The following is a 111041-nucleotide window of genomic DNA, read 5'->3' as shown; positions in this document are numbered from 1 at the left end:
ACCTCATTCAGGCGTTCCAGCAGGCGCGCAAACTCAGGGCCAGCCAGATGCCCGACCCCGCCGCCGCCGAGCGCGAGATGGAGGAAAAGGGCATCCTGTCGGTGCCGCAGACGTTTTACGATCAGCCGATCTACTACAAAGCCAACCGCTTTTCGGTGGTGGGTCACGAGCATGACGTGATCTGGCCCGGCTATTCCAACTTCATGGATTTTGAGTTGGAGTTCGGCGTCTACATCGGCAAGCCCGCCAAGGACGTGAAGAAGGCCGACGCGATGGATCACATCTTCGGCTATACGATCTTCAACGACTTCACCGCCCGCGACGCGCAGACGGCGGAAATGGGCGGCTCGCTCGGCCCCGCCAAGGGCAAGGATTTCGACACGGCGAACCCGATGGGGCCGTGCCTTGTGACCGCCGACGAATTCGGCGACCCCTACGACAAAACCATGATCTGCCGGGTCAATGGCGAGGAATGGGGGCGCGGCTCGACCTCGACGATGCATTGGTCGTTCGGCGATCTGATCGAACACATCTCGGCCTCCGAGACGATCCGGTCGGGTGAGTTTCTTGGCTCCGGCACGGTCGGCAATGGCTGCGGGCTGGAACACATGCGGTTCCTCAGCCCCGGCGATGTCGTCGAGCTCGAGGTCGAAGGGATCGGCGTGCTGCGCAACAAGCTGGTGAAACCGGGGGCCTAGGCGCGCGCCCGGCCTAGACCGTGTCGCGGATGCGAAAGCTTCGCGCCGTGAAGACCCACGATCCGCCCCGCCGCGCGAAAAGATCGTCGTATTCGCCGATCTGCGTGCGGCGGTCGCCGTCGGTCGTGCGCAGGAATTCCTGCGTGTAGACGCGGCCCGATGCCGTGTCCTCGGTCACGGAAAGCCGACCCAGATGCGAGAAGAAATGGACATCGGCATAGCCGGCCATGGCCGTTTCCCATGTCTGAAGGATCGCGGCGGACCCTTCGATCCGGCGGTCCCGGATGCACCATACCGCGTCCTCGGCCCAGCAGCCGATCCACGCCGCCCCGTCGCGCCGGTTCACCGCATCGCCGTAGGCCGCGACCAGTTCGAGGATCGCGAGTTTGTCTGCCGTCGGGTCCATTGCGCCGCTCCGTTTCGCTGGGTCGTCCGTCACATTGACTGTATACGCAAAATCCAAGATCGTATACATTCATGGCGGGAGAGAGGAACAGCAGACTCGCATGACGACGACACGACCCTATCCGACCCTCGCCGTCGGCAGCTTCGACCTGACCGGCACGCGCGACGACCACGTGCGCCGCATGTCGAGGGCGCCGGCCCGCACCGACGCGCGCGCGCACCCGATCTTCGCCTTCGTCGGCGCGCTCGGCGGGCTGCCCCTGCCGATCAAGGACTTGAGCACCTCGCTTGGCCTCGACTTCGATGCCGGTCCGGTTCTGGCCCGCTGCCGGATCGCCGTCGCGCGGCCCCTGCTGGTCGACCGGGTCTACACCGTCACGCCGCTGATCGACCGGATCGAGCGCAAGCCGAGCCGCCGTTACGGCCATGCCGACCACCTGCACCTCAAGATCGCGTTGGACGACGACACGCCGTTCACGACCATCGCCCTCCACATCATTTTCCCTGCCGAGGACGCCGCCACATGACCCGATCCGATACGCCCTTCGGCCCCGTGTCCGGCCCCGACATGGCCGACTGGTGCGCCCTTCTGAACGACGACAACCAGATTCACCTGACCCGCGAGGCGGCCGAGGCGGCGGGGTTCGGCCCGCGCCGGGTGAACCCCGGCCCCGCGAACCTCGCCTATCTGATGAGCGCGTTCATGGCGGACGACCCCGACAGGGAGATCACCGCCGTCGATGCGCGCTTCGTCGGAAACGTGCTCGAAGACGACAACCTCGTCGCCCGCACGGACGGGGATGAGGCGACGCTTCTGCGCGACGGTGCCCCCGTCGTCACTGCAACCTTCACCTTCGGAGAGCCGGAATGACCGCCACGATCGCCCGCGCCGCCCAGACCACGGTTTACCCCCTGCTCGCCATGCGGGCGCGCACGGTACCTGACGCTTTGGCGCTGACCGACGGCACCACGGACCTGACCTTCCGCACCATGCTGGAGGCCGTCGACCGCTGCGCCGCCGCCCTTGCCGCGCGCGGCCTGACGCGCGGCGACCGGGTCGCGGTGATTTCCGAGAACCGGATCGAATATGCGCTTCTGCAATACGCCGCGGCCAAGCTGGGGCTCATCACCGCCTGCACCAACGTCCGGCTGGCCGAGCCGGAGCTGGCCTATTGCACCGCGCTGGTGGAACCCGCGCTGATCGTCGCCTCGCCGCGTTACATGGACACGGCGCGGGCGGTGGCGGCGGGCGTGCCCGTCGCCGGGTTCCACGATCTGTCGGACGAGGGCGAAACGACCTGTGTCGCGGACCCCGAGGACGGGCTGTTCATCATCTACACCTCCGGCACCACGGGCCGCCCCAAGGCCGCCGTCATCAGCCACCGCGCCCAGCTTGCACGGATGAGCTCCATGCGGCTCGATCTGGGTATCCTGCCCGGCGACGGGTATGTCGCCTGGGCGCCGATGTTCCATATCGGGGGGTCGGAGCATCTGTGCACCGCGCTCATGTCCGGTGCGCCGGGCTATGTTGTAGACGGCTTCGACGTGGACCGGATCATCGACGCGCTGGGGCGGTTCCCGGTCGGCTGGCTCATGCTCGTCCCCGCCACCATCGACCCGCTGATCGAGGCGCTGAAGGAACGTCAGCCGCCGATCAAGGGCGTGCGGGCGGTGGGCTGTATGGCCGACCTCGTCCCCTCGGACACCATCGCCGAGATCACATCGCTGGTGGGCGCGCCTTATCTCGACAGTTTCGGCGCGACCGAGACAGGCATGGCGCCGCTGTCTGCCAACCTCATCCCCGTGGGCAGCCGCCCGACCACCTTTCCCAAGCAGTTGACCCTGCTGACCGAATTGCGCCTGTGCGACCCGGAGGGGAACGAGGTGCCGGACGGCGAACCCGGCGAGGCCTGGGTGCGCGGGCCGACGGTGTTTTCGGGCTACTGGAACAACGACGCGGTGAACGAAAAGGATTTCGCGGACGGTTGGTTCCACATGGGGGATATGTTCCGCAAGCTGGACGACGGATATGTCTTCGCGGGCCGCTCCAAATATCTCATCAAATCCGGGGGGGAGAATATCTATCCCGCCGAGATCGAGCGCGTGCTTCTGTCCGACAGCCGCATCGCGGACGCCATCGTGGTGAAGAAGCCCGACGACAAATGGGGCGAGGTGCCGATCGCGGTGGTCGTTCCGGCGGCCGAGATCGACGCGGAGGCGGTGATCGAGCTGTGCCGGGCCGAACTTGCGGGCTACAAGCGCCCCAAGGGCGTTCTGTTCGTGGGGATGGACGACCTGCCCCGCTCGGTCAGCGGTAAGATTCTGCGGGAAGAGGTGGAAAAGCTGGTCTGAGGCGCGGCCTCAGACCTTGGCTTGGGCCAGCAAGGCGCGGGTGGCCTTGACCAGTCGCGCGCTGCGCTCGGCCGGTGATAGCCCCGCCTTGGCGAACCGCTTCATCGGCACTTCCATGTCGATGGGTGTTCCGGCGGGCAGCGCACGCAGGAAATCGGCCAGCGGAAACTCCCCCTCCCCCGGTATCCCGCGGTTCTCGACCGCTTCGCCGAAGGGGCTTTCGGGGGCGGCCATCGGCCCGTCGCAGATCTGGGCCGCGCCGATCAGGGCGGCATCCGTGGCGCGCAGGTCGGCGACCGACCCGCCGGTGCGAAACAGGTGCAGGGGATCGACCAGCAGGCTCAGATTGTCGTGGCCAAGACGCGACAGCAACTCCGCCCCGGCCCCGATCGAGCGGCATTCCGAGAACTTCATGAACTCGATGCTGACGTGGAGGCCCCGCGCCCCGGCGGCGTCGGCCAGCGCGCACAGGTTGTCGCCCGCCCGCCCCTGATCCTTGTCCTGCACCAGCGCGGTCAGCCGCGTGGCCCCGATCCCGGCCCCAAGGTCGAGCGCGGCGGTGAAATCGTCCACCACTGTGTCGGGTCCGAGCGAGAAGACCTCGATGTTATGCACGGCGACGTCATGGTCGTCACAGGCCACCCGAAAGGCCGCGGCATCCTCGGCCAGCACGCGCGGGAAAATGTCCAGATCGGGCGACGGCGGCGTGACGAAGACCGAGACCGTATCGACCCCCGCCCCCCGCGCGATCCCGGGCAGGTCCACCGGGGCCACGTCGCGCAGCGACAGTTGGTGCAAGGCAAGACGGTGCATGGTTCAGGCCCCCAGATAGCTGTCGATCACGGCCTGATTGCCGGCAAGTTCCTTGCTCGCCCCCTCGAACGCGATCTGCCCGCGGTCGAGCACATAAGCGCGGCTCGTCGCTTCGAGCGCGCGGTGCGCGTTCTGTTCGACCAGCAGCACCGTCAGCCCCTCGGCGTTCAGCTTCTTGAGCGCATCGAACACCTGATCGGTAATCAACGGCGACAGGCCCAGCGACGGCTCGTCGAGCAGGAGCAGATGCGGCCCGCCCATCAGCGCGCGCCCGATGGCGAGCATCTGCTGCTGACCGCCCGACAGGGTGCCCGCGATCTGGTCGCGGCGTTCTTCGAGCACCGGGAACAGCTCATACACATGGTCGAGCGTGTAGATCGTGTTGCGCTTGCCGCGTGCGATCAGGCCGACCTGAAGGTTTTCGTAAACGCTCATGTCGCCCAGAACCTGCCGCCCCTCGGGGACGTGCAAAAGCCCGGCGCGCGACACGGCATGGGGTGACATGCTTTTGGTTTCGCGCCCCTCGAACACGATCTCGCCGGACTTGCGCTTGACCACGTTGGACAGCGCGTTCAACAGCGTCGACTTCCCGGCCCCGTTGGAGCCGATCAGCGCGACCATCTCGCCCTGTTCGACATGCATCGACACGCCGCGCAATGCCTTCACCCCGCCATAGGAGACGTGCAGATCGGAGATTGTGAGTGTCGTCATGTCAGTGCCCCGATGTCCCGATATAGGCCGCGACCACCTGCGGGTCGCGCACCACCGCTTCCGGCTCGCCCGAGGCGATCATGCGCCCCGAATCCAGAACGTAAACCTTCTTGCACAGCCGCGTCACGAAACCGACGTTGTGTTCGATGAGCAAAAGCCCCATGCCGCTGTCGGCCAGTTCGCGAAAGATCGTGGCCAGCTCGTCGCTTTCCACATCGTTCATGCCCGCAACGGGTTCGTCGAGCAGCACGATGTCGGGCTCGGCGGCGATGGCGCGCATCATTTCGACCCGGCGCTGGTGGCCATAGGCAAGGTTTCCCGCCTCGAATTCCGCGAACTCCTCCATCCGGAAACGTCTGAGCAGCGCCCATGCCTTTTCCTCGAACCGCTGGGTGTCGCGCCGCGCCGACGGCAGGCCGAGGATCTGGCTCAGAATGCCCGCCTCTTCGCGCCGGTGGAACCCGATCAGCACGTTCTCGAGGACGGTCGCTTCGGGCAGAAGCCGGATGTTCTGGAACGTCCGCGCCACGCCCTTGCGCGCCACGATGTCGGCGCGGTCGGTGGCGACGCTGACCCCATCGACGGTGATGTCGCCCTCGGTCAGGGCAAGCACGCCCGAGATCATGTTGACCACGGTGGACTTGCCCGCCCCGTTCGGGCCGATCAGCCCGGTGATTTCGCCCGGCGGCACCTCCATCGACACCTTGTCGACCGCTTTCAGGCCGCCGAAATGCTTGGCCACGTTTTCGAGTTTAAGAGACGGCATCGCGGGCCTCCTTTTCGCTCGCGCGTTGCTGTTGCTGGCGCGCCTGCTTGCGGCGGCGGAACCAGAACACGATCTCGTCGCCGACGCCGTTGGGCAGGAAGGTGATGACGAGGATCAGGATCACCCCGTTCACGGCCTGCCGGTACTCGGCCAGGGGCCGCGCGATTTCCGGCAGGATCGCCATGATGAGCGCGCCCATGATCGGGCCGAGCAGCGTGGTGCGCCCGCCCAGGATCACCACCGTCAGCACGTTGACGATGAAGGCGAAGCCGTAGTTATGCGGCTCGATCTGGAAGGTATAAAGGCTTTGCAGCCCACCGAAGAGGCCCCCGACCGCGCCCGAGATGATGAAGGCGATGATGTGATACTTGCCGATGTTCACACCCAGCGACGAGGCGACGCTTTCTTCCTGCCTCAGCGCATTGAACACCCGCCCCATGCCGGAGCGTCCGATGTTCCACATCACGTACATGGTCAGGCCGACGACGATCAGCAGAATCCATGTGTTCACCTCGCGCGGGATGCCGACGATGCCGAGCGCGCCGCCAGTGAACCCCTCGCCGTAGAGCAGAAGCGACAGGATGATCTGCACGAAGGCCAGTGTCGCGATGGCCTGAAACGCGCCGCGCAGGCGGGCGAGCGGCAGCGCCAAGAGGCCCCCGACCGCAGCGGCCAGCGCGGTGCCGAGGATGACGGTCAGGAAGATCGGCACGCCGGTCTTGGTGGCAAGGATCGCCACGCAGTACGACCCGAGCGCCGCGAACCCCGCCGTCGCGATGGAGAACACACCGGCCCGCAGCGCGATCTGCTGGCTGTAGCCGAAGCCGACCGACAACAGGAAAAAGTCGATGATCGGCTGATAGGCGTAATAGAACTGGATCATTGGCGCGTCCCCCCGGCGACGGCATTGATGTCACCGAACAACCCGTTGGGCCGCACGAGAAGCACAAGGAACAAAAGGCCGAAGATGATCGCATCGGTCAGCCCCGATGGCAGATAGGCCACCGCCAGCGATTGCGTGACCCCCAGAAGGAGCGACGCGACAATGGCCCCCTGAACGCTGCCCAGCCCCCCGATCACGACGACCACGAAGGCGCGCAGCATGTAGGGCTCGCCCATCAGGAACTGGATCGAGTTGAACAGAAGGCCGATCAGAACCCCGGCCAGACCGGCGAGCGCGCCGGCGATGAAGAAGGTCTGCAAATAGACGCTTTGCGCGTTCACGCCCAGAAGCGCGGCGGCGCGTTCGTTGGTCGCGACCGCGCGGACCTGCCGCCCGAAGGTGGTCTTTCTGAGGTAAAAGATCAGCGCGGCGACCAGCACCGCCACCACGGCGAGGATCACGATCTGCAACAACGAGATGCGCAGACCGAACAGGTCGTAGAACTTGATCGGAAACGTGCCGAACGGAAAGTTCAGCACCTGCGTCTTCGACACCTGCTGCGCGATGGAGACGAGGATCAGGTCCACCCCGATGGATGAGACGAGCGCGGGAAACTCGGCATTGCCCCGGTTGCGCAGCGTTCGGAACGCGATCAGGTCGATCAGGATCGCGATCAGGCCGGTCGCGAGCATCGAGAACCCGATGGCCAGCAGGAACGGCAGACCGCTGATCGTGCAGTAATAAGCGATGAAGGCGCCCGCCATGAACGTGGCGCCATGCGCGAAATTGAGCAGCTTCTGAACGCCGAAAATCAGCGTGAAGCCAAGGGAGAACAGCGCATAGACCGAGCCCGAGACAAGGCCGTTCAGGATTTGCTGTGAAAGCATGTGATCCACCCAGATTGCGGGGCCGGACCCCGATGAACGTGGTGCCGGGGGCGAACGGGCGCCCCCGGCATCGTGCAAGGTGTTATTCGGGCGCGACCGTGAAGGCGCCGTCTTTGACCTGAAGAACCTTCATGCCGAAATAGGGCACACGCTCTTCGTCGTAGCTGTAGGTATGCGTGCCGACGACCACCGGGATGTCCTTCTGCTCGCCAAGCGCCTGACGCACGCCGTCACGGGTCAGGTTGCCCGCTTCGGCGGCATCGCGCACCGCATGGGCCACGACCTGCATGCCCGAGTATCCCATGGCGTTCCATTCGTCCGCCGGGAAGCCCATCTTCGCCTCGAAGCTCTCGGCGAAGGCGGACGAGAAGTCGTCGTCGCCGCCCGGCACCCAGGCCCCGATCAGGTAGACGTCCTCGACAGCCGCACCGCCCTTTTCGATGAAGGTCGGCGAGGCGAAGGCGTTGTGGCCGAGGATCGGCGTGGACGGGTCCAGCCCGGCCTGCTTGAGTTGCAGGATGATGTTGGCCCCCTGCGCGGCGGGCGTGCCGATGAACACGCAATCCTGATCCGAGGTCGCGATCTTGGTGGCGAGCGCCGAGAAATCGCTGTCGGCCAGCGCCACGCCGTCCTGTGACACGATCTCGACCCCGGCTTCGGTGATCAGGCTTTCATACATGCGCTGAAGCGCAACGTAGGCCTCGTTGTCCTTCACGCCGATGATGGCGCAGCGTTCCAGACCCAGCGTTTCGGCGGTGTAATCCGCGATGAAGGGCATGGTGATGCTGGCGGGCTGGGTCATGATGAACGACCACGGCCCGTTTTCCACCACTTCCATCGAGTTGGTGGTGGTCATCACGGGAAATTCCCGCTCGTTCGCCACGTTGGCGCCCGCCATGGCGACGGAGCCCGAGGTCGGGCCCATGACCATCAGAACGTCCTCGTCGGCGGCGAGACGGGTGATGAGCGACAGGGTCTGCGTCCGGTCGGTCGCGTCATCCTCGACCGAGAACACCATCTGGTTGCCCTCGCCGAAAAAGCCCTGTTCGTTCAGCTCTTCCGCGGCCAGCACGGCGCCGTCCGCGACGTTCTTGCCGATAAAGGCCGCACCGCCGGTCAACGACTGTAGAATCACCACTTTGTAGTCTTCTGCATGCGCGGCGACCCCTGCGAGCGTAACCGCTGCCGCACTGGTTGCCGAAAGCATAAGTGTCTTGAATTTCATGGATTCCTCCCATTTCGATGCCGTAACAATTCAATGTCTTTTTTCTTCCGAACGGATCGACGGCGTGCATCTGTTCGGGTTTTGTATGGCCGAACTGGTCATAAATATACACAACAATCAACATCAATGTGTTCACCAGCCAGTACACTTCGGCCCGAAAACCGGTCGGAATCCGCTTACGTCCCACGGCCCGGATGCGCTGAAACTCTATTTCACAGGGGCTCCGTGCGGATTTCCCTTGTATACGGTAAGCGGTGCTTCCATACTCAATGCGCACGAGGGAGGCCCATATGGACAGGACGGGAGGAGCGCACATGCTCGATTTCAAGGCATTTACGGCCGTAACCACCATTGGCGATCTGCTGCTCAGAACCGCAGCGGTCTATCCGGAAAAAGACGCGATCGTGTTCCCCGACCGCCGCCTGACCTTCACCGAATTGCAGGAAAACACCCTTCGCCGGGCGCGCGGGCTTTATGCGCTCGGCGTGCGTCCGGGCGATCACGTGGGCATCCTGCTCCCCTCCAGTCTCGAAACCGTCGAATGCTTCTTCGCCATCGCCCTGCTCGGGGCCGTCTCGGTCCCGATCAACGCGCGCTACCGGGGGGACGAACTCGGCTTCGTGGTGGAAAACGCCGACATCAAGGCCATCGTCACACAGGGCCGCGTGACCGACGGGCTGGATTTCGTCGCCCGCCTGAACGAGGCGATCCCCGCCCTGAGCGCGCAGCCCGTGAACGCCGACCTCGACCTGCCGAACATGCCCGTGCTCAAGCGCCTGATCCTGATCGGGTCCGACGAAACCCCCGGCTTCACCACCGATGCCGCGTTCCGCGAGATCGCCGAAACCGTGCCCGCCGAGACGATCGACGCCCTACGCAACCGCGTGCGGGTGCGCGACACCGCGCTCATGCTCTATACCTCGGGCACCACGTCGCATCCCAAGGGCTGCATGATTTCGCACGAAAGCCTGATCCGCACCGGGCAGGCGATGGCGAAACGCTATGACATGACCGAGGACGATGTGTTCTGGTCGCCGCTGCCGATGTATCACATCGGGGCGATGTTCCCGCTTTGCGCCGCCTATTCGGTCGGGGCCACCTATCTGTCGATGCAGTATTTCGACGGCGGCGTTGCGCTGGAAATGATCGAAGCGGAACGGGCCACCGTCACCTACCCCAGCTTCGGCACCTTCATCGGCGACATGATCTATCACCCGGATTTCGACAAGCGCGACCTGTCGTCGATCCGCATCATGAACTCGAACATGGCGATGCAGCCCGCGGCCTTCGCCAAGGCGATCCAGAACAAGATCCCGAACGCCATTCAGGTGGGCACGTTCGGCATGACCGAAACCTCGGGCACCGTGACCACGAGCTTTCCGACCGACAGCTACGAGGAACGGACCCGCCGTCTGGGCAAGCCCTTCGACGGGCTGGAGGTCAAGATCGTGCACCCGGAAACCGGCCCCTGCGGCACGGATGAGATCGGCGAAATCTGCGTGCGCGGCTATTCTGTGTTCACCGAGTATTACAAAGACCCGGAAAAGACCGCCGAGGCCAAGCGCGACGGCTGGTTCCACACCGGCGATCTGGGCGCTTTCGATGCGGGCGGCACGCTGATGTATCACGGGCGCCTGAAGGACATGCTCAAGGTCGGCGGCGAAAACGTCGCGGCGCAGGAGATCGAGGCGGTCGTCTCGGGCCACGATGCGGTCAAGTTCTGTCAGGTCGTCGGCAAGCCCGATGCGCGGCTGCAAGAGGTGCCCGTCGCCTTTGTGGAGCTCGTGCCGGGCGCCAACCCCGACCCGCAGGAGATCATCGACTTCTGCAAAGACAAGTTCTCGAGCTTCAAGGTCCCGCGCGAGGTGCACTACATCACCGAATGGCCGATGTCCTCGTCCAAGATCCAGAAGTTCAAACTGCGGGAGATGCTGGACCAATGACGGCCACACGCGACGAGGCGATCAACCTCATTCAGACGACCTATTACGACGGCATCGACTCGGGCGACATGGTGCGCGCGGCTTCGGCGCTGGCCGAGGATGTGGACTGGTCCCATGCTCAGGTCTGGGCGCATCACGGGTTCGCCCGTGCGGAGCCGTCGGGGTTTTCGTCCCGTGCCGAGGTGCAGGATTTCCTGTCGGCCCGTGTCGAACAACTGGCCGAAGCCAAAATCCGGCACCGGATCGACACGCTCGTCTATGAGGACGGCAAAGGCGCGTTTCTTGGGCTGGTCGAAGGGCCGGGTGGCGAAACCAAGCCCTTCTTCGTCTGGTTCGAAATCGCGAACGGCAAGATCAGCCGCTACACGCTTCGGCCGCTCTGAGCGCCCGGCTCAGTCCTCGGGCGCCAGCGTCACCTTGATCCCGTCCAGATCGTCCGACATCTCGATCTGGCAGGACAGGCGCGAATTCTCCTTGTAGTGCTCGGAAAACTCGACCAGTTCGTATTCGTCCGGTTCCTGTGCGCCGATCTTGTCCATCCAGTCGGGATCGACATAGACATGGCAGGTGGCGCAGGAACACATGCCGCCGCAGATCGACGCGATGTCCAGCCCGCCGTTGTCGCGCAGGTTCACCATCAGCGATAGGCCGTTCTCGGCCTCGATGACTTTTTCGGTCCCGTCGCGGTCGGTGGCGTTGATCTTGGGCATGTGGTCCTCCGTGTTACCGGGTCAGAGTATTGTATCCAGATAATGCGGTCAACGCATACAATTCACAGGTCGATTCGTGCGGTTTGCCCGTCCCACCCTGCACAGGTCGTCTCGATCTTGTCGAAGAACCTGAGCAATCCGGGGCTGGGCTGAACCAGCTCCAGCACCCGCCCCCGGTTGTCCGGGTCCGTGTCCATATAGGCGAACGGGATTTTGGCCTTGGTCATGCCGCCTTGCAAGACATCCACGCCCCGCGCGGCCCAGGCCGCAATGTCGGCCTCGAGGTCGTCGGTCAGCGCGCAGACGTGATGCAGCCCGCCTCCGGTCGCCTCCAGAAACTCGGTGAAGGTCGACGCGCCACCCCCGGTTTGCTGAATGATTTCGATCTGCATCCCGTCATGGCTGGCGATCGCGACGCGGGTTTCGGCATCGCAGGGCGCCCCCCGGAACGTCACCGTATCATAAGGCACCGTGCCGGTGACGAAGAACGGGCCGACACCCATCACGCGGGTCCAATGATCCACCTCGGCGTCGAGATCGTGAACCACGTATCCAAGCTGCATGATCTTGCCGAACCGCTGCGACATCTTCGCCCCCAAAAATACAGAACTTATGGTTTGCATATACGAGAGCGGCTGATAAAATACAAGGAACCACGGAAACGCGCGTCACCATACCCGCGAGTCGGGGAGGAGGTTGAAATGAATCCGAACGAAGTGCAGGCCATCAAGGACCAGCAGGCTTACGAATCCAAGCGCGGCGGCCCGCCCGAGGGGTTCCCGCAGCTCCCTGACATTCCCGGCGACCGCTACGTCGACCCCGAGTTCAACAAGCTCGAGATCGAGCGCATGTGGCACAAGTCCTGGGTCTACGCGATCCACTCCGACGAGGTGCCCGAGGTCGGCTCTTACGTCCAGTGGACCCGCCTTGGCGAGCCGCTGTTCTTCATTCGCGGCGAGGACAACGAGGTTCGCTGCTTCTACAACACCTGCCGCCATCGCGGTGCGCCGGTCGTGACCGAGGAAAACGGCAAGTCGCGCGGCGTGACCTGCAAATACCACGGCTGGACCTACAACACGCGCGGCGAGCTGATTAACCTGCGCGACCGCCGCGATTTCGTCGATCTGGATATGTCGTGCCGGGGTCTTATTCAGGTCCGCTGCGAAAACATCGGCAACCTGTATTTCGTGAACCTCGACCCCGAGGCCGAGCCGCTGCGCGACTATCTTGGACCGGCGGCGCGCGATCTGGACGAGGTGAAGCCCGAGACGCTCATCCTTGTCGACAAGCAGGCGATCAAGGTGAACTGCAACGTGAAGATCCTTCTGGATGCCTTCATGGAAACCTATCACCTGAAATCGATCCACCAGAATACGGTCGACCGCTTCCTCGACCATCGCGGCACGGCGATCACGCTGTGGGACAAGGGCCACAGCCGGATGGTCACGCCCTACAAGCGCGAAGGCTGGAAAGACCCCGGCGTCAAAGGCCTGCCCGAAGTCGAAGGCGTCGATCCGTTCTTCGAGAACACGAACTACTCGCTCTTCGCCTATCCGAACTTCGTCTCGCCCGTCGCGCCCGCCGGTATCCCGGTGCTGTGCTTCTGGCCGGACTCGATCGACACCATGACCATCGAAGTGCACTGGTTCGCCCCCTCTTGGGGTGACGGCGAGCGGCCCGAGCGGTGGGACATGCGGATCAAGAACTTCGTCGACATCTTGGACGAAGACCTGCAATTCGCGGACAAGATCCAGAAGTCGGTCGAAAGCGCGGGCCTGCGCGGCTTCCCCCTGAACTATCAGGAGCGGCGCATTTACCACTGGCACGCCGAGTTGGACAAACGGATCGGCGAGGCGGACGTGCCGGAACACATGCGCGTGCCCGACAAGCTGGGCGATTGGATCACCGAGGTCGACCTGACCTCGGCCAAAGCCTCCGAGCCCGCCGAAAGCTGACGCACCCCATGTCCGTCCAGCCAGATCAGCCGCCGGTTCTTGCCGAGCGGAAGGGGGCGGTTTGCGTCATCACGCTGAACCGCCCGCACGTCTCGAACGCGATGAACGCGGAAGGGTCTTACCTCGTCGACCGCTACGTGCGCGAGGCCGAGGCCGACCCCGAGGTCGGCGCGATCATCCTGACCGCCGCCGGGGACAAGGCGTTCTGCGCGGGCATGGACCTGAAGGAAGCCGCCGAGCGCGGCGCGGGTCACGGGCTGGTGCCGGGCGCGGGCTTCTGCGGCGTGACCGAACGGGTGATCGAAAAACCCGTGATCGGCGCCATCAACGGCGCGGCCGTCGCGGGCGGGCTGGAAATCTCGCTCGCCTGCGATTGCCTCATCGCCGCCGAAGGCGTGCTCTTCGGCCTGCCTGAGGTCAAACGCGGCATGGTCGCCTTCACCGGCGGCGTGCAGCGACTGGCCCAGCAACTCCCCCGTCAGATCGGGATGGAGATCATCACCTGCGGCACCCTCTTCCCCGCCGAACGGCTGTATGACCTTGGCGTCGTGAACCGGGTCGTCCCGCAGGAGCGGCTGATGGACGAGGCGCTGGCGTTCACGAACACCATGCTCGCCAATTCGTGGAAGGCGATCCGCTTCGGCAAGGCGCTGTTCAACGATGCGCAGAACGAACCGCTCCCCGCTGCGATCAACCGGGGCCACGCCAATGCAGACAGGCTGATGCGTTCCGAGGACAGCCGCGAAGGCATCGCGGCCTATGCCGAGAAACGCGACGCAAATTTCCGGAGGACAGAATGACCGATCAGGCACCGCAGAAACCGAACTGGGGCCTCACGCCCGAGGAACTGGCGACGCACAAGACGATTTTCGCCCCCGACCTGCTGGAAGGGCAGCGGTTCCTCATCACCGGCGGCTCGCAGGGCATGGGCAAGGCGATGGCGTTCCTATGCGCCCGGCTCGGCGCCAAGGTGATGATCTGCGGGCGGCGCGAGGAATTGCTGCAAGAGACCCAGAAACAGGCGAAAGACCTGATCGGGGCGGACATCCATTACCGCCCCATGTCGATCCGCGACGAGGATCAGGTGGACGCGCTTCTGGATGAGACGTTCGAGGAATTCGGCGGTCTGGATACGCTCGTGAACAACGCGGGCGGGCAGTATCCGCAGAACGCCATCGACTTTTCCCGCAAGGGCTGGAAATCGGTCATCGACCTGAACCTCAACGGCACGTGGTGGATGATGCAGGGCGCGGCGCAACGCTGGCGCGACCGGGGCGAGCCGGGGCATGTGGTGTCCAACGTCGCCCATGTCGAACGCGGGATGCCGCAGGCCGCGCATACCTGTGCGGCGCGCGCGGGCGTGATCTACCTGACCCGGACCGTGGCGACCGAATGGGGGCCGTTGGGCATCCGCGTGAACTGTGTCGCCCCCGGCGCCATCGCGACCGAAGGTCTGTCGAACTACCCGCCCGAAGCGACCCAGCGGTTCAACAACGTGAACCCGATGTTCCGCATGGGCGATAGCTGGGACGTGGCCGAAGGCGTCGTCTACCTCTCCGCCCCGTCGGGCGATTTCATCACCGGCGAGGTGCTGACCATCGACGGCGGGATGCGGATGTGGGGCGTCGTCTGGCCCGCGGGCGTGCCCGAGCAGTTCCAGAAATACTAAGGGATCGCGGCGCCGGGGCCTCCCGCCTCGGCGCCGTGCCGTTCAGTCGCGCGGGATCAGCGACATGACCGCCTTGGTCACCCCGCCATCGACGACCAGCTCGTGCCCGTTGATGTAACTCGCACCGTCGCTGTCCAGCCACATCACCGCCTGCGCGATGTCGTCCTCGCGGCCCAGACGGCGCGACGGAACCGCGCTCGACCGCAGCTTGCGCGCCGCGTCGTTCTTGTAGATGCCCGTCGACATGCCGCCGTCGATCATCCCCGGCGCGACCGCATTGATACGCACGCCCGACGGCCCCCACTCCTGCGCCATAAGCTCGGTCAGTCCGGCCAGCCCGCGCTTGGCCGGGACATAGGCATTCACGCCCGGCGAGGTCGCGATGCCCGCCGTCGAGGTCACGTTGACGATATGGCCCGACCCGCGTTCCACCATGCCCTTGGCCACCAGCCGCGCCATGGTGAACGCGCCGGTCAGGTTGATCGCGATGGTCCTGGCGAAGCTCTCGGTCGTCGTTTCGAGCAGCGGGGCGAACTGAACGATCCCCGCGTTGTTGACCAGAAGGTCGGGCACCGCGCCCAGATCGTCCAGCGCGCGGATCAGGCTCGCCTCGTCCGTCACGTCGCCGATAAAGCTGCGCCACGGCACGTCTTTCGGCGTGGTCAGGTCGATGACCGCGACCTCGTATCCCCGGTCATGCGCCTCCCGCGCGATGGCGGCGCCCAATCCGGCGGCCCCTCCCGTAATCAGTGCCAAAGGCATTGGACGTTTCCTCCCGTATACAGTAGACTACTCATTGAAACACAAACTCCTGACGGGGGGAAGCGCGATGGCAACCACGGCGCACGAAGCGCAGCGAACGGGGGAACACCGGACGCTTCTCACCCTGCTCGACCGCGCGGCGGATCGGTTCGCGGACCGCCCCGCCCTGATCGACGCGGACCATGTGCTGACATGGGCCGACGCCCGTGCCGTGCTTGCCGACGGCTCGGCCCCGGGGGATGGTCCGGTGGCCCAGACGCTCGCCGTCCTGTCCGATCTCGCCCGTGGCGAAGTGTTCCATTTCACCGACACCTCCGCCCCCCTGCCCTCGCGCACCGACATGGTGTTCGCCGCGACCCGCGCCGACGGCAGCGTCGATGCGGTCTGCCATGCCTCCGCCGACGCGGCCCATATCGGCGCGGCGATCGCGCTGCGCGAACGGTTCACGAAAGACGACCGGGTCGTGCTGGCCGCGCGCGTGACCGACCCCGGATTCTGGGCGGTTTTCGCCGCCTGCATGGCCTCCGGCGCGGCGCTGGACCTGTCGGGCGACATGGATCGGGCGACGACCGCTTGGCTTATCGACCGCGACGCCGTCGCCGCCTACACCCCCCGGCCCCACCTGAAACGCCTGCATCTCGACGCCGGCCGCGACCGGCTGGCCGAGGTCGCGGCGGCCCAGCCCGACACCCGGATCGTGAACGGGTTGTCGCTGCCCGAGACGATGGGGCTGGCCCTGTCCAGCGACCCGCGCGACCCGACCGGCACCATCACCACGACCAAGGGCCGCCCGGTCGGCGGGGTCGAGGTGATGATCGTCGACCCGCGCACGGGCATGGATGTTCTGCTCTACCAGACCGGCGAAGTCTGGCTGCGCGGCACCGGGGTGTTTCTGGGTTACGCAGGGAAACCCGGCGCGGGCTTCACCGACCGATTCTTCCGCACCGGCATTCTGGGCCATCTCGACAGCGAGGGGCGACTCGTCCTCCCGAAAGCCGAGGAAGAGGTGCTTCTGAGCGGCTGGTAGGGGGCGGAAAGCACCCCAATTCGCCCATTGCGCGATATTTTCGTATACAGAACGATCCCTCACTTGATACAATCCGCAAAAGGGAGGATCGCATGGACAAGAAAACCGATCGCACTGTCGACGTGCTCGTCATCGGCTCGGGCGGCGCGGGGCTGACCGCCGCCGCCACGGCCCGCAAAGCCGGGCTCGACGTTCTGGTGGCCGAGAAAGAGCCGGTGTTCGGCGGGACGACCGCCACATCCGGCGGCGTGATCTGGATTCCGATGAACCGCCACGCGGCCCCCTTCGGCAAGACCATCGGCGTCACCGACACGCTGGAAGATGCGCGCACCTATCTGCATATCGAGGCCGGGCAATACGTGGACGAGCCGCGCATCGACGCCTATCTCGAACATGGCCCCACCATGGTCGCGTTCATGGAGGACAACACCGAGGTCAAATTCCATTCGATGGAATTCCCCGACTATCACCCGGACGAAGACGGCGCCTCGTCGATCCGCTCGCTCGGGTCCGTCGAATACGACGCGCGCAAGATGGGGCCGCTGATGAAGACGCTGAAGGGCGAGCTTCCGCAGACCCTGTTCCTTGGCCTCGCGCTGGGGTCCTCGCTCGAAATGAAGACCTTCATGAAGGCCGGACGTTCGCCCAAAGCCATGGCTTTCGTGGCGAAACGCATGATCCGCCATTTCCGCGACGTGGCCCTGCATGGCTCGACCCAAAGCATCGTGCGTGGCCGCGCCCTGATCGCCCGGCTTGCCCGCACGCTGACCGATGACGGCGTGCCGTTCTGGCTGGAAAGCCCCGCAACCTCGCTGATCGAGGAAAACGGCCAAGTCGTCGGTGCGCGGCTCAACACCCCCGACGGCGAGGTCGAGGTGCGCGCGCGTCACGGCGTCGTGCTGGCCGGCGGCGGATATCCGCGCGACCGCGAGCGGCGGCGCGAACATCACCCCGGCGTCACCGCGACGATGGACCCGGTCCTGCCCGTCCCGATGGGCAACACCGGCGACGGCTCGCGCATGGCCGAGGCGGTCGGCGCGCGCTTTAACGGCAACCTGTCGTCAGCGGCGGCATGGATGCCCACCTCGCAGCTCCCCGGTGCGACCGATTACACCGGCGTCTGGCCGCATCTGGTGGACCGGACCAAGCCGGGGTTCCTGATGGTCACGCCGGACGGGCGGCGCTTTGCCAACGAATCGCAGAACTACCGTGACCTCGTGATCGAGATGATCGACGCGTTTGAGGAACGCGGCACCGACACCGCATGGCTCATCGCGGACCACCGCGCGGTCAAGCGTTGGGGCATCGGCTTTGTCCGCCCCTTCCCGATCCCGCGTGGGCGCTACATCAAGAACGGGTATTTGAAGCGCGGCAAGACGCTGGACGAGCTTGCCAGCATCTGCGGGATCGAGGCCGAAGAGCTGAAGGCCACCGTCGCCCGGTTCAACGGCTTCGCCAAGGCCGGACGCGACGACGAATACCAACGTGGTGCGACGCCCTATGACAAGCACCACGGCGATGACGAACACAAGCCGAACCCCGCGCTCGGCGCGTTGGAAACCGGCCCCTACTACGCCGTGCGCATCTATCCGGGCGAGATCACGTCCTACAAAGGCCTCGCCACCGACAAATACGCCCGCGTTCTGGGCCATGACGACCAGCCGATCGGCGGGCTTTACGCGGTCGGCAACGATCAGGCCAACGTGTTCGGCGGTGCCTATCCCGGCGCGGGTGGAACCATCGGGCCGGGCATGGTCTTCGCGTGGATCGCGGCCCGTCACATCGCGGAAAGCGCGGGCAAAACCCTGCCGGGGATCGCGCCGGAGGCCAGCGTCGAGGCGGCGGAGTGACCGACCCCTCCCGCACCTGCGACATCCTCGTCATCGGCACCGGCGGCGCGGCCTTCACCGCCGCGCTTGCCGCCCGCGACCGGGGGCTTTCGGTCATCATGGCCGAGAAGGCCCCGGTGTTCGGCGGCACCACCGCCACGTCGGGCGGCGGGCTGTGGGTGCCCGGCACGCACCACTCCAAATCCATCGAAGCGCAGGCGGGCGAGACCGACGACCGCGCCCGCGCCCAGCGGTATCTTGAGATCGAGAGCGGTCAGCACCTCGACCCCGCCAAGATCGACGCGTTTCTGGACGACGGCCCGCGCATGATCGACTTTCTGGAAAGCAAGACGCATGTGCGGTTCATGGCCATGCCCTTTCCCGACTATCACTCCGAGCAGGAGGGGGCATCTTCCGTTCGCTCGCTCTTCACCGTGCCTTACGACCTGCGCAACCTCGGCCCGCTGGCGGACAAGCTGAAGCGCGAGTTGCCGCAGACATCCTTCATCGGCATGACCATGCGTTCGGGCGCGGAGGTGAAGCTGTTCTTCTCGGCCACCCGATCATGGACCGCGTTCAAGCACGTCGCGAAACGCATGTCCGGCCATGCGGTCCAGATGCTGCGCTACGGCCAGTCGCAGCAGCTCACCACGGGCCGCGCCCTGATCGCGCGGCTGGCCCAAAGCGCGCACGAGGCGGGCGTCGAGATCCTGCTCGCCTCCCCCGCCACCGCGCTGATCCGCGAGGGCGAGGCGGTGACGGGTGCGATGCTGGACACGCCCGAAGGGCCGCTGCGCATCGACGCGGGCGCCGTGGTGCTGGCCGCCGGGGGTTACGCCCGCGATCCGAACCGCCGCGCCGCCGAACATCCCGCGCCGGTGAACACGCAACCGCTCGTCGCGCCGCTGCCCACCGGCAACACCGGCGACGCGGCGAACATGGCCGAAGCCGTGGGCGCGCGGTTCCAGTCGAACGCCGCCAATGCCGCCGCGTGGATGCCGGTGTCGAAACTGCCGGGGGTCGAGGATTTCACCGGGGTCTGGCCCCACCTCGTCGACCGCTACAAGCCCGGCTTCGTCATGGTGCTGCCCGATGGCCGCCGCTTCGCCAACGAATCCGCCAGTTATCACGATCTGGGGCGCGAGATGATCGCGGCCATGTCGGACCGCGGGGCCGATCACGCCTGGCTGATCGGGGACGCGCGCGCGGTGCGGCAATGGGGGATCGGCCATGTGAAGCCGTGGCCGATGCCGATGGGCCGCCATGTGCAATCGGGTTATCTTCTCATGGCCAAGACGCTCGCGGCTTTGGCAAGGAAAGCGGGCATCGACCCCGCCGCTTTGGCCGATGAAATCGCCACGTTCAACGCCCATGCCGCCAAGGGCGAAGACCCCGCGTTTCACCGGGGCCGCGCGCCCTATGATCGCTACCACGGCGACGCGACCCAGACGCCGAACCCCAGCCTGCGCCCGCTCGGCAAAGGCCCGTTCTACGCGGTCAGGGTCTATGCAGGCGAGATCGGCAATTTCAAAGGGATCGCGACCGACGAGAACGCGCAGGTGCTCGACACCTCCGACCGGGCGATCCCCGGCCTTTATGCCGTCGGCAACGACATGGCCAATGCGTTCGGCGGGGCCTATCCCGGCGGCGGCGGCACGCTGGGGCCCGGCATGACGTTTGCCTACCGGGCCGCGAACCACGCGGCGGATCGGGCGCGCGCGGGTTAACCCAGCGCGCGCTTGGCCGCGTTCGCCCCGGCCACCCGGCCAAAGATCACCGCGTTCCCGATGGATGCCCCGCCGCCCGCATAGCACGGCCCGGCAAAGCCCCCGGTCGTCTCGCCCGCCGCGAACAGCCCCGGCATCACGCGGTCGGCCTGATCCAGCACCCGCGCCTCGGCGTCGATCCTGAGGCCCGTCCCGGTCCAGCACACGATGGCGGGCCGGATGCGCACGCCGTAGAACGGCGGTGTTTCGATGGGCCGCAGATGCGCGGGGGCCTTGAAGAACGCGCTGTCCGCCCCGGCCCGTGCATCCGCCGAATACCGCTCGGCCGTCGTCACCAGCGTTTCGGGGCGCACCCCGATCCGTTCGGCAAGCTCGATCAGCGTGTCCGCCTTCACCACCGGGCCTTTCTCCGCGAATTCGGCCAGCCGGTCGGCGGCCCAGTTGGGGGCGGGATGCGCCTTGGCCTCGGCCCGCGCGGCCTCGTCGAAGATCGCGAAACACTCGCCCGCCGTCTGGGTCGAGAGAACCTCGGACAGCACGGAATATTCCGTCGCCTCGTCGATGAACCGCCGCCCTTCGTGGTTCACATGCACGACCCAGGGCGGCAGGTAGCTTTCGACGTCATGGGCGAACCCCGGCGTCATCAGAAGCAGCCCGATGTCGGGCCGCGTCAGATCGGCCCCCGCGCGACGGCCCATTTCAAGCCCGTCGCCCCGGCACTCGTCCGCGCCGATATACCATGCCAACTCGCCCTGCTTGGCGGCGGACGGATACAACTCGGCCCAGAGCCGCCGGTTGTTCCCGAACCCGCCCGAAGCGATCACGACCGCCCCCGCGCGCACCGGGTCGCCATCGACGACCACCCCGGTCACGGCGCCATCCTCGATCAGCAACTCCTGCACCCGCGTATGGGTGGCAAGGTCCACCGAACGGCCCGCAAGCGCGCCCTCCAGCACCTCGGCGAACTCGGCCCCGTGCCCCTCGGCCCGATGCCCGCGCCGGATCTTGTCGACGCCGGATACATACAGGTTTTCAAGCGGAAAATTCACGCCCAAGCCGACGAGCCATTCGAAGGTCGGGGCCGACATGTCGCAGTAGCGGCGGGCCAGAGCCGGGTCCACTTTGTATTGGTTGACGGTCATGTAGTAGTGAAACTGACTGTCCGCGTCGTCCTCGATCCCGGCCTCGCGTTGCAGCGAGGTGCCGGCGGCCCAATAGACCCCGCCCGACAGCGCGGTGGATCCGCCCGCCTTGGCCCCGGCCTCGATCAAAAGCACCCGCGCCCCCGCCTCGGTCGCCTCGATCGCGGCGGACAGACCCGCCCCGCCCGCGCCCACGATGATGACGTCATAATCGCGCTCAGACATGCGCTGGCTCCTTCCGGTCGGCCTTCATCATGTCGGCGGCTTTCTCGGCCACCATGATGATCGGCGCGTTCGTGTTGCCCGACGGCAGGCGCGGCATCATCGATCCATCCACGACGCGCAGACCCGTCATGCCGTGCACCCGCAGCCGTTCGTCCACCACCGCACCCGTCGCCGGGTCCGGCCCCATTTGACAGGTGCCGACGGGGTGCAGGTTGGCGATGGCCGCTCCGCGCAGCCACGCCTCGATTTCGGCGTCGGTGGCGTGTTCGGACCCCGGCGCGATCTCGTGTTCGACGTATCCCGACAGCGCGGGCTGGGATGCGATGTGGCGCACCAGCTTGACCGCCCGCACCATGGTGGCCCGGTCCACCGGGTCGCGGAAAAAGTTCATCTTGATCTCGGGCGGCGCGGTCGGATCGGTCGAATTCAAGCGGATCGTTCCCGTCGAGCGGGGGTCGAGATGCACCGGGCTCATGGTGAAGCCGGGGAACGGATGCGCCTTCATCCCCGATTTCGTCCGGCTGCCAACGGTCCACATATTCGTGTTGATCTGAATGTCCGGCCGATGCTTGTCGGGCGAGGATTTGGCGAAAACGCCCGCGAAAATCCCGTTCGACGCCAGCGGCCCGCGCTTCATGAGCACGTATTGCGCCCCCGCGATCACCTGTTTGATCGGGCTGTTCGCCAGTTCGTTGATCGTCACGGGTTTCTTGCAACGGAACATGAGCGAGCAATAGAAGTGGTCGCGCAGGTTCTCGCCCACCCCCATCAGGTCGTGGACCACGGGCACGCCCCGGTCCGCCAGATGTTCGCCCGGCCCGATCCCGGATTGCAGCAGGATCTGCGGCGAGCCGAACGAGCCGGCCGACAGCACCACCTCCCCCCGGTCCGACAGCGTCACGGTTTCAATCTGCCCGCGCCGCTTGTATTCCACGCCCGTCGCGCGCCGCCCGTCGGTCAGCACCCGCGTCGTCTGCGCCTCGGTGATGACGGTCAGGTTCGCGCGGCCCCGCACCGGGTTCAGATAGGCGCGCGCGGTCGAATGACGCCGCCGATCCTTGGTGGTGGTCTGGAAATACCCGGCCCCCTCCTGCCACGGCCCGTTGAAATCGGGGTTGCGCGGCAGACCGGCCTCACAGGCCGCCTCGACGATGGCATCCGCCACCTCGTTCCCGCCCGCCTGGTCCGACACGCGCAGCGGCCCGCCGGTGCCGTGCAGATCGTCGGCCCCGCGCGTGTTGTCCTCGGCCTTCTTGAAATAGGGCAGCACATCGTCCCAGCCCCAGCCGGTGTTTCCCATCTGCCGCCAGCCGTCGTAATCCTCGGGATGGCCGCGAATGTAGAGCATCCCGTTGATTGCGGAGGAGCCGCCCAGAACCTTGCCGCGCGGCTGATACATCCGGCGGTCGTTCAGTTCCGGCTCCGGCTCGGTCTCGAACATCCAGTTCACCTTGGGGTTGGTGAACAGCATCGGGTATCCCATCGGCGGCGTGATCCAGAACGCCTTGTCCTCCGGCCCGGCCTCGAGCAACAGAACACGGGCGTCTTTGATCTCCGACAGGCGGGTGGCCATGACCGCCCCGCCCGAGCCGCCCCCGACGACGATGTAATCGAACGTGCTCATGCGGCCCCCGTTATCTTGTCTATTTCGGCCAGATCGTCCTTTGTCAGCGCCCATCCGGTCGCCGCGACGTTGGCCTCGATCTGCGCGGGTTTCGTGGCCCCCGCCATGACGCTCGCCACGGTCGGGCGCGTCAGCAGCCACGAGAACGCCAGCTCCACCATCGTGCGCCCCCGCGCTTCGCAGAAGGCGGCGAGTTTCTCGGTCTTGTCCCAGTTCTCATCCGTCAGATAGCGCCCCGCCATCGTGTCCAGCTTGGCGAAACGGCTATCCTCGGGGATCGCGTCACGCTTGTATTTCCCGGTGAGCAGACCGCTCGCCAGCGGGAAATACGGCAGGAACCCGATGCCATAGGCCGCGAGCGCCGGGATCAGCGCCGTCTCGTTCTCACGCCGAAGCAGGCTCAACTCGGCCTGTGTCCCGATGAAGCGATTGGTGCCAAGCTCGCGCGCGATGTATTCCGCCTCGACCAGTTCCCACGCGGCAAGGTTGCAGCAGCCGATATAGCGCACCTTGCCCGCGCGGATCAGATCGTCCATCGCGCGCAGCGTCTCATCGATGGGCGTGTCCGGGTCGGACCAGTGAAATTGGTAGAAATCGATGTAATCGGTCTTGAGCCGGATCAGACTTTCCTCGAACGCCCGCACGATGTTCGCGCGGCTTCCGCCCTTGGACCCGTCGGGCATCGCCAGCCCCGCCTTGGTGCCCAGCACGATATCCTTGCGCCGATCCCCAAGGATTTCGCCCATCATCGTCTCGGACCCGCCGCCCTTGCCATAGACGTTCGCGGTGTCGAAGAACGTGATCCCGGCGTCGATGGCCGCGTCGATCACCGCGCGGCTGTCGTCAAGCCCGATGGTCCAGCCGAAGTTGTTGCAGCCCAGCCCGACGGTCGAGACTTTCAGCCCCGAGCGTCCAAGATTGCGGTATTCCATGACACTCTCCTCAGATGTTCACGGCCCGTCCACAGGCGGCCATCACGGCCTCTTTCATCACCTCGGAAATCGTCGGGTGCGGATAGATCGTGTCGATAATCTCGGCCTCGGTGCTTTCCAGCTCCATCGCGGTGGCGAAGCCGTGGATCAGCTCGGTCACTTCGGGGCCGGCCAGATGCGCGCCCAGAAGCTCGCCGGTGTCGGCATCGAAAATCACCTTGGCCATGCCCTGATCGTCGCCCAGAGCGATGGCCTTGCCGTTGGCCAGAAACGGGAACTTGCCGACCTTGAGGCTGCGGCCTGTTTCCTTCGCCTGCGCTTCGGTCAGCCCGATGGAGGCGACCTGCGGATCGCAATAAGTGCAGCCGGGGATGCGGTCCTTGTTCATCGGGTGCACCGCTTCGCCCGCGATAGCCTCGACACACAGCGCGGCCTCATGCTCGGCCTTGTGGGCCAGCATCGGCGCGCCGGTGATGTCACCGATGGCATAGACACCGTTAACGCTCGTGGCCCCGGCCCCGGTCGTCGGGATCAGACCCCTTTCCAGCGTGATCCCGATGCCGTCCAGCCCCAGCCCTTCGGTGTTGGCGACGACCCCGGCGGCGGAAATCACCCGCTCGACCTTCAGCGTTTCGCCGCCCTCCAGCGTCAGGGTCACGTCCTTCTTGCCCACCTTGGCGCTGTCGATCTTCGCCCCGGTGCGGAACGCGATCCCGCGTTTCTCCAGCGCCTTCTGCATGAAGGCCGACACCTCGGCATCTTCCGCAGGCAGGATGCGGTCCACCATCTCGACCACCGTCACCTCGGTCCCCATCGCGGCATAGAAGCTCGCGAATTCGACCCCGATCGCGCCGGACCCGACGATAGCCATGCTCTTCGGCGCGGCCTCGGGCTTCAGCGCCTCGAAATAGGTCCAGATGCGGTCCCCGTCCGGCTCCAGCCCCGGCAGAACGCGCGGGCGCGCGCCCGTGGCGATGATGATGTGATCCGCCGAATAGCTTCCATGCGGCTTCACCCCCTTGGGCGCGGGCACCTGCGGCTCGCACGCCGCCTTGTCCGGTTCCCCGACCTCGACCGTGCCGGGGGCGGTCAGCTTGGCCTGTCCCCAGATCACGTCCACCTTGTTCTTGCGCAGAAGCATCCCGACCCCGCCGTTCATCCGCTCGGCGATCCCGCGCGAGCGTTCGACGATGGCGGCGACGTTCGGCTTGGCCTTTCCAGACAGGTCGATCCCGAAATCGGCGGCATGGTTCATATGCGTCAGCATCTCGGCGGACCGAAGCAGCGCCTTGGTCGGGATACAGCCCCAGTTGGAGCAGATGCCGCCCAGATGTTCCCGCTCGACCACGGCGGCCTTCATCCCCAGTTGCGCGGCCCGGATCGCGGCGGTGTAGCCACCGGGGCCACCGCCGATCACGATGATGTCGTAGTCTGCCATTCTATCGTCCCTTGAACTCAGGTTTGCGCCGCGCGGTGAAGGCCGCGACGCCTTCGCGGAAATCGTCGGATTGTGCGGCGGCGACAAAGGCCGCGTGTTCGGCGGCCAGTTGGTCGGCCAGTGTCGTGTGCGGCGCGGCATCGACCAGCCGCCGGAAACGCCCGAAACTGGCGGTCGGCCCGGTGGCGATCTTGGCGGCGAGCGTGCGGGCGGTGGTGTCCACCTCGTCCGCAGGCACCAGCCGCGAGACAAGACCCGCGACCTGCGCCTCCGCCGCCGTCATCGGCGCGCCGGTCAGCATCATGTCCATCACGCGGGCGCGGCCCAGCCGGTGGGTCAGGAACCACGAGCCGCCGCAATCGGGCACCCCAGCGACCTGATCGTAGGCCATGACGAATTTCGCATTCTCGTCCGCCACCACGATGTCGGCATTCGCGACCAGCGACAGCCCGGCCCCTGCGGCCACCCCGCGCACGGCGGCGATCACCGGCGCGTCGTTCTCGCGCAGCGCGATCAGGGCGGGGTTCAACACTTCGAGCAGCGCATCGACAACCTCGTGCCCCCGGTCGGGATCGGCGGCCATGGCCGACACATCCCCACCCGCGACGAACGCCCGCCCTTCGCCCGACAGCACGATGGCGCGGATGTTCGGATCGGCGGTCACATCGGCAACGGCGGCGGCAAAGGCGCGCGAGATCGGCAGATCCAGCGCATTGAGCGCCTCGGGCCGGTTGAACCGAAGTTCGGCCACCACCCCGTCTTTCGTCACGACGACAAGCTCGCTCATGCGCAAATCCTCCCGCTACTCGTATACGGAATTTGAGGCTTGTGTGTAAAGCGAGCAATTTCCGTATTCAAAACGCAGGAAAGAACATGCCTTGAAAAACAGGGCTTTTCCGGTTCCCGATGGCACGTATTGCGCAGGCTTTGGCATTGTAGCCCTTGCCAATGGACAGAAAACCGATTTTTCTGTATACGGAAGCGAAAGGGCCGAACCGGGCCGGAATCAAACGGGAGGAACAGGCATGGATCTTGGCCTGAAAGGGAAAAAAGCAATCGTCACCGGCGGCACCAAGGGCATCTGCCGGGCGCTGCTCGACATTCTGGTCGAAGAAGGCTGCGACATCGCCTTCTGCGCGCGCTCCGAAGACGACGTGAAAGCGACCGTGGCCGAGCTTGAAGGCAAGGGCGTCAAGGTCGTCGGCGGCACCGCCAACGTGAAAGAGGTCGAAGGCTACCAGCAGTGGCTCAAGGACGCCGCCGAGGAACTCGGCGGTTGCGACATCTTCGTTCCCGGCGTCTCCGCTGGCGGCGGCATGGACGGCGAGAAGAGCTGGTATAAAGCGTTCGAGATCGACCTGATGGGCTGCGTGCGCGGCTTCGACGCGCTGTTTCCCTACATGAAGGCTTCGGGCAACGCGTCCGTGGTGTTCATCTCGACCACCGCCGCGGTCGAAACCTTCATCGCGCCGATGCCCTACAACTCGATCAAGGCCTCGCTCATCACCTATGCCAAGCAGATGAGCCAGTTCCACGGCAAGCGCGGCATCCGCTTCAACGTCGTCTCGCCGGGTCCGATCCTGATCGAAGGCGGCTCCTGGGCGCAGATCCGCGACTCGGACGAGGCCTTCTTCAACTCGATCCTCGCGCAGCAGCCCGACGGGCGCATGGGCGAAGCCGACGAAGTGGCCAAGTGCATCGCCTTCCTTGCGTCCGACGCGGCAAGCTGGGTCACGGGCACCAACCTGATCGTGGACGGCGGCTTTACCAAGCGCGTGCAGTTCTGATCCACCATGGTCATCCGCTATGATGCGCCCCTGAACCTTTTGGTTTCGACCAAGGGGCATCCGTTCGACACGCCCGCGTTCTTCGGCATGTTCGACGACATGCGCGGCATGACCTGGACCCATGTGGAACAGCCCGCCACCACGGCGCTGATGTCACCTGAGGGCGCGTCGGATTTCGACGCGCTCCTTTTCTACGACGTGCCGGGGCTTCAGTTCAAAACGCCCAAACCCCCGCTGCTCATCGAACCGCCCGAGACGTTCAAGACCGGCTTTCGCGGCCTTCTGGACGCGGGCAAACCGATGATCTTCCTGCATCACGCCGTGGCGGGCTGGCCGCTGTGGGATGAGTATGCCGAGGCGATCGGCACGCGTTTCTTCTACCAACCCGGCACCTACAAAGGCCGCGACTATCCCGACAGCGGCTATCTGTTCCCCGTCGAATTCACCATGACGCCCGAGGGCGATCACCCGGTGACCAAGGGGCTCGAAGGCGGCTTTACCCTGACCGACGAACTGTATCTCATGGATATGCTCGAGGATGACATCGAGCCGCTCCTGCGCGCCGACTACGCTTTCGAGCAGGACAATTTCTATTCCGCCGCCAATGCGCTCAATGCCCGGATGTGGACGCGGGATGGCTGGTCCCACGGCCCCGGCACGAACCTGATCGCCTGGGCGAAAAAGGCGGGGAACGCGCCGACTGTGACGATCCTGTGCGGCAACGATGCCTCGACCTATGGCGACGCGAATTTCCGCACCCTCCTGCGCAACGCCATCGACTGGGTGACCAGTGACGCGGCCGCCGATTGGGCGCGCGCGGCATGACCGGGGCCAGCGAACGCGTCACCGCCGCCGGGGCCGAAACCGCCGCCACCATGCTCGCCCACGCCGCGGCCGCATGGCCCGACACCACCGCCGTTATCGTGGATGACGAGCGCCTGACTTGGTCCGAGCTTTACACCGAAGCCCGCCTGTGGGCCCGTGCGCTCCGCGCCGCCGGGGTCGCCCCCGGTGCCCATGTCGGCGTGCTCATGCCCAACTGCATGGACTACGTGCGCCTGTTCTACGCCGCCGGGATGATCGGGGCCGTGACCCTGACCATCAACGCGCGGTTCAAGGACGACGACCTCGCCTATGCCGTCCATCATTCGGACATGGACGTGCTGTTCATCGGCGGCCATGCCCTGCCCCACATGGATTTCCGCGAGATGCTCACCCGCATCTACCCGGACCTGCATATCTGGACGGGCGGGCCGCTGGACCTTGAAGAGGCGCCGCGCCTGCGCGCCGTCTTCAACCTCGGCGACCCGCGTGAAAGGGTCTGGCCGACCCGCGACACCTTCCTCGAAGGCGCGGACAAGGTGCCCGACGCCCGGATCGATGCGCTGACCCGCGCCACCTCGCCCGACGATCATGCGCTGATGATGTATTCGTCGGGGACCACCGCCCATCCCAAGGCCTGCATGATCACCCATCGCACCCTGTCGATGATCGGGGCGAGCTTTGCCGAGCGGTTCGGGCTGACGCCCGACGACAGCGTGATGAACCCGCTGCCCTTCTTTCACATGTCCACCATGCTGCCGATGGCCGCCTGCCGTGCCTCCGGCGCGACCCAGATCTGCACCGCGCATTTCGAACCCGCCCGCACGCTGCGGCAGATGGAGGAGGAGCGGGTGAGCTTCGGCTACCTGTCGTTCCCCACGCTGGTCAATCAGGTGATCCAGCACCCGGACTTCAAAACCCGCGACCTGTCGGCGCTGCGATTCCTCCACACCGTCGGCCCGGCGGACTTGATGGAGAAATACACCCGCGCTTTCGACGGCGCGCAATACGTGAACGCCTACGGTCTGACCGAGGCGACGGGGGTGTGTTGCTACACCGACCCGAATGACCCGCCAGCCGAGGCGACGCAGGTGTCGGGCCGCGTGTTCGACGGGGTGCTCGCCAAGGCCGTGGACCCGGTGACCGGCAAGGATTGCAGCCCGGACGAGCGCGGCGAGATCTGGATCGGCGGCTTCTGCCTGTTCGACGGCTATTACAAAGACCCGGACAAAACCGCCGAAACGCTGGTCGAGGGCGGCAAGTGGCTGCGCACCGGCGATATGGGATACGTGTCGGGCGATGGTCACATCACTTATGACGGGCGCTTGAAGGACATGCTCAAGATCGGCGGCGAAAACGTCGCCGCGCTCGAGATCGAGACCTACCTTTGCGCCCATCCCGACATTCAGATCGCGCAGGTGATCGGGGTCGAAGATGACCACCTGTTCGAAGTCGCGGCGGCCTATGTCGAGCTTGTCCCCGGCGCATCCCTCACGCCCGAAGACGTGGTGGACCACTGCATAGGCCAGATCGCCAGCTACAAGATCCCGCGTTATGTGCGGATCGTGTCGGAATGGCCGATGTCCACGACCAAGATCCAGAAGTTCAAGCTGCCCCGCGATTTCAGCCGGGACGAGAAGATCGACCCGAAGTCACGGCAATAGGCCCCGGCCCCTCAGCTCGGCGCGCTTGCGATTCAGCATCCGTTGCGTCTGCGCACGGCCTTTGTCGAGCGACACAAAACGCCCGTCCTGACGGGACTGAAGGTGCCGCCGCATAGCATCTTGCGTGCCAAACCGGGCGTCCTCGCTCTCAGCTTTCGGCATCTCGCCGTGCGTGTCGTCCATGTGCCAACCTCCGATGACGCAGCGTTGGAAAGCTACGCCATCGGATGCGCCGAACAAACCCTGCCTTGTGTCAACCAGCCTCACGCGCGGCCTTGGCCGCCTTGGCCGCCGCCACAATCTCGGCGTTGGTCGGGTTGCGCCGAAGCGTGACGCCGCCGTTCACCTGAACCACTTCGCCGGTCATGAAACAGGCGTCGGTGCAAAGCCATGTGATCGCCTCGGCGGTATCCTCCAGCGTGCCGACCCGGCCCAGCGGGTATTCCTTGGCGAACGCGCCCACGACCGCCGGGTTTTTCGCCGCGCGTTCCGTCATCGGCGACGCTGTGAACCCCGGTGCCACGCTGTTGGCGCGAATGCCGCGCGCGCCGAATTCATTGGCGATGGTGCGGATCACGTGGTCGATTCCCGCTTTCGTGCCCATGTAGGCCGAATGATCGTCCATCATGATTTTGGCCGTGGCCGACGACACCTGAACCAGCGATCCGCCGTCCGCCATTTCGCGCAATACCGCCTGAAAGAACTGGAACGGCCCGACGAATTGCAGGGCGCACATCTTTTCCAGCTCTTCGCGCGTGTTGTCGAGGAACGGGGTCAGCAGGCCCCAGCCGGTGCAATTGACCGCCAGATCGACACCGCCGAAGCTGTCGACACACTTCGCCACCATCGCGGCAAGCTGCCCCTCGTCGGTGATGTCGCACAGCGCATAAGCCCCGCCGATCTCATCCGCCAGCGCCTTGAGCGGCCCCTCGTGCCGGCCCGCGACCAGCACCTTGGCCCCTTCGGCGGCGAACTGACGCGCCGTGACCTGACCAAGGTTCCCCTCCGCCGCTGCGCCCAGAATGATCGCGCGCTTTCCGTTCAGTCGTCCTGTCATGTCTTTGTCCTCATACCTTCGGCGTGGGCCAGCCTTCGCGCACCGGGTCGCTGCCGTCCCAGCCGTCCGCCGCATCCCGCACCTGATCGAAAATCGACTTCCGCTCCGCCGTCAGCTCGGTCAGCTCCATGTAGAAATCCGGCGTCTCGGGATGCTGAAGATAGGACAGCGGCCCATAGGCCGACCGCCCCTCCTGAATGACTTCGAACCCGGCATCCAGCGCCCGGCGCAGCGTGGCGTCATACGCCGTGGGCCAGGCCGAGTAATGCTGCGGGATCAGCCCGAATCCGTTGCGGTCGGTGAACTCGGTGTACATCGAGGGCACGTCGTTGTGCTGCTGGATCACCTCGATCTGCAACGCCCCGGAATTGGCCAGCGCCGCCCCGATCCTCAGATCGCAGGTCGTGCCGCGATAGGTGACGTCTTTCAGCGTGACGTCGCGCGCCACGAACCACGGACCGATCCCGGCCGTTTCGCTCAGAAACGCCAGCGTCCTGTCCATGTCGTCGGTGATATAGGCGACCTGTCGGATCTCGCCAAAGATGCGGCTCATGCGCTCCTCCCTCTCTTGTATACCGAAATATCACCCTTCGCATACCGTATGAAAGGGAAACTTCTGCCAAAAACCGGGGTTTGTTGCGAAATCCCGCCACGCCGCCCAAGAAAGTGGCCGGAATCGTCCTGTGGTTGCGCAAAAGTCTGGAAAGTCAGGTATTCCAAATGCTACTGTAAAAAACACGAATGGTGAGTAACGAGAACTCGGAAAGGTCTGGCTGTCGATGGCAAAAACCTCGGGCATGACACACGCGCAAACGGTGCGACTCGCGCTGGAGAACGACATTTTCTCCGGTCGTCTGGCGCCCGGCGCCTCCCTCGATGAAGAAGCGCTTGCGCGAAGGTTCTCGGTCTCCCGCACCCCGGTGCGCGAGGCGATGCTTCAGCTCATCCAGTCCGGCCTCGTCGAAAAGAAGCCGCGTCAGGGCGCGATCGTCACCCAGATCGACCTGTCCGACATGATCCGCCTGTTCGAGGTGATGTCGGAACTCGAAGGGATCTGCGCCAAATTCGCCGCCCGCCGCATGACGCCGCAGGAACGCACGGCGCTGCGCAAGCTGCACGAAGCCTCGGTCGAGGCCTTCGATACCGGCGATCAGGACAAGTATTACCTTCTGAGCCGCAAGTTCCACCTCATGGTGATCGAAGGCACCCACAACCACGAACTGATCGAGACGACGAACCGCCTCGGCATCAAGCTCGTCCCCTATCGCCGCTTCCAGCTGAACTATCCGGGCCGGTCCGAGAACAACCTGCGCGACCACGAGGCGATCATGGAGGCGATCTGCGCGGGCGACTACGACCTCGCCGCCGACCTGTTCCGCAAGCATACGAACGTCCAAGGCGACGTGCTGGCCGAATACATCGCGCTCGGCGACCGTCAGATGGCTGCGGCCAACGGCTGACCCGACACCATCGCGAAACGAAAAAAACCGCCGGGGGAGGAGACCCGGCGGTTTTTTGTTCGATCGAAGGCGCGTCAGGAAACCAGACGCAGGGGAGCTTCGATCAAACCTCTGAGCGTGCGCAGGAACTCGGCGGCCAGCGCCCCGTCCACGGCACGGTGATCGGCGGAGAGCGTCACGGACATGACGCTGACAAAGCCAACCCCACCGTCCACCTCGCGCGCTTCCCGGCGCGGGCCACCCACGGCGAGGATCGCGGCTTGCGGCGGGTTGATGATCGCATCGAACTCCCGCACCCCGAACATGCCGAGGTTCGACAGGGTAAAGGTGCCGCCCGTCATCTCGTCGCCCGAAAGCGTCCGGTCGCGCGCCTTTCCGGCCAGCGCCTTGGCATCCGCCGCGATGTCGCGCAGGCCACGCCCGCCGACGTTGCGCACCACGGGGGTAATCAACCCGCCGTCGATGGCCACGGCCATGGCGATGTCGGCTTGCTCGAACGGCGTGACCCCGGTGTCCGAGACATGGACGTTCACGCCTGGATGCTTGGCCAGCGCCAGCGCACAGGCTTTCAGAAGGAAGTCGTTCACCGACACCTTCGGATCGCCCTCGTCCGCCGAACCGTTCATGCCCTTTCGCAGGTCCATCAGCGCGTCGACCTCGATATCCACGGTCGTATAGAAATGCGGCACCGTCTGTTTGGATTGCACCAGCGCCTTGGCGATGGACTTGCGCATTCCCGTGAACGGCTGTTCGGCCCCGGCCCCGGCGGGGGCCGCCGTGGCGACCGGCCCACGGGACACGGGCGCCGGACGGGTCCACAGACCGCCCGCAATCGCGGCTGCCTGCGCATCCTCCAGCGACACCCGGCCCTTGCGGCCCGATCCGGTCAGGCCCTTCATCCCAAGCCCGACCTCGTTCGCGAACTTGCGCGCGATGGGGCTGGCATGAACGCCGTCGTTCTCGGCGCGGACCTCTTCGGGGCTGCGCTTGGGCGCACCGCCCCCGGCCTTGGCCACATCGTCCTTGGTGACCTTGCCGCCCCGGCCCGTGCCCTCGACACTGGCCAGATCGACGCCCCCGGCCTCGGCCGCGCGGCGGGCGAGCGGCGTGGCTTTCACATCTTTCGCAGGCTCCGGCTCCGGCGCGGGCGCTTCGGGCTTGGCAGGCGCGGCGGGTGCATCCGCCCCCGGCTCGAACGAGGCATCGACGGGTTTGTAGTCCGCGATGAACCCGTCGATGGCCGCGTCATCCACCGAGGCATCGGCAAAGACGGCGATCAGGGTGCCCACGGGAACCGTCTCGCCCTCGGGCACGACGATCCGGCGTAGCGTTCCGGCCTGATCCAGTTCGACGACATTGACGATCTTGTCGGTTTCCACGTCCACAAGCTCGGCGCCCTTCTCTGCGCTGTCACCTTCGGCCAGATGCCATCCGGTCACCGTGCCTTCGGACATTTCCAGCCCCCATTTCGGAAGCGTGATCGGCGTAATCCCGGTCATCTCACACGCCCTCCACTTGGTTGGCCAGCGTCCGGCGGATCGCGGCTTCGATATCGTTGGGGCTGGGCACATAGAGGCGCTCGAGCTCACGCGCGAAGGGCACCGGCGTATGCGGCGCGGTCACCTTTTCGACCGGCGCGCGCAGGCTGCCGAAGCCCTTGGAGGCCGCGATGCTCGCAATCTCCGAGGCGATCGAACACATCGGGTTCGACTCGTCCACGACCACCAGACGCCCGGTCATCGACAGGCTTTCAAGGATCGTGTCCTCATCCAGCGGCGACGTGGTGCGCGGGTCGATGAGGTCACAGGTGATCCCCTCTTCCGCCAGCTTGTCGACCGCCTTCATCGCGAACGGCACCATCCGGGCCAGCGCGACGACGGTGCAATCCTTGCCCTCGCGCACCAGATCGGCCTCGCCGAACGGGGTCAGGTATTCGCCCTCCGGCACCTCGCCCTTCTTGGAATAAAGCGCCTTGTGCTCGAAGAACATCACCGGGTCGTCGTCGCGGATCGCCTGTTTCATCAGACCCTTGGCATCCGCCGGGTTCGACGGAATCACGACCTTCAGCCCCGGCACCATCGTCAGCATCGGATAAATCGTCTGAGAATGCTGGGCGGCGGCGTTCATCCCCGCCCCCATGCTCATGCGCAGCACCACGGGCGTCTTGGCCTTGCCGCCGAACATGTAACGGAACTTGGCCATCTGGTTGAAAATCTGGTCCATCGAGACGCCCACGAAATCCGCGAACATCAACTCGGCGACAGGCCGCATCCCGGCCAGCGCCGACCCGTTGGCCAGCCCGATGATCGCGCTTTCCGAGATCGGAGTGTCGATCACCCGGTCCGCGCCATACTTGGTTTTCAGCCCCTTGGTGACACCGAAAATGCCCCCCGCGGCCTCGATATTGCCAGAGGTGCCGCCGGACCCGCCGGCCACATCCTCGCCCATCACGATCACGCTCGGATCGCGTTCCATTTCCTCATGCAGCGCTTGGTTCAGCGCATCGCGCATCGTCAAAACAGCCATGACGCGCCTCCCTCAGTAATCGATGTAGACATCGGACATCATCGTGTCCGCGCCCGGCGTCGGGCCGGTGCGCGCGCTCTCGACGCTCGAGTCGATCAGCGCCAGAACCTCGTCGTCGATGGCGTCCAGTTCCTCGGCGGTGAAGATGCCCGCACCCGTCACCTTTTCGCGCATCTGTTTCAGCGCATCGACGGTTTCGCGGAAGTTCTTCACTTCGTCCTTGGCGCGATAGTTCTGCGGATCGCCCTCGAAATGGCCGAAATACCGCGTCGCGGTGGCCAGAATGGCGCTCGGCCCGTTGCCCGCGCGGGCATGTTCGATGGCCTTTTCCGCCGCTTCGTATACAGAGAAATAGTCGAACCCGTCGGCTTCCCACACCGGGATGCCGAAGCCCTCGGTCCGGGTCTTGAGATCGCCGCCGATCCCGTAGCTCGCCCCGGTGTGTTCCGAGTAGCCGTTGTTTTCCAGCACGAAGACCTTGGGCAGCTTCAGCACCACCGCCATGTTCATCGCCTCGAACACCGTGCCCTGGTTCGACGCACCGTCGCCGGTGAAACTGACCGAAACCGACCCGTCGCCGCGTGCCTTGCAGGCCACAGCCGCGCCCACCGCGATCGGCTGACCGCCGCCCACGATGCCGTTCGCGCCCAGCATACCCTTGTCCAGATCGGCTATATGCATAGAGCCGCCGCGCCCTTTGCACAGCCCGTCGGCCCGCCCGTAAATCTCGTGCATCATCCCCTTGGGGTCGCAGCCACGGGCAAGGCAATGACCATGCCCCCGGTGCGTCGAGATGATGTAATCGTTGTCGCGCAGGTTCTCGCAGACGCCGACCGCAATCGCCTCCTGTCCCGAATAGAGGTGCGTGAACCCGGCGATCTCGCCCTTGGGGTTCTCGACATGCAGGCGCTCTTCGAACTCGCGGATCAACCGCATCTGGCGATAGGCCTGCCGGATCTGATCCGGGCTTTGCTGCATTGTATCCTCCCGTTTGTGCCCCCAAAGCCCACTTTCTCGGCTTTTTGAGCGATTGCATATACTCATCTCAGATTTTTGTGTATATGAAAAGACCTGTTTTTGTATTCACAGCGGAGGAGAGGGCCGAATGGACTTCAAGCTGACCGACGATCAGAAGAGCCTGCAAGAAGCCGCCCGGCGTTTCGCGCAGGAGCAATTGCCCGAGCTTGCAAAGGAGCTCGAGGCGAAATGCGAACCCGTTCCGGCCGAGTGGCTCGCCCGTTACGCCGAGATGGGGTTCCTTGGAATCAACGTGGCCGAAAAGTACGGCGGGCTGGGCCTCGGCAACCTCGAAGCCCTGCTGGTGGTCGAGGAATTCGCCAAGATTTCCTCCGCCGTCGCCTTCCCGGTCTTTGAAAGCTGCGTCGGCCCCGTGCGCGCCATCGAACATTTCGCGCAGGACAGCCTCAAGGAACGGGTGATCCCGCGCGTCTGCGGCGGCGAGGCTGTCGTGGCCGTGTCCATGTCGGAACCCGACGCGGGCTCGGCGCTGACCGATCTGAAAACCCGCGCGGTCATCGACGGCGACAAGGTGATTCTCAACGGCACCAAACGCTGGTGCTCGGGCGGGGGTCACGCGGACGGTTACGTCGTCTATTGCCGCATGTCCGACGACCCCGGCGCCAAGGGGATCGGCGCGGTCTATGTCGAAAAGGGCACCCCCGGCCTGTCCTTCGGCCCGCAAGAGGAACTCATGGGGTTCCGGGGCGTGCCGTCCTCGGATCTCAACTTCGACGACGTGGAACTGCCCTTGGACTCGGTGATCGTGCCCGCCGGCGGCTTCAAGAAGCTGATGGAAGCCTTCGACCTCGAACGCTGCGGCAACGCCACCATGTCGCTGGGTCAAGCCTCGGGCGCATTGGACGACGTGCAGGCCTATGTGCAGGAACGCAAGCAATTCGGCCGCCCCATCGTCGAATTCCAGGGCGTCCAGATCAAGCTGGCCGAGATGAAGATCCGCGTCGAAGGCGCGCGCCTTCTGATCCACCGCGCGGCGAGCAATGCCGAGGACGGGATGCCCTCGATCCTCGAAAGCTCCATCGCCAAGTGCTATGCCAACGAAATCAGCCGCGAGGTGACGGGGACCGCCGTGCAGCTCATGGGTGGCTACGGCTATTCGAAAGAGTACCCGATGGAACGGCGCCTGCGCGATAGCTGGGGCTGGGGGATTGCAGGCGGCGCGATCGACATCCAGAAAGTGAACATCGCCTCGGCCATGGTCGGGCGGCGCTTCAACCAACGGGCCAACTGAGGGGGCGCGATGCTACCCGGCGGACAAAAAGACTATGAAGACGCCTGTTCCACCATGCAGGTGCCGAAAACGGGCGTCTTCTTCACCTCCATCGGCAGTCAGGAGGTCATGCTGTCACGCGACGCACGCGGCGAGATCGTGGCCTTTTCCGGCTTCTGCACCCATTCCTTCGGCAAGCTCGACGGCGGCAAGGTGGAGGGGGGCGAAATCACCTGCCCGCACCACGGCGCACGGTTCGACATAAAAACGGGCAAGGCGAAATCCGCCTGCCCGAACCTGCCGAAGTTCGATGTGAAGATCGAAGGCCGCCGGGTGCTGGTGAAGCCGAACCGCTAAAGCCCGCTCAGGAAATCGTCCAGCGTCTCGGCGAACACGTCGTTGCGGTCGCCCACGATCATGTGGCCCGCGCCGGTCACGTCGCGAAACTGCGCCTGCGGTGCGATCTTCAGAAATTCGGCAACGCTTTCGTCGTTCACCAGATCGCTGTTCGACCCGCGCACCAGCAGGATCGGCACGGTCACGGCGGCCAATGCGCCTTCGAGCTGGCCAAGGCTTTCGGGGGCCATACGCGACGACTTGCGCCCGACGATGAACGCCGGATCCCAGTGCCACCTCAGCCGCCCGTCCTCGCCTTCGCGCAGATACCGGCGCAGGCTGTCGCGGTTCGACTTGCGCCCCTTGCGGTTCGTGTATCCGGCGATGGCCTCGGCCGCTTCGTCGTAACTGGCGAAACCCTCGTCCATATGGCGGCCCATGAACCCGATGATCTTGTCCACCCCGCGCTCATCGATCTTCGGCGTGATGTCCACCAGCACCAGCCCGCGACAGGGCGCATCGGCCCCCTGCCCCGCGACCAGAAGCCCGGCATTCCCGCCCAGCGAGGCCCCGACGATCACGGGTTTCTGCCCGAACTGCCGCGCGACATGGTCAAGGTCGTGGCCGAAGCGCGGGATCGAGTAATCGCCGCCCTCGTGCCAGTCGCTTTCCCCATGCCCACGCAGGTCGAGCGCGACGGCCTGCCACCCCGCATCGCCCAGCCGCTGCGCGACCCGGCTCCAGGCATAGCGCGTCTGCCCGCCGCCATGGGCCAGAATCACGGGCGGCGCATCCGCCGCACCGAAAGCCTCGCCCACCAGCGTCACGCCGTCGTCCATCTTGTAGGTCACGCGCGTCGCGCCCGGCTCGCAGGTCTGGATGGTCATATCGTCTCTTTCATCGTCCAGCGCAGGCCGCGCCGGATCAGCGTTTGAAAATCGGGGTGATCCCACGACCCCCGCTCGACGAACGGGTATTCCTCGGCCACGGGGCGCATGTCGTAGCGCCCGCGCGTGTGGCCCAGCGTCAGGTATAGAACCGCCCCTTCGCCCCGCGCGCGCAGATACATCACCTGATGCGCCGCCCGCGCCCACTGCGCCGTCTCGAACAGGGGCGTCTCGCCCTCGAACTCGGTTTCCAGCAGCACCTCGTTGCCCGGCAGATGATGCTGAAGATATTGCTCGTCCTCGACGAAGAACGCGGACATCCCCCGCGTCAGGTCATGCGCGCCCACGGGTTTCACCTTGAACCGCCCCGGCACCGGATGCGCGGCGAACTGGCTTCCCAACAGGTCCAGCAGCCGCTCCGGCAAGGGCGGGCAGACCACGGGCTTGTCGCCGTCCAGCACCATCCGGCTGTTCGTGCCATGCAGCGCGAACCACCGCCCGCCACCCTCGACGAAGGCCGTCAGCGCGTCGAGTGCGGGATCATCCGGCACCCTGTCGCAGGTATAGGTCACGATCACATCCGCCGCCGCGATGTCGTCAGCGTCGTATCCGTCGCGCACTGTCACGCGCATCCGCTCATGCTCGGCCATAAAGCCCAGAAGCGCCAGCCGCGCGTGATCCATGTCGTGATAGGGGCCGCCGGTGACAAGCAGCACGTCCAAGCGGGGCGGCAGCCTCATGCCGCCCGCCGATACACCAGATCGGTCGAGGCGAAGCTGAACACCGTCACCCCGTCCTGATTGACCACCCAATGCTCCAGCACGGCCAGACCCACGCCGGGGCGGCTTTCGCTGGGGCGCTTGGACACCACCCGCGAATGCGCGGTCAGCGTATCGCCCGCCCGCACCGCGCGGCTCCAGCGCACGTTGTCCCACTGGACCCCGCAGACCCAGTCGATGTTCCCGTTCACCTCGTGATCCATGATCCGCCACAGGGCAGCGGTGTGGATACCGCTCGCTACCAACTCCCCGAACAGCGACTCCTTCGCCGCCTCGGCGTCATTGTGGAAATACTGCGGATCATAGCGGCCCGCGAATTCCACCATGTCCTCGGCGGTCACGGTCAGCGGCGAGGATGTCGTCTCCTCCCCGATCTCGAGGTCTTCCCATTTGCGCGCGGGATGCGGATCAGTCTTCGCCGACATAATCCATCAGCACCTTGTGGAAATGCCGGATGCGCAGTTCCTGATCGCCCAGCCACAGCCCTTCGTAGGCTTCGGAATGCATCCCCCGCTGAACCCCCGGCAGGTTCGCCGCATCCTGATCGATGACCAGACCCATCGACCGCTCGCCATGCTTGAACCGTTCGTTCTTGGGTTTGCGGCGCGGCTTCTCTTCGTCCTTTTTCAGGAGTTTGAACATCTGGACGTCGAAATACATCTTGTCCGGGTCCGTCTCGTGCGGGCGCTGACGGAACAGCATCAGATCATCCGCATGGGTGTTCATCGTGATGTTCGGGAAGATCATGTAGTGATAATCGTCCGTCAGCTGCTCGTCGTTCAGATCGCTGTAATCCAGCCCCTGCTCGGCGCCATGCTCGCGCTTCCATTTCTGAAGCGCGGGGCGAATTTCGCTGATCCGCCCGTCGAAATCCGCCGGGTCCATCCCCGCCTCTTTCATCGCGTGCTTGATGAGGTGCGGGATTTCGGTCGTCTCGTTCACCCGGTGGCTGATCGTCGCGAAGGGGATGAGGTAACGGTTGTGCTTTTCATAGGTGTCGATCTGAAGGTGCTTGTCTTCGATGAAGTAAAGCAGCTCCGGATGGATACCCTGCACGTGATACGACTCGTTGAACGCATCCACGCTGGTTTTCCAGTTGCACTCCCACTCCACCGTCCAGTCGGTGACCTTCACCATCCGGTCGAAGTGATAGGGGCCGAGGTGTTCCTTCAGCGGGTGAATGAAATCGTCAAACGACTCGCCGTCGGGGTCGAGGCAGAAAAAGACGAACCCATTCCATTCCTCGACCCGCACCTCGGTTAGCCCGCCACAGGGCGGCGCGCCTTGGGGGAAGGTCTCGATATCGGGGATGTTCTCGAACTCGCCCGTCAGCTTGTATTCCCAGTGGTGATAGTTGCACTTGAACGTGGTCGCGTTCCCCTGCCCCATCATCAGCCGGTTCCCGCGATGCTGGCAGACGTTGTAAAAGCCCTTCGCCGTGCCGTCGGGCTGGCGCGTCAAAAGGATCTCCTCCTTGCCCAGCGAGGTGACGATGTAATCGCCCGGCTCTTCGATATCCTGCGAGGCGCAGCCCCAGTTCCAGACCTTCGTCCAGAGCCGGTCCCATTCCTTCTGCATGAAGTCGCGGCTCGTATACCGCTCCTTGGGAATCATCTCGGTCCCGAAATCCGGGTCTTCGGTCTTGTCCACCGGCGTCTTGGTGAAATCGCCGGGTTTGACGCGTTGAATGGTCATCACTCTCTCCTCATGCGACGTCAGAATTGCACGCCCTTGGTATAGCCGCCGTCGACGCGCAGCGTGGCGCCGGTGACCCAGCTTGCCGCCGGGCTGGCCAGAAACACGGCGGATTTCGCAATCTCGTCCACCTCGCCCATGCGCCGTGTCGGCTGCTGGCGCAGGACGCCCGCATAGGTGCGCGAGCGGGCGACCTTTATCATTTCCCAGTTCGAGCCGGGGAACATGGTCGGCCCCGGCTCAAGGCAGTTCACGCGGATGCCCTTGGGCGCGTATTGCTCGGCCAGTTGCTTGGACCACGTGACCAGCGACGCCTTCATCGCATTATAGGCCATCGGCGACACGAATGTCTCGGCAGCGGCCATGGACGAGATCACGAGGATTGAACCCTTGCCGCTTTTCTTGAGATGCGGATAGGCCTCGTCCACCGCGCGCGTGGCGCTCATCACGTCGATTTCGAACGATCTGCGCCAGTAGCCTTCCTCGTTCGTGCCACCGCCGCCCGACAAACTGCATACAAGAAGGTCCAGTCCGCCGAACACGTCGCAGGTCTCGCGCATCCAGCCGCGCACGGCATCGCCGTCGCGCCCCTGAAGCGCGGTTCCGAAGCTTCTGACGCCTTCCGCCTCGATCTCGGCCCGAGTCGCGGCGATTCCCTCTTCACCCCGTGCACAGATGGATACGTCGCATCCTTCCTGTGCCAGATGCATGGCGATCGCCTTGCCGATGCCCCGGCTTCCCCCGGTCACGGCTGCCTTCATTCCCTTCAGGCCAAGCTCCATGTCAGCTGTCCTCCCTCTCTCACATGGTCGTGCGTCCTTATGACGGATGCAACGGGCAATGGCGCATGATTGCTCTTTACAGGTATATCATGACCGCCCTATTGTATACCCAGAAACTTGTTTCCGCATAACGGCGAAATGTCACACATCGGGAACGGGACCAAGGGAGGAAACGCATGAACGACAGCTCGGCGAAAGCGAGCCCCGGAACCAACGCTGCGCAGGTCGCAAGCGGCGTAGGCGGCGGAATCCTTGCTGGGATGAAAGTGCTCGACCTCAGTCGCGTTGTCGCCGGGCCGCTGGCCGGACAGACGCTGGCCGATCTGGGCGCGGACGTCATCAAGATCGAACGCGTGGGCGGCGGCGACGATCTGCGCACCCTCGGCCCGCCCTGGGTGACCTCGCCCACGGACGACCTCGAACAAAGCACCTACTTCCAGACGGTGAACCGCGGCAAACGCTCGCTCACCCTCGATTTCGCGCACCCGGACGGGGCCAAGATCCTGCGCGGTCTGGTGGCCGAGGCCGACATCTTCATCGAGAACTTCCGCACCGGAACGCTGGCCCGCTACGGGCTGGGCTACGACGACCTCGCCAAGATCAACCCGCGCCTGATCTACTGCTCGATCACCGGGTTCGGCCAGACCGGCCCCTATTCCGACCGCTCGGGCTATGATTATCTCGTGCAGGCGATGGGCGGGCAGATGGCCGTCACGGGCCTGCCTGACGGGATGACCGGCGCCGGGCCGATGCGCGTGGGCGTGCCCATCGCCGACATCACGGCGGGCAACAACGCGGTCATAGGCATCCTCGCGGCCATCATCGACCGGGAAAAGACCGGCAAGGGTCAGCAGATCGACATTTCGCTGTTCGACAGTCAGGTGGCGCTCCTGCTCAACTCGCTCTCGGCCTGGCTCAACGCCAAGGCCCCGCTGCCGCGCACCGGCAACGATCACCCGACCGCCGTGCCCAACGGCGTGTTTCAGGTGGCCGACGGTCACATCCTCATCGCCACCTTCAACGACCGCGAATTCGCGCGTCTGGCCGAGGTGCTGGGCCACCCCGAATGGGCGACGGACGAGAAGTACGCCCGCTCGCGCGACCGTCTCGCCAACCGCAAGCAACTGTCCAAAGACATGACCGAGGCGCTGTCGCACCACGGCAAACACCACTGGATGAAGGTCATCAACGGCGCCAAAGTCTCCTGCGGGCCGATCAACGACATGGCCGACATCGAGCGGGACGAACAGCTCGCCGAACGCGATATGTTCGTCACCCTGCATCACGACGTGATGGGCGACGTGCGCGTCGTCGGCAGCCCGCTGAAGTTCTCGGCCACCCCGGTCGTCTACAACAGCCCGCCCCCGCTCGCCGGCGAACATACCGAGTCGCTTTTGCGCGAACGGTTGACCCTGACCGACGAGCAGATCGAAGATTTGCGGGCGCGCAACATCATCTGACGGGACACCCCATGACCGATACCGGAACCGAGGCCCAGTTTCTCGCCTACCTGTCCGAGGGTCGGTTCATGCTGCAACGCGATCCGATCTCGGGCCGCGCCGTGTTTCCGCCGCGCCTGCGGATGCCGGGCACCGGCACGCCGCTTGGCGACTGGGCCGAAATGTCCGGGCGCGGCACCGTCCATGCGGTGACGATCCAGCAGAAACGCGACGCCGAGGCGCGTGCCATCGTTCTCGTCGATCTGGAAGAAGGCGGGCGGATGCTCTCGCAGATGACCGGGGTCGCGGCCGATGCGGTCGCCATCGGCGATGCCGTGCAGGCCCGCATCATCGCGGATGCCGACACGCCGCATGTGATCTTTGAACCCGCCGGGCCGGGCGCATGACCGGCTTTCCCCGCGCCCGCACCGCCGTCGTCGGCGCGTCCACCTTCGGGCTGGGCGAATGCCCCGGCTGGTCGTCGATGGAAATGACGGCACAGGCCGCGCATCTCGCGCTGGACGACGCCGGGATCACGCTGGATCAGGTGGACGGGCTGTTCACCGCCCTGCCCGACGATTTCCTCGGCGGCCTTGCGCTGGCCGAATACCTCGGCATCCAGCCCAAGATCACCGACAACAACCGCACCGGCGGCTCGTCCTTCCTGTGCCACGCGATCCACGCCGCGCTCGCGCTGGACGCCGGGATGATCGACGTGGCGCTCATCACCTACGGCTCGAATCAGCGCACCGCCTCGGGCGGGCTGGTCTCGGCGCTCCGGTCGTCCGTCTATGAAACCCCGCACCGTCCGATGATGCCTGTGGGCGGCTACGCGCTCGCCGCGAACCGGCACATGCACGACTTCGGCACGACCCGCGAAGACCTTGCCCACGTGGCCCTCGCCGCCCGCGCCTGGGCCAACAAGAACCCCGAGGCGTTCCGGCAGGGCGACATGACGCTCGACGACGTGCTCTCCGCACGCATGATCTCGACGCCGCTCACCGCCCGCGACTGCTGCCTCGTCACCGATGGGGCCGCCGCCGTGGTGATGACCCGCGCCGACCGCGCGGCGGACACCCGGGCGCCGATCCCGCTTCTGGGCGGCGCACAGACCGTGACGCACAAGGAAATCGCGGCGATGCCCGACCTCACCGTCACCGGGGCCGCGATCACCGGCCCGCAGGCGATGCAGGCCGCCGGGATCACACCCGACGACGTGGACTGCGTTCAGCTTTACGACGCCTTCACGATCAACACGATCCTGTTCCTCGAAGACCTCGGGTTCTGCCCCAAGGGCGAAGGCGGGCGCTTCGTCTCGTCCGGCGCCATCGCCCCCGGCGGCGCCCTGCCCGTCAACACCAACGGCGGCGGGCTGTCCTGCTGCCACCCCGGCATGTACGGCCTGTTCACCATTGTCGAAGCCGTCCGCCAGTTGCGGGGCGAGGCCGGAGACCGCCAACTCAGCAGCCCGAACATCGCCGTCAGCCACGGCAACGGCGGTGTGCTGTCGAGCCAAGCCACACTTATCTTCGGGTCGCCCGACACCGCGTGACCCAGCGCTTTCAGGGAGGAAAGACATGGATCAAGACATTCTGAAACGGATCGACCGGCTTGAAAGCCGCAACGAGATCCTCGAACTCATCGCAAAGTACTGCAAGGCCTGCGACGACCGCGACGTGCCGCTTCTGCGTTCGATCTTCACCGAGGATGCCGTGGTGAAATCCCAAGACGGCATGATGGAGGGGATCGGCCGCGACGGCGTGCTCGACATGTATCGCAAGCGCTTCGAAGTGCTCGCCATCTCGGTCCACTGGACCCACGACAACATCATCACCTTCGACGAAAACGACCCGGACCGCGCCACCGGCGAATGCTTCTGCCATGCCGAGGCGCACCGCAACGGCGAAACCCTCGTCGGCAGCCTGCGTTACGACGACACCTACCAGCGCGTGAACGGCGTCTGGCAGTTCTCCAGCCGCACGCTCAAGTTCCTCTACTACGTGCCGGTCCATGAATACGCCGAGGCGCTCGGATCGAAGAAACGGATGCGCGCCTACGGCGATCAGCGCGACGCGGACTACCCCGAGACGTTCGACTGCTACAACACCTGGGCCAAGCACTACGAAAACGCCTGACCCGGCCCCGCGCCCCACAGCGTGAAACGATTGACCACCGCCTGACCCGTTTTCGGTCGGGCGGGCGAAACCCTGCGTGCTGCGGGATATTTTCAGGAAAGCCAGTATGACCCAGACCCATTCCGAACACCGTGAGCCCGCCGTCGTGGTGGGCGGGGGCCTTTCCGGCCTCGCCGCCGCCCTTGGCCTTGCGCAACGGGGCCGCGCCGTGACCATCCTCGAAGCTGGGGAAAAGATGGGCGGGGCCGCCGCCTATTCCGGCGGGCAAGTCTGGGCGGGCGCGAACCACGTCGCTGAACGCGAAGGGATCGAAGGCGACACCAAGGAACTGGCCGAAAAATACATCCGCGCCATAGCCCACCGGAACCCCGAGTTTCTGGACGAAGCCGCGATGAAGCGCTGGATCGACACCGCCCCCGACGCGATCCGGTATTGGGAGGATGTGGGCGCGATCAAATGGGCCGTCATCCCCGGCCTTGCCGATTACTTCAATGCCTCCGACGGGGCCCGCCCCGCTGGCCGCTACCTGACCAACGTCCCCTTCCCCTCGGATGAGCTGGGCGAATGGAAAGACAAGCTGCTCGTCAGCCCCTATTTCCCGGTCGGCACCGATTACGCGGAACTCTTCGCGAAGGGCCGCCGCCAGTCGGTGATGAAGGACGAGGACGCCGAGCCGAAGCAGATGCAGGGCTTCGGCCAGTCCGAACGACGCGATGCCGAACCGGCGGGGTCGGACATGCCCGACGTTCTCACCTTCGGCACCGGCGTCGTCGCCAGCTTCCTTGCCCGCGTGGCGCGCGAGCCGGGAATCACGATCAAACTCAAGCACCGCGTCACGGGCCTCAAGCATGACGGCAATGGCCGCGTGACTGGCGCCATCGCCACCACCGACGACGGCGAGGCGGAATTCGACGGCCCCGTGGTCCTCGCCACCTCGACCTTCGACAACGACCCCGATCTGGTGCGCGAATTCGTCGGGCTGGAGCCGGATCAGTGGGGCAGTGTCGGCCCCAAGACCCTGCGCGGCGACGGGATCAAGCTGGTGCGTCAGGTCGGCGGCGCGACCGTGAACCTGCCCCCCACCGCCCAGACCATGCAGCCGGGATGGAAGTCGGACTATAACGAAGGCTTCTCGTATGGCCCCGACACCGCCATGCCGCACACGATGATCGTGAACCGGGCGGGCAAGCGGTATTGCGACGACAGCTATTGGCCGGACGTGGCCGACAAGACCATGAGCAACCGGGACGAAAACCTGCCCTTCTTCCTCATCTTCGATGAACAGAGCCACCAGAAATACGGGCTGGGCATGACCCCGCCGGGCGAACCTTACCCCGAGGGCATCGTGACTACCGCCGACACATTGGCCGAGCTGGCCGAGGCGTTGGGGATCGACCCCGAGGGGCTCACGCAGACCGCCGAGACCTTCAACGGCTACGTCGCCGCCGACAACGATGCGGAATTCGGGCGCGGCACCAAGGAATTCGTCCGCCGCTTCTACGGCGACCCGAACAACAAGCCGAACCCGGTGCTCGGCACCATCGAAAAGCCGCCCTTCCACGGTATGAAACTGCGCTTCGTCGCGGCCTCGGTCGGCAACAGCGGCATCCATGTGGATGGCGAGGGCCGGGTGCTGTCCGAGGACGGCAAACCCATCCCCGGCCTGCACGCCGTCGGCTCCTGCACCGCGCAGACGGTTTCCGGCACCGGCTATAACAGCGGGATCGCGCTGGGGCGTGGGCTGGCGATGGCCTACCTCGTGTCGCGCGACATCACGGGCGCGAACTGACCGCGCCGACCCGTGCCGGACAAACCGGCGCGGGTCACATCACGTCGAAGGGCAGCCGGTTGACCTGAGAATAGGTGAGATAGGCAAGCCCCGTGCCACCGACCCCCGTCACATGCGACAGGACCGGACCGTCCGCCGCCAGCAGCGCCTGCGCCGCCTCGGCCCCCTGCCCTTCCGGCGACAGCTCCACGAAGATGATCCAGTCGACGCCGCCCGGCTCGCTGTCCACCACCCGCTCGCCGTGACAGGGCGCGACCGCGCCGATCGCTTCGACCGCCGCCTGCACCCCGGCCTCGCCGACCCCGGTCAAAAGCACGATGATCCGGCGGTGTCCGATGGGCGGCGCGTCTTCCGCATGGGCCACCCAGTTCCCGATCCGCGCGCCCAGAAACCGTGCCTCGTCCTCTTTCAACTCGTCGCGCCGGGGCCATGTCTCGATGGTGTCATGAAGCCGGTCGGGGTCCGCGAACATCACTTCCGGAATCCCCAGAAACCGATCCTCGGCCCCGCCGCCCTGCCACAGCGTGCGCATCACGTGGTTCTGCACGTAATGGCTCAGACCCGGCAGGTCTTTGGCGATCTCGGCGTGCGGACCGGACCAGTGCGCGTGAAACTCGGCCGGGGTCATCCCGTCCCGCGCGCCGATCAGCACGACCCGCTTGTTCGCTTTCGTCTCGCTCATGCGACCCCCGCTTGGTTCAGGATGCGGCGGGCAGCGGACATGACCGCCTCGCAGCGTTCGTAATGCGTGCCGTTCGGAAAGCGTGCCGTCTCCGTCGGCACCTCCACGTCGATGCGCACGTCGCGCGGCAGGGCTTGCAGGAACCCGATCAGATCGAACGCCCCCTCACCGGGAATTTTCCGGTCGTTCACGGCTTCAAACAGCCACTCGTCCCGCGCCCGCTCCAGCGGCCCGTCGCACAGTTGCGCATGGCCGATGGGCACCGCGCAGGGCTGCGACATCGACCCTATTCCGCCCTCGTTGCGGTAGAAATGCAGCACGTCCGCGCTGATCGCCGTGGCCGCATCGACCCCGCTCAGGAATTCGCACAACTGCGGATAGGTGGTGATCCTGCCGAAGGCGTGGAATTCGACATGCGGCGACATCCCATGCGCCTCGGCCAAGGGCACGAACGCCGCCAGCGTGTCCTGCGCGCGGGAAAGATCGTCGTCCCCGATCACCACCGTCAGGCACTTGGCCCCCAGCGTGCCGCCGACCTCAAGCCCGGTGCGCAGGTCGTCGGTGATCCCGTCCGGCCCCAGCCCGAACACCTCGAGGCTGTAGATCCCGACCCCCAGATCGTCGGCCTTCGCTTTCAGCGCCCGCGCCCGCTCGACACTTTCGACATAAGGCGCGCCGCTGTTCTTGCTGTGCTGCGCAAAGAGCGTGACGGTCGGACAGTCCAGCTTCGCCGCGATCTCGACCATCTCTTCCGGCTGCGCCGTGATCGCCACGAGCTGATGCAGGGAAAGCCGCTCCATCTCAGCCCGCCCGCGCGGGCAGCACCTGACGTGCCGCCCAATCTTCGAGGCTGGTCATCTCCACCGGCAGCTCTTTCAGCACCGGCCCCATATCGACGAAAAACGGCTTGTCGTCGGGATCGTTGTACCACGCGTATTTCTTGGTCATTTCGCGGGCGAGCACATCGGCGTCCAGCGTCGCGACACCCCGGAACACCTCGGCCATGATTTCACCACAGGTATCCAGCGGCATACTTTCGAACCGAAGCGGCATGTCCCAGACCTTGGACAGCCGCCGCGCCAGATCGGGGCCGCGAATGGCCTCGGCCCCGCCCAGATCGAAGATGCGCCCCGCCAGATCGGGCCGCTTTGCCGCCGCCACCATCAGCTTGCCCAGATCGGCATGGCTGATCCAGCACACGTCCAGCGTTTCGGCATGGGGATAATACAAAAGGTTGTCCCGCTCGATCGACGGCCAGGCCCAGCCTTGCAGAAGATTGTCGATATAGACCACCGGCTGCATCGTGATGACCGGCGCACCGCTTTCCATCAGGATCTCGCGCATCTCAAGCCGCGCGTCCTGCGCGGCGATCCCCATCCGCTCCGCCGGGACCGGCATCGAGGTGTTGAAGACCAGCACCTTCAGTGTGTCCGACGCCGCCGCCGCTTCCGCGATCACGCGCACGGCGGCCAGCAGCGGCTCGGCCGCCTGAAACGACGTGGACGGCAGGTTCAGAAGCACCGCCTCGGCCCCCGCCATCGCGCGGCGCAGGCTGTCGTGGTCGCCGTAATCGGCGGCCAGCGGCGTGACCCCCTCGGGCAGATTGGCCCGCGTGGGGTTGCGCGAGATCGCGGTGACCTCGTGCCCCTGCGCTGCCGCCTCGCGCACCTGCGCGATCCCCTGATCCCCGGTCGCGGAAAACACGGCGATTTTCATATCGGCCTCCTTTCGCGCCCTCCGGCGCGGGTCAGTTCAAGAGGTTCGGAAGATACAGAACGATCCCCGGCATCAGCACCAGCAGCAACAGAACCACCATGTCCGCCCCGATGAACCGGGCCGTGCCACGGAAGATCTGCCCCAGTGACACTTTCCCCACGACCCCGTTCAGCACGAAGACGTTGAGCCCGATGGGTGGCGTAATCATGCCCACCTCCAGGAGCTTGGCGAGGAAGATGCCGAACCAGAGTTCATTGACCCCCAGCGTCGCCGCCACCGGCAGCACGATGGGCAGCGTGATGATCATCGCACCCGTGGGTTCGAGGAACATGCCCAAGATCAGGTAGATGATGACGACGCCCGCAAGGAACAGGTAGGTCGACGAACTCATTGAGGCGATCACGTCCGAGATGTAGCTGTCCACACCCGACAGCGCGACGAACCGCGCCAAGAGGTTGGCCCCGATCACGATGAACAGCAGCGCCGAGGTGGTGGTAAAGCTTTCCGCCACCGAGGTGATGAAGTTGCGCCAGGTGAGCTTGCGCTGCCCCGCCGCGATCAGCACGCACAGCGCGGCGCCGACGGCCCCGGCCTCGGTCGGCGTGAACAGGCCCGCGAACAGGCCCCCGAACACGAGAAAGGCCAGAAGCAGCGCGGGCGCCACCTTGCGCAATTCGGTGAACTTCTCGCGCAGCGAATGCTTCTCGTCCGACCGCGGCGCGACCTCGGGCTTCAGCGTCGCCCAGCCGATCACCAGCACGACATAGGCGAAGGCCGAGAACAGGCCGACCCCTGCCCCGCCAAGGAACAGCTTGTTGATCGGAACCTCGGCGATGATGCCGTAAAGGATGAGCAGGATACTTGGTGGAATGAGCGCCCCGATGGTGCCCGCCGCCGCCACCGTCCCGGTGGCAAGACGCGGATCGTATCCATGCTTGAGCATTTCCGGCACCGCGATCCGGCCCATCGCCGCCGCCGTGGCGACCGACGACCCGGTGACCGCCGCGAACCCGGACGCGCCAAAGATACTGGCGACCGCAAGTCCGCCCGGTAATCGCGCGAGCCAGACCCTCGCGGCATCGAACAGCCCCGCCGTGATGCCGGAGTGATAGGCCAGATAGCCCATCAACAGGAACATCGGGATCGACGACAGCTCCCAGCTCGCCGCGAAATCGAAGGGGATGACCTTCAGCGCGCCGAAGGCCGGGCGCCAGCCGAACATGGCGTAGATGCCGGCGAAAGGAACGGTGAACAGCGCGATGGCGATCGGCACGCGCATGGCGATCAGGAACAGCAGGATGCCGATCCCGGCAAGGCCAATCTGAACGTCGGTCATTCGTCATACCCTCCGGTCGCGGTGAAGCCGGGAAACGGATGCCGCTTGTCTTCGAATGCAGTGCTGCGGGCGATGTAGGCGATGAACTTGAGCACGAAGAGCAGCGTGAGCAGCCCGTAACTCGCAGGGGCTGCGAACCGGACGGGCCAGATCGGCACCTTCATGTTGCGCTCCATCGCGAAAGACCCGGTGTGGAACTTGTCCACGGCCTCGACCCAGGTGGCATAGGTGAGCAGCGCACAGACCGCCGCGCTCAACAGGAATATCCATCCCGCCAGATGTTTCTGGCCCCGCATCGGCAGGAACTGGGTCACCACGTCCGCCGCGACATGCTGGTTCAGCCGTTCGACATAGACCAGCGGCAGGAACGTCACCATCGGCATGTAATACTTGGCGACCAGTGTCAGGGTCGCGGGCAGCGGTTTGTTGAAGAGCAACTCCATCACCACGTCGAGCGTGACCTGAACCATCATGATGACGATCGCAAAGGCGGCCAGAATGCTCAGGACAAGGGTGATGGCGTCGACGACTTTCAGCACGGATCTCATCTTGCCGGTTCGCCTCCGCCCCGTACCGGGATGCGGTCGGGGCCTGTTCTGGGGTTGGTCAGGGACGGGCCACCGATGGCGGCCCCTCCGGGTTTGAAGACGGCGGGCGCCCGGTCAGGCGCCCGCCCGCTTGGATCAATCCATGCCGTAGGAGGCGACGTCGACCTTCGACATGATCTCGTCGAGGTAAAGCTGGATGAACGGCTCCTGCTCCATCACGTCGATCTCGTTGGTCAGACCCTTCCACTTCTCGATCAGGGCCGTCACCGTCTCGATCTTCTCGTCCACGTTTTCGAGACCATACTTCTCGTTGTATTCGGCGCGGACGACCTCAAGGTCTTGGGCGATGAATTCGGCGATCTTTTCCTGATCCTCGGCCGACGCCTCGTAGACGTTCTTGCCGGCGGCGCGGAACTCTTCGATGGCCGAGATGTTGCGCTCCTTGTTCAGGATCCAGCTCACGATCGGCTGAACGGCGGCGGCGGTCAGGATGCCGCGGCGGTTCTCTTCCGACAGACCCTGCCAGGTGTCACGGTTCATCGTGGTGGCGAGACCCGCGAACATGGACCCCATGATGCCGGTGGTGAAGTGATCCGCGATCTCGATGTAACGCAGGCCGACGAGGTTCTCACCCTGGTTGAACGAGCAGTCCACGTTGCCGGTCGAAAGGGCGTCGTAGATTTCGTTGCCCGACAGCGCCACGCGCACGGCACCGAAGTAATCCGCGAAACGGCCCTGATCGGCGGCACCCGTGCGCACCTTCAGACCTTCGAGGTCGGCGATGGATTTCACCGGCTTGTTGCAGACCAGACCGTATTCAACGGCGGCGGCCCCGTTCAGATAGACCGAGTTCAGACCCTTGAGCTGCTCCTGACAGTCGGGGCAGTTCAGCATCACGTATTCCATCGACGCGCCGATGACCGCCGGGCCGGGCCACTTGGTGTCCGGGTCCGAGATCGCCAGAAGCGACAGGTCGGCGGGCAGGTTCATTTCCGAATATTCCGCCGGGAAATACGGGAACAGCGTGAACCCGCTGTCGGCCAGACCGTCGCGGATACCGCCCGACATCTCGGCAAGGCTGAGAAGCGACAGCGCGAACACCTTCATTTCGAGATCGGTGTTGGCTTCGATCGCTTCGCCGAACGCCACGGCGGCGTCGTAGTTGTAGCTGGTTTCCGGCAGGCCGACGGCATGGCGCAACGTCTGCGCCTGTGCCCCGCCCACGGTCAGCGCACCCAGCGCGAGACCCGCGACCGCGGCGCCCTTGAGCCCGGAAAACCCTTTGAAGTCCTGAATGAGTGTCATGTTGTCCTCCCAATGGGTCGGACCTTCGCCCGACCGACCTTCGTTATGTCACGCGGCAGGTCTCCTCCACCCGCCACAACGACCTTGACCGCTTCGGGCGCCAGTCGTCTGCCCCGATAGCATTACCGAAACTTTCCATTGTGTATATATAAATCTCTTCCATATGCACAATCTGGTGCGATTTTGGTGTTTTTGGGGGGCCTGCGGCGGATCGACGGCCCCGCAACGCGCGAAAAAATCGCGACGGACGGGCACCGAGATTCGCTCAGAATCACTTTGAAAAGCGCCATTAGCGCGAAACGGCCCGTGACCGCATCCCGAGTTTCGCGCATTTCGGGAGCTGTGCAAAGTGTAGACAGACTCCCATTCCAAAAATACACATGAGCGGGATAATTACACACGCAGGGCGCGGCTCGGTCTCGGTTCGGGGCATCGCGGCACCCCCTGAAAGACCCGAAAAGGCCCGCTCATGACCGCCCGTTTCCCCCACCTGTTCGCCCCCCTCAAGATCCGCGACATGGCGCTGCGAAATCGCATCATGGCCCCGCCCCACGGCCGCATCATCGCCGATCCGCAGGTGTCCGAGCGGGAATACGCCAAATACGCCGCCTACTGGCTCACCCGCGCGCGCGCCGGGCTGGGCTGGATGGACGGGGTCAACGCCTTCATCGACAACGGGATGCTGCCGCAGGGCCTGCGCCTCTCCGGCCTCGGCGCGGTCAAGCGCGGCACCATGCGCAAGCCCAACTTCCGCGACGTGTTCTCGCGCTTCGCGGACGACATGCACGCCGAGGGCACCGCCGTCACCGCCCAGATCATCATGCAGGGCGCGCAGCCGCACTCGGCCTCGGGCGTGCTCGCCAACTACACCAACAACCAGCCCACCCACATCCTGACCTATGACGAGATCCAGCGCACCATCGACGAATACGCCTTTACCGCGGCCGAGGCCGAAGCGGCCGGGTTCGACGGCGTGGAAATGCACGCGAACCACGAAGACGTCATGCAGCTGTTCATCTCGCCCTACACCAACCGGCGCACCGATGCCTACGGCGGCGACTTCGACGCCCGCCTGCGTTTCCCTATGGAAGCCTTCGCCGCCATGCGCACCGTCACCGGCCCCAGCTTCGTCATCGGGATGCGCTTCAACATGGACGAGTTTTTCGAGGGCGGCTACGACCTCGCCGAAGGCATCCGCATCGCGCAGGCGTTCGAGGCGTCGGGTCATATCGACTACCTCCACTGCGTGATCGGCAACAACTGGGGCGCCCCCAGCTATGTCCAGCCGCACGTCTTCGGCCCCGCCCAGTGGGCCGACATGGCGGGCAAGTTCCGCGCGGCGCTGTCGATCCCCGTCATCTACGGGGGCCGCGTCAGCGACCCCGAGGCGGGCGAAGCCGTGCTGGCCGAGGGTCACGCCGATGTCGTCTCCATCGCCCGCGCGTTCTTCGCCGACGAGGATTTCGTCGCCAAGGCCCACGCGGGGGCATCGGACACCATCCGCCCCTGCATCGGCTGCAACGATTGCCTGCACGCCGCCGCCATCGACGGCCTGCCCTTCGGCTGCTCCGTGAACCCCCGCGCGGGGCGCGAGGCCGAGCCGGCCCCCGCCCCGGCCCCGACACCGCGCCGCGTCACCGTAGTCGGCGGCGGCCCGGCGGGGATGGAGGCGGCCGCCGTCGCCGCCGAGCGCGGGCATCACGTCACGCTCTGGGACCGCGCGCCCCAGCTTGGCGGCCTGATGCGCGTCGCGGGCACGGTGCCGGAAAACGCGGCCTACCTCGCCTTCATCGACCACCAGACCGCGCGCCTCACCGAAGCGGGCGTGACCCTGAAACTGGGGGAGGAGGCGACGGCGGACACGATCCTCGCGGACGCGCCCGATGTGGTCCTGCTCGCCACCGGCACCCGGCCCCGAAGCCTCGACGCCCCGGGCGTCGATGCGCCCTTCGTGGTCGAGGGGCGCGACGTGCTGATGGGCACCGCCGACGTGGGCCGGAACGTCGTCGTCATCGCGCGCGAAGATCACATGCAGCCCCTGACCGTGACCAGCGCGCTTCTCGAACGCGGCTGCTCGGTCCGGGTCATCTATCAGACACCGGGCGTCGCCCCCGGCGTCGGCAAGTATTCCATCGGTGGCATTCTGGGCAAACTCACCGGACAGGGCGCGACATTCACCGTCATGACCCGCGTGGCCGGGATCGCTCCCGACAAACTCACGCTGAAATGTGTCTATTCCGGCGTGGAAAGCGAGATGACGGATTTCGACACCGTGGTTCTGGCCTGCGGCGGCACCCCCGATGCCGGGCTCTATGATGCCCTGAGCGGCAAAGGCCCCGAGGTGAGGATCTTCGGCGACGCCTATGTGCCGAACCGCATCCTGCACGCCACGCGTCAGGCCTTTGAAAACGCCTGCCTGATCTGAGTCTACACCGCGTCCTCCTCGAAGGCCCCCGGCACGAGTTCCTCCCAGAACGCCGCGATCCGTTCCGCGTTCAGCGCGCTCATCCAGCCGTGCCGCTCGAAATCGTCGCGCGCCGCACCGTCGAGCCGCGACAGGAACATGCGCTTGTCCGCATCCCGCTGCGTCGGCGTGCGCCCCTCGACCAAGGCCTTGATCCGGGCCAGCCGCCGTGCCCGCTCGCTCGACGGGGCCGGGGTCGCGGCCCCCTGCCCTTCTCCGCCGTAATCCGCCTTCAGCGCCGCCGACAGATACCGCACCGGGTCACGCACCCCGTCCTGCCCGGCGACGTAATCGACCTTGCGCGTCACATAGGCCTCGCCATGTTCCGCGATCCACTGGCGCGCCAGCCGGTCGCTCACCCCAAGGTCGCGCAACCGCCGATAGACCGGGCCATTCCGGATACCCTCGCCGTCGTCCAGATCGAGGATCGCAAGCTGCGGGTTCTCTTCGATCAGGAACCGGATGTCGGTGACCTGCCGCCCCATCTTCTTCACCTCCGGCGTGACGATGATGTTCGACGTCTTGTTCACCTCGGCCACCGCCGGCTTGATGATCTTCGCGTTCAGGTGCTTGTAGCTTTCGTAATACGCGCTGTCGGCCACCCCCATGAGCCGCCGGAACAGATCGAGCGACCACCACCCCGTGCTCCCCGTCCGCACGAAGCGGTAACAGTTCTCATAAAGCGCCAGCGCGTGACCCGATGTGAATCGCCGCTGGATGTTCAGGTTGATGAGCGCAAAGACTTTCGGATCGTGCAGCTTCTCGGCCAGCGCGTCGGAATAGGCGTATTCGCAGATCCCGCCCTTGAGCTTGGCATAGGACAAAAGCGAGGACACGCCCCACTCCTGCCGCCCCTGCTCATCCAGCATGTCCCATTCCGCCACCGTCTCGGCCAGCCCGCGCAGGCTATCCTTGAGCGTGTCGAAATCGTTGGAGTTGTAGCCGATCATCATACACAGCGTGCGCGCGTCGATCTGGTGGCGGCGGCTGGTGGTCAGTGTGTCATAGGCGTTGAGCAGCAGCACATTGCTCAATTTCCTCTGTAATAGAGTCAGTTTTCCCGACACGTGAATGGCCGCCACGTGTTTCTTCACGGCCCCGCGTCTGAGGGATCCGGTCAGCCGATCCCGCGCAATCTCGTCCATACTGTCACCTGCTCGTTCTTTTTTTTCAGTCTCCGCGATAAGGCACCCGCGATCAAGTCTGCTCTTGGCACCTATGGGTCCGTCCCGTATCCGGGTTCCTGACGGATCGTGCCACGGGCGAAAGGGACCCGCTTACGGGACGGGGCTGTGGACAAGTCCGGGCGCGGGAGTTGGAAAAGGCCCTAATACGGCAGAAAACCCTTGTTTCCGAACGAATCGCTGCCCCTGCCCTGCGAATCGGAGTCCCTCCTCCCGTATCCGGGTGCCTTTCATCCCGATCTCAGGCGCCCTTCGACCCGTATTCAGGTCCGCTTTTGGCCGTAAGGCATTGGTAAATCGTCATTTCCTTCGGTCAAAGTCTTTAAAGTTCTGAAAGAAAACCTAAACGGGACGGTCTGTGCTTTCTGAATTCTTCAGGATTTTTCGATGCACAATCCAAACCGATTCACTTGTGCCCCGGCATGTGCGATAGTTTCCACGATATCGCAGGAAATAGCGAACATTGAGAGGCACTCATGGCACCAAAATCTCCGGGCAAACAGGATCTCCCCCCCTACTTCAACATCGATCCGGGTTTCGCCGCGAAACGTCTGGCCGATCCTATCGAGACGTCCCGATTCGCAAAAGCCGCCGCCTTCGCCATGCGCGGACGCGACGACCTCGCCAAACGCGGCTATGCGCCCGACGGCAACAAACGGCTCCGCAAGTTCTCGATCTGGGAAATCACCCGCTACCTGATCCCCGTCGCCGCCGCCCATCTGCGGCGTGTGCTGAAGGCCAACCCCGATCTTCCACAGGGCGAGGGCGAGGCGGGGGCGAAGTGGTTCACGCTGGAAGAGGTGATGGAGATTCGCGACCACTTCGCCACCGAGGGCGCCTCCGGCAAAGCCTACAAATCGTGGCGGCCCGAGGGGCTTCCGGCCAAGGTTGTGGCGGTCGCGAATTTCAAGGGCGGGGTCGGCAAGACCTCGACCGCCGCCCATCTGGCGATGAGCGCGGCGCTCGACGGCTACAAGGTGCTCGTGATCGACCTCGACAGCCAGGGGTCGATGACCTCGATCCTCGGCGGCAAGGTCGAGGACGAATGGATGACCGCCTTCCCCCTGATCGCGCGCGATTTCGCCAAGACGCTGACGGCCGAGAACGAGGTGCGCGAACGCTCCGGGCAGGCCCCCTACCCGTTCGACGAAAGCCTGACCGAGGCGATGCAGGTTTCGCCGCGAAACCTCGTCCAGAAAACGCACTGGCCCAACATCGACCTGATCGGCGCGCAGCTGAACCTGTACTGGGCCGAGTTCCAGGTGCCCGTCTGGCGGATGCAGGTCCGGTCCTGGGCGCTGTGGGATGCGCTCCAGAACGCGCTGGAGGATGGGGGGCTGCTGGATGAATACGACATCATCCTGCTCGATACGCCCCCTGCCCTCGGATACCTCACGATCAACGCGCTGGCCGCCGCCGATATTCTGCTCGTGCCGCTCGGGGCATCGTTCCTTGAATTCGATTCGACGGGTCGGTTCTTCGACATGATCTATTCCACCTTCGCCTCGATCGAGGAGGGTGAGAACCGGGTCAGGCGGCGCGACAATCTGCCGGAAATGCAGTTCGAATGGGATGCCGTCCGGGCCATCATCACCCGGTTCGACGCCGGACAGCAGGCCGATCTGGCGAACGTGATCCAAGCCTATTTCGGCGACTTCATGACCGCCTACCGGCAGGAGCTGACCGCAATGGTCGGACAGGCGGGCGAGCAGGTATCGGGGATATACGAGACCGACTACCGGGACTTCAACCGCGAGACTTACGTCCGTGGGCGCGAGACGTTCGACGGCACGTGGGCCGAGGTCAAATCGCTGATCCTCGGGTCGTGGTGGCGCGATCAACAGATGGAAAACGCGGAAAGCGAGGAGGCGTGATAGATGGCCAAGCGACGTAAACTCGAAGCGCCGAGCGCCGATGATCTGACCCGGCTCGAAGCGGAGTTCCAGCGCGACACACCGCTCAAGGGTCCGATGTCGGCCCCCATCGCGCAGGTGGCCGCCGACACCGCGCAGGCCGCCGATCTGCGCTCGACCGAAGAGCGGGCGGAAGCCGCGCGCAACCGGACCGATGCGGAGCGGCTGCGCGAGGCCGAGGAGGCGGGGCGGCTGATCGTGGAAATCCCGCTCGACGAGATCGACGAGATGGCCGTGATCCGCGACCGCATGTCGATGGATGCCGAGGAGTTGGAGGAACTCAAAAGGTCGATCGCATCGCATGGTCTGCGCCTGCCGATCGAAGTGTTCGAGCGGTCCGAGCCGGGCGGCGAAAAGCGGTATGGCCTGTTGTCGGGCTACCGCCGGTTCATGGCGATGCGCAGTCTGCGGGAATTGTGGAGCGGGGACCGCTACGGCGCGATCCGGGCCGTGGTGCGCGACCCCGGCGCCATGGGCGGCACCTTCGTGGCGATGGTCGAAGAGAACGAGGTGCGCGCCGATCTGAGCCATTTCGAACGCGGGCGCATTTCGGTGCTGGCCGCGCAGGAGGGCGCGTTCGTCAACACCGAGGCGGCGGTCGATGCGCTGTTCGCGACGGGGTCCAAGGCCAAGCGGTCCAAGATCCGGTCCTTCGCGCTGATCTTCGAGGAGTTGGGCGACATGCTCGTCTTTCCCGAAAGCCTGCGTGAAAAGGACGGGCTGAAACTCGCCTCGGCGCTTCGGTCGGGGGGGGAGGCGGCGCTACGCGATGCGCTGGCGCAGGCCGCGCCCGACACGCCGGAGGATGAGCTACAGGTGATCCTGTCGACTATCGAGGCGATGACCCCCGCAGCCGTCGATCCGTCGCGCGGCGGGCGGCCCAAGCGGAGCACGACGCGCAGCCGCACGACCGATGCCGGGGTGCGGGTCGAGGTCGAGCAGGACGGGTCCGACTGGGTGCTGCGGCTGTCGGGCGAGCGGGTCAACGGCGAGTTGATGCGCACCATCGCGCAGGAGGTCGAGGGGCTACTGTCACGCGCCTGACAGGTTTCGCGGCGAAACCAAAGGTTAACGAAGAGGGCCCGTATCGCGCGGGCCTTTTTTGGTTTCTCAAACCTGCTGTCTGGGTGAGGATGACGAGGAAGCGGGCCGGGCGGCCGCGAGTCCGGGCCGTCCGGACAGTTAAGCGTATCGGACCCGGAAGCTCGGTCCGGCAGGGCGCTTTCGGGGGGGGGCGTTGTCATGGTCTAGGGCGTCTTAGCGGGGCGCCTGAAAACGCAGACTTATTGGACATAACGCAGCCCCGCAGAGCGGGGCGGTTTGAATGGCATTTAATGGACAAAAGCGCCGCCGAAGTGTAGGGTCTGAGCATGACATTTGCCCGGCCGGATCACATCAGAGACGTCGATACGTTACCCCGGATGCCGGCCTGGGTCACCTCCACGCGTGCTGAAACCCTTGAAGATGGTGCGTTTTTGTCAGGCGCGGCGCTGAACCACCTGCATCTTGTGTTGGGACGCGAGGAGGTGCCCCAAGCCTTGTTGCGGGACCGGCTCGCGCTGCGTGCGGCCGAGGCTTGCGTCGCGTTCTCAGGACGGTCGGAGCGGGCAGGGGAGTTGCGCGATGCGGTGCACCTGCTGCGTCCCGGCGATCTACCGGGACCGGCCGGTGAAACCTACCATATCTGGCGTCGTGCGGTGGAGCGGCCGGTGTCGATCAAGGCTCTGGGTCGGGCCTTGCCGGCCTTCGAGCCGGGTCAGATCGCCACGTGGCTCGATGCCGGGAAAGGGTTGCCGGTGACCCGGGCCGCGATGGTGTTGGAGGTGGTGCTGCGCGAGGTGCCGCGCGCCGATTTGGCAGCGTTGATCCTTGCGGACGCGGCTTTGGCTCAGGCGCTTGATTGGGAGCATCTTGTGCCGTTGCTGGCTGCGGGCCCGAAACGCGCCGATCTGCGCAAGCAGGGTGATGACCTTCGCTTGGCCTGTCATCGCGCACTCATCTCGTCGGCGATCGAGGCTGTGCGGCAGGTCGCCGACCTCGCGCGGAGAGCGGCGCATCTGAAGGCGGTCGCACCCAAGCTCCGGGCCAAGGGGGCAGGCGACGCGGTCGAGATGTTCCTGACCCGGGACGCCGTGGCGCCGTCTGCCTTGCCTTTGCCGGATCGCGCCGCGCGGCGGCTCTGCGATCGGCTCGTCGACCTCGGCGCGGTGCGCGAGCTGACCGGGCGCGACACCTTCCGGCTTTACGGGGTGTAGCGATGGCGAAGGATCGCTCTGACCCCGAACTGGATCGTGAGCTGCCCGACCTGCCGCCGGAGCTGCGCTGGCGCGAATGGATGCGCCGGATCGAGGCGGTGCTCTTCGCCTCTGCCTCCCCTGTGCCGCGCGAAGATCTTGCCCGTGTAGTGGGGCAGGGGGTGTCGGTCGATCTGCTGATCGAGGACCTCGCCGCCGATCTGGAAGGGCGGGCCTTCGAGATCGCGCAGGTCGCTGGCGGCTGGATATTCCGGACGCGACCCGCCTACGCGCCCTCGATCCGCGCCGCCGCGGATGTTGAGGACCAGTTGCTCGACCTGAGTGAATTCGACGTCGCGGTGCTGGCGGCCATCGCTTACCACCAGCCGATCACGCGCGACGGGCTGAAGGACATCTTCGGCAAGGAGATCAGCCGCGACCTGATCGGCCGACTGCATGCGCGCGACCTGATCGGGACCGGGCCAAGGTCACCCCGGCGAGGGGCCCCCTATACCTTCGTTACCACGGAGCAGTTCCTTGTCGCCTTCGGTTTGGAGAGCCTGTTCGATCTTCCGGATCGGGAGCAGCTAGAGGATGCGGGGGTTCTGGCGGAAGCACCACAAGTCGATTTCAGCTGACGCATTGCCGGTCTCCGTTGCCGATGCCTGACGCAAACTCTGTCGTTCTGCTTATCGTTTCATCTGCAGTGCAACGTTTCATGCGGAGAGCCAGAAATACTCACAATTTCAATGTGATAATCGTTGCATCCCTGTGAAGACGTCCACTTGCTCGATTCTGGTCGAGAGGATGTTGTCGCGTACGCCCGCGAGCAGTTCTTCGTCTGTTTTGGGCTGGAAGACCTTCGCGAACTTCCCCACTTGGAGCAACTGGTGAATGCTGTGTTGGTCGCTTCGCTGTGAGAGCGATGCAGTGTTCGCATGCTGTGACCCGTTTACACGATCTAAACGAGTTTCGAATATTTCGAGTGTTGCGATTGTTTCGAATGACGGATAGCCTATATCCAACACGAGACGAGAGAACCGGAGAGAGAAGATGAACGCCCTCAGAAAAGAGGCGTTCTTTGATCGTTTGCCCGACGAGGTCGAGATCAAGAACGCCGAACAACTCAGAGCGATTGTCGCCTCCCAGATCAAGGAAGGCGAACCGACAAAGCTGTCGCTCGCCCTGGAAGGCGGCGAAGTTCGCACCGTGACGCTTGCGCCGGCCTTGACGGCTTCGCTACTCGAAGTGCTGCGGCTTGTCTCGAGCGGTCGCGGGTTTCGGATGATTCCCGTCGAGTCAGAGTTGACCACGCAGCAGGCGGCGGACCTTCTCAATGTGTCCCGGCCGTTCCTGGTAAAGCTTCTCGAGGAAGGCGAGATTCCGTTTGCGAAGACCGGCCGTCATCGCCGTGTTCGTGCCGACGACCTCTTTGCCTACAAGGAGAAGCGTGATGCGTCTCGCTCGGATGCTTTGAGTGACCTTGCTGCAATGGATGCGGAAGAAGGTCTTGTATGAACCGACACGCAGATCGGTTCACGGCTCTCCTCGATGCTTGCGTCCTTGGCGGAGCGCTTCGCAGAAACATGCTCCTGAGCCTGGCCGAGGCCGGCTTGTTCCGGCCTCGGTGGAGTAGTCGCATCCTTGACGAGACCCAGAAAGCGATCAGCCAGATCACCAAGGGCGAAACCGATGGTTCCCGGCAAAGGGCGGCAATCGAGGCAGCATTTCCTGATGCTTTGGTAACTGGTTATGAAATCTTCGAAGACAAGCTCGCGTTGCCCGACCCCAACGACAACCACGTGCTGGCAGCGGCCATCGCGACGTCTGCTTCAGTCATCGTGACGGACAATCTTGCCGACTTTCCTTCCGCGGTTCTGGACTCGCACGCAATCCAGGCGATTTCCGCCGACGACTTCATCGCCGATACAATCGAGCTGGATCCCTCGGAGGCCATTCTGGCCCTGCGTCGCATGCGGGAGCGCTTCAAGAACCCCGCGCTCGATGTTGCGGCTTTGATTCACAAGTCAGAAGCGCAGGGCCTATTGCAGGTTGCAACCTTCATGGACGAGTACCAGTCGTTCCTGTGAGGAGACGACTGGTGGATGTTATAGCACAGGCATGAAGTACTTTCGGCGATTGTGGCCGACTTTGAGCCCCGCCGGACGTGCTAAGCGGTCCGTGGTAATCTGTCATCACCGATCCATCTTCAGTCGAGGAGCCTCTCCAGCTCTTCCCCTTGGGCGGCATGCTTCTTGGGGTTCCCTGTCTTCAGCTTGTTCACGTTGATCAGTTTCCATCTGACGGCGGGCAACCCCGCGGCTTGTGGGCGTTCGATCGCTTGGAAGTCCGGCTCACCTTCATGCAAGGTTCTCAGAAATCTTTTCGCGTCATCATTGAGGCGGGATCGAATATCCCCGATTAGGCGGGCGCGTGTGGCGAGAAGTTCCGCAAGGTCGACCGTTTCCTTCGTCATGCCCTCGAACTCTCGCGCATAGGGCTGATCGAGATTGGTCAGGTTGGGGTTCAGCAATTCATGCGGCGGGCGCGGTGAACTGGCCACATAGATCAGGAAGGTGCGGAACAGCTCGTCCGTGAGGCCCTCATTCTCGTAGAGCAACTTCACGTCATACAGATCGCGCGGGTGCTGGCGATCGACCGCCGCATGCAGCTTGCCTCCGAACAGATCCTCGAAAGAGACGATGTTCATCTCGGCGTACCCAAATTCATCCTCGACGGCTGCTGAGACTTGGCGTGGTTCCGGATCGTGGACAACGCCCCGGGTGACGGGGGAGGTCTCGATCTTGATCTCGGCCGTGCCGAGGCGCGCGAGAGCCCGCGTGGCGCCGCCGCCACCGCCGGCAATGCGCTGCGTTTTGGCGCCGGTGATGCCGCCCTCGATCGCGGCGGCAATCCGGTGCATGGCCGCGTTGATCTCGGCGAGGCTCTCTTCGCGGCCTTTGACAGGCAGGTAGGTCAGATCGATATCGACCGAGAGCCGTGGCAGGTCGCGATAGAAGAGGTTAATAGCCGTCCCGCCCTTCAGCGCAAATATCTGCTCCTTGGCGACATACGGGAGTATGCGCACGAGCAGCTCCACTTGGGCGGCATAGTCTTCACGCGCCATCGCCAAGCTCCTTTCTCACAAACTCCTCGGGCACCATGATCCGGTAGCGCGGATGTATCTTGCCGCCTTTGACCAAGGCACGGTCGCCGCTGCCGAGATCGAATTCGTCCGGATCGAGGCGCTTGCGCCAGGCATGATCGTGGCGATCTGCAAAAACGAAGAACAGGCGTTTGACCTTGATCTTCTTGCAACTGCTGAGAAGAGCCGAAAGGGTCCTCGGGCGCAACGTCGTCAGGCTTTCGAACGCCATGTCGAGGTTATGAAAGCTTTCATGATCCGGTAACTCGTCCAGCGCTTCGAGGATGGCGCGTTCCGGCGAGGACATCACCAATCTCCAGTCCCATGGCAGGGGCGATATTGTCTGATTGATGCCATGCCGTGCATCATCAACGCCCAGCTCCGGATCGGAGAACAGCGATACGTTTCGGGTGCGGAGTTGGGCGTTGAGCGGCAGTTTTTCGAGCCAAGTTGGGATTTTTGCGCCGTAGACCGAGACGGTGCTCGTATCACCAAGCGAGAGATAGTGCGCATATCCTTGCAGGCTCAGTGCCGTCACTCCGCCAACATGGACAGGGTAATGCATGATGTGCTGAAGCGAGAGCAGGCAGGTCTTCCAGTCCAACGTGTTCGTGACATCAGTGCTTGGTGCCGGGCGGCGGAAGATACCTCGGCCGAGGCGTTCCAGCCAGCCGCGCTGGACATAGGCGTAGGACGAACGCCGGCCTATTTTGTGGCGCTCAAGCCAGGGGGAATCCACGAGGAACCCCGCGGGGACAGCCTCAAGAAGGCTCTTTATTTTTTGGTGTTCTTGTCCACTCATAAACGACATAATGGCAGATTCTTAAAGATGGCGCCACCAATCTCTGTAGATATGTTCCTATTAGTCTATCAAAAATCGACAAAATAGGAGCTTTTTAAAGAATTTGACTGTGAGCTCCCAGACACTCTCAATAAAGCTGGGTGGGTAGAGGGGGAAGCGGTCATTCGCTGCGCTGTGTGTCGAAGTCTGCGCTGCAGACGAACTGAGCTTTCGTTGCGCCCAGGACGAACGGCAGTAATACGCAAGAAGTAGAGGTTTAGCGCGCTGCTCTGAACAGGCTGGACGGCGCAGAACTTCGCCGTGTAATCATGTGTCGAGCATGTCCCATTCGTCTCCCAAGACCCAACGCAGAGCGGAGAGCTTGCCATTCAACATACCCCATTCGAAATCATCCCATGGCCCGAGGTTTGCTATTCCGACCTCCTGACGAGTTCGCTTGCCAGCAGCAAGTGCCTCTTCCCAGATGGTATCAAGTATCTGGTCCGATCTGTAAGGCCCTCGAGAATAGTCAGACTCAGGCACGACCTTCGTAAGGCCCTGTTCGACGCGGTAGCGAAGGTTCATGTGTCGGTTATACCAGACTTGTTGGTAAAGAAGGTGCGCCGCCTCGGTCAGTTCCGTCAACGTGCGGAATTCAGGGCTATATCCCAGTTCGAAATCCCCCAGTTCTAGTGCGCCGGGGTCTGTCTCTTCGACGAACCTGCCAATGTCCAAAATGTATTGTGACCGATCACCGAAGGCGTGAGCAAGTTCGGGATGCGGCGTGCGGTTGTCACCTCGGGGGTCACTAAAATCGGTATGATTGGTCGTCGCGAAACCGAACGCGATGTGATCCCTGACAGGCTCCTGTCGCATTTCGTCATAGACCTCGAAGAGGATTGCGTCGGCGATACTGCCTTTGTCACGATGGCAAGGTGCTTCGCCATACAGGGAGCGACTTGCCGCCCTTGCCCGGTGGAAAATGGAAGTTTCGACATTGATGTTCTCGCCGTGATCCATCAGTTCCTGCACCTGATCCACGATGCCACCCTCTTGAGTAGCGTTCGAAAAATCTATGCCCTGCAGAACGTCCAGCGCCTGCTTAGCGATGTCTTGGTCTGCATGTCCTGTCAGAGCGTAACGGAGCGATTTCAGGTGGGACTGTAAGGCCTTCGTGGATTGCGTTGCCACCCTATCCTTGTTTCGGGCGAATTCTTCGCGGACGATATCAGGCACAATTATTTCGAGTTGGGCATTGTCACACATCTCATGAAGAGCGCGGACCAGTGGCGCAGCTCGATAGCTCCCCGCCATGTCCAGCCAAACGCTGGTGTCGATCAGCACTCTGTAGAGCGATACTGCCATTCTCATTGCCCCCTAAACCAACCGTTGGCTTGTCAGCACGGGCGCAGGCGTGAACTTCTTCATCAGACGCCTTTTCGATTGCAGACCTGGGTTTCAGGCAATTTAGTATATCTCGCAGTCGCACTTAGTGAAAAGCCGCCATTCAAACACAACGCGGCGTCCGAAACCTGGGCTCATTTTCTGCCATTCGCTGCTCAAAGGACGAATGACCGCCCTGGGCCGATCCCAGCCAATTTAGGCACCGAACGCGAAGGTGCTTTTGCGTCGCTCGCATCTGCAAAGGTAAAGGCCCAATGTATCCTCCATGGCGCCCCGCATTTGGTCATGGTCCAATCAGGCGGCGTGCATCCGGGCTGTGTCTTCTCTTCATCCAACTTCCGAACCGAGTTGGCATGATCTGGAACTAAAGGCGAACATATTGGAGCGACAGGGCGTTTCGGCTAGAGTTGTCGCATGGACGATGCGCCCAACATTGTGGAATGCCGCGTTGAGCCTTTCGGCTCGTCATGCTCTGTCGACCTGAAACGTATCGATGAGGCGCTGAATATGCGTCGATATTATCACATTAGCCTGCAACCGGATTTGTTCGGCGGCGTGGATGTGGTGCGGGAGTGGGGACGGATTGGTCGTCGTGGTCAATCCTTGATCGAACGGCATCCAGACGAGCAGTCAGCGATGGCGGCAATGAGGGCTCGCGAAGCGGTGAAACGCAAACGTGGATACGGATCGAGGTCGTCGATCTAGGTCAATTCACCGGACTTTGCCAAACGGGCCAAGCTCAAGCGTGAGACGTTGGATCGGTATCTCGGCAGCCTGATCGATGGAGGTCATCGATTGGTCGGTATCGAAGTAAAGGCGGCAACCAAAGTTACTGCTGGTGATTTCAAGCACCAGAAACGGTTCGCCAAAGACGGACCGTGAAGGGGACGTGGAACCGTAGGTCTTCTGTTCTACCTAGTTCAGGAGAAGCTCACCATGTGCGACGTTGACTTCGCACTGCCGCTCGGCGCGCTATGGGCGGCAGTGGACCTGGGATAGCCGAGGCTCGAGTTCGAGTCGTGGGGCACGGCCCAGCAAGGGACAGTTTGGGGATCGCTCCGCCAAGTCGGGCGCGCAGAGCGTGGCACTTGTTTACGCCTTCGCGGACTTTTCGATGCCGTGGCCAAAGGGTGTGCAGCCCTTGCGTTCCAAAGACATAGCTCTATCAACTTGCGCGGTATCGTCCCGGAGGAGCCTCGCCGATGCGCATGCGCGACACATTCATCAAGCCGATGCATCCCGAGGGTCGGCGGTTCGTGGCGATCTTCGTGGTCGTTACGGTGGGTCTGTTCCTGATCTCGGGGTTTCTTGGCTGGATCGGCGTCGGGCTAACCGTCTGGTGCTATTACTTCTTCCGGGATCCGGAGCGGGTCACGCCGCTACGGCCGGGCGTCGTGGTCAGCCCGGCGGATGGGATTGTGTCACTGATCGAACCGGCTGTCCCGCCCGTCGAGCTTGGTATGCCGGACGTGGCGCTAACGCGTGTGAGCGTGTTCATGAGCGTGTTCAACTGTCACGTGAACCGGGTGCCGGTGACGGGTGAGATTGCTGCCATTGCCTACCGCCCCGGCAAGTTCTTCAACGCCTCGCTCGACAAGGCCAGTGTGGACAACGAGCGCAACAGCCTGCGCATCCGTATGACGGACGGGCGCAATCTGGCGGTTGTTCAGATCGCCGGACTGGTGGCGCGGCGCATCGTGTGTTTCGTGAAGGTGGGCGATACCCTGACCACCGGCGAACGGTTTGGTCTGATCCGTTTCGGGTCGCGGCTTGACGTTTACCTGCCAGAAGGGGTCGAGCCGATCGTCGCGCTGGGACAGACGATGATCGCGGGCGAATCCGTGATCGCGGAGCTGACGCAACCAACAGAAGGGTAGGGGACAGCACATGCCTGACACCCCGAACAAAGCGCCGACCGAGTTCGCGCTGATTCAGCTTCTGCCCAACATGCTGACCATCGTCGCGATTTGTGCGGGCCTGTCGGCGATCCGGGAGGGTTTCGGGGCGACTACGCGACGGCGGTGCTTCTTATCCTTGCCGCCGCCGTGCTCGACGGCCTCGACGGTCGGATCGCGCGGCTCTTGGGCAGCGACAGCGCGATTGGGGCCGAGTTGGATTCGCTTGCGGATTTCCTGAACTTCGGTGTCGCCCCTGCACTGGTTCTTTACTTCTGGGTCTTGCAGGACCTGCCAAGCGTCACATGGCTTGCCGTGCTCGCCTATGCGGTCTGCTGCGTGATGCGCCTTGCGCGGTTCAATGTCAGCGATAAAGCCAAAGAGCCTACTGCGGACCGTGCGTATTTTGTCGGTGTGCCTGCCCCGGCCGGCGCGTTCCTTGTCATGCTGCCGATGTTCGTATCCTTCGCGTTCGCGGACGTGCCTCTGGTGCCCGGCTACGTCATCGCGGTCTACATGGTCGGAGTTGGGCTCCTGATGATCAGCCGCATCCCGACCTGGTCCTTCAAGAAGACCAAGGTGTCGCGCCACAATGTGAAGTTCTTTCTCGTCGGGTTCGCCGTGCTCTCGGCTGCGCTCCTGATCGAGCCGTGGGTTTCGTTGGTCGTGATTTGCCTTGCCTACATCGGCATGGTCATCTGGGCCTTGCTGGATCGCAGGACACGCTGAAACAGACCGGGAGCGGGGCATTGGACATCAAGGCCGTCAAGACATCCTACGCCCGTTGGGCGCCGGTCTATGATCGGACGTTCGGAGCCATCACCAACACCGGGCGGCGCCGGGCGGTGGCGTTCGTGAACGGCCTTTCGGGGCGGGTCCTTGAGGTCGGCGTCGGAACGGGGCTTGCATTGCCGCACTATCGTCCCGACCTCGAAGTGACCGGCATCGACTTCAGTGACGAGATGCTGGCCAAGGCCCGTGCGAAGGTGCGGGACATGGACCTGAACCACGTGGTGGACCTGCGCCAGATGGACGCCCGGGCGCTGGATTTCCCCGATGCAAGTTTCGATACGGTGGTCGCGATGCACGTGCTTTCGGTAGTGCCGGACCCCGAGAAGGTCATGTCCGAGATCGCCCGTGTGTGCAAACCCGGTGGGCGCGTCGTCATCACCAACCACTTCAAGCGCGACGACGGCCTGCTGGCGATGGTCGAACGGGTCGCCGCACCGCTGTCCAACGTTCTCGGCTGGCACTCGGACTTCGAGATCGAGACTGTTTTGCAGGAGGATGATCTTGCCATCGAGGAGAAGCGGCCGTTGCCGCCCATGGGCATGATGACCTTCCTCGTTCTCCGGAAGTCGGCCTGACCGAGGAACTCGCGCGGTTCAGCCTCTTAGTGCGGCTTCGCTGACTTTCAGCGCCGGGTCCACTGCCACGTTATCGATGAGGCGCACCCCGTCGAACCAGGCGGCGAGCAGGAGGCGTGCTGCTCCGTTTGCGGCTGACAAAACGTGCGCGGTTGCACCGGCCGGAGCCGGGGCAGGGGATCATTCCTCGCGCCAGCCCTGTTCGATCCAGTCCGACACGCTGCCGGGCCAGGTGAGCGGTTCGCCATCTGCGCCGCGCAAAACGCCGCTGTCGAACAGGAAGCGGGCCATCGTCTCCAGCCGCTCCTCGTCGATCGAGCCCACCGGGGTCGCGCCATCGGTGAGGTAGCCGCCCTCGTCGATCACGCGCATCGAGCCGCGCACGAGATCCTCGTTGGGGAAGTCGCCCGCCGCGATGAGGATCTCGGCCGCCGCGACGGGATTCTGCGCGGCCCAGTCATAGCCCCTGCGCGTGGCCTCCATGAAGGCGTCGACTAGTTCCGGGTTCTCTGCGAGGGTTGCGGTTTGCGTGCCGATATAACCGCCCTGCGGCTCCGGCACGCCGTAGTCCTGATAGAGGAAATACGACTGGTCGCGGCCCAGAAGCTCGCTGTTCACGCCCTCCCATGTCGCCACCTCGAGGGTGAAGTCCACCGCGCCAGTGGCGAGCGCTTCATAGGCGCCGGTGCCCAGGGTCACGGTGTCGTAGTGGGGGTTGCCGCCGTCATTCTCGATCATGGTCGAGATCAGCGCGTCCTCCCACGCGCTGCCGAAGCCCGCGTAGGTTTTGCCTTCAAGGTCCTTGGGGCTGGAGATCTCCGGGTGGTCGGAGTTGTAGACCAGCCGCCCGGCCTCGCGCTGCATCGTGACCCAGAGCCCGGTGATCGGCGCATCGCCGGCCTTGGCGCTCATAAAGCCGAGCGCGGTCATGTAGGCGAAATCCACCGCGCCAGCCGCCAGAAGCGCGGTCGAGGCGCTGTCGGAATAGGGGAGAATTTCCACGTCCAGCCTGGCCTCGTCAAAATACCCGTTCTCCTGCGCGACGACCAAGCCGATGTGGTTGGTGTTGAGCGTCCAGTCGAGTGCGATACTCACGTCTTCAGCCCAAGCGGCAGGGGCCGCGAGGACGGTGGCAAGTGTGAATGCGGTGGATTTCATGGGGTCTCCTCCAATAGCATGGTTCTCAGTGTCGATCGGATCTCGGCCAGCGCGGCCTCGGTCCGCGCAGCGCGCGGTGTGGGGATCGGAATGTCGGCGGTGATGCGACCGGGACCGCCCGCCATGACGAGAATGCGGTCGGCCAGTTGGGTGGCTTCATAAAGGTCGTGCGTGACCATCAGCACCGTGCGCGGCTGCGCCTCCAGCCGGGCGACGAGCCAGTTTTGCATCCTGAGCCGCGTCACCGCGTCTAGCGCCGAGAACGGCTCGTCCAGCAGGAGAACCGGCGTGTCCTGAACGATGGTGCGCAGGAAAGCCGCCCGCTGGCGCATGCCGCCCGACAGCTGGTCGGGGAAGCTGTCCTCGTGCCCCTCAAGCCCGAAGGCGGGGAACATGGCGCGCACCCGGTCGCGGGCGTCTTGGGGGCGAGTGCCCCGGATCTCCAGCCCGAGGCTCGCGTTCTCGGTGGTGGTGAGCCAAGGGAACAGCGTGTCTTGTTGTGGCTGGTAGGAAATGTCAGGGCAGGGCAGGGGGGTCGGCCTCCCCTCCAGCTGCGCGGTGCCGGTGACGTCGAGTTCCGCGGCCAGGACGCCCGCAAGCCATTTGACGACCGAGCTCTTCCCGCAGCCCGAGGGGCCAATCAGGCAGGTGATCGCGTTGCGGGGCAGGGTGAGGGAGAGGCTCTTCACCAGCACCTCCCGCCCCACGCGGATTGTCAGGTTCTCTACCTCAAGCATGGGTCACCCTCCGGAACCGACGGCCGGTGGCGCGTTCGACGATCAGAATGGCGGCGAGCAGGGTGAGCGTGAGCGTGGCCGAGATGACGACGGCGGCGAGGACGAGGTCGGCGCGGAAGTTGTTCTTGGCGGTCAGGATATAGATGCCCAGCCCCTGCCGCGCGCCCGCGTACTCGGCAAAGATCGTGGCGACGATGGCGTAGGTGGCCGAGATTCGCAGGCCGGAGAAGAACTGCGCCCGGGCTGAAGGAAGGGTGGCGCGACGGAACACGACCCACCGGGAGGCGCCCATCGAGACGAGCTGATCGCGAAAGGCACGCGGCTGGCTCGCGTAGCCCGCCATCAGGCTCACCACCATCGGGAAGAAGGTGACTAGGATCACGAGCAGTACCTTGGGCAGGAGTCCGAAGCCGAACCACAGGACCATGAGCGGAGCGAGGGCGACAATGGGGACCGTCTGGCTCGCCACGAGGAGCGGCATCATCCCCCGGCGCAACCAGAGCGCAAAATGGAGCGAGACCGACACCGCGAAGGCGAAGAGGATCGACAGGCTGAAGCCGACGCCGGCGACCCCAATGGTGGCGAGGGCGTGGCGCAAGATCTCGCGCCGTTCGACCCAAAGGCCGTTCGCCACGTCGCTTGGGGCAGGCAGGATGAGGGCCGAGGCGTCGGTGAGGAGGACATAGCCCTCCCATCCCGCAAGGAAGAGGGTCGCCAGCACGAGGGCCGGGTAGATATATCGCAGATACAACATTGCACTCCGAGCAGGGGCGGGGGCGCCCGTGCAGGGCTCTCAGGCGAGGCTGGGGCTGTTAGCGGAAGCGGTGAGGTCGACGGTCACGTGACCCTCGGCCGGGCCGAAGCGCAGGAACGCCTGGCGCAGAGTCTCGAATACCGCGCCTGCGTCGCCCCGCAGCCGGGTGCAGAAGTTCTTGGATTTCAGGAACGTGCCGCTCGACTTGAGGAAATCGATGCAGCCGTAGATCTCGTCCATGTGGTTGCCGCTGCCCATGACGTAAAGCGAGAACTGCACGTCGATGCCCACGCCCGTGGCCAAGGCGTTCTCGACCGCCTGGGCGGCAAGCGCCTGACGCTCGGCCAGGCTTTCGTCCTGTGCGCGCTCAAGCACTTCGCAGCGGCAGGAGGGATCGTCTGGCCCGCCCGGACAGCCGCGAGAGAGCGTGACATGCATGGTGACATGCTCTGGCCGCTTCGCCGAGGCGGCGAACAGGTCGCGGATCGCGTCGAGCAGCGGCTTCGGCGCGCCGACCATGAGGGTCGACATGTCGTCGGTCTCGATCCTCAGGTCGTCCTTGTAGGGGGTGAGGGCGTCGAGCCCGGCGGTGATGACCTCCACGAATTGAGACGTCATCGGATACAGTGACACTTGCGCGCCTATGAACATGCTAGCACCTCGCTCCGCTGGTATTATCCAGATCAGCTGTGAAAGGGTTCGCGCTGGATCGCGCATCTCAGCCCCGAGAAGGAGCACCCCTGGTTATGTGAGGGCACCGTCATGCTTGCGGTCTGGATTGTCAACAGGCGCTGGCGACCTGGAAATCGTGGATGTGGGCCTGACCTTGCCTGCGGAACATGGCACAAGATGGGCGAACAAGACGAAGGATCGCTGTTATGACCCGAACGGACAGTGCAGATGCCGCCCCTATGCTGTCGTTCCCGTTTGAGACGATGCCGGACTTCGGCGAAATGATCGAGATTGCCGATGGCATTCTATGGACCTGCATTCCGTTGCCCTATCGTCTGGACCACGTGAACATCTACTTCCTGCGCGACGGCGACGGTTGGGCGGTCATCGACACGGGCATACGCACGGAAGAGGCAATCGGGATCTGGGAGGCGATCTTCGCCGGTCCGATGCGCGGCGCGCGGATCACACGGGTCATCGTGACTCATGCGCACCCGGATCATATTGGGCTCGCCGGCTGGATGTGCGCGCGGTTCGATGCACCGTTGCTCACCAGTTTTTCGACCTACATGGGGTGTCAGGTGATTTCGCAGGGGCGCAGCGAGACCGCCACGCGCCATTCGTTCGATTTCTATCGCAGCCACGGGATGAGCGAGGAGCTGGCGAGCCTCGTCGCCATTCGCGGGAACGAATACCTGAACCGCGTGACGCCCCTACCGCTCGAGTTCCTGCGCCTCGTGATGGCGGATGTGATCGAGATTGGGACCCGCAGTTTCCGGGTCATGACCGGCGAGGGTCACGCGCAGGAGCAGGTGATGCTGTATTGCGAGGACGAAAAGCTGCTGTTCTCGGCCGATCAGGTGATCGAGCGGATTTCACCGAACATCAGTGTGTTCGAGGGAGATCCGCATGGTGATCCGCTGGGCCATTTCTTGCGATCCCTGCGGTTGATGCGGTCCGAGCTTCCGGATGACGTGCTGGTGCTGTCTGGCCACCGGCGGCCGTTCTACGGGCTGCACTCGCGTTGCGCTGAGCTCGAAGTTCATCATGAGGAGCGGTGCGATCTGATCCGGGACGCCTGTGCAACCGCGCCGCGTTCGGTCGCGGACCTTGTGCCGTTTCTGTTTCCCCGCACGCTCGACCCACATCAGATGAGTTTCGCCTTCACCGAAACGCTGGCCCACGTGAACCGCCTCGTCCGGCGCGCAGAGATCGAAACCCGCGAAAGCGAGGAGCGGATCGTGCACGTCCCCGCGGGATGACTTGGCCAGTCGAGAGGGCGTTTTCACGACGGCGATCTGATCGGGACCAGACGGTGCAGCTCACGGCGCCCACCGACCGACCGTGCGCGGCACAAACCTGCCCTCAAACCTCGTGCTCTCTACTTGCCCCGAAATTCTCACCTATGCTCAAGGCGACATTCGGTCCTGGCACGATCTTGCGAGGCTCGCCGACATCGTTCGACCGATGATGGGGATCACCACGGATGTGTGGGAGACTGCTATGGACACCATGGGCGCGATTGAAGCCTCAATCGTCATCGCCGCGGTGTTGGAGCGGTTCAGTGAGATCAAGAACCCGGGGGCTTATCTAAGAACCCTGACAATACGGTCGAAGGAAAGGCATTTCTCGAGCAGCCCGATGGTCATGGCACTTGGGCGAAGGACCGCAGCGTGAGGGTTCACAGCTGTGAACTCCAAACAGACAGCAGGGCAGGGGGTGAAGCGAGGGCAGGGGTGAGGCGGTTTGAGGTATAGAATTGACCTCTATGCCTCATAAATGGTTATGTCATGAGTTATAGAAAGGGGGCCTATCACTCATGGTATGGAACTGGCAGATACCCGGTTGGCCGGACTTCCGGTATGATCCGGAGGCATTGGCACCGCTCGAACAACGCTTTCTGCTGTCTTCGGGTGAAGTGCTGGGTGCCGTGCATCATGTGACACCGTCCGAGCGGGATCAGCTTCGCATCGATCTCCTGAGCGACGAGGCGATGAAGACCAGTGCCATCGAGGGCGAGATGCTGGATCGGCGCAGCGTCCAATCCTCGCTCCGCCGGCACCTTGGACTGGAACCGGGCAGCTATCCGGGCAAACCGCGTGAGCAGGGTGTGGCCGAGATGATGGTCGACGTCTATTCGACGTTTGCGGAGGCGCTTAATCACGGGACGCTTTTTCGGTGGCACGAGATGCTGCTGGCCTTCGACAAGCGGCTCGAAGTTGTTGGATCATACCGGCAGCACGCGGAGGCCATGCAGATCGTTTCAGGCCGGCCCGATCGCCCGGTCGTCCATTTCGAGGCCCTGCCATCCGCGCGGGTTCCGGCGGAAATGGACAGATATGTCGACTGGTTCAACCGGACCGGGCCGGAAGCCGAAGCGCCGTTGCCGGCGTTGACGCGGGCGGGTCTCAGCCATCTCTATTTCGAGAGCATTCACCCGTTCGAGGACGGGAACGGGCGATTGGGTCGTGCCCTCGCCGAGAAGTCTCTGGCGCAGAACATCGGGCAACCGAGCCTCATCGCGCTTGCCTTCACCATCGAGCGACAGCGGAAGGCGTATTACGATCAGCTTGAACGCCATCAGCGGACACTGGACGTCACGCCTTGGCTGGTCTGGTTCGCCGAGGCGGTTCTGGCCGCGCAGCAGGTCACGTTAGACCGCGTGGGCTTTTTCATCGCCAAGGCGCATTTCTATGACCGGCACCGCGACAGGCTGAACGAACGGCAGACGAAGGCGATCGAGCGGATGTTTCGCGAAGGGCCGGATGGATTCGAGGGCGGTTTGAGCGCGGAGAACTATCTTTCGATCACCGGGACGTCGCGTGCGACGGCGACGAGGGATCTGCAAAACCTGGTCGAGATCGGCGCCCTCACGCGCACGGGCGAACGGCGATACACGCGATACTGGCTGAACTTGGACCGGCCGCAAAGTCAGGCTTGAATTCTGAATATAGATAAAACCAATGAGTCCAAGTGCGAGGATGCTGCGATCCAGTGAGGCTCAAGCGCAGTAGAGACCGAACATGAACAATGAAGAAAACGGGCCCTTGGACAATACAGCCAAGTTGCGTCAGGTCGGGGGCACGGGCGGCGGGCTGACGTTTCGACGGCTTCAGATCTTCTGGGCGGTCGCGAACGCGTCGAGCCTGACGCGGGCGAGCAAGCAGATCGGGCTGGCGCAGCCGACGGTGTCACAGCAGATCGCCTCGCTCGAGGACATCGTCGGGATGCCGCTTTTCGAGCGCCGGTCCAATTCTCTCGAGCTGACCGAAGCCGGGCGGCAGTTGATGCGCTATGTGCAGAAAGTCCTCGAGAGTATGCAGTCGCTGGAGGACGGGCTGGGTGCCATCGGCGATGGGTCGCGCCGGACGCTGCGCCTTGCGGGTCTGAATTCGATTCTCAGGGTGCTGGTGCCGACCGCCATGGAAGCCCTGCACAAGAAGTTCTCGGAAATCGACTATGACATCCACGAAAGCGCGCCCGCGGAAGTCATCGAGATGCTCTATGCGCGGCGGATCAACCTTGGCCTGATCTCGTCGAATTCCATCGCGCCGGCCAGTGCCGGGTTCGAGCAGATTCACATTTGCACCGACCCTTACGTTCTGGCCGTGCCCAGCGACCTCGACCTGTCGGGTGTGACCGACCCGTCGCGCGATCTTTCCGCGAACGATCAGGACGTCCTGTTCCGCTCGATCCAGTTCGCCTTCGGCACGCAGCACAGCAGGCGGGTGCAGGCATGGTATGACGGGTTGATGCCGGGAAACCGGCCCTTCGCACAGGCGCGGAGCTTCGAGGTGGCCATCGGCATGGTGCGGGCCGGGCTGGGCATCTGTCTTGCGCCGGCGATGTCCTGTGTCGTGGGCGATCGCGTGATCGACGGGGTCCGGCTTTACCGCGTCGATTTCCCGGCACGTGACGTGGTCGCGCTGCTGCCGAAACAGTATCTGCGGCAGGAGCTTTATTCCTGCCTAATCGACGAGCTTGGGGCGGCGGGGCGCACCTATGCGCCGCCGCCCGCCAGCGAAACGCCGCCCTTTCTGCTCAAGCCAACGCCCGAGTTCGACCCGGCGTCGTAGGCGCGTCCATACGCGCACGAATGGCTCTATGGATGCCATAGATTGCCGGATCGGGGCGTCCATTTCTACGCTCGCAGGGCAGCAATTCCGCTGTTCAAAAGCTAGAAAGGGAGGTCCACATGGCTTGGGATGCACCGAAGGTTCGCGAGATTCCGGTCGGCATGGAAATCAACATGTACGCCTGCGCGAAGCAGAAGTAATCGATGACCCCTCCATCCGAAATCGCGCCCGCCAAGCAGGGTTCACTAAGCCTGATCGTGCTTGGTGGCGCGGCGGGTGGAGGGGTTCCGCAGTGGAACTGCAACTGCGCGTCGTGTCAGGCCGCGCGGCGCGATCCGTCGCTGGCGGACGGGCAGGCATCGCTTGCCTTCAGTGCGGACGGCGAGAACTGGTTTCTCGTGAATGCGTCGCCCGACCTGCGCCAGCAGATCAATGACATACCCGAACTGCATCCGCGCAGTGGAAAGCTTCGCGACAGCCCGATCGCGGGTGTCCTGCTCGCCAATGGCGAGGTCGATGCCCTCGTGGGGCTTTTGTCGTTGCGGGAGGGGTCGCCGTTCGGGATTTGGGCGCATGACCGGGTCTTGAGCGTTCTGGAGCAGAACAGCATTTTCAACGTGCTGGACCGCGAGACCGTCCCCCGTCGCGCAATCGACATCGGAACGCCGTTCGAGCTTGTGCTGCAAGACGGGACACCGACGGGGATGACCGTCGAGGCGTTCGAGGTGCCGGGCAAATCCGCCTGGTATCTGGAAAAGACGAGCCACGGGCATCAGCGGGACGTTCCGGGCGATACGCTGGGGCTGGAGATCACCGGGCCGGATGGGCGGAAGGTGTTCGTCATCACCGCCTGCGCCGGGTTGGATCAGTCCTTGGCGGATCGTCTGCGCGGGGCCGAGGTCGTGTTCTTCGACGGCACACTCTGGCGCGACGACGAACTGCTCGTCTCCGGGCTTGGCCAGAAGACGGGTCAGCGCATGGGCCATATGTCGATGTCCGGCCCGGACGGGGTGGTTGAGGCGTTTCGCGATCTTGGCGTCAAGCGCCGGTTCTTCATCCACGTCAACAACTCGAACCCTGCCAACCTGCCGGATTCGCCCGAACGCAGCAGCGTCGAAGAGGCGGGCTGGATCGTGGCCAGACAGGGCCAAAAGGTCACGCTATGAGCCTTGATTTCAGAGAGTTTCCACAGATCCCCGACACGCCGCTCGACAGTGCGGAGGCGATGGAAGAGCGGCTTCGCCTGATCGGGGAAACCCGCTATCACAACCTGCACCCGTTTCACGACATGCTGCATGGCGGTCGGCTGACCAAGGGTCAGGTGCAGGCGTGGGCCATCAACCGATATTACTACCAAAGCTCGATCCCGCTGAAGGATGCGATCATCGTGTCGCGGTTCACCGACCGCCTGATCCGGGTGGAGTGGCGGCATCGCATCGAAGACCACGACGGCGCGCCGGAGAGCGAGGGTGGTATCGAACGCTGGTTGCAGCTGACGGACGGGCTGGGCATTTCGCGCGACTACGTGGAATCGACGCAAGGCATCTTGCCCGCGACGCGGTTCGCGGTGGATGCCTATGTTCATTTCGTGCGGGACCGGAGCCCGCTGGAGGCGATCGCATCGTCGCTGACCGAACTGTTCGCGCCGCAGCTTCACGAACAGCGGATTTCGGGGATGCTGGAGCACTATGATTTCATCCGTCCTAAGATCATGACCTATTTCAAGCGCCGTCTGTCGCAGGCGCCGCGCGATGCGGCCTTTGCGCTCGACTACGTGAAGCGGAACGCCAGAACTCCGGAGGAGCGGACGCTGGTCTGCGATGCCCTGTTGTTCAAGACACAGGTTCTATGGGTGCAGCTGGACGCGCTTTATCATGCCTATGTGTCGGGCTTCCCGCCGCCCGGCGCGTTCAGGCCGCAGGTCGAGGCATGACGATGACTGTGGCGTCCGCGCGCAAACCGTTGGTCGTTCGCCCGGAAACGGTCGTGGCGCTGCCTCGGCACGTGCAGTTGAAGTTCGACAAGCTGCGCGAGATGTGGCTGCTGCTGGCGCCCGAGCGCATCCTGACCCCCGACGACATCGCCGTGCGCGTCCTGCAACTGTGCGACGGGACACGCAGCGTGCATCAGGTCTGCGAGGCGCTTGCCGAGATCTATGCCGCCCCAATCGACCGGATCGAGGCGGACGTGATCGTCATGGTGCAGGATCTTGCCACGCAGGGTTATCTCCAATCCTTTGAAACAGGGGCATGATGGATACCAGCTTTCACGAACCAGACAGCAAACTGGCGCCCGGCGTCGGCACGACCCATGGGCTGCCCGTCGCGGTGTTGCTGGAAGTCACGCATCGTTGCCCGCTGCAATGCCCCTATTGCTCCAATCCCCTGAACCTCGAGCGTCCGGCGGCCGAGCTTGCGACCGAAGACTGGGTCCGAGTTCTGCACGAGCTGGCGGAACTGGGCGTTTTGCAGGTGCATTTCTCGGGCGGCGAACCGATGGTGCGTCGCGACATCGTCGAACTGGTCGCGGCGGCCACCGACGCGGGGCTTTACTCGAACCTCATCACTTCCGGCGTGAACCTGTCGCGCGAACGGCTTGCCGCGCTGGCCGAGGCGGGGCTGAGCCATGTCCAGATCAGTTTTCAGGGCAGCGAGAGCGAAACCGCCGATAGGGTAGGGGGGTATCGGAACGGTCACGCCAAGAAGCTGGAGGCGGCGCGTCTGACGCGCGAGGCGGGCTTTCCGTTGACGGTGAACGCCGTGATGCATCGTCAGAACCTGCATCAACTGCCCGAGATGATCGACATGGCCGTCGAACTGGGCGCGCAACGGATCGAGGTCGCCAACGTGCAGTATTACGGTTGGGCGCTGCGCAACCGTGCTGCGCTGATGCCAACCATGGAGCAGATCGAGACCTGCAACCGCATCGTGGCCGAGGCCGAAGAGCGTCTGCGCGGCATCCTGATGATCGACTACGTGGTGCCCGACTATTACGCGGTCCGGCCCAAGACCTGCATGGGGGGCTGGGGGCGTCAGTTCTTCAACATTTCGCCCGCCGGAAAAGTGCTGCCCTGTCATGCCGCCGAAACGATCACCGGGCTGGACTTCGACAGTGTGCGGGATCACTCGCTGGCGTGGATCTGGGATCACTCGCCCGCGCTCAACCGGTATCGTGGCACCGACTGGATGGCCGAACCCTGCAAAAGCTGCGAGCATCGCGAAGAGGACTTCGGCGGGTGCCGGTGTCAGGCGTTCGCGCTTGCCGGCGATGCCGGGGCGACCGACCCGGCCTGTTCCTTCTCGCCGCTCCATGACGAGATCTTTCGCGTTGCCGAAACCGAGGCCGCGGCGGACGATGTGTCGTTCGCGTATCGCAATTACCTGACCCCCGTGCCCGGCGAATAGCGTCGGCCATGAAGGAGCTGACCCGAGATAACCTCGCTGTCGGTGACGGGCACGAGATCCACGTTCGCAGCTATGGCAATCCGGGCGGTATCCCGGCGCTGTTTCTGCACGGCGGGCCGGGGTCGGGGGTGCAGGAAAGCCAGCTTGGCATCTTCGACCCGAGCCGTTTTCACGTCATCGCCTTCGATCAGCGCGGGGCGGGGCTGAGCCGGTTCGACGACAGGTTTCACGCCAATACGACACCGCATCTTGTGGCGGACATCGAACGCATCCGAGAGAGGTTCGGGATCGAACGCTGGATGGTGGTCGGCGGGTCGTGGGGCGCGACGCTGGCGCTTGCCTATGCGACGGCGCACGCGGACCGGGTCGGCGCGATGGTGCTTCGGGCTGTCTTCCTCGGCACGCGCCACGAACTTGAACGGGCGTTCCTGTCCAGCCTTCCGCGATTCTATCCGCAGCTCTATGCCGACTTCGTCGGGCTGTTGCCTGAGAATGATCGCTCGCGCGTTCTGGATGCCTATTGGCATCGCATCCTCGACGCGGACCCGGCGGTTCACAGGCCATTCTCGATCGCGTGGCACGACACCGAACGGGTTCTGTCGGTCCTGTCGCCGGACGTGCCCTGTCTGTCGGAAGACCTGTCGGCGCGGGGCGACAGGCCCTTGCCGCGCACCCCGTTCATGGAGGCGCATTACTTCCGCAACGACTGTTTCCTCGACGCGCCGCTCATCGAACAGGTTCACAGGCTGAACGGGCTGCCCGGTATCCTGATTCAGGGCCGTTACGATCTTTGTGCCCGCCCGAAACTTCGTATGCCCTTGCCTCCAGATGGACGGGTTCGAGCGTTCGGGTGGTGTCGCCCGCAGGGCATTCGATGGAGGACCAGAGCATTCGGTCCGCGCTTACGGCGGCCATCACCGAGATGGCGAGATTGATGAACGGGCGTCTGTAAGGGGCGGGCGGTCCCGGTTCAACCCGTCGGCTGGACCGCCACGTTGTCGATGAGGCGCACCCCGTCTAGCCATGCGGCGAGGAGGAGGCGACCGGGCCCGGTAGCGACGGACATGGGGTGAGGTCGGGGTCGCTGCACAGGTCGAGGTAATCGATATCCGTGAACCCAGCCGCAACAAGGCGGCTGCGCGCCTCGTCCAGAACGTCCTTGGTCGGCGCGCCCCGTGTCAGGGCTTCGGCGGCGGAACGGAGAATGTCGTGCAGGACCAGCTTGTTGCATGGGTCAGAATATGGGCGCAGTCGCCCCGTTCCCCAAGTGACTATGCAGCTCGCTTGAAGACCGCACGACCAAGTCGGGTCATGCGGTTGAGTGATTTTGTGGCGATCTGGTTTTCTGTGACTTGGCGGTTCATTTCCCTAGCGTTCAGCTCTGGGCCGATGACGAACTTGCGGCGCCCGATTTGGGCTTCGACGAGGGCGCGATCATTGTACCCCGTCGCTGCCTGCCACGCCATTCGGCCTTGCTCGGCGATACGCTCCATGTGAGCGTCGCGACCATCGCTCAGGCCGAGGACGGCGGTTATCGGCGGCGGGATGGTGATCTCGAGGTCTGTCCCGAAGGCTTCGGTCAAACAGTTGAAAACTCCGGCACCGTTCTAGGCTCCGTCTGCAAGGACGCGGGCCACCGGGTTTTCGATCACGGCGATGAGTTCGGGCAATGCGGTTTCATCCCCGACATGGTCGGTGGTCAGCAGCAGGGCAACGATCTCGCCGCTGTTAGGATCGTACCCGATGTGCAGTTTGCGCCAGGATTTGCGTGTCTTTCCCGCCCCATGCTTGGTTTCCTGCCAGCCTGAACCGCGATGGATCTTCAGGCCCGTGCTATCCACGATCAGCGTGATGGGGCCACTGGATTGCGGCCTGTCGTCCACAACCGAGAGGCCAATCGCCCGCCGCGACAAGGTCGAGAAGTCTGGAACCGGCAACTCCATGCCCATCAGTCCAAGTAGCGACCGGACGAACCCTTGGGTCTGACGCAACGGCTGGTGAAAGATCAGCCCCAGCGTCAGACAGGTCTCAATCGCGAAGTCCGAATATTTCGGCTGACCACCGCGACCCTTTCGCTTCGGCGCAAGCCATTTCCCGGCGGCCCCATCCGCAAGCCAGATCGTCACGTCGCCGCAGAGCCTCGTTGTAGTCCGACCAATTGGTCACCGTGTATTTCGCCTTGGGAAACTTATCGCGCCGACCAGCGTTGAATTTGTGCGGCATCACACGCTCCCATGAATATCACAGGGCGCACGTTCTCGCCGAAATCGGCGACCCATGCAACAAGGTGCATGAAAGGGTCAGACCGCATGGCGATGACCGAACGTTTCCGAGATTGATCGCGCGCTTCTCAGAACAAGTCGTGCGAGGCTACTCTCGGGGCCTGTATCCAACCGTCCGCTGCGACCGAACACGGTCAAGGCCATTTGGAGGCGTCCTGTGACATCAAATACGGGCGCACTTACCGCACCGAAACCATCGCCGCCGCCATCATTCATGGCCGAGAACCCTCGGTCCCTAGTTTCGGCGATGATTTCCGCAAGCGCGCCCCGGTCGCGCGGGGCGTTCCGACGACCCGAGTTCCTATTCTGTTCAAGTTCTCGATCGATCGCTGCGTTGGTGCGCGCCGCCTCCTCGTAGCTGGCAAACAGGATGCCTGTCGCCGAAAAGGTTAGCGGGCAATGATGTGTTGGCGCGATTGTGGTTGCGAGATCGTGATGGGCCTCGATCACGCGGATCATTGTGGGACCTTTTTCCGTCCACACGGCGAGGGCCGCGGTTTCTCCGACCATGTCTACCAGGTCACGCAATACGGATTCGGCCAGCTTCAGGGGTTCGAAGCGGGCGAATCCCTTTACGCCAAGTTGGAAAGCCGCCGGCCCAAGATCATATTTGGATGTATCGCTCGATTGCATTGCCAACCCAGTACGGATCAGGCTGACAAGGTAACGATGGACTTTCGCCGAGGGCATAGCGACGCCGTTCGCGATCTCTGCGAGCTTCATGGGCCCGTCGGCCTGGATCAATACCTCCAGAATTTTCCCAGCCACTTCAACGGACTGGACGCCGCTCTTGTCTGGCTTCGAAGCGGTTTCTTGCGGTGACGCGATCCCATCCATTCTCTTGTTGTTCCTTCTCCTTCAGCGCCGCGGCGCTGTTCTGAATTCTCTCTTGACATGAATTCAAATCGTAAGCAAGGTTCCGCGAAGCGATAAATGTTACGATGTACGTAATAACAATCCCGCATAGCATAGTATATTGCTTTGCCATGGGCTGGAGGAGAAGTTGCAGTGCAGGACGCAGTGAAAGGGCTGCTCGTCGGTGAGGTGGCCGTTGTGACTGGCGGCGCGCAGGGAAATGGTGCCGCGATAGCTGCGGGCCTCGCAGCGGCCGGAGCGTCAGTCGCGGTCGTTGATATCAACGAGGACGGAGCGCGAAAGACTGCTGATCAGATCAACGGGCGAGGCGGCCGTGCGGCTGGCTTTGAACTTGACGTGTCGGACAGGACAGCCTGCGCCAAGCTTGCGCTCGATGTGCAAGAGGGTTTTGGCCCGGCTTCGATCCTTATCAATAATGCAGGTATCACGCGCCGAACGGCACCGAGCGAGCCAGATTTTCTGGCGCACCTGGACCAGCAGCTCGACATTAACCTCAAAGGCTCGGCCAATACGGTCGTCGCGTTTCTCGAACAGCTCAGGTCGACCAGAGGCCGGATCATAAACGTTGGCTCGATTGCGTCGTTTGTCGGCTATCGAAACTCCGCCAGCTATGCCGCGTCTAAAGGCGGGATCATGCAATTGACAAAAGCGCTGGCTTGCGATCTCGCGACAAGCGGGGTGCGTGTCAACGGCATAGCTCCGGGTGTCATTGCGACGCCAATGACCGAAGTAACCCGTGCCAATCCGGAGGCCATGGAACGTTTCATGATCCACACACCTATGGGGCGTGTTGGAGATCCGGAAGAATTGGTCGGCCCAGTCCTGTTCCTTGCCTCTCAGTTATCCAACTACGTCACCGGAACCATGCTTCCAGTAGATGGCGGATACTTGGCGAACTGAACTCAAGACAAAAGAGATGAACATCATGACCAAAGCCGACCAAGATCTTCGGGAAATCACCTGCGATCTGCTTGTCGCCGGCTCAGGTGCCAGCGGGATGACAGCAGCGATTGTTGCGGCGAAGAATGGGCTCGACGTGCTTGTCGCTGAAAAGGAACCAGTGTTTGGCGGAACTACGGCTCTTTCCGGGGGGTATCTGTGGGTTCCCAACAATCCTTTTAGTCGCGACGCAGGGGTCGATGACAACAAAGAGGCAGCACTCGCCTATATCCGGCACGAAGCTGGTAATCAGTTCGATGCGGACCGGGCGGAAGCCTTTCTCGACGCTGGCCCTGAGATGATTGAGTTCATGGAGAAAAATACCCATGTGCATTTCGAAGCTTCGCCGGCTTTCTCTGACTACCATCCGGATGCGCCCGGGGGCACCGCAGGTGGTCGATCGATCTTGGTCAAGCCAGCCAAGGCCTCCATGCTGGGCGCCGACATAGAGAAGCTTCGACCGCCGCGGCAGGAACTGACGCTATTCGGGCTGGCGATCGGCTCGGGCAAGGAACTTTGGCATTTCTATCGCGCATTCAAGCGCCCCGAATCATTCCTTTACGTGTCTCGGCGATTGGCCAAGTACGGTGTAGACAAAGCGATCACCGGCCGATCCCAGATGCTCACAAACGGGAATGCTCTCGCAGCACGCCTGTACCGCTCAGCCCGCGACGCAGGGGTTGAAGTGATGCTCGAAAGCCCGCTGAAATCGCTCATTCGAGCAGACGACGGGAAAGTCATTGGAGCGGCCATGCATACGCCGCATGGGATGCGGCGGGTCATGGCGAGAAAGGGCGTGGTTCTGGCCTGCGGCGGCTTTCCGCAGGACATCGCCCGGCGGCAATCGCTATATAAACACGCTTCCGCGGAAGGGGAGCATGTCTCCGCAGCGAGTCCTGGCAACACCGGGGACGGGTTGCGCATGGCAGAAACGATCGGGGCGGCAACCCTGATGGATTACCCGAATGCCGGCGCGTGGGCTCCAACCAGCCTTGTCCCCAGGCCGGATGGCACGAAGGGGCCGTTCCCGCACTTCATCGACCGCGGTAAGCCCGGTGTGATTGCGGTACGCCGCAATGGTAAACGGTTCGTCAACGAGGCAAACAGCTATCATGATTTCGTTCAGGGCTTGGAGGCTGCGACGCCACCTGGTGAACCGGCGGAAGCCTTCCTGATTTGCGATCATCGAACCATCCGGAACTATGGGCTCGGACACGTGAAGCCAGCACCAATGCCCCTCGGTCCTTCGATCAAGTCTGGATACCTCGTCAAAGGCGATACACTTGAGGATCTCGCCCGAAATTCCGGCATCGACATAGACGGCTTCGAGGCGACGGTTGCACGCATCAACGATGATGTTCCGACCGGGACCGATACAGAGTATGGGCGCGGCAGTACGGCTTACAACCGTTTCCATGGTGACCCGGAGGTCAAACCAAACCCGTGTTTGGCTCCAATCAAGGACGGACCGTTCTATGCGGTTCGCGTCATACCGGGAAGTATTGGCACTTTTGCTGGTCTTCGTACAGATCGTCACACGCGCGTCCTGAATGAAACCGGTGAAGCGATCGACGGCCTCTATGCCGTCGGCAACGACATGGCGAGCGTCTTGGGGGGTAATTATTCCGGTGGCGGCATCACACTAGGGCCGGGCATGACCTTCGGTTTCATTGCCGGTCAGCACGCATCTGGCGCGCGCGCCTGATCACAGTTCCGTTTAGCCGGGACATTTCACGTCCATCAAACGCCGGAGGAATGGAGACCGGCATACCTATGGGAGGATAGAAGATCATGAAACTCAAAACGTTCAAGGCAGCGGGGCTTGCTGTTAGTCTTGCGCTCTTTGGCACGGCATCCACTGCAGAAACGCAATTGCGGCTTTCCTATAACCAACCGGAGACCTCGGCCGCGTGGCAGAACGTCATGGCGCCGTATGCTGATCGGCTTGAAGAGCTCAGCGATGGGGAATTTGAGGTCGAACGTTACCCTGGTGAAGTCCTGCATCCGGTGTCTGACGGGTTTCGGGCTGCCGCGACGGGGATTACCGACATCACCTCTGCTTGGCCACTCTACCAGGCAAGCAGTTTCTCGCTGTTTCACGGCCTTGGCCTCCCTGGTGCACTGCCTGCAAGTGACATCGCGACCGTACGGGTCATGGACGAGCTTTACGCAAGCCACCTGCGGGACGAATATGAGCGCATGCGCGTTCGTCTTGCCTTCAATGCGTCCACCCCTAGCTACGATATTCTGGCATCCAGCCCGATCAATTCCCTCGACGACCTGAAAGGGCTGCGCATTCGTGCAGGGGGCTCAACCGCAACTGAGATCGTTGAACGTTTGGGGGCAATCCCCGTTACCATGTCAATCACGGACGCCTATACCGCCTTCCAACAGGGGGTGGTCGATGGGATCATTCTCGCGGCGGCCGACATGGTCGCCTACCGAATGATTGAGGTCGGCGATCATTATTACCAGACCGGCGTAGCACGTATCGCAGTTCCTCATGCGGTCAGCGCGCCATTTTACGAGGGCCTGACGCCTGAGTTGCAAGAAGTGATCGCGCAGGCGGGCTCCGAAGCAGGATACGATTATGCCCGGATGTATACCGAGCTCTCGGAAAACGCCCTGACTGAGATGGAAAAAGAAGGCGTTTCAATCGTGGTTCCGAGTGAGGAGGATCAGGCAAGGATCGACGAACTTCTTTCGCCGATGTGGGACGATTTTGTCGAAGCCAATGGTGGAGAAGGAAGCGAAGCCGCGCAATTTGTCGCGGAAATGAGCGCGCTGCGTGACAAGTACGCGGCAATGACTGACGAAGAGATCCTAGCTCTTCCGCCTGTAGATGGCCTGCGCTGAAGCAACCCATTGAGCGAGAACACGGCCCCGTCTTTTGGGCGGGGCCACACATTCTGACCAAGGTGGAAATTATGCGTTATCTGACGGTTCTTTCGCGTGGCCTGTTTGCGGTATCTGCCTTTATCTGCTTGCCAGGCATCGTCGCGCTGATCGGCATAGACGTTGTCCGTCGCTACTTCTTCAACGCGCCTTTGATTTGGGCACAGGAAGGTGCAACGCTAGTTCTATTCCTGGCGATTGTTCTCGCCCTGCCGGAAAGTTGGCAGCGCGGCGTTCATATCAAGGCCGACTTCCTAACTGCGATCATGGGCAACGCGTTCAATGAAGTGCTTGCTAGAGCCGTATGGATACTCGTGCTGATCGTTTCTGTCTTAATTGCGATTCAATGTCGCTATGACATCGAGCTGATGATCTTGTTCAATGAGAGGTCAACCGACCTGAATCTTCCATTGAGTTGGTTCCGCGCGATTCTGGGTTCAATAGTGATGTTTTGCGCACTGTTGGCGCTGGCCAAAGCGTTTTCCAGAAAGCCTGCCTGTCATCTCGATGGAGATCCAAAATGATTACGCTTGGCGCTTCCGCTTTCATCCTATTGATCGTGCTGATCGTGGTGGGTGTGCCTATCGGGCTTAGTTTGTTGGCCGTCGGTGTCGGCGGATTGGCTTTGGTCGGGTCTCTGTCGACAGCAATGACCCAAATGACGCTGGCCTTTTGGTCAGAGGGCACCAAATTCGTCTTGATTGCAATCCCATTCTATATTTTGATGGGTAACCTCATTTACCACACCGGGATTGCCCGAAACCTGTTCCGCGCAGCTTCCTATTGGTTGGGTTGGCTACCTGGAGGTCTTGCTGTAGCCGCCGTGTTCGCGTGTGCCGGATTTGGTGCCGTCAGTGGTTCGAGTACTGCAACTGCCCGCACGATGGGGGCTATCATCATCCCGGAAATGCGGAGGTACGGATATGGTCAGCCGCTCGCAACGGGTGTCATGTCTTCTTCTGGGACCCTTGGAATCCTGATTCCTCCCAGCATCATCATGATTTTCTACGGTTTGATGACCGAGACGTCGATCGGGGATTTATTTATCGCAGGTGTCATCCCCGGTATCTTGATCGCTCTGCTCTTCGCCGCAATCATCGTTTTCATTGCAAAAGTTCGCCCAGAGCAGGGCGGTGATCCGGTCGACATCCCCTCCACGTCCGCACGGTTTCGCGCGTTGTTGCATGTGCTGCCCGTGCTGGGTCTATTTGGATTTCTCCTCGGAGGGCTTTATCTCGGTGTATTCACGCCGACTGAAGGTGCGATTATCGGCGTGATAGCGGTTTTGCTACTTGGCGCCACGCAAAAAAGTCTGAGCATTTCGGCGATCCGTGAATCCCTCACCGATGCTGCTCTGCTTACAACTATGCTTTTCCTGATCATCGTAGGCGGCACGCTGTTTACGCGGTTTCTTGTGCAGACAGGTTTTGTAGAAGCACTTACTGGGTGGATGCTCGGTATGGAGCTTGGTTATTTCCCGTTCATCATTGCCGTTACACTATTGTATCTTGTTTTGGGCTGCGTTCTGGACCTGTTTGGGATGCTGATACTGACGGTGCCCATCTTGTTCCCGATCGCATTGTCCCTTGGAATCGACCCAGTGTGGTTCGGGATCTACATTATCATTGTCGCCGAAATTGGGCTGATTACGCCGCCGCTTGGAGTCAATGTGTATGTCATCAAGACTGTTGCTCCGAACGTTCCGCTTGGAAAGATCTTCGTCGGATGTCTGCCGTTCGTTGCGGGAATGCTGATCTTTATTGCCTTGCTGGCGATCTTCCCTGAAATTGCGCTGTTTCTCGTACGATGAAACACGTAATATCCATTGGTGATGGTGTTCGTGCCCCAGACGTGTCCCGAGCCTACAACCGTGCTTACTAGCAACTGTATCTGTCAGGTGGCCTGGTCGGCCCATTTCTGACGGTTTTTGCAGAGCGCGTTCGCAATCGTGACGAGCTTGCGTGCGACGAGGGCCGCCTGGAACATGACGTGTCGCAGCTGGCGCCGTCCTCCTCCAATGGCGCGCTTGCCGCGCATGGAGCCGCTGTCATGTGCGATTGGGGCCAGACCCGCGAGCGCGGCGGCCTGCTCACCGGAGAGCTGGCCGAGTTCGGGCATCTCGGCGATCAGCATAGTGCTGGCGACGGGGCCGATCCCGGGAACGGAGCGCAGGACATCGGCAATCGCAGCCAGGTCATTATCCGAGGCTATTGTCTGCTCGATCCGAACGTTCAGCTCTGCAATCTGGCGATCGAGAAGGTCTTTCAACTCGGCATCCATGGCATCGAACATATCCGGCGATCCCAGCTTCCCGTGCGCCTTGATCTGCGCCAAAAGCCGTTTACGTGTTTCGACGAGCTGTCCGCGCTTTGATATCAACGCCCTGAGAAGGCGTATCTTTTCATGTGGCAACACACGTCCCGCATCCGGCCGGAAGGCCATGAAGCGCGCAATGAGTTCCGCGTCGATCCGATCGGTCTTGGCGCGTGTGCCTTGGCTCGCGGCGAAGGCCTTGATCTGGGCGGGCGGCAATTGCCGGGTCGCAATCCCAGTAGTGTCAAGGGCGGACCACAGACGCCATTCCTGTCCACCAGTGGCCTCGAAGCAAACCAGCGCGCCCGGTTCACGAGCGAGTTGAGCGACTTGCTCGTGCCCTTCAACCTTGTTCGGCAGCCGCGCATGCTTGCCTTCTGGTAGACAGTAGATATCCAACCAATCGCGGCTGACGTCTATGCCAATGATCCGGTCCCGTGATACCGTATTCATGCTCTCTTCCTTCTGCTCCGCGGTCCTCGGCGGCCGCATTCAACTGTTCGAGACGATGAAGAGAGGCGGTGCTGGCTCGCTAGGAAACGTGGTCAAACCCACAAGGCTCAGACGCCAAACACCGCCCCGTCAGCAACCTCTGCCAAGGCGGCTGACGGGGTCAGAATAGCAAAGCCGAGATACAGAAGGGTCAGGACCCATAAAGCTGATCCTCCCCCACTGAAGTGGTCCGCCGTTATGTTTAGGAAAACGGAGGATCAGAATGGCTACGAAGAGACACAAGCCGGAAGAGATTGTCACGAAGCTGCGGCAGGTTGAAGTGCATGTCGGGCAAGGCATGGCCCGGGTGGATGCGATCCGCGAGGTTCGCATTACCGAGCAAACCTATTATCGCCGGCGCAAGCAGTATGGCGGGATGGGAACCGACCAACTCAGGGAGCTCAAACGCCTCCAGAAAGAGAACGAACGGTTGAGAAAAGCCGTCTCGGATCTGACTTTGAACAAGCTGATCCTGGCGGAGGCGGCAAAGGGAAACTTCTGAGCCCCGCTCGCCGCCGTGCCTGCATCGATCACATTCGCACCCGGTTCCATCTGTCCGAGAGACGCGCCTGCCGTGTCTTGGGTCAGCACCGATCCACGCAGGGGAAGGTGCCGCATGGCCGTGCCGATGAGGAGCGTCTGGTCGCGGACATGATCGAGCTGGCGCGGCAGTATGGCCGCTACGGCTATCGTCGGATCGCGGCTTTGCTGAGAGATGCGGGCTGGGGTAATCCCCCCCGGTAATGGCGTCTGTGGTCCGCCCTTGACGCTGCTGGGATTGCGACCCGGCAATTGCCGCCCGCTCAGATCAAGGCCTTCGCCGCGAGCCGGGGCACACGCGCCAAGACCGACCGGATCGACGCGGAACTCATTGCGCGCTTCATGGCGTTCCGACCGGATGCGGGACGTGTGTTGCCACATGAAAAGATACGCCTTCTCAGGGCGTTGACATCAAAGCGCGGACAGCTCGTCGAGACACGTAAACGGCTTCTGGCGCAGATCAAGGCGCACAGGAAGCTGGGATCGCCGGATATGTTCGATGCCATGGACGCCGAGTTGAAAGACCTTCTCGATCGCCAGATTGCAGAGCTGAACGTTCGGATCGAGCAGACGCTGGCCTCGGATGATGACCTGGCTGCGATTGCCCGTGTCCTGCGTTCCGTTCCCGGGAACGGCCCCGTCGCCAGCACTATGCTGATCGCCGAGATGCCCGAAATCGGCCAGCTATCCGGTGAGCAGGCCGCCGCGCTCGCGGGTCTGGCCCCAATCGCGCATGACAGCGGCTCCATGCGCGGCAAGCGCGCCATTGGAGGAGGACGGCGCCAGCTGCGACACGTCATGTTCCAGGCGGCCCTCGTCGCCAGCCATCATAACCCGGTCCTGAAAACCGTCGCTGACTGAGCTAATGGGAAGGCAGTTCATCCCATTAGCTCAACTTTGAACCTTGAGGTCCGACTTGGCCCTTGCTAGAATTCGAACAAACATTAGAAAAATGGAAAAGTCGAAAGTGCAGATGTCTGGACCCCTTGATCAACTGAAGATTATAGAACTTGGTCACGTAATTGCCGGACCACTTTCGGCAGCTTTACTCTCGGATTTTGGTGCAGATGTCATCAAGATCGAAGCCCCCAACCGAACGGATATGATGCGCGACCTTGGACCCAAGGCAGAGGACAGGGTGGGCGTCTGGTGGAAGACTTTGGGCCGCAACAAGAAAACTCTAAGTCTGGACTGGAAGTCCGACGAGGGCAGGGACATCCTGCGCAGGTTGATTGAAGATGCCGACGTGCTGATCGAAAATTTCCGTCCGGGTGTGCTAGAACGTGCTGGTGTTGGACCAGACGTCTTGCACGATTGGAACCCGGACTTGGTTGTTTTGCGGGTTTCAGGTTACGGACAGGACGGTCCGATGCGCGACGTGCCAGCGTTTGGACGTGCTGCAGAGGCCATGAGTGGTTTAGCACATCTGACCGGTTTTCCCGAAGGGCCGCCAATGCACCCCGGCTTTCCGGCGGCCGACAGCACGACAGGGCTAATGGGCGCTTTGGGAATCATGATCGCGCTATTTGCTCGCGAAAAGGGCATTGCACGCGGTCAGGTCGTCGATCTTGCGGTGTACGAGGCGTTGCTTCGGTTGATGGATTATCCGGTTCCCGCATTGACGGGCGCGAACCTCTCGCCGCGGCGCAATGGGCTGCGCCAGCCGATGGACTTTGCCCCGGGGGGGATGTTCCGAACGTCCGATGGGGTGTGGCTGACCGTTTCCGCAGGAAGCGCGGAAACCGCGCACCGGCTGTTGCGGGCAGTCGGCGGGGACGCTCTAGCCGATGATCCGCGGTTTGCGACACTCGGCGAGATGTCGCAGCACATGGCGGTGGTCTTTGACGCGATCAATGATTTTGTCACGCAGCGCACGGTTAAGGAAGTGGAGGCGGTATTCGCCCGCCATGATGCCGTTGCCTCGCGTGTGTTGAGTGTCGAGGAAATCACGACGAACGAGCAGATACGCCATCGCGGGGATATCGTGTCGGTCGCTGGCGAACAGACTCAGGTCATTGGTCCGGTCCCTCATCTCAGCGCGACGCCCGGTCAGCTTCGTTGGCTGGGACGACCGCCTGGTGCAGACAGCCAAAGCATTCTGCGTGATCTTGGTTTTAACGATGAGCGGATCGCTGCCCTATGTGAGGCGGGGCTCGTAAGATTGGAAGGAGGGCGCGCGCTATGACATTTCGATTGACCGCCGACCAACAAGAGATTCGCGACCAGATTCTGCGGATTTGCGCAAGGTTCGACGACGACTATTGGCTGGTTCGGGATCGCAACGGTGGTTTTCCCCATGATCTGCACAGGGCAATGGCCGATGGCGGCTGGCTAGGTATCGCCATGCCAGAAGTTGTCGGCGGCGCGGGTCTGGGGATCACCGAGGCGACCATAATGATGCAGGCAATCGCCGAGTCGGGGGCCGGCGCGAGCGGCGCCTCGGCCATCCACATGAATATTTTCGGGCTCAACCCGGTGGTGAAGTTTGGGACCGATGAGCAGCGCGCGCGTATGCTTGGCCCTCTAATAGCAGGCGATGAAAAGGCCTGTTTCGCAGTGACCGAACCGACGACCGGGTTGGACACCACAAAGCTGAAGACCATGGCGGTGCGGCGGGGAGACAGATATGTCGTGCACGGACAAAAAGTCTGGATTTCTACCGCGCAAGTGGCAGACAAGATGTTGCTTCTGGTGAGAACAACGCGGCTTGAGGATGTGAGCAGCCCGACCGAAGGGCTGAGCCTGTTCTATACAGATCTCGACCGAAATTTCGTCGATGTGCGAGAGATCGAAAAGATGGGTCGAAAGGCTGTCGATTCGAACGAAATTTTCATCGATGGGTTGCCGATTCCGGCTGAGGACCTTATCGGGAAGGAAGGCAAAGGCTTTAGGCAAATTCTGCACGGGTTGAATCCCGAACGCATCTTGGTGGCCGGAGAATGCATAGGTATTGCGCGCAACGCACTGGCGCGAGCGGCGCATTATGCAAACGAGCGTGTGATTTTTGACCGCCCAATCGGCCAAAATCAGGGTGTTCAGCATCCGCTCGCCAAAGCCTGGGCGCGGGTGGAATCTGCCAATCTCATGGTGATGCACGCTGCAGCCCTCTACGATGCGGGAGAACCCTGCGGCGTCGAGGCGAACGCTGCCAAGCTCTTGGCCGCCGACGCCGCGGTCGAGGCGACCGAAGCCGCGCAAATTACATTTGGCGGCTTCGGATACGCCAAGGAATATCACGTGGAGCGACTGGTACGGGAGGCTCTGCTGTTCCGCATCGTACCGGTGACACCGCAGATGCTTTTGTCGTTCATAGCAGAAAAAGCCCTTGGACTTCCAAAGTCTTACTGATCGGAGATAACGGGCGGGGCTGGTGGGAAAAGGTGTCTTGACCAATTTTCTAACATACGTTAGATTACTGGCAACTGCCCCTAATGGGGAATGGGAGGAGGCGTCATGAATAAGACGCAGTTTGGGTCTTCGAGGGAGGACCTATCAAAACGTGCAACCGTTTACGCAAGCGGTTTATTCACCGGCAAAATCGTTGTGGTGACCGGGGCCGGAGGCGGATTGGGGCTGGCAATTGCGACCTTGTTCGCAAGGCTCGGGGCCAATCTGGCGATCAATGGACGCAACGAAGAGAAACTGGCTTTGGCCAAGGAGTTCCTTGAAAGTTTCGGGGGCGAAGTTTTCGCTGTGCCTATGACTATCCGGGAGCCTGAGCAGGTCGAGGATTTTGTCGCCAAGACGAACCAGGAGTTCGGGGCGATTGACGTATTGGTGAACAATGCTGGGGGTCAGTTTCCGCAAGCAGCGTTGGAGTTTAGTCCAAAGGGCTGGAATGCGGTCATAGACACCAACCTGAACGGTACGTGGTGGATGATGCAATCCACGGCGCGCCACTGGGTTGCCAACAAGCAATCGGGCTCCATCGTCAACATCGTGGCCGATATCTGGCGCGGCATGCCCGGCATCGCGCATACCTGTGCGGCCCGGGCAGGGGTAGTTTACCTGTCCAAGTCGGTTGCGGTGGAGTGGGCCCCGCACGGTATCCGAGTGAACTGCGTGGCGCCGGGTTGCTGCGAAAGCAACGGTTTCGGGAACTACCCTCCGGAGGGTTCTGCGACCTTTCAGGACTCCAACCCGATGCGGCACGCCGGGGACGAATGGGATGTCGCTGAAGGGGTTGTCTATATGGCGGCGAATTCAGGGAAATTCGTAACCGGAGAAGTTCTGAACATCGACGGTGGGCAGCAATTGTGGGGGGATCCATGGCCAACGGGGCGGCCGGACTACTTCCGGATTACCTGATGTTGGCCGTGAACCTTAGGGGGACAATGATATCTAGATGACGACTAAGATTAAAACAGCAATCGGAGCCGATGATGGGGCGATACTGGAGTGCAGCGGGGTCGAGCGACGGTTCGGCGGCATCGTCGCTGTCACCGGTGTGGACCTCGTCATTCGGCAGGGGGAAATCTTTGGACTTGTCGGCCCGAACGGCAGCGGCAAGACAACACTGACGAACGCAATTACCGGGTTCTACCCACCGAATGTGGGGACTGTCCGGTTGGCAGGAAAGGAAATCACGGGTACGGCACCTCACAAGGTTGCCAAGCTCGGCGTCGCCCGGACGTTCCAGAATCTTGCCTTGTTCAACGGGATGAGCGTTCTGGACAACATCCTGCTGGGGCGGCACATCCACATGAAACCGGGCGTTCTGCGCACCGCGCTTTACTGGTGGGCAGCACAGCGTGAAGAAATCGAAAACCGCAAGATCGTCGAAGAGGTGATCGAGTTTCTACAACTCGAGAGCATCCGGCATGAGTTGGTCGATGGCCTTCCGATCGGGTTGAAAAAACGGGTCGAGCTGGCGCGGGCATTGGTGGCCGAGCCACAGATGCTGATTCTCGATGAACCGATGGCCGGCATGAACCAGGAAGAGAAAGGGTATATGTCCCGTTTCATTCTGGATGCCCGTGCCGAACGCGGCGTCAGCGTTCTGCTGATCGAACACCATATGGATGTCATCACCGGCATTTGTGATCGGATGCTGGCCCTGAATTATGGTGAAATGATCGCCAGTGGCATCCCCAAGGAGGTTGTGAAGGACCCGCGGGTCATCGAGGCATATATCGGAGGGTCGCATGACTGATTTGACGAAGAAACAGTCTTCGGGCGGCGACACGATCGGCGCAATTCTGGCGCGGAACGCCTCGAAACACGGTTCGGAAATCGCGCTTCGCGAAAAAGAGCGTGGGATCTGGAAGGAAACCACATGGGCGGAATACGCCGAAGAGGTGCTGGCCTGCGCGGCCGGGCTTGAGAAAATCGGCGTAACACCGGGCAAGGCGGTGCTTATCCTGGGCGACAACCGGGCGCGGCTGTATGGCGGAATGCTGGCTATTTCGTTGCTGGGTGCCTATGCAATGCCTGCCTATCCCGGCGCGACGCTCGAAGAACTCCGGCACTTTCTTGGCGAAGTCGAAATCGTCGCGGCCATCGCCGAAGATCAGGAACAGGTTGACAAGATCCTGGAACTGAAGGACGCGGGCGCCGAGGGCATCGACCACATCATTTATGATGAAGCGCGCGGTCTTGGCTTCTACGAGGTTGAAGGGCTGTTGTCCTGGGATCACCTGATCGAAGTTGGTCAGCACGATCTGAACGAAACCCCGGGCCTGCGTGAGGAACTGCTTAGTCGTGCGAAGCCGGAAGATCCGGCCATTTTTCTGCACTCCTCCGGAACGACGGGCGCGCCGAAGGGCATCGTACTGAGTCAGAAGAACGTTCTTGCTGCTGCTCGGAATGGACATGCGGCGGGTGCCTTCGGCGAAAATGAGGAGATCCTCGCGTACTTGCCGATGGCCTGGGTGGGAGACTACGCCATAACCGTTGCCGCGGCACTCCTTTGGCGTTTCACCGTGAATGTGCCTGAGCGCCAGGAAACGGTCGTGCGCGACATGCGCGAGATCGCTCCGACATTCTATCTGGCGGCGCCAAGAAGCTGGGACCAGATGCTGACGACAATCCAGGTTGGTATCGAAAATTCGACCCCTTTAAAGAAATGGCTGTACCATTTTTTCATGGATCGGGCCATCGCGGCGGAAACGCGCAAGCTGAATGGCAAAAGCGGCGGTGTTCTTGAGCCATTTGGCCGGCTTCTGGGCGAGGCGATTGTTTTCGGTCCGATCAAGGACCAGTTCGGGATGAGCCGCCTCAAGAATGCGTTCACCGGCGGTGAAGCGATCGGGGAAGACACCTTTGTGTTCTACCGCGCCCTGGGGATCAAGTTGCGTCAGCTCTACGGCCAGACCGAGAACAGCGCGATCAACGCGATTCAGGCTCCGGGCGAGGTCCGTCTTCATACGGTTGGCAAACCCGCGCCTGGCGTCGAGGTCAGCATTGCCGAAGACGGTGAGATCCTGGTGCGCTCGGACAGCGTGTTTGAAGGGTACTTCAACAAACCCGAAGCGACCGCCGAAGCCCTTGACGGCGGGTGGCTGCATACAGGTGATGCCGGCTATCTGGAGGACGACGGACACCTGGTTGTTCTGGGGCGTGTATCCGAGGTCATGCACACCGCCGACGGTGAACGTTACGTTCCAAACTACATCGAGAACCGGTTGAAATTCAGCCCGTATATCAAGGATGCGGCCGTGATTGGCGCCGGGCTGAAGGAACTGACGGCGATGGTCTGCGTGGATTTCGAGGCCGTGGGGCACTGGGCCGAAGTGAACGGCGTACCTTACGTGTCATATGCCGATCTTTCTCAGCGTGAAGAGGTCGCGACGTTGCTTCGCGAGGCGTTCCAACGGGTCAACAAGGCCGTCACCGAGCCATTGCGCCTGCAACGCTTTGTCAGTCTGCCGAAAGAATTCGACCCGGACGATGGTGAAATCACACGGACACGAAAACTGCGGCGCAAGGTCGTTCAGGAACGCTATGCTGACGTGATCGCGGCGCTCTACGACGGTTCAAAAGAGGTCCACGTAAGCGCGCAGGTGACTTACGAGACCGGGGAAGTAGGGAAGGTCGAAAGAAGCCTTCCCGTCAGGGAGGTATAAATGGACTGGGTCTTTCTATCAGAGCTTGCGATCAACGGAGCCTTGACGGGTCTGTTATATTCGCTTTTCGCCATCGGCCTCGTGCTGATTTACAAAGCGTCCTCGGTGCCCAATCTGGCGCAGGGCGGGCTGACCATGGTGGGTGCCTATGTGGTCCTGGCGCTGGCGCGCGATGTGGGTTTGCCCTTGTGGCTGGCCATTCCTCTGGCTGCGGTTGTCATGTTCGGCCTTGGGTTCGGCATCGAGCGTGTTGCCCTGCGTCGTCTCGCGGGTCGCCCGGTCGTCATGATCCTGATGCTGACACTTGGCCTCGACATATTCCTGCGGGGTACGACACTTGCCATCTGGGGCGGAACGTCGCGTTCGATGGAACTGGGCGTCAGCTATGATCCGCTGTTCCTGGGCGACATCTTCATCAGCCGCATCCATCTGGTCGGTGCCGGTGTCGCGCTTGCCTTGTTTGTCGGCTTCATGCTGTTCTTCCAAACCCGGACCGGGATCAAGTTGCGGGCGATCGCGGATGATTACATGGCTTCGTGGTCGGTAGGTATCTCGGTTGAGCGCGGCGTTGGGTTATCCTGGGCATTGGCATCCGTTGTTGCCGTCGCCGCTGGCGTCATCTGGGGTGAAATTCAGGGTGTCGATCAGGCGCTGTCGCTGTTGCTTCTCAAAGGTCTGACGGTTGCCGTTCTCGGTGGTCTCGACAGTATCCTTGGCGCCGTGATCGCAGGCATCATCCTGGGCGTCGTCGAAAACGTTGGCGCTGATTTCCTCGATCCGCTTGTCGGAGGCGGAAGCCGTGAGCTTATCGTCGCTGCCGTGCTCATTCTTACCGTCATGATCCGTCCGCACGGGCTGTTCGGTCGTCACGACATCGAAAGGGTGTAAGGCATGTTTTACAGACTTTCCGGCGACCATCACGCCGACTACGTTTCGGACAGCCGTATCTTCAAGGTGCCTGCCGACAGAAATCTGACAGCTTTCATCTTTCTGATCGGCCTTGCCGCGCCATTCATCATCCCGTCGCTTTATCTGAACAGCTACATGCTTCCCTGGCTGATCTGGACGGCCGCCGCTTTGGGGCTGAACCTGGTGACAGGTTGGGCCGGCCAACTGCACTTGGGCTATGCTGCGGTCATGGCCGTCGGAGCGTATTCGTCTATCCATGCCGCGCGTTTCGGGGTGCCGTGGGAATTTGCCCTGATCATTGGCGGGTTGACGTCATCCGTGATCGGCAGCCTGTTCGCTTTTGCCGCTTTGCGGGTCAAGGGCCTCTATCTCGCCCTTACCACTCTTGCGATGCAGTTCGTGATGGACTGGGTTCTGACCCACTCGCCGGCGATCTCGGGGGGCTCACACGCATCGCTCCAGTCGCCGACGCTGGCGTTGTTGGGGCAAGAGATTACCACTGATACTGGCTTCTACTATGTCGCCTTCGGCTGGTGTGTGTTGGTGACGATCTTCATGCTTAATCTCAAGCGTACTGGACTCGGTCGCGCCTTGGTCGCTGTCCGGGAAAAAGACTTTGCCGCCGCGATCCTGGGTGTGAACAGTTTCTACTACAAAATCCTCGCATTCGCGACTTCTTCGTTCATCGCAGGCGTCAGCGGTGCGTTGCTTGTTGCCACCTTTTTCTTTCTCGCCGCACCCGAGCAATTCTCGGTTGCCGTTTCGATCCAGGTTCTTGCGATGGTGATTGTTGGCGGCCTTGGCAGCATTATCGGTTCCTATTTCGGTGTTGCCCTGATCCTTCTTGTTCCGGGTATCGTGAACGGTCTCGTCGTCACGCTGAGTGACGGGCTTGGCATGCAGATCAACGTTGAAACGCTCGCCCACATCCCCAACGCGGTCTATGGCGCGCTGATCGTCATTATCCTTCTGATCGAACCGCTTGGTTTGGGAAAACTCTACGGCAACATCAGAGACTACCTGATGGTCTGGCCCTTCGATCAGTTCAAGAAATAAGGGAAATGCCGATGCAAGAAAAAGTTGAAGCCCAGAACATTCTGTCCATGAACAGTGTCGAGGTGCTGTACGACAATGTAATGCTGGCGATCAAAGGTGTATCGGTCCAGGTTCCAAAAGGCGAGATGATCGCGCTTTTGGGGTCGAACGGAGCGGGAAAAAGCACCACGTTGAAAGCGATCAGCGGTCTTTTGAAAGCCGAGCGCGGACGCATCAGCCGAGGTGAGATAACGTTCCAAGGAACGGACATTACCGAAGCGCTCGCGCAAAAACGCGTCGAGATGGGCATCTGTCATGTCATCGAAGGGCGGCGGGTCTTTGAACATCTGACCCCCGACGAGAACCTGACCGCCGCCGCGCCGCGCGGAATGTCCCGATCGACGCTGAATGCGGAAAAGGACAAGATTTACGCCTATTTTCCACGGCTTGCCGAACGCAAAAATTCGCAAGCAGGCTATTTGTCGGGTGGTGAGCAACAGATGCTTGCCATTGGGCGGGCCCTCGTGACCCAGCCGAAGCTTTTGATGCTTGATGAACCAAGTCTCGGGCTTGCTCCGTTCCTGGTCGAGGAAATCTTCGGCATCCTGCAAAAGATCAATAAGGATGAGGGCCTGTCCGTCCTGCTGGTGGAACAGAACGCCCTGGCAGCTCTGGAGATCGTTTCGCAAGGGTATCTTATCGAAAACGGCCGCGTCGTTATGCACGGCACGGCCGAGGCGCTCAAATCCAACTCCGACATTCAGGAGTTCTATCTAGGCGGCGGAGAGACCGATTTTCACAACGTCAAGCACTACAGCCGACGCAAACGTTGGTTGAGTTGAGGTACTAATCAGAAGTTGTTCAGGGAGGAACAAATGAAGAAACTTACCAAAGCGTTGGCCGTATTATCAATGTTCGGCGGAGCAATGTTCGGTACTCAGACGCTGGCCGAGCCATTCAAGATCGGCATCTGCTACGATCTCAGCAAGGCCTATACCTTTGCTACGCCGCAGGTTGCCCAAGCGGCACAGGATCTCGCGAAACTGGTCAACATGAAGGGAGGCATCGGAGGAGAGCCGGTCGAGGTTATCGTGCGCGATCATGGGAACGAACCGCAGCGCGGTATCGAGTGCTACTCCAAGCTCAGCCGCGAGGGTGTATTCGTCTTCGATACCCTGTCCACTCCGGTCTCTCTGGCTATCCTGCCGCGGGCCATGGAAGACGGGCGTATCCTGATGCAGTCGCTTGTCGGCCGAGGCGATGCAGTTGACGGCACCGTTTTCGAATGGGTCTATCCGGTCGGACCGACCTATTGGGGACAGGCGGCCAATGATGTCGCCTACATAAAGCAATTGCATGATGGCGACTTGTCTGACGTGAAGGTGGGGTTTGTGTATTTCGATTATCCTTTCGGACAGGAGCCGATCGAGATTCTCAAAACCTTGTCCGAAAAAGAGGGTTTCAAGCTTGAGCTTTACCCTGTGCAACTGCCTGGCAGTGACCAGGCCGGTGTGTGGTCCAAGGTGCGCCGGGACAACCCAGATCATGTGATTGTCTGGATGCTGGGCGGTGCGCATGTGGTTGCGTCGAAGGAAATGCAGCGCAATCGCATCCCGATGGACAAATACATTTCCGTCAACTGGCTGAACGAAGTCGATATCGCCAATATTGGCAACGAGGCCGCCAAGGGTATCAAGCGCGGTACCAATGTTGTTGGCGGTCAGAATGTCGCTTTGTATCAAGAGATCATGGCCGAACTCTACGACAAGGGCGAGGGTGCCGGCCCGATTGAGAAGACCCAGGACGTTTTCTACAACACTGGTCTGGCCATGTATTCAATCATGTTCGAAGCCGCGCGCAAGGCGGCAGAACTCGAAGGCCTTCCGATTACCGCAAAGTCCTACAAAGCGGGACTGGAGTCGCTTGAGGGATACGACGCGAACGGGCTGATGGCACCCATTACGGTGACGGCCGAAGATCATGGCGGCGGTGGCAAGACCCGGATCGAGATGTGGGACGGGGCGGCTTGGGTACCACAAACCGATTGGATCTCTGAATACGCCGACGTCGTGTGGGACGTGGTTAAGGACAGTTCCTCAAAATACGAGCAGTGAAAGACAGGTAGCAGGAAGGGTGACGCTACGCAGGGCGGCAGCGGCGCTTACGAAACGGTATCATCGCCCTAAACCCAAGCAACGGGAGAGAGAAAACATGAAAGTCAAACAGCACATTAAGGCAGTGGTCCTTGCTACTGCGCTGGCAGCAAGCGCGACTGTGGCCTCAGCGCAGGACAAGGAGCCGATCCGCTTCGGACTCTGCTTCGACCTCAGTAAATCCTACACGTTCATTTCGCCGCAGGTGGCCCAGGCCGCTCAGGATCTCGCGATGTACACAAACGAAAACGGTGGTATCGAAGGGCATCCGGTTGAAGTAATCATTCGCGATCACGGCAACGAACCGCAGCGTGGCGTGGAATGCTATGAGCAGCTCAAGCGTGAAGGCGTTTTCCTTTTCAATTTTCTGTCCACGCCGGTCACGAACGCGGTTTTGCCGCGTGCCATGAAGGACGGTAGCGTACTGATGCAGTCTTTCGTTGGCCGCGGTGACGCGGTGGACGGCGAAGTGTTCGAATGGGTTTTCCCGGTCGGTCCGACGTACTGGCAGCAGGCGGCAAATGACGTTGCCTTCATCAAGGGCCAGATGGGCGGTGACTTGAGCAAAACGAAGATCGGGTTCATCTATCTGGATTATCCCTTTGGCCAGGAACCGATCGAGATCCTGAAAACGCTTTCCGAAAAGGAAGGGTTCGAGTTGGAGCTGTATCCCGTACCGCTTCCCGGGTCGGATCAAGCCGGCGCATGGAGCAATATCCGCCGCGACAAGCCTGACTATGTGATCAGCTGGCTTCTGGCGGGTGGCCATGTGGTCGCCTCGAAAGAAATGCGTCGTAACCGTTTCCCGATCGACCGCTATCTTTCGGTAAACTGGCTGAACGAAGTCGATATCGCCAACATCGGCGCGGAAGAGGCGAAAGGCATCCTGCGCGGGACCAACGTGGCCGGTGGCCAGGAAGTTCCGATCGTAAAGACGATGCTGGACACCTACTATGCCAATGGCAAGGGCAGCGGACCCGAGAACCTGGTGCGAGACGTGTACTACAACACGGGCATGGCGATCTACTCGGCCGGTTTTGAAGCTGCGCGTATCGCGATTACCGAAAACGGTTGGCCGATCACACCGGAAAGCATGAAGAATGCCTATGAATCGATCGAGAACTTCGATGGAAACGGCATCATGGCCCCGGTTACACTGACCGACAAAGACCACGGTGGTGGCGGCAAGACCCGGGTCGAGCAGTGGAATGGCGAAACCTGGGTTCCGCTGACCGACTGGAGCGCCGACTATCTTGACGTTGTTTGGGATGTCATCAAGCACAGCTCCGCGACGTTCACCGTCGAATAAGACAGAGCTTCCCCGCGGCAGACATGTCGCGGGGAAGCTTTCCGCAGTTAGATTGTCCCGAGAAAGCGAAGCAGGTATCATGAGCCCCATTGACGTGAAGATCGAAGACGGAATTGCGACCGTCTGTATCAACCGGCCAGAACGTAAAAACGCGCTTTCCGTGGCGGCGACGAACGGGCTGACCGACGCTTGGGAGAAGATCGAGGCGGATGACAGCGTTCGTGTGGCCATTCTGACTTCTGCCGATTGCGGCGTTTTCAGCGCCGGACTGGATCTGAAGGAAGCCACACAAATCGCACGCGACGAGGGTGTCGATATTCTGACCAAGATGCGCGACCCGTTTCACGAGACCATGCGCGCCTGCAAGAAACCGATCATCGCGGCGATGACAGGGTCGCTGATGGCGGGCGGCATGATGCTGACCTTGAATTGCGATCTGCGGGTCGGTCTCAAGGGGACCAAGGTCGGTATCACCGAAGTAAAGATCGGTCGTGGATCGCCCTGGGCATCGCCGGCACTGTCCATGCTACCGCAGCCCATCCTTATGGAAATCGTTCTGACCGGCGACTTGATGCCGATCGAGCGCCTGCACGAATACGGGTTCACCAACTATATCGAAGACACTCCCGATGCTGTCCGCGCAAGGGCATTTGACCTTGCCAAACGCATTGCCAGCGCGGCCCCGCTGTCGGTTGTTGCCGCGAAAGGCGGCGTTCGCGCGACCATGGACCTGGGCTGTGCGGGTGGCCTGAAAGAGGGCAAGCGCCTTCACGAGGTGGTTTACGCCAGCAACGACGCGATTGAAGGCCCAAAGGCCTTTGCTGAAAAGCGGGCACCCGTCTGGACCGGGACCTGATGGAGACTTGAATGACTGAGCTTATTCGCCTGGACAGGGAAGGCCCTGTCGGAATCCTGCGTTTTCTTCAGCCGACAAAACGCAACCCTTACAGCATCGGGTTCGTCGAAGAACTGGTGGCGCTTCTGCGCGAAGCCGAACGGGACGCTACGATCCGTGTCGTTGTTATGACCGGTGGCAATCATTTCAGCAGCGGCGGCGATCTTGTCGGGTTTCAGTCCGAGATCGCCAAAGGCGCGCGGGCGACGTCGGAAATGGTGGACCTGGTTCACGATGGCGGACGCGCGGCCTATCTGTTTCGCAAACCTCTGATTTCCGCGGTATGCGGCGTGGCTTTTGGCGCGGGCCTCAGCCTGGCCTTGTCGGCGGACATTGTCGTTGCCGCCGAAGATGCCCGGCTGTGCGAAGTATTTGCACGCGTCGGCGGTTGTCCCGACACGGGATCAAGCTGGCTGCTTCAGCAGCGCGCCGGTGCGGGCGTTGCCCGGATGCTTGTGCTCACGGGCCGTGAAATCGACGGGCGCACCGCCAGGGACCTGCGCGTTGTCGAAGAATGCGTGCCGGCCAACCAGGTCGAGGTACGGGCGCTGGAAATTGCCCGCGAGATTGCAACGCACCCGATGTTTGGCGTTCAGACCGCCAAGCGTGTGATGCGCGCCGCAGCCGAGTGCAGCTATCTCGAGGCGCTGGATATCGAGCGCGATGCCCAAAGCGTTTTGCTGTGCGCGCATGACTTTCCCGAGGCCATGAAAGCGTTTTCGGAAAAAAGAACTCCAGAATTCAAAGACCGTTAGCTCGGTTGAAACCTTATCGCAAAACTCAAGGAGACCACGCCAATGAAGGTACTCGTGCCTGTGAAACGCGTGATCGACTACAACGTGAAGGTTCGTGTCAAAGCGGACGGAAGCGGTGTCGATCTGGCCAACGTTAAGATGTCGATGAACCCTTTCGACGAAATCGCCGTCGAAGAGGCGATACGCCTGAAAGAGGCCGGCAAGGCCGAAGAGGTGGTCGCGGTATCCATCGGCGTCAAACAGGCGCAGGAAACCCTGCGCACCGCACTGGCCATGGGTGCCGACCGCGCCATCCTGGTCGTTGCAGCGGATGACGTGCACCATGATATCGAGCCGCTGGCAGTGGCCAAAATCCTTGCCAAGGTCGTGGAAGAGGAACAGCCTGGTCTGATTCTCTGCGGCAAGCAGGCGATCGACAACGACATGAACGCCACCGGCCAGATGCTGTCCGCCCTGCTCGGCTGGAGCCAGGCGACCTTTGCGTCCGAAGTGGACATCGACGGCGACACCGCCAGGGTCACCCGCGAGGTCGACGGCGGGTTGCAGACCATCGCCGTGAAGATGCCCTCCATCGTCACCGTGGACCTGCGCCTGAACGAGCCGCGTTATGCCTCGCTGCCCAACATCATGAAGGCAAAGAAAAAACCGCTGGATGAGAAATCCGCCGCCGACTATGGCGTCGATGTCAGCCCGCGGCTGGAAATCGTCAAGACGGCCGAGCCCGCCGAACGCTCGGCCGGGATCATCGTCGGCTCGGTAGACGAGCTGGTTGCGAAACTCAAAGAAGCGGGGGCTGTGTAATGGCTGTTCTTCTGATTGGTGAAGTGACCAACGGCGAACTGGCGCTGGACGCCACCGCCAAGGCCGTGACCGCCGCATCGGCGCTGGGTGACGTGACCGTTCTGTGCGCCGGTGCCTCCGCCGCCGCCGCCGGCGAGGCCGCCGCCAAGATCGCCGGTGTCGCCAAGGTGCTGGTCGCCGAGGATGCCTCGCTGGGCCACCGCCTGGCGGAACCGACCGCCGCGCTGATCGTCAGCCTGGCAGGCGATTATGAACATATCGTTGCCCCGGCCACGACGGATGCGAAAAACGTCATGCCGCGCGTTGCCGCGCTTCTGGACGTGATGGTGCTGTCGGATGTCTCCGGCGTGGTTGATGGCGCGACCTTCGAACGCCCGATCTATGCCGGCAACGCCGTGCAGACGGTGAAATCGTCGGATGCCAAGAAGGTCATCACCTTCCGCACCTCGACCTTCGACGCCGCCGGCGACGGCGGGTCTGCCCCGGTCGAAACCATCGGCGCCGCCGAAAACCCCGGCCTCAGCGAATGGGTCGAGGACAAGGTGGCCGAAAGCGACCGCCCCGAGCTGACCTCGGCCGGCGTGGTCGTGTCGGGCGGCCGTGGCGTCGGCTCCGAGGAAGACTTCAAGATCATCGAGGCGCTGGCCGACAAGCTGGGCGCCGCCGTCGGCGCCTCCCGCGCCGCCGTCGATTCGGGTTACGCCCCGAACGACTGGCAGGTGGGCCAGACCGGCAAGGTGGTCGCCCCCGAACTCTACATCGCCGTCGGCATCTCGGGCGCCATCCAGCACCTCGCCGGCATGAAGGATTCGAAGATCATCGTCGCCATCAACAAGGACGAAGAAGCCCCGATCTTCCAGGTCGCCGACTTCGGACTGGTGGCCGACCTCTTCCAGGCCGTCCCCGAACTGACCGAAAAACTGTGATCGGTGAACGGTGGGTTTGAAATCCACCCTACACATACCGCAGGACAGACGACGCCCGCCGGAAACGGCGGGCGTTTTTCATGGGGAAGAGCACTCTGGGACCACTTCGACCCAAGGTGTCGGGTCGAAATGGGGGCAGTTTATGCCCATGGCGGTAGAAGCGAGTTGCTGGGCGGGCAATTCATCCCACCAGTTCATCCTTATGCCAGAAAGAAGTCCTTAATCAGGCTGTTGAACCGGTCCTTCTTTTCGATTTGCGTCCAGTGGCCGCATTCGCCGAAGGTGTGCAGTTCCGAGCGTTTCAGCAATTGGTGAAGGCGATGAGAGGACTCCAGGGGGATAACCGCATCCTCGCGGCCGTGCACAATCAGCGCGCGATGGGGGAGCGCGGCAATCTTGTCTTCAGGCGTAGACAGCGCGGCGACATGGCGACCGCGGGGTGCCGGGAACATGGCCGAGAAACTTTCCTGATAGCCGGGGCGTTTGCTGGCGTCGTAACGCGATTTTATCAGATCCTCGGTGATGAGGCTTTTGTCATAGGCAAAGCACTCCATCATGATCTTGCGCATGTTTTCCAGGCTGGGCTCATAGCCCCAGACGGTGTCCAGCCCCTCTGTCAGACCAAAATCAAGACCGGCCGATCCCATCAGAACCATCCGGTCGACCCGGTCGGGATACCGGCTGGCAATAGCCAGCGTGAGCCCGCCGCCGAAGGAATTACCGACGAAATGGGCCTTTTCGACACCCGTGGCGTCCATAAATGCGATTGTATGTTCGACCCAGCCGTCCAGCGAGTAGGTCTCGTTCTCGTGCCGCTCGGTGTAGCCAAATCCCATTGCATCCGGCGCCAGAACCCGGAAATCGCTGGCCAGATCGGGAACTGTCAGCCGCCAGTTGGCATAGCCGGTCACGCCCGGGCCGGAGCCATGCAGCAACAAAACTGCAGGGCCGGTCCCCTCTTCAAGATAGTTGGTCTTCCGCCCTGCGGCCTCGATTGTCTTGCCGATTTCAGGATTGGTCATTGTTAATTCCCTTGTTGCCCTGTTGCGTTGCTGCCGTTCGCCAGGTCCAGTGCGACATCGACAATCATGTCTTCCTGCCCGCCGACCATGCGGCGCTGGCCCAGCTCGTTCAGAATAGTGCGTGCATCTATGCCATATTGCGCGGCCGCGCGTTCCGCGTGCAAAAGAAAGCTCGAATAGACACCGCTATAGCCCAGAGAAAGCGTTTCACGGTCGACCCGGACCGGGCGCTCCTGTAGCGGGCGGACCAGATCGTCTGCCGCGTCCATCATCGCGTTGAGGTTGGTGCCCGTATCGTAGCCTTCCCTTTCAAGAACCGCTATCAGAGCTTCGAGAGGCGCATTTCCGGCCCCCGCGCCCAGGCCCGTCAGGGATCCGTCGACGCGATACGCCCCCTCTTCGACGGCGGCGACCGAAATCGCAACACCAAGCGTGAGGTTGTGATGCGCATGGATGCCGACCTGCGTTTCCGGCTTTAGCGCCTGGCGCAAAGCGCGCGCCCGCGCCCGCGCGGAACTGACGGTCAACGCACCGGCGCTATCGGTCACATATACGCAATGTGCACCGTAGCTTTCCATAAGCAGGGCCTGTTCGGCCAGGGCGCCGGGTTCGTTCATGTGGGCCATCATCAGAAAGCCCGACACATCCATGCCAATGTCGCGTGCGGTGCCGATATGTTGTCTGGCGATGTCTGCCTCTGTGCAATGGGTGGCCACGCGAACCGACCGGACACCGGCGGCGTATGCCTCTTTGAGGTCGGCGATTGTGCCGATGCCCGGAACCAGAAGCGTGGTCAGTTTGGCGGTCTTTACCGCGTCGGCCGCGGCGGCGATCCAATCCAGATCGCGGTGGCGCCCGAAACCATAGTTGAAACTTGTCCCGTTCAAACCGTCGCCGTGGCTGACCTCGATCGCATCAACGCCTGCGGCGTCCAGCGCAGCGGCGATATCTTGCACCTGGCCGACAGTGAACTGGTGGCGCACCGCATGCATCCCGTCGCGCAGTGTCACGTCTTGGATATAGAGGTTCCTGGTCATTGCGCGGCCTTTTCTTTCGTGCGTGCGATCTGTTCGCCGGTTGCCAGCGCCGCCGATGTCATGATGTCCAGATTTCCGGCGTATTTCGGCAGGTAGTGTCCGGCGCCCTCTACTTCGAGAAACACCGAAACCTTCAGCGCGCCTTCGGCAGGGTCGCCGGGCAGCCCGGCCGCCGCGTTCGGTCCGATCCTTTCGAACTGAACTTCCTGTTTGAGACTGTATCCAGGGACATAAGCCCGTACGGATTCGACCATATCCTCGACCGATGCGCGAATAGCTTCCGCGTCGTCTGTCTGGGCCAGGCAATACACCGTGTCCCGCATCACCAAAGGCGGCTCTGCCGGATTGAGGATAATGATGGCTTTGCCTTCCTCGGCGCCACCGACCTCACATATGGCGCGCGAGGTGGTCTCGGTAAATTCGTCGATATTCGCGCGCGTTCCCGGCCCGGCCGACCTGGAAGAGATGGAGGCGACAATTTCCGCATAGCGCACCGGGGCCACCCGCGAAACCGCGGCCACGATCGGAATGGTGGCCTGGCCGCCGCAGGTAACCATGTTGACATTGGCCGCGTCCAAATGGGCGGAAATGTTGACCGTTGGCACCACATAGGGCCCGATGGCGGCAGGCGTCAGATCGACGACCCGCTTGCCATCGGCTGTCAGCAACTCGCTGTGCCGGGCGTGGGCCTTGGCGGACGTCGCGTCGAACACCACAGCAATGTCGCCATAGCCGGGCATCTGCCGCAATCCATCGATACCCTTGGCCGTCACCGGAACGCCCAGCTTTTCAGCCCGCTTCAACCCGTCCGAGGCAGGGTCAATGCCGACAAATGCAGCCAGTTCCAACAGGTCGCTGTTCCGCATCAGCTTGATCATGAGATCGGTGCCGATATTGCCGGTGCCGATTATGGCCGCCTTTACTTTTGACATTCTATCACTCCGTGAATGAAACGCTGACATGGCCCAGGCCGCCAATCGAGGCCTGAACCACTGCTTTGCCCGTGACCGGAGCCATCGGCCCCAACGCTCCGGACAGGATGATCTGCCCCGCCCTGAGGGGCGTTCCGTTTGCACGCATCTTTTCAGCCAACCAAGCGACGGCGTTGACAGGGCTGCCCATGCAGGCCGCACCGGTTCCGGCGGAAACGGTCTGCCCATTCAGGGTCATCTCCATTGCGCAGTTGGAAAAATCGAAGCCCAGGGGCGAGATGACCGGCGCGCCCAGGACCAACAATCCGGACGAGGCATTGTCGGCGATCGTATCGAGCAGGGTGATGTTCCAATCGGCTATGCGGCTGTCCACGATCTCTATTGCCGGGGCAATAAAGACGGTTGCGCGCAAAACATCCGCAGCATTCGGCTGGGCAATATCCAGATCGTCGCCTAGAATAAACGCGATCTCCGCTTCGATCTTTGGTTGCAGCACGCGGTCCGATGAAATGATACCCCCATCGCCGACAATCATGTCCGACAGCAAGGTGCCGTAGTCCGGCTGATCCACGCCCATCTGAGCCTGAACGGCCTTGGCGGTCAGTCCGATCTTATGCCCGATCAACCGGCTGCCGCCGGCCAGACGCCGTTCGATATTGGCCTGCTGCACGGCATATGCGGCATCAAGACCGTAGTCCTTGAGATGTTCTTGGATCGGAGCGCACGGCGTTGCTTTTTTCTCTGCCTGCCACAATGCTTCGGCCGCGACTGCCAGGTTATTATCCAATGTCATACGTCCCTCTGTTCTTCGGTTTGTGATGGACCGGATGCGGTTTGCCGCAACCCGAGCAAAACGGCCGGCGACCGGTACAGAACGGTATCGGCGGCCGTTTCGGACAGTGCGCGCCGGATGAACCCTACCGGATCGTTTTCCATAATCAGAAATGGATAGTCGGTACCGGCCAGTATCCTGTCATGTCCGACGGTTGTTTCCAGAAACTGCAGGGCGACATCGTCGTAAACGATGCTGTCAAAATAGAACCGGCGCGCCAGTTTGCTGGGCGGCACGGACATGCTGTTCCGGATCGGCATTCCCAAGCGGTACGCATGATCCAGCCGGGGCAGGATGGCGGGCAATGCACCGCCGCCATGCGAAAGGACAATGCGAAGATTGGGGTGATTTTCCAGAACCCCGGCTGTCATCAGCGACGTGGCGGCGAGAGCTGTCTCAAGCGGAAACGCCGCAATCGCGGCCATTGCCGGTACATCGCCGATCCGCTCGACCCCGGCCGGGTGCAGCGCATGGACCATAACCGTCATGTTCAGCCGTTCCGCTTCGGCAAAGACGGGGGCAAGCGACGGATCGCCCAGGGGCGTACCCTGAACATGCGTGCCGATCTCGATCCCTGTCAGCCCCATGTCCCGCAACCCGCTCAGGCTGTGAGTGGCCTTTTCCGGTGTTTGCAGCGGCACCATCCCGAAAGCTGAAAACCGCTTCGGATAGGTGGCGACCAGATCTGCGAGAAAGGTATTGACGCAATCGCAGATCGCCTCTGCATCGCCGGCGCCGAACCAATAGGACAAAAGCTCGGGCATCGGCGACAACACCTGATGGCCGATCCCCTTGGCCTCCATGTCGGCCAACCTGGCATCGGCGTTCCAGGATCGTAAATCGATCTGGCGAAAAGGCTTTCCACCGATCACGATCCTGGCCGAGCCGTCCTGTTCATGCACAATGGAGGGCCAGCGCGCATCGCGTTCTGTTCCGTCCGGAAACCGGTCGGGCACCACGTGGCTATGGACATCTATAGCCCCAGATGTGCGCAAATTCTTCACCGCGGTGCCTTCCATGTTAACATCCGGCCAAACAGCTTTCCATCCATCAACCGGAAATCTGCACAGACGCGCTTACATGCGCCTCCGAAAGCCATATCAGTTCTCGAGGCCGTTCAGATTCGATTT

Annotated in this window: 113 protein-coding genes, 2 pseudogenes and 1 riboswitch (2 of these 116 only partly in view); of the genes and pseudogenes, 65 read left to right on the top strand and 50 right to left on the bottom strand. The window is 62.8% G+C overall.

Annotated elements, in window-relative coordinates:
* Window positions 1-698 carry the 3' portion of a fumarylacetoacetate hydrolase family protein gene (locus HOY44_RS21390; protein WP_287437699.1) on the top strand. 265 nt of this gene lie to the left of the window's left edge, so only the last 698 of its 963 coding nucleotides appear in the window; its start codon lies off the left edge, out of view; its stop codon occupies window positions 696-698.
* 13 nt (window positions 699-711) lie between these two features.
* On the opposite strand, the gene HOY44_RS21385 is transcribed toward HOY44_RS21390, so the two are convergent.
* Window positions 712-1104, bottom strand: a complete 393-nt coding sequence (locus HOY44_RS21385) for a nuclear transport factor 2 family protein (protein ID WP_287437697.1) — start codon at window positions 1102-1104, stop codon at window positions 712-714.
* A 100-nt stretch (window positions 1105-1204) separates the two neighbouring features.
* Between HOY44_RS21385 and HOY44_RS21380 the strand changes: the two genes are divergently transcribed.
* Genes HOY44_RS21380 through HOY44_RS21370 form a run of 3 tightly spaced genes read left to right on the top strand, consistent with a single transcriptional unit; the run spans window position 1205 to window position 3455 of the window.
* The gene (locus HOY44_RS21380; RefSeq protein WP_287437695.1) at window positions 1205-1630 is read left to right on the top strand and encodes a hypothetical protein; all 426 of its coding nucleotides are present in this window, start codon (window positions 1205-1207) and stop codon (window positions 1628-1630) included.
* Entirely contained in the window at window positions 1627-1974 is a 348-nt protein-coding gene (locus HOY44_RS21375) for a MaoC/PaaZ C-terminal domain-containing protein (protein WP_287437693.1), read from the top strand. The genes HOY44_RS21380 and HOY44_RS21375 overlap by 4 nt, the downstream gene beginning before the upstream one ends.
* Window positions 1971-3455, top strand: coding sequence for a class I adenylate-forming enzyme family protein (locus HOY44_RS21370; protein ID WP_287437691.1), 1485 nt, complete (start codon window positions 1971-1973; stop codon window positions 3453-3455). Before HOY44_RS21375 ends, HOY44_RS21370 begins: the two co-directional genes overlap by 4 nt.
* A 9-nt stretch (window positions 3456-3464) precedes the next feature.
* Here HOY44_RS21370 and HOY44_RS21365 read toward each other — a convergent pair whose 3' ends face one another.
* The 6 genes from HOY44_RS21365 to HOY44_RS21340 all read right to left on the bottom strand — a co-directional run bounded on the left by HOY44_RS21365 (window position 3465) and on the right by HOY44_RS21340 (window position 8740).
* A complete protein-coding gene (locus HOY44_RS21365; RefSeq protein WP_287437689.1) occupies window positions 3465-4268 on the bottom strand; it encodes a sugar phosphate isomerase/epimerase family protein in 804 nt (267 codons plus the stop codon).
* Window positions 4269-4271: 3 nt separating this feature from the next.
* A complete protein-coding gene (locus tag HOY44_RS21360) occupies window positions 4272-4979 on the bottom strand; it encodes an ABC transporter ATP-binding protein (RefSeq protein WP_287437687.1) in 708 nt (235 codons plus the stop codon).
* A gap of 1 nt (window position 4980) precedes the next feature.
* On the bottom strand, window positions 4981-5745 hold the full coding sequence (locus tag HOY44_RS21355; protein WP_138424389.1) for an ABC transporter ATP-binding protein: 765 nt from the start codon (window positions 5743-5745) through the stop codon (window positions 4981-4983).
* Window positions 5732-6628 carry a branched-chain amino acid ABC transporter permease gene (locus HOY44_RS21350; RefSeq protein WP_287437685.1) on the bottom strand — a complete coding sequence of 299 codons (897 nt, stop codon included), beginning with the start codon at window positions 6626-6628 and terminating at the stop codon, window positions 5732-5734. The genes HOY44_RS21355 and HOY44_RS21350 overlap by 14 nt, the downstream gene beginning before the upstream one ends.
* Window positions 6625-7515, bottom strand: coding sequence for a branched-chain amino acid ABC transporter permease (locus HOY44_RS21345; protein ID WP_008327578.1), 891 nt, complete (start codon window positions 7513-7515; stop codon window positions 6625-6627). The genes HOY44_RS21350 and HOY44_RS21345 overlap by 4 nt, the downstream gene beginning before the upstream one ends.
* Before the next feature lie 82 nt (window positions 7516-7597).
* The gene (locus HOY44_RS21340; protein WP_138424386.1) at window positions 7598-8740 is read right to left on the bottom strand and encodes an ABC transporter substrate-binding protein; all 1143 of its coding nucleotides are present in this window, start codon (window positions 8738-8740) and stop codon (window positions 7598-7600) included.
* A gap of 314 nt (window positions 8741-9054) precedes the next feature.
* Between HOY44_RS21340 and HOY44_RS21335 the strand changes: the two genes are divergently transcribed.
* Entirely contained in the window at window positions 9055-10683 is a 1629-nt protein-coding gene (locus tag HOY44_RS21335) for a class I adenylate-forming enzyme family protein (protein ID WP_138424385.1), read from the top strand.
* A complete protein-coding gene (locus HOY44_RS21330) occupies window positions 10680-11066 on the top strand; it encodes a nuclear transport factor 2 family protein (RefSeq protein ID WP_287437680.1) in 387 nt (128 codons plus the stop codon). The genes HOY44_RS21335 and HOY44_RS21330 overlap by 4 nt, the downstream gene beginning before the upstream one ends.
* A gap of 9 nt (window positions 11067-11075) precedes the next feature.
* Here HOY44_RS21330 and HOY44_RS21325 read toward each other — a convergent pair whose 3' ends face one another.
* Together HOY44_RS21325 and HOY44_RS21320 are read right to left on the bottom strand one after the other, a co-directional pair.
* On the bottom strand, window positions 11076-11393 hold the full coding sequence (locus tag HOY44_RS21325; RefSeq protein ID WP_008327595.1) for a 2Fe-2S iron-sulfur cluster-binding protein: 318 nt from the start codon (window positions 11391-11393) through the stop codon (window positions 11076-11078).
* A 62-nt stretch (window positions 11394-11455) separates the two neighbouring features.
* A complete protein-coding gene (locus tag HOY44_RS21320) occupies window positions 11456-11980 on the bottom strand; it encodes a VOC family protein (RefSeq protein ID WP_287437677.1) in 525 nt (174 codons plus the stop codon).
* A gap of 114 nt (window positions 11981-12094) precedes the next feature.
* Between HOY44_RS21320 and HOY44_RS21315 the strand changes: the two genes are divergently transcribed.
* The 3 genes from HOY44_RS21315 to HOY44_RS21305 are packed head-to-tail and all read left to right on the top strand — an operon-like array spanning window position 12095 to window position 15017.
* Complete coding sequence (locus HOY44_RS21315) at window positions 12095-13348, top strand: aromatic ring-hydroxylating oxygenase subunit alpha (protein WP_287437674.1); 1254 nt, start codon at window positions 12095-12097, stop codon at window positions 13346-13348.
* Between the two features lie 8 nt (window positions 13349-13356).
* Complete coding sequence (locus HOY44_RS21310; protein ID WP_287437672.1) at window positions 13357-14148, top strand: enoyl-CoA hydratase/isomerase family protein; 792 nt, start codon at window positions 13357-13359, stop codon at window positions 14146-14148.
* Window positions 14145-15017 (top strand): SDR family oxidoreductase, encoded by an 873-nt coding sequence (locus tag HOY44_RS21305; RefSeq protein WP_008327601.1) that lies wholly within the window; start codon window positions 14145-14147, stop codon window positions 15015-15017. The genes HOY44_RS21310 and HOY44_RS21305 overlap by 4 nt, the downstream gene beginning before the upstream one ends.
* Window positions 15018-15059: 42 nt before the next feature.
* On the opposite strand, the gene HOY44_RS21300 is transcribed toward HOY44_RS21305, so the two are convergent.
* The gene (locus tag HOY44_RS21300; protein ID WP_287437669.1) at window positions 15060-15779 is read right to left on the bottom strand and encodes an SDR family NAD(P)-dependent oxidoreductase; all 720 of its coding nucleotides are present in this window, start codon (window positions 15777-15779) and stop codon (window positions 15060-15062) included.
* Window positions 15780-15846: 67 nt separating this feature from the next.
* Between HOY44_RS21300 and HOY44_RS21295 the strand changes: the two genes are divergently transcribed.
* The 3 genes from HOY44_RS21295 (at window position 15847) to HOY44_RS21285 (ending at window position 20362) form a co-directional block, all read left to right on the top strand.
* Window positions 15847-16806 (top strand): AMP-binding protein, encoded by a 960-nt coding sequence (locus HOY44_RS21295; protein ID WP_287437667.1) that lies wholly within the window; start codon window positions 15847-15849, stop codon window positions 16804-16806.
* A gap of 92 nt (window positions 16807-16898) precedes the next feature.
* Window positions 16899-18656 carry an FAD-dependent oxidoreductase gene (locus HOY44_RS21290; protein WP_287437664.1) on the top strand — a complete coding sequence of 586 codons (1758 nt, stop codon included), beginning with the start codon at window positions 16899-16901 and terminating at the stop codon, window positions 18654-18656.
* Window positions 18653-20362: an FAD-dependent oxidoreductase gene (locus HOY44_RS21285; protein ID WP_287437662.1), complete on the top strand. Its 1710-nt coding sequence runs from the start codon at window positions 18653-18655 to the stop codon at window positions 20360-20362. The genes HOY44_RS21290 and HOY44_RS21285 overlap by 4 nt, the downstream gene beginning before the upstream one ends.
* On the opposite strand, the gene HOY44_RS21280 is transcribed toward HOY44_RS21285, so the two are convergent.
* Genes HOY44_RS21280 through HOY44_RS21260 form a run of 5 tightly spaced genes read right to left on the bottom strand, consistent with a single transcriptional unit; the run spans window position 20359 to window position 26510 of the window.
* On the bottom strand, window positions 20359-21729 hold the full coding sequence (locus HOY44_RS21280) for an FAD-dependent oxidoreductase (RefSeq protein ID WP_287437660.1): 1371 nt from the start codon (window positions 21727-21729) through the stop codon (window positions 20359-20361). The two genes, HOY44_RS21285 and HOY44_RS21280, sit on opposite strands and share 4 nt — an antisense overlap.
* The gene (locus tag HOY44_RS21275) at window positions 21722-23353 is read right to left on the bottom strand and encodes a GMC family oxidoreductase (protein ID WP_287437658.1); all 1632 of its coding nucleotides are present in this window, start codon (window positions 23351-23353) and stop codon (window positions 21722-21724) included. The genes HOY44_RS21280 and HOY44_RS21275 overlap by 8 nt, the downstream gene beginning before the upstream one ends.
* Window positions 23350-24285, bottom strand: coding sequence for an aldo/keto reductase (locus HOY44_RS21270; RefSeq protein ID WP_287437656.1), 936 nt, complete (start codon window positions 24283-24285; stop codon window positions 23350-23352). The genes HOY44_RS21275 and HOY44_RS21270 overlap by 4 nt, the downstream gene beginning before the upstream one ends.
* 10 nt (window positions 24286-24295) lie before the next feature.
* Window positions 24296-25723 carry a dihydrolipoyl dehydrogenase gene (gene lpdA / locus HOY44_RS21265; protein ID WP_287437654.1) on the bottom strand — a complete coding sequence of 476 codons (1428 nt, stop codon included), beginning with the start codon at window positions 25721-25723 and terminating at the stop codon, window positions 24296-24298.
* 1 nt (window position 25724) lies between these two features.
* A complete protein-coding gene (locus tag HOY44_RS21260) occupies window positions 25725-26510 on the bottom strand; it encodes an enoyl-CoA hydratase-related protein (protein ID WP_287437652.1) in 786 nt (261 codons plus the stop codon).
* 238 nt (window positions 26511-26748) lie between these two features.
* On the opposite strand from HOY44_RS21260, the gene HOY44_RS21255 reads away from it, so the two are divergent.
* From HOY44_RS21255 to HOY44_RS21245, 3 genes are read left to right on the top strand one after another with little or no spacing between them, the layout of a single operon-like run.
* Window positions 26749-27510: an SDR family NAD(P)-dependent oxidoreductase gene (locus tag HOY44_RS21255; protein WP_008327622.1), complete on the top strand. Its 762-nt coding sequence runs from the start codon at window positions 26749-26751 to the stop codon at window positions 27508-27510.
* A gap of 6 nt (window positions 27511-27516) precedes the next feature.
* A complete protein-coding gene (locus HOY44_RS21250; protein ID WP_287437650.1) occupies window positions 27517-28335 on the top strand; it encodes a ThuA domain-containing protein in 819 nt (272 codons plus the stop codon).
* Window positions 28332-29996 carry a class I adenylate-forming enzyme family protein gene (locus HOY44_RS21245; protein ID WP_287437648.1) on the top strand — a complete coding sequence of 555 codons (1665 nt, stop codon included), beginning with the start codon at window positions 28332-28334 and terminating at the stop codon, window positions 29994-29996. The genes HOY44_RS21250 and HOY44_RS21245 overlap by 4 nt, the downstream gene beginning before the upstream one ends.
* On the opposite strand, the gene HOY44_RS21240 is transcribed toward HOY44_RS21245, so the two are convergent.
* The 3 genes from HOY44_RS21240 to HOY44_RS21230 form a co-directional block, all read right to left on the bottom strand.
* Window positions 29985-30179, bottom strand: coding sequence for a hypothetical protein (locus tag HOY44_RS21240; protein WP_287437646.1), 195 nt, complete (start codon window positions 30177-30179; stop codon window positions 29985-29987). The genes HOY44_RS21245 and HOY44_RS21240 overlap by 12 nt on opposite strands.
* A 70-nt stretch (window positions 30180-30249) precedes the next feature.
* Window positions 30250-31053, bottom strand: a complete 804-nt coding sequence (locus HOY44_RS21235) for an SDR family NAD(P)-dependent oxidoreductase (protein ID WP_287437644.1) — start codon at window positions 31051-31053, stop codon at window positions 30250-30252.
* Window positions 31054-31063: 10 nt separating this feature from the next.
* Window positions 31064-31606, bottom strand: coding sequence for a VOC family protein (locus tag HOY44_RS21230; RefSeq protein WP_008327634.1), 543 nt, complete (start codon window positions 31604-31606; stop codon window positions 31064-31066).
* A 244-nt stretch (window positions 31607-31850) separates the two neighbouring features.
* Here HOY44_RS21230 and HOY44_RS21225 point away from each other — a divergent pair, with 244 nt between their 5' ends.
* Window positions 31851-32513, top strand: coding sequence for a GntR family transcriptional regulator (locus HOY44_RS21225; protein WP_202795869.1), 663 nt, complete (start codon window positions 31851-31853; stop codon window positions 32511-32513).
* A 74-nt stretch (window positions 32514-32587) separates the two neighbouring features.
* On the opposite strand, the gene HOY44_RS21220 is transcribed toward HOY44_RS21225, so the two are convergent.
* The 3 genes from HOY44_RS21220 to HOY44_RS21210 are packed head-to-tail and all read right to left on the bottom strand — an operon-like array spanning window position 32588 to window position 36017.
* On the bottom strand, window positions 32588-34012 hold the full coding sequence (locus tag HOY44_RS21220; protein WP_287437638.1) for a dihydrolipoamide acetyltransferase family protein: 1425 nt from the start codon (window positions 34010-34012) through the stop codon (window positions 32588-32590).
* A 1-nt stretch (window position 34013) separates the two neighbouring features.
* Window positions 34014-35039, bottom strand: a complete 1026-nt coding sequence (locus HOY44_RS21215; protein ID WP_138424365.1) for an alpha-ketoacid dehydrogenase subunit beta — start codon at window positions 35037-35039, stop codon at window positions 34014-34016.
* A gap of 12 nt (window positions 35040-35051) precedes the next feature.
* A complete protein-coding gene (locus HOY44_RS21210; protein WP_287437636.1) occupies window positions 35052-36017 on the bottom strand; it encodes a thiamine pyrophosphate-dependent dehydrogenase E1 component subunit alpha in 966 nt (321 codons plus the stop codon).
* A gap of 127 nt (window positions 36018-36144) precedes the next feature.
* Between HOY44_RS21210 and HOY44_RS21205 the strand changes: the two genes are divergently transcribed.
* Window positions 36145-37308, top strand: a complete 1164-nt coding sequence (locus tag HOY44_RS21205; RefSeq protein ID WP_287437634.1) for an acyl-CoA dehydrogenase family protein — start codon at window positions 36145-36147, stop codon at window positions 37306-37308.
* Between the two features lie 9 nt (window positions 37309-37317).
* Complete coding sequence (locus tag HOY44_RS21200; RefSeq protein WP_008327645.1) at window positions 37318-37644, top strand: Rieske (2Fe-2S) protein; 327 nt, start codon at window positions 37318-37320, stop codon at window positions 37642-37644.
* Here the strand turns inward: HOY44_RS21200 and HOY44_RS21195 are convergent.
* Genes HOY44_RS21195 through HOY44_RS21175 form a run of 5 tightly spaced genes read right to left on the bottom strand, consistent with a single transcriptional unit; the run spans window position 37641 to window position 41766 of the window.
* The gene (locus HOY44_RS21195; RefSeq protein WP_008327647.1) at window positions 37641-38510 is read right to left on the bottom strand and encodes an alpha/beta fold hydrolase; all 870 of its coding nucleotides are present in this window, start codon (window positions 38508-38510) and stop codon (window positions 37641-37643) included. The two genes, HOY44_RS21200 and HOY44_RS21195, sit on opposite strands and share 4 nt — an antisense overlap.
* Complete coding sequence (locus HOY44_RS21190; RefSeq protein ID WP_287437629.1) at window positions 38507-39250, bottom strand: ThuA domain-containing protein; 744 nt, start codon at window positions 39248-39250, stop codon at window positions 38507-38509. The genes HOY44_RS21195 and HOY44_RS21190 overlap by 4 nt, the downstream gene beginning before the upstream one ends.
* A complete protein-coding gene (locus HOY44_RS21185; RefSeq protein ID WP_138424361.1) occupies window positions 39247-39714 on the bottom strand; it encodes a MaoC family dehydratase in 468 nt (155 codons plus the stop codon). Before HOY44_RS21185 ends, HOY44_RS21190 begins: the two co-directional genes overlap by 4 nt.
* On the bottom strand, window positions 39698-40984 hold the full coding sequence (locus HOY44_RS21180; protein WP_008327662.1) for an aromatic ring-hydroxylating oxygenase subunit alpha: 1287 nt from the start codon (window positions 40982-40984) through the stop codon (window positions 39698-39700). The genes HOY44_RS21185 and HOY44_RS21180 overlap by 17 nt, the downstream gene beginning before the upstream one ends.
* A gap of 20 nt (window positions 40985-41004) precedes the next feature.
* The gene (locus tag HOY44_RS21175; RefSeq protein ID WP_008327665.1) at window positions 41005-41766 is read right to left on the bottom strand and encodes an SDR family NAD(P)-dependent oxidoreductase; all 762 of its coding nucleotides are present in this window, start codon (window positions 41764-41766) and stop codon (window positions 41005-41007) included.
* 176 nt (window positions 41767-41942) lie between these two features.
* Between HOY44_RS21175 and HOY44_RS21170 the strand changes: the two genes are divergently transcribed.
* The 5 genes from HOY44_RS21170 (at window position 41943) to HOY44_RS21150 (ending at window position 47129) form a co-directional block, all read left to right on the top strand.
* Window positions 41943-43226 carry a CaiB/BaiF CoA transferase family protein gene (locus HOY44_RS21170; RefSeq protein WP_287437625.1) on the top strand — a complete coding sequence of 428 codons (1284 nt, stop codon included), beginning with the start codon at window positions 41943-41945 and terminating at the stop codon, window positions 43224-43226.
* Between the two features lie 11 nt (window positions 43227-43237).
* Window positions 43238-43612, top strand: coding sequence for a Zn-ribbon domain-containing OB-fold protein (locus HOY44_RS21165; protein ID WP_287437623.1), 375 nt, complete (start codon window positions 43238-43240; stop codon window positions 43610-43612).
* A complete protein-coding gene (locus HOY44_RS21160; RefSeq protein WP_287437621.1) occupies window positions 43609-44757 on the top strand; it encodes a thiolase family protein in 1149 nt (382 codons plus the stop codon). The genes HOY44_RS21165 and HOY44_RS21160 overlap by 4 nt, the downstream gene beginning before the upstream one ends.
* 25 nt (window positions 44758-44782) lie before the next feature.
* Window positions 44783-45340, top strand: coding sequence for a nuclear transport factor 2 family protein (locus tag HOY44_RS21155; RefSeq protein WP_008327669.1), 558 nt, complete (start codon window positions 44783-44785; stop codon window positions 45338-45340).
* A 106-nt stretch (window positions 45341-45446) separates the two neighbouring features.
* Window positions 45447-47129 carry an FAD-dependent oxidoreductase gene (locus HOY44_RS21150; protein WP_287437618.1) on the top strand — a complete coding sequence of 561 codons (1683 nt, stop codon included), beginning with the start codon at window positions 45447-45449 and terminating at the stop codon, window positions 47127-47129.
* Between the two features lie 34 nt (window positions 47130-47163).
* Here the strand turns inward: HOY44_RS21150 and HOY44_RS21145 are convergent, their stop codons facing one another.
* The 6 genes from HOY44_RS21145 to HOY44_RS21120 all read right to left on the bottom strand — a co-directional run bounded on the left by HOY44_RS21145 (window position 47164) and on the right by HOY44_RS21120 (window position 52716).
* Window positions 47164-47811: an EthD domain-containing protein gene (locus HOY44_RS21145; protein ID WP_287437616.1), complete on the bottom strand. Its 648-nt coding sequence runs from the start codon at window positions 47809-47811 to the stop codon at window positions 47164-47166.
* On the bottom strand, window positions 47808-48611 hold the full coding sequence (locus HOY44_RS21140; RefSeq protein WP_287437614.1) for a sugar phosphate isomerase/epimerase family protein: 804 nt from the start codon (window positions 48609-48611) through the stop codon (window positions 47808-47810). The genes HOY44_RS21145 and HOY44_RS21140 overlap by 4 nt, the downstream gene beginning before the upstream one ends.
* A 1-nt stretch (window position 48612) precedes the next feature.
* Complete coding sequence (locus HOY44_RS21135; protein ID WP_287437612.1) at window positions 48613-49527, bottom strand: SDR family oxidoreductase; 915 nt, start codon at window positions 49525-49527, stop codon at window positions 48613-48615.
* A gap of 31 nt (window positions 49528-49558) precedes the next feature.
* The gene (locus HOY44_RS21130; protein WP_008327674.1) at window positions 49559-50863 is read right to left on the bottom strand and encodes a TRAP transporter large permease; all 1305 of its coding nucleotides are present in this window, start codon (window positions 50861-50863) and stop codon (window positions 49559-49561) included.
* Entirely contained in the window at window positions 50860-51402 is a 543-nt protein-coding gene (locus HOY44_RS21125) for a TRAP transporter small permease (RefSeq protein ID WP_050771922.1), read from the bottom strand. The genes HOY44_RS21130 and HOY44_RS21125 overlap by 4 nt, the downstream gene beginning before the upstream one ends.
* A 144-nt stretch (window positions 51403-51546) precedes the next feature.
* Window positions 51547-52716 (bottom strand): C4-dicarboxylate TRAP transporter substrate-binding protein, encoded by a 1170-nt coding sequence (locus HOY44_RS21120; protein WP_008327678.1) that lies wholly within the window; start codon window positions 52714-52716, stop codon window positions 51547-51549.
* Between the two features lie 469 nt (window positions 52717-53185).
* Between HOY44_RS21120 and HOY44_RS21115 the strand changes: the two genes are divergently transcribed.
* Window positions 53186-55141: an oxidoreductase gene (locus HOY44_RS21115; protein ID WP_287437608.1), complete on the top strand. Its 1956-nt coding sequence runs from the start codon at window positions 53186-53188 to the stop codon at window positions 55139-55141.
* 2 nt (window positions 55142-55143) lie between these two features.
* Here the strand turns inward: HOY44_RS21115 and HOY44_RS21110 are convergent, their stop codons facing one another.
* Entirely contained in the window at window positions 55144-56325 is a 1182-nt protein-coding gene (locus HOY44_RS21110) for a replication initiation protein (protein WP_138424352.1), read from the bottom strand.
* 515 nt (window positions 56326-56840) lie between these two features.
* Here HOY44_RS21110 and HOY44_RS21105 point away from each other — a divergent pair.
* The 6 genes from HOY44_RS21105 (at window position 56841) to HOY44_RS21080 (ending at window position 62601) form a co-directional block, all read left to right on the top strand.
* Window positions 56841-58238, top strand: coding sequence for an AAA family ATPase (locus tag HOY44_RS21105; RefSeq protein ID WP_008327480.1), 1398 nt, complete (start codon window positions 56841-56843; stop codon window positions 58236-58238).
* 3 nt (window positions 58239-58241) lie between these two features.
* The gene (locus HOY44_RS21100; protein WP_008327481.1) at window positions 58242-59321 is read left to right on the top strand and encodes a ParB/RepB/Spo0J family partition protein; all 1080 of its coding nucleotides are present in this window, start codon (window positions 58242-58244) and stop codon (window positions 59319-59321) included.
* A 326-nt stretch (window positions 59322-59647) separates the two neighbouring features.
* Window positions 59648-60532 (top strand): DUF1403 family protein, encoded by an 885-nt coding sequence (locus HOY44_RS21095; protein WP_287437605.1) that lies wholly within the window; start codon window positions 59648-59650, stop codon window positions 60530-60532.
* Window positions 60533-60534: 2 nt separating this feature from the next.
* Window positions 60535-61149 (top strand): SMC-Scp complex subunit ScpB, encoded by a 615-nt coding sequence (scpB, locus tag HOY44_RS21090; RefSeq protein WP_287437603.1) that lies wholly within the window; start codon window positions 60535-60537, stop codon window positions 61147-61149.
* Between the two features lie 415 nt (window positions 61150-61564).
* A complete protein-coding gene (locus tag HOY44_RS21085; RefSeq protein ID WP_287437601.1) occupies window positions 61565-62029 on the top strand; it encodes a helix-turn-helix domain-containing protein in 465 nt (154 codons plus the stop codon).
* Window positions 62026-62601, top strand: a complete 576-nt coding sequence (locus HOY44_RS21080; RefSeq protein WP_287437599.1) for a PIN domain-containing protein — start codon at window positions 62026-62028, stop codon at window positions 62599-62601. The genes HOY44_RS21085 and HOY44_RS21080 overlap by 4 nt, the downstream gene beginning before the upstream one ends.
* A 119-nt stretch (window positions 62602-62720) precedes the next feature.
* Here the strand turns inward: HOY44_RS21080 and HOY44_RS21075 are convergent, their stop codons facing one another.
* From HOY44_RS21075 to HOY44_RS21065, 3 genes are all read right to left on the bottom strand, one after another.
* Window positions 62721-63638 (bottom strand): nucleotidyl transferase AbiEii/AbiGii toxin family protein, encoded by a 918-nt coding sequence (locus tag HOY44_RS21075; protein WP_287437597.1) that lies wholly within the window; start codon window positions 63636-63638, stop codon window positions 62721-62723.
* Complete coding sequence (locus tag HOY44_RS21070) at window positions 63628-64458, bottom strand: type IV toxin-antitoxin system AbiEi family antitoxin domain-containing protein (RefSeq protein ID WP_287437799.1); 831 nt, start codon at window positions 64456-64458, stop codon at window positions 63628-63630. The genes HOY44_RS21075 and HOY44_RS21070 overlap by 11 nt, the downstream gene beginning before the upstream one ends.
* Before the next feature lie 306 nt (window positions 64459-64764).
* The gene (locus HOY44_RS21065) at window positions 64765-65802 is read right to left on the bottom strand and encodes a PIN domain-containing protein (protein ID WP_287437596.1); all 1038 of its coding nucleotides are present in this window, start codon (window positions 65800-65802) and stop codon (window positions 64765-64767) included.
* A gap of 453 nt (window positions 65803-66255) precedes the next feature.
* Here HOY44_RS21065 and HOY44_RS21060 point away from each other — a divergent pair, with 453 nt between their 5' ends.
* The 4 genes and pseudogenes from HOY44_RS21060 (at window position 66256) to HOY44_RS21045 (ending at window position 69103) form a co-directional block, all read left to right on the top strand.
* Complete coding sequence (locus HOY44_RS21060; RefSeq protein ID WP_287437594.1) at window positions 66256-66546, top strand: WGR domain-containing protein; 291 nt, start codon at window positions 66256-66258, stop codon at window positions 66544-66546.
* A 497-nt stretch (window positions 66547-67043) separates the two neighbouring features.
* Window positions 67044-67718, top strand: a complete 675-nt coding sequence (locus HOY44_RS21055; protein WP_287437592.1) for a phosphatidylserine decarboxylase — start codon at window positions 67044-67046, stop codon at window positions 67716-67718.
* A gap of 10 nt (window positions 67719-67728) precedes the next feature.
* Window positions 67729-68465, top strand: a pseudogene (gene pssA, locus HOY44_RS21050) (CDP-diacylglycerol--serine O-phosphatidyltransferase).
* A gap of 20 nt (window positions 68466-68485) precedes the next feature.
* Window positions 68486-69103, top strand: coding sequence for a class I SAM-dependent methyltransferase (locus HOY44_RS21045; RefSeq protein WP_287437590.1), 618 nt, complete (start codon window positions 68486-68488; stop codon window positions 69101-69103).
* Between the two features lie 180 nt (window positions 69104-69283).
* Here HOY44_RS21045 and HOY44_RS21040 read toward each other — a convergent pair whose 3' ends face one another.
* The 4 genes from HOY44_RS21040 to HOY44_RS21025 form a co-directional block, all read right to left on the bottom strand.
* Window positions 69284-70261: an ABC transporter substrate-binding protein gene (locus HOY44_RS21040; RefSeq protein WP_287437588.1), complete on the bottom strand. Its 978-nt coding sequence runs from the start codon at window positions 70259-70261 to the stop codon at window positions 69284-69286.
* Entirely contained in the window at window positions 70258-70998 is a 741-nt protein-coding gene (locus tag HOY44_RS21035; RefSeq protein WP_287437586.1) for an ABC transporter ATP-binding protein, read from the bottom strand. Before HOY44_RS21035 ends, HOY44_RS21040 begins: the two co-directional genes overlap by 4 nt.
* Window positions 70991-71752 carry an ABC transporter permease gene (locus HOY44_RS21030; RefSeq protein ID WP_287437584.1) on the bottom strand — a complete coding sequence of 254 codons (762 nt, stop codon included), beginning with the start codon at window positions 71750-71752 and terminating at the stop codon, window positions 70991-70993. The genes HOY44_RS21035 and HOY44_RS21030 overlap by 8 nt, the downstream gene beginning before the upstream one ends.
* A 39-nt stretch (window positions 71753-71791) precedes the next feature.
* On the bottom strand, window positions 71792-72403 hold the full coding sequence (locus tag HOY44_RS21025) for a YkoF family thiamine/hydroxymethylpyrimidine-binding protein (protein WP_287437582.1): 612 nt from the start codon (window positions 72401-72403) through the stop codon (window positions 71792-71794).
* A riboswitch (TPP riboswitch) is annotated at window positions 72396-72504 on the bottom strand. (Overlaps the previous gene by 8 nt.)
* A 126-nt stretch (window positions 72505-72630) precedes the next feature.
* On the opposite strand from HOY44_RS21025, the gene HOY44_RS21020 reads away from it, so the two are divergent.
* The 10 genes from HOY44_RS21020 (at window position 72631) to HOY44_RS20975 (ending at window position 80839) form a co-directional block, all read left to right on the top strand.
* On the top strand, window positions 72631-73686 hold the full coding sequence (locus HOY44_RS21020) for an MBL fold metallo-hydrolase (RefSeq protein ID WP_287437580.1): 1056 nt from the start codon (window positions 72631-72633) through the stop codon (window positions 73684-73686).
* Between the two features lie 82 nt (window positions 73687-73768).
* Window positions 73769-74101 (top strand): replication initiation protein RepC, encoded by a 333-nt coding sequence (repC, locus tag HOY44_RS21015; protein WP_353806677.1) that lies wholly within the window; start codon window positions 73769-73771, stop codon window positions 74099-74101.
* Between the two features lie 142 nt (window positions 74102-74243).
* The gene (locus HOY44_RS21010) at window positions 74244-75365 is read left to right on the top strand and encodes a Fic family protein (protein WP_287437578.1); all 1122 of its coding nucleotides are present in this window, start codon (window positions 74244-74246) and stop codon (window positions 75363-75365) included.
* Between the two features lie 82 nt (window positions 75366-75447).
* Window positions 75448-76500, top strand: a complete 1053-nt coding sequence (locus HOY44_RS21005) for a LysR family transcriptional regulator (protein ID WP_287437576.1) — start codon at window positions 75448-75450, stop codon at window positions 76498-76500.
* Between the two features lie 119 nt (window positions 76501-76619).
* A complete protein-coding gene (gene pqqA / locus HOY44_RS21000; RefSeq protein WP_008335771.1) occupies window positions 76620-76700 on the top strand; it encodes a pyrroloquinoline quinone precursor peptide PqqA in 81 nt (26 codons plus the stop codon).
* Window positions 76701-76703: 3 nt separating this feature from the next.
* Window positions 76704-77666, top strand: coding sequence for a pyrroloquinoline quinone biosynthesis protein PqqB (gene pqqB / locus HOY44_RS20995; protein ID WP_287437574.1), 963 nt, complete (start codon window positions 76704-76706; stop codon window positions 77664-77666).
* Window positions 77663-78433, top strand: a complete 771-nt coding sequence (gene pqqC, locus HOY44_RS20990) for a pyrroloquinoline-quinone synthase PqqC (protein ID WP_287437572.1) — start codon at window positions 77663-77665, stop codon at window positions 78431-78433. Before pqqB ends, pqqC begins: the two co-directional genes overlap by 4 nt.
* Window positions 78430-78753, top strand: coding sequence for a pyrroloquinoline quinone biosynthesis peptide chaperone PqqD (gene pqqD, locus HOY44_RS20985; RefSeq protein ID WP_287437570.1), 324 nt, complete (start codon window positions 78430-78432; stop codon window positions 78751-78753). The genes pqqC and pqqD overlap by 4 nt, the downstream gene beginning before the upstream one ends.
* Window positions 78750-79904 carry a pyrroloquinoline quinone biosynthesis protein PqqE gene (gene pqqE, locus HOY44_RS20980; RefSeq protein ID WP_502710714.1) on the top strand — a complete coding sequence of 385 codons (1155 nt, stop codon included), beginning with the start codon at window positions 78750-78752 and terminating at the stop codon, window positions 79902-79904. The genes pqqD and pqqE overlap by 4 nt, the downstream gene beginning before the upstream one ends.
* A gap of 8 nt (window positions 79905-79912) precedes the next feature.
* Window positions 79913-80839, top strand: a complete 927-nt coding sequence (locus tag HOY44_RS20975) for an alpha/beta fold hydrolase (protein ID WP_287437567.1) — start codon at window positions 79913-79915, stop codon at window positions 80837-80839.
* A gap of 336 nt (window positions 80840-81175) precedes the next feature.
* Here HOY44_RS20975 and HOY44_RS20970 read toward each other — a convergent pair whose 3' ends face one another.
* From HOY44_RS20970 to HOY44_RS20960, 3 genes are all read right to left on the bottom strand, one after another.
* Complete coding sequence (locus tag HOY44_RS20970) at window positions 81176-81487, bottom strand: hypothetical protein (RefSeq protein WP_287437565.1); 312 nt, start codon at window positions 81485-81487, stop codon at window positions 81176-81178.
* 24 nt (window positions 81488-81511) lie between these two features.
* The gene (locus HOY44_RS20965) at window positions 81512-82030 is read right to left on the bottom strand and encodes an IS5 family transposase (protein ID WP_235889225.1); all 519 of its coding nucleotides are present in this window, start codon (window positions 82028-82030) and stop codon (window positions 81512-81514) included.
* Window positions 82031-82204: 174 nt separating this feature from the next.
* Window positions 82205-83023 carry an IclR family transcriptional regulator gene (locus tag HOY44_RS20960; RefSeq protein ID WP_138424319.1) on the bottom strand — a complete coding sequence of 273 codons (819 nt, stop codon included), beginning with the start codon at window positions 83021-83023 and terminating at the stop codon, window positions 82205-82207.
* Between the two features lie 171 nt (window positions 83024-83194).
* Between HOY44_RS20960 and HOY44_RS20955 the strand changes: the two genes are divergently transcribed.
* The 5 genes from HOY44_RS20955 (at window position 83195) to HOY44_RS20935 (ending at window position 88706) form a co-directional block, all read left to right on the top strand.
* On the top strand, window positions 83195-83962 hold the full coding sequence (locus tag HOY44_RS20955) for an SDR family NAD(P)-dependent oxidoreductase (protein ID WP_235889223.1): 768 nt from the start codon (window positions 83195-83197) through the stop codon (window positions 83960-83962).
* A 16-nt stretch (window positions 83963-83978) separates the two neighbouring features.
* Window positions 83979-85706 carry an FAD-dependent oxidoreductase gene (locus HOY44_RS20950; protein ID WP_287437561.1) on the top strand — a complete coding sequence of 576 codons (1728 nt, stop codon included), beginning with the start codon at window positions 83979-83981 and terminating at the stop codon, window positions 85704-85706.
* An 86-nt stretch (window positions 85707-85792) separates the two neighbouring features.
* Complete coding sequence (locus HOY44_RS20945; RefSeq protein WP_138424318.1) at window positions 85793-86857, top strand: TRAP transporter substrate-binding protein; 1065 nt, start codon at window positions 85793-85795, stop codon at window positions 86855-86857.
* A 71-nt stretch (window positions 86858-86928) separates the two neighbouring features.
* Window positions 86929-87420 carry a TRAP transporter small permease gene (locus HOY44_RS20940; RefSeq protein ID WP_138424317.1) on the top strand — a complete coding sequence of 164 codons (492 nt, stop codon included), beginning with the start codon at window positions 86929-86931 and terminating at the stop codon, window positions 87418-87420.
* Window positions 87417-88706, top strand: coding sequence for a TRAP transporter large permease (locus HOY44_RS20935; RefSeq protein ID WP_138424316.1), 1290 nt, complete (start codon window positions 87417-87419; stop codon window positions 88704-88706). The genes HOY44_RS20940 and HOY44_RS20935 overlap by 4 nt, the downstream gene beginning before the upstream one ends.
* 83 nt (window positions 88707-88789) lie before the next feature.
* Here HOY44_RS20935 and HOY44_RS20930 read toward each other — a convergent pair whose 3' ends face one another.
* Window positions 88790-89662: an IS110 family RNA-guided transposase gene (locus tag HOY44_RS20930; RefSeq protein ID WP_287437557.1), complete on the bottom strand. Its 873-nt coding sequence runs from the start codon at window positions 89660-89662 to the stop codon at window positions 88790-88792.
* Between the two features lie 262 nt (window positions 89663-89924).
* Between HOY44_RS20930 and HOY44_RS20925 the strand changes: the two are divergent.
* The 16 genes and pseudogenes from HOY44_RS20925 to HOY44_RS20850 all read left to right on the top strand — a co-directional run.
* A pseudogene (locus HOY44_RS20925) lies at window positions 89925-90427 on the top strand (transposase); the annotation flags it as partial.
* 24 nt (window positions 90428-90451) lie between these two features.
* On the top strand, window positions 90452-91102 hold the full coding sequence (locus tag HOY44_RS20920; protein ID WP_268920937.1) for a transposase: 651 nt from the start codon (window positions 90452-90454) through the stop codon (window positions 91100-91102).
* Window positions 91103-91193: 91 nt separating this feature from the next.
* Window positions 91194-92426 carry a CaiB/BaiF CoA transferase family protein gene (locus tag HOY44_RS20915; protein WP_235889219.1) on the top strand — a complete coding sequence of 411 codons (1233 nt, stop codon included), beginning with the start codon at window positions 91194-91196 and terminating at the stop codon, window positions 92424-92426.
* A complete protein-coding gene (locus HOY44_RS20910) occupies window positions 92423-93589 on the top strand; it encodes an acyl-CoA dehydrogenase family protein (RefSeq protein ID WP_171043057.1) in 1167 nt (388 codons plus the stop codon). Before HOY44_RS20915 ends, HOY44_RS20910 begins: the two co-directional genes overlap by 4 nt.
* A gap of 105 nt (window positions 93590-93694) precedes the next feature.
* Window positions 93695-94549 (top strand): SDR family oxidoreductase, encoded by an 855-nt coding sequence (locus HOY44_RS20905; protein WP_138424310.1) that lies wholly within the window; start codon window positions 93695-93697, stop codon window positions 94547-94549.
* A gap of 37 nt (window positions 94550-94586) precedes the next feature.
* Window positions 94587-95393, top strand: a complete 807-nt coding sequence (locus HOY44_RS20900) for an ABC transporter ATP-binding protein (protein ID WP_036538081.1) — start codon at window positions 94587-94589, stop codon at window positions 95391-95393.
* Entirely contained in the window at window positions 95386-97305 is a 1920-nt protein-coding gene (locus tag HOY44_RS20895) for an AMP-dependent synthetase/ligase (RefSeq protein ID WP_287437552.1), read from the top strand. The genes HOY44_RS20900 and HOY44_RS20895 overlap by 8 nt, the downstream gene beginning before the upstream one ends.
* Window positions 97306-98193 carry a branched-chain amino acid ABC transporter permease gene (locus tag HOY44_RS20890; protein WP_028284932.1) on the top strand — a complete coding sequence of 296 codons (888 nt, stop codon included), beginning with the start codon at window positions 97306-97308 and terminating at the stop codon, window positions 98191-98193.
* Window positions 98194-98196: 3 nt separating this feature from the next.
* The gene (locus HOY44_RS20885) at window positions 98197-99270 is read left to right on the top strand and encodes a branched-chain amino acid ABC transporter permease (RefSeq protein ID WP_138424308.1); all 1074 of its coding nucleotides are present in this window, start codon (window positions 98197-98199) and stop codon (window positions 99268-99270) included.
* An 11-nt stretch (window positions 99271-99281) separates the two neighbouring features.
* The gene (locus tag HOY44_RS20880) at window positions 99282-100091 is read left to right on the top strand and encodes an ABC transporter ATP-binding protein (protein ID WP_088626190.1); all 810 of its coding nucleotides are present in this window, start codon (window positions 99282-99284) and stop codon (window positions 100089-100091) included.
* A 33-nt stretch (window positions 100092-100124) separates the two neighbouring features.
* Window positions 100125-101363, top strand: a complete 1239-nt coding sequence (locus HOY44_RS20875; protein ID WP_300424033.1) for an ABC transporter substrate-binding protein — start codon at window positions 100125-100127, stop codon at window positions 101361-101363.
* 97 nt (window positions 101364-101460) lie between these two features.
* The gene (locus HOY44_RS20870) at window positions 101461-102711 is read left to right on the top strand and encodes an ABC transporter substrate-binding protein (protein ID WP_138424307.1); all 1251 of its coding nucleotides are present in this window, start codon (window positions 101461-101463) and stop codon (window positions 102709-102711) included.
* A gap of 79 nt (window positions 102712-102790) precedes the next feature.
* Complete coding sequence (locus HOY44_RS20865; RefSeq protein WP_028284927.1) at window positions 102791-103567, top strand: enoyl-CoA hydratase/isomerase family protein; 777 nt, start codon at window positions 102791-102793, stop codon at window positions 103565-103567.
* An 11-nt stretch (window positions 103568-103578) separates the two neighbouring features.
* Complete coding sequence (locus tag HOY44_RS20860; protein ID WP_028284926.1) at window positions 103579-104361, top strand: enoyl-CoA hydratase/isomerase family protein; 783 nt, start codon at window positions 103579-103581, stop codon at window positions 104359-104361.
* A gap of 42 nt (window positions 104362-104403) precedes the next feature.
* Window positions 104404-105162: an electron transfer flavoprotein subunit beta/FixA family protein gene (locus HOY44_RS20855; protein ID WP_138424306.1), complete on the top strand. Its 759-nt coding sequence runs from the start codon at window positions 104404-104406 to the stop codon at window positions 105160-105162.
* On the top strand, window positions 105162-106088 hold the full coding sequence (locus HOY44_RS20850) for an electron transfer flavoprotein subunit alpha/FixB family protein (protein ID WP_100162543.1): 927 nt from the start codon (window positions 105162-105164) through the stop codon (window positions 106086-106088). Before HOY44_RS20855 ends, HOY44_RS20850 begins: the two co-directional genes overlap by 1 nt.
* Before the next feature lie 200 nt (window positions 106089-106288).
* Here the strand turns inward: HOY44_RS20850 and HOY44_RS20845 are convergent, their stop codons facing one another.
* The 6 genes from HOY44_RS20845 to HOY44_RS20820 all read right to left on the bottom strand — a co-directional run.
* Window positions 106289-107110 carry an alpha/beta fold hydrolase gene (locus tag HOY44_RS20845; protein ID WP_100162544.1) on the bottom strand — a complete coding sequence of 274 codons (822 nt, stop codon included), beginning with the start codon at window positions 107108-107110 and terminating at the stop codon, window positions 106289-106291.
* Window positions 107111-107112: 2 nt separating this feature from the next.
* Window positions 107113-108147, bottom strand: coding sequence for a 4-hydroxy-2-oxovalerate aldolase (dmpG, locus tag HOY44_RS20840; RefSeq protein ID WP_138424305.1), 1035 nt, complete (start codon window positions 108145-108147; stop codon window positions 107113-107115).
* Window positions 108144-109079 carry an acetaldehyde dehydrogenase (acetylating) gene (locus tag HOY44_RS20835; RefSeq protein WP_138424304.1) on the bottom strand — a complete coding sequence of 312 codons (936 nt, stop codon included), beginning with the start codon at window positions 109077-109079 and terminating at the stop codon, window positions 108144-108146. Before HOY44_RS20835 ends, dmpG begins: the two co-directional genes overlap by 4 nt.
* 4 nt (window positions 109080-109083) lie before the next feature.
* Window positions 109084-109872: a 2-keto-4-pentenoate hydratase gene (locus tag HOY44_RS20830; protein WP_138424303.1), complete on the bottom strand. Its 789-nt coding sequence runs from the start codon at window positions 109870-109872 to the stop codon at window positions 109084-109086.
* Window positions 109869-110930, bottom strand: coding sequence for an amidohydrolase family protein (locus HOY44_RS20825; RefSeq protein WP_138424302.1), 1062 nt, complete (start codon window positions 110928-110930; stop codon window positions 109869-109871). The genes HOY44_RS20830 and HOY44_RS20825 overlap by 4 nt, the downstream gene beginning before the upstream one ends.
* An 81-nt stretch (window positions 110931-111011) precedes the next feature.
* Window positions 111012-111041 carry the end of a VOC family protein gene (locus HOY44_RS20820; RefSeq protein WP_088626321.1) on the bottom strand. Its footprint extends 825 nt past the window's final position, so the window shows 30 of its 855 coding nt (coding positions 826-855); its start codon lies off the right edge, out of view — the gene reads right to left on this strand; its stop codon occupies window positions 111012-111014.

This window comes from Maritimibacter sp. (assembly GCF_016774595.1).
Classification (GTDB): Bacteria; Pseudomonadota; Alphaproteobacteria; order Rhodobacterales; family Rhodobacteraceae; genus Maritimibacter; species Maritimibacter alkaliphilus.
This window is presented reverse-complemented; position numbering and strand designations above follow the sequence as displayed.

Bases quoted from the DNA above. Each gene is read 5' to 3' on its own strand.
- HOY44_RS21075 (WP_287437597.1), bottom strand. From the start codon at position 63,638: ATGGCGCGTGAAGACTATGCCGCCCAAGTGGAGCTGCTCGTGCGCATA.
- HOY44_RS20855 (WP_138424306.1), top strand. From the start codon at position 104,404: ATGAAGGTACTCGTGCCTGTGAAACGCGTGATCGACTACAACGTGAAG.
- dmpG (WP_138424305.1), bottom strand. From the start codon at position 108,147: ATGACCAGGAACCTCTATATCCAAGACGTGACACTGCGCGACGGGATG.
- HOY44_RS21195 (WP_008327647.1), bottom strand. From the start codon at position 38,510: ATGACCATCCAGACCTGCGAGCCGGGCGCGACGCGCGTGACCTACAAG.
- HOY44_RS21295 (WP_287437667.1), top strand. From the start codon at position 15,847: ATGGCAACCACGGCGCACGAAGCGCAGCGAACGGGGGAACACCGGACG.
- HOY44_RS21065 (WP_287437596.1), bottom strand. From the start codon at position 65,802: ATGGCAGTATCGCTCTACAGAGTGCTGATCGACACCAGCGTTTGGCTG.
- HOY44_RS20935 (WP_138424316.1), top strand. From the start codon at position 87,417: ATGATTACGCTTGGCGCTTCCGCTTTCATCCTATTGATCGTGCTGATC.
- HOY44_RS21135 (WP_287437612.1), bottom strand. From the start codon at position 49,527: ATGAAAATCGCCGTGTTTTCCGCGACCGGGGATCAGGGGATCGCGCAG.
- HOY44_RS21105 (WP_008327480.1), top strand. From the start codon at position 56,841: ATGGCACCAAAATCTCCGGGCAAACAGGATCTCCCCCCCTACTTCAAC.
- HOY44_RS20900 (WP_036538081.1), top strand. From the start codon at position 94,587: ATGACGACTAAGATTAAAACAGCAATCGGAGCCGATGATGGGGCGATA.
- pqqE (WP_502710714.1), top strand. From the start codon at position 78,750: ATGATGGATACCAGCTTTCACGAACCAGACAGCAAACTGGCGCCCGGC.
- HOY44_RS21335 (WP_138424385.1), top strand. From the start codon at position 9,055: ATGCTCGATTTCAAGGCATTTACGGCCGTAACCACCATTGGCGATCTG.
- lpdA (WP_287437654.1), bottom strand. From the start codon at position 25,723: ATGGCAGACTACGACATCATCGTGATCGGCGGTGGCCCCGGTGGCTAC.
- HOY44_RS21250 (WP_287437650.1), top strand. From the start codon at position 27,517: ATGGTCATCCGCTATGATGCGCCCCTGAACCTTTTGGTTTCGACCAAG.
- HOY44_RS21160 (WP_287437621.1), top strand. From the start codon at position 43,609: ATGACCGGCTTTCCCCGCGCCCGCACCGCCGTCGTCGGCGCGTCCACC.
- HOY44_RS21100 (WP_008327481.1), top strand. From the start codon at position 58,242: ATGGCCAAGCGACGTAAACTCGAAGCGCCGAGCGCCGATGATCTGACC.
- HOY44_RS21085 (WP_287437601.1), top strand. From the start codon at position 61,565: ATGAACGCCCTCAGAAAAGAGGCGTTCTTTGATCGTTTGCCCGACGAG.
- HOY44_RS21095 (WP_287437605.1), top strand. From the start codon at position 59,648: ATGACATTTGCCCGGCCGGATCACATCAGAGACGTCGATACGTTACCC.
- HOY44_RS20910 (WP_171043057.1), top strand. From the start codon at position 92,423: ATGACATTTCGATTGACCGCCGACCAACAAGAGATTCGCGACCAGATT.
- HOY44_RS21365 (WP_287437689.1), bottom strand. From the start codon at position 4,268: ATGCACCGTCTTGCCTTGCACCAACTGTCGCTGCGCGACGTGGCCCCG.
- HOY44_RS21225 (WP_202795869.1), top strand. From the start codon at position 31,851: ATGACACACGCGCAAACGGTGCGACTCGCGCTGGAGAACGACATTTTC.
- HOY44_RS21385 (WP_287437697.1), bottom strand. From the start codon at position 1,104: ATGGACCCGACGGCAGACAAACTCGCGATCCTCGAACTGGTCGCGGCC.
- HOY44_RS21115 (WP_287437608.1), top strand. From the start codon at position 53,186: ATGACCGCCCGTTTCCCCCACCTGTTCGCCCCCCTCAAGATCCGCGAC.
- HOY44_RS21175 (WP_008327665.1), bottom strand. From the start codon at position 41,766: ATGGAGCTTGGCCTGAAGGGAATGAAGGCAGCCGTGACCGGGGGAAGC.
- HOY44_RS21235 (WP_287437644.1), bottom strand. From the start codon at position 31,053: ATGACAGGACGACTGAACGGAAAGCGCGCGATCATTCTGGGCGCAGCG.
- HOY44_RS21260 (WP_287437652.1), bottom strand. From the start codon at position 26,510: ATGAGCGAGCTTGTCGTCGTGACGAAAGACGGGGTGGTGGCCGAACTT.
- HOY44_RS21025 (WP_287437582.1), bottom strand. From the start codon at position 72,403: ATGTTCATAGGCGCGCAAGTGTCACTGTATCCGATGACGTCTCAATTC.
- HOY44_RS21055 (WP_287437592.1), top strand. From the start codon at position 67,044: ATGCGCATGCGCGACACATTCATCAAGCCGATGCATCCCGAGGGTCGG.
- pqqC (WP_287437572.1), top strand. From the start codon at position 77,663: ATGAGCCTTGATTTCAGAGAGTTTCCACAGATCCCCGACACGCCGCTC.
- HOY44_RS21375 (WP_287437693.1), top strand. From the start codon at position 1,627: ATGACCCGATCCGATACGCCCTTCGGCCCCGTGTCCGGCCCCGACATG.
- HOY44_RS21380 (WP_287437695.1), top strand. From the start codon at position 1,205: ATGACGACGACACGACCCTATCCGACCCTCGCCGTCGGCAGCTTCGAC.
- HOY44_RS21370 (WP_287437691.1), top strand. From the start codon at position 1,971: ATGACCGCCACGATCGCCCGCGCCGCCCAGACCACGGTTTACCCCCTG.
- HOY44_RS20950 (WP_287437561.1), top strand. From the start codon at position 83,979: ATGAACATCATGACCAAAGCCGACCAAGATCTTCGGGAAATCACCTGC.
- HOY44_RS21040 (WP_287437588.1), bottom strand. From the start codon at position 70,261: ATGAAATCCACCGCATTCACACTTGCCACCGTCCTCGCGGCCCCTGCC.
- HOY44_RS21305 (WP_008327601.1), top strand. From the start codon at position 14,145: ATGACCGATCAGGCACCGCAGAAACCGAACTGGGGCCTCACGCCCGAG.
- pqqB (WP_287437574.1), top strand. From the start codon at position 76,704: ATGACCCCTCCATCCGAAATCGCGCCCGCCAAGCAGGGTTCACTAAGC.
- HOY44_RS20865 (WP_028284927.1), top strand. From the start codon at position 102,791: ATGAGCCCCATTGACGTGAAGATCGAAGACGGAATTGCGACCGTCTGT.
- HOY44_RS20845 (WP_100162544.1), bottom strand. From the start codon at position 107,110: ATGACCAATCCTGAAATCGGCAAGACAATCGAGGCCGCAGGGCGGAAG.
- HOY44_RS21035 (WP_287437586.1), bottom strand. From the start codon at position 70,998: ATGCTTGAGGTAGAGAACCTGACAATCCGCGTGGGGCGGGAGGTGCTG.
- HOY44_RS21300 (WP_287437669.1), bottom strand. From the start codon at position 15,779: ATGCCTTTGGCACTGATTACGGGAGGGGCCGCCGGATTGGGCGCCGCC.
- HOY44_RS20915 (WP_235889219.1), top strand. From the start codon at position 91,194: ATGGAAAAGTCGAAAGTGCAGATGTCTGGACCCCTTGATCAACTGAAG.
- HOY44_RS21170 (WP_287437625.1), top strand. From the start codon at position 41,943: ATGAACGACAGCTCGGCGAAAGCGAGCCCCGGAACCAACGCTGCGCAG.
- HOY44_RS20870 (WP_138424307.1), top strand. From the start codon at position 101,461: ATGAAAGTCAAACAGCACATTAAGGCAGTGGTCCTTGCTACTGCGCTG.
- HOY44_RS21130 (WP_008327674.1), bottom strand. From the start codon at position 50,863: ATGACCGACGTTCAGATTGGCCTTGCCGGGATCGGCATCCTGCTGTTC.
- HOY44_RS21165 (WP_287437623.1), top strand. From the start codon at position 43,238: ATGACCGATACCGGAACCGAGGCCCAGTTTCTCGCCTACCTGTCCGAG.
- HOY44_RS21190 (WP_287437629.1), bottom strand. From the start codon at position 39,250: ATGAGGCTGCCGCCCCGCTTGGACGTGCTGCTTGTCACCGGCGGCCCC.
- HOY44_RS21320 (WP_287437677.1), bottom strand. From the start codon at position 11,980: ATGTCGCAGCGGTTCGGCAAGATCATGCAGCTTGGATACGTGGTTCAC.
- HOY44_RS21010 (WP_287437578.1), top strand. From the start codon at position 74,244: ATGGTATGGAACTGGCAGATACCCGGTTGGCCGGACTTCCGGTATGAT.
- HOY44_RS21205 (WP_287437634.1), top strand. From the start codon at position 36,145: ATGGACTTCAAGCTGACCGACGATCAGAAGAGCCTGCAAGAAGCCGCC.
- HOY44_RS21210 (WP_287437636.1), bottom strand. From the start codon at position 36,017: ATGCAGCAAAGCCCGGATCAGATCCGGCAGGCCTATCGCCAGATGCGG.
- HOY44_RS21325 (WP_008327595.1), bottom strand. From the start codon at position 11,393: ATGCCCAAGATCAACGCCACCGACCGCGACGGGACCGAAAAAGTCATC.
- HOY44_RS20825 (WP_138424302.1), bottom strand. From the start codon at position 110,930: ATGGAAGGCACCGCGGTGAAGAATTTGCGCACATCTGGGGCTATAGAT.
- scpB (WP_287437603.1), top strand. From the start codon at position 60,535: ATGGCGAAGGATCGCTCTGACCCCGAACTGGATCGTGAGCTGCCCGAC.
- HOY44_RS21120 (WP_008327678.1), bottom strand. From the start codon at position 52,716: ATGACACTCATTCAGGACTTCAAAGGGTTTTCCGGGCTCAAGGGCGCC.
- HOY44_RS20930 (WP_287437557.1), bottom strand. From the start codon at position 89,662: ATGAATACGGTATCACGGGACCGGATCATTGGCATAGACGTCAGCCGC.
- HOY44_RS21215 (WP_138424365.1), bottom strand. From the start codon at position 35,039: ATGGCTGTTTTGACGATGCGCGATGCGCTGAACCAAGCGCTGCATGAG.
- HOY44_RS21185 (WP_138424361.1), bottom strand. From the start codon at position 39,714: ATGTCGGCGAAGACTGATCCGCATCCCGCGCGCAAATGGGAAGACCTC.
- HOY44_RS21030 (WP_287437584.1), bottom strand. From the start codon at position 71,752: ATGTTGTATCTGCGATATATCTACCCGGCCCTCGTGCTGGCGACCCTC.
- HOY44_RS21280 (WP_287437660.1), bottom strand. From the start codon at position 21,729: ATGTCTGAGCGCGATTATGACGTCATCATCGTGGGCGCGGGCGGGGCG.
- HOY44_RS20975 (WP_287437567.1), top strand. From the start codon at position 79,913: ATGAAGGAGCTGACCCGAGATAACCTCGCTGTCGGTGACGGGCACGAG.
- HOY44_RS21350 (WP_287437685.1), bottom strand. From the start codon at position 6,628: ATGATCCAGTTCTATTACGCCTATCAGCCGATCATCGACTTTTTCCTG.
- HOY44_RS21340 (WP_138424386.1), bottom strand. From the start codon at position 8,740: ATGAAATTCAAGACACTTATGCTTTCGGCAACCAGTGCGGCAGCGGTT.
- HOY44_RS21360 (WP_287437687.1), bottom strand. From the start codon at position 4,979: ATGACGACACTCACAATCTCCGATCTGCACGTCTCCTATGGCGGGGTG.
- HOY44_RS21290 (WP_287437664.1), top strand. From the start codon at position 16,899: ATGGACAAGAAAACCGATCGCACTGTCGACGTGCTCGTCATCGGCTCG.
- HOY44_RS21220 (WP_287437638.1), bottom strand. From the start codon at position 34,012: ATGACCGGGATTACGCCGATCACGCTTCCGAAATGGGGGCTGGAAATG.
- HOY44_RS21005 (WP_287437576.1), top strand. From the start codon at position 75,448: ATGAACAATGAAGAAAACGGGCCCTTGGACAATACAGCCAAGTTGCGT.
- HOY44_RS21145 (WP_287437616.1), bottom strand. From the start codon at position 47,811: ATGAGCGAGACGAAAGCGAACAAGCGGGTCGTGCTGATCGGCGCGCGG.
- HOY44_RS20835 (WP_138424304.1), bottom strand. From the start codon at position 109,079: ATGTCAAAAGTAAAGGCGGCCATAATCGGCACCGGCAATATCGGCACC.
- HOY44_RS21070 (WP_287437799.1), bottom strand. From the start codon at position 64,458: ATGAGTGGACAAGAACACCAAAAAATAAAGAGCCTTCTTGAGGCTGTC.
- HOY44_RS21355 (WP_138424389.1), bottom strand. From the start codon at position 5,745: ATGCCGTCTCTTAAACTCGAAAACGTGGCCAAGCATTTCGGCGGCCTG.
- HOY44_RS20880 (WP_088626190.1), top strand. From the start codon at position 99,282: ATGCAAGAAAAAGTTGAAGCCCAGAACATTCTGTCCATGAACAGTGTC.
- HOY44_RS21060 (WP_287437594.1), top strand. From the start codon at position 66,256: ATGGACGATGCGCCCAACATTGTGGAATGCCGCGTTGAGCCTTTCGGC.
- HOY44_RS21310 (WP_287437672.1), top strand. From the start codon at position 13,357: ATGTCCGTCCAGCCAGATCAGCCGCCGGTTCTTGCCGAGCGGAAGGGG.
- HOY44_RS20890 (WP_028284932.1), top strand. From the start codon at position 97,306: ATGGACTGGGTCTTTCTATCAGAGCTTGCGATCAACGGAGCCTTGACG.
- HOY44_RS20830 (WP_138424303.1), bottom strand. From the start codon at position 109,872: ATGACATTGGATAATAACCTGGCAGTCGCGGCCGAAGCATTGTGGCAG.
- HOY44_RS21245 (WP_287437648.1), top strand. From the start codon at position 28,332: ATGACCGGGGCCAGCGAACGCGTCACCGCCGCCGGGGCCGAAACCGCC.
- HOY44_RS20940 (WP_138424317.1), top strand. From the start codon at position 86,929: ATGCGTTATCTGACGGTTCTTTCGCGTGGCCTGTTTGCGGTATCTGCC.
- HOY44_RS20885 (WP_138424308.1), top strand. From the start codon at position 98,197: ATGTTTTACAGACTTTCCGGCGACCATCACGCCGACTACGTTTCGGAC.
- HOY44_RS21230 (WP_008327634.1), bottom strand. From the start codon at position 31,606: ATGAGCCGCATCTTTGGCGAGATCCGACAGGTCGCCTATATCACCGAC.
- HOY44_RS21110 (WP_138424352.1), bottom strand. From the start codon at position 56,325: ATGGACGAGATTGCGCGGGATCGGCTGACCGGATCCCTCAGACGCGGG.
- HOY44_RS21150 (WP_287437618.1), top strand. From the start codon at position 45,447: ATGACCCAGACCCATTCCGAACACCGTGAGCCCGCCGTCGTGGTGGGC.
- HOY44_RS21315 (WP_287437674.1), top strand. From the start codon at position 12,095: ATGAATCCGAACGAAGTGCAGGCCATCAAGGACCAGCAGGCTTACGAA.
- HOY44_RS21180 (WP_008327662.1), bottom strand. From the start codon at position 40,984: ATGACCATTCAACGCGTCAAACCCGGCGATTTCACCAAGACGCCGGTG.
- HOY44_RS21200 (WP_008327645.1), top strand. From the start codon at position 37,318: ATGCTACCCGGCGGACAAAAAGACTATGAAGACGCCTGTTCCACCATG.
- HOY44_RS21240 (WP_287437646.1), bottom strand. From the start codon at position 30,179: ATGGACGACACGCACGGCGAGATGCCGAAAGCTGAGAGCGAGGACGCC.
- HOY44_RS20895 (WP_287437552.1), top strand. From the start codon at position 95,386: ATGACTGATTTGACGAAGAAACAGTCTTCGGGCGGCGACACGATCGGC.
- HOY44_RS20960 (WP_138424319.1), bottom strand. From the start codon at position 83,023: ATGGATGGGATCGCGTCACCGCAAGAAACCGCTTCGAAGCCAGACAAG.
- HOY44_RS21345 (WP_008327578.1), bottom strand. From the start codon at position 7,515: ATGCTTTCACAGCAAATCCTGAACGGCCTTGTCTCGGGCTCGGTCTAT.
- HOY44_RS21330 (WP_287437680.1), top strand. From the start codon at position 10,680: ATGACGGCCACACGCGACGAGGCGATCAACCTCATTCAGACGACCTAT.
- HOY44_RS21080 (WP_287437599.1), top strand. From the start codon at position 62,026: ATGAACCGACACGCAGATCGGTTCACGGCTCTCCTCGATGCTTGCGTC.
- HOY44_RS20850 (WP_100162543.1), top strand. From the start codon at position 105,162: ATGGCTGTTCTTCTGATTGGTGAAGTGACCAACGGCGAACTGGCGCTG.
- HOY44_RS21275 (WP_287437658.1), bottom strand. From the start codon at position 23,353: ATGAGCACGTTCGATTACATCGTCGTCGGGGGCGGCTCGGGCGGGGCG.
- HOY44_RS20905 (WP_138424310.1), top strand. From the start codon at position 93,695: ATGAATAAGACGCAGTTTGGGTCTTCGAGGGAGGACCTATCAAAACGT.
- HOY44_RS21270 (WP_287437656.1), bottom strand. From the start codon at position 24,285: ATGGAATACCGCAATCTTGGACGCTCGGGGCTGAAAGTCTCGACCGTC.
- HOY44_RS21255 (WP_008327622.1), top strand. From the start codon at position 26,749: ATGGATCTTGGCCTGAAAGGGAAAAAAGCAATCGTCACCGGCGGCACC.
- pqqD (WP_287437570.1), top strand. From the start codon at position 78,430: ATGACGATGACTGTGGCGTCCGCGCGCAAACCGTTGGTCGTTCGCCCG.
- HOY44_RS20875 (WP_300424033.1), top strand. From the start codon at position 100,125: ATGAAGAAACTTACCAAAGCGTTGGCCGTATTATCAATGTTCGGCGGA.
- HOY44_RS20945 (WP_138424318.1), top strand. From the start codon at position 85,793: ATGAAACTCAAAACGTTCAAGGCAGCGGGGCTTGCTGTTAGTCTTGCG.
- HOY44_RS20860 (WP_028284926.1), top strand. From the start codon at position 103,579: ATGACTGAGCTTATTCGCCTGGACAGGGAAGGCCCTGTCGGAATCCTG.
- HOY44_RS21140 (WP_287437614.1), bottom strand. From the start codon at position 48,611: ATGGAGCGGCTTTCCCTGCATCAGCTCGTGGCGATCACGGCGCAGCCG.
- HOY44_RS21020 (WP_287437580.1), top strand. From the start codon at position 72,631: ATGACCCGAACGGACAGTGCAGATGCCGCCCCTATGCTGTCGTTCCCG.
- pqqA (WP_008335771.1), top strand. From the start codon at position 76,620: ATGGCTTGGGATGCACCGAAGGTTCGCGAGATTCCGGTCGGCATGGAA.
- HOY44_RS21155 (WP_008327669.1), top strand. From the start codon at position 44,783: ATGGATCAAGACATTCTGAAACGGATCGACCGGCTTGAAAGCCGCAAC.